The following is a 115,343-nucleotide window of genomic DNA, read 5'->3' on the forward strand; positions in this document are numbered from 1 at the left end:
CATTTCCTAGCATTCCGATCGGTTAATTTAACCTCTCGAAAGCGACCTCTTTAATATATCACATCTGCTCTATCTTTGCAAGCTTTATTTTTTTTCAAGATTCGAAAGTCTCTAGTTCTTAAAGCCTGCCGCAGAAGCGACAAGGAGTAATATATCAAATCTGCAAACAGAAAGCAACCCTTTTTTATATTGAATTTTTTTCCGCTAGGATGAATATGACTCTAAGCCACAACAAAGCCGCGGCTATCCGGGTTAACGGCGGCAGCGGCTTTGCATAGAACTGCGTTAGACCGACCACGCTTCGAGCTTCAGCAGCGGCTCGGCTTTCATGTCGAACGGCGCGAATTGCCCGCGGCGGTATTTCAAAAAAGCCGCGGCGGCGATCATCGCCGCGTTGTCGGTGCACAGGCTGAGCGGCGGTGCCAGCAGCGGTATGCCCGCTTCCGCGCAGCGAGCCTCGAGCTCCGCGCGCAGGCCCTTGTTGGCGGCGACCCCGCCGGCAAGGATAAGCTGCTTCGCGCCGTAAGCGCGCACGGCGCGGAGAGCCTTCTCGACCAGGACGTCGATGACCGAGTCCTGGAAGCCTTTCGCCACGGCCTCCGGGGCCAGCGGCTGTCCTTTCATGGCAGCCTGATTCAAGGCCGCCAGCACGGCCGACTTCAGCCCGCTGAAGCTGAAGTCGTACGAATCCGGCTCCAGCCAGGCGCGGGGAAGCGTGACCGCTTCCCCGGCCTCGTGCGCCAGCCGATCAATATGTGGGCCGCCGGGATAAGGCAGCTTAAGCGCTCGCGCGACTTTGTCGTAAGCTTCGCCCACTGCGTCGTCCCGGGTCTGCCCGATGATGCGGAAGCGCCCCTCGGCTTCCACAAAGACGAGCTCGGTGTGACCTCCGGACACGACCAGCGCAACAAACGGATATTGCAGCTCATTCACGAGCTGATTGGCATAAATATGCCCGGCGATATGATGCACGCCGATCAGCGGCAGCTCCAGCGCGCAGGCCAGCGCCTTCGCCGCCACCATCCCTACCAGCAAGGAGCCGACCAGACCCGGCCCTTGCGTCACGGCGACAGCGGCCAGTTCGGTCGGCTTCACGTTCGCCTTGTCCAGCGCCTCTTCGATAATCCACGTGATGGATTCCACATGCTTGCGCGAGGCGACCTCGGGCACGACGCCGCCGAATCGTTGGTGCGTCTCGATCTGGCTGGACACGACATTCGCCAAGATGTCCTTGCCGTCGCGGACAATAGCTACGGACGTCTCGTCGCAGCTTGTTTCCACAGCTAATATATAAACGGGTCCGCCGTCCCGGTCCGGGCGAACGGACACCGCTTCGTTCGATTGTTCGATCATCGTCAATAAACCTCTCGTCTGTTCTTGAACCGCTCGCAAGCAGCCGTTTTCTTTTATTTGGAGAGCCGTTCCGATTTGGGCAGGTCTGCCCACATAATAATCGCATCTTCTTTATTATCGGTATAATAGCCCCGTCGAATACCGACGGAACGAAATCCCATCTTTTCATACAAGCGCTGGGCAATCAAATTGGACGGACGCACCTCCAGCGTCATGCGCAGCGCCCCGTAAAAAACGGCCGTCTGCTGCATTTCCACAAGCAGCCGCTCGCCGAGCTTGCGCCCGCGGTATTTTTCGCGAATCGCGATATTGGTGACGTGCGCCTCCTCCATAATCAGCCACATGCCACCGTAGCCCGCAATTTCGCCTTCGTACTCCAATACGAGATATTTGGCGAAATTATTGCTCGTCAGCTCGTTATAAAATGCTCCGGCCGTCCAAGGTGTCGCGAACGATTCCTGCTCGATCTCGCAGATCACGGGGATGTCGTCCGTGTGCATAGGGCGAAAAAGCATGGCTCCGTCAAAGACAGGTTGCGCTTCGCGTTTAGGTCCCATATCGGACAGGCCTCCCCTAAGATTTCTTGGCGAGAAGTTTGGCTTCCGCTTCCGCCAATTGCGTATAGTTCGGAACCAACCCGTGAACATCCTCGGTCTCCCCCCGCTTCCACCGCATCAGGCCAAGCTCGGCGACATGGCGGGCACGCAGTTCGTGCGTAGCTTCCGTTACAGGTCCGCCCCAACGGGAGGCAAACGAACGAATCGCTTCCTGATGCAGCTCCAGCTCGCCCGTAAATACGACGCGGCCGGGTCCGTTTTCCGCCGATGCACCCAAGGAAAGGAGCTCGTCCGTCCAAGAGGCGGTCAGACGAATACCGTCCGGCACCCGGCACTTCCAGCCCTCGGGCGAAACGGCGTACAGCGCCGTAAACGCTTGACCCCTGCGGGCGTCAATCAGCGGGACGACCCATGTCGTTTCCCCCGTCGCGCGCGCCGTGTCAAGCAGCGAATCCATCGCCTGAAGCGCTCCACCCCGCACGGTTTCCCCGTCTTGAAGCGCGCTGAATTCCGAGGCGGAGCCGGCTCCGCCGAGCGCCAACGCTTCGAGCGTAGAGACGCCGAGCAAAGCCAGCTTCCGCGTCCAGGCAAAGGTTTTGGCCACCGTCACGCCGATGCGCACGCCGGTATAGGAACCCGGTCCGACGCCGACGGCAAACGCCGACAGCTCGTCCGGCCGGACGCCGCACTCCTCCATGAGCTGCTGCAAGGTCGGCACGAGGTAAAGCGAATGGTTTCGCTCCGCTTTCGTAGTAATTTCCCCCAAGATTTCCCGTCCCCGGGTCAACGCGGTCGTCATCGACACGGTTGACGTATCGACGGACAGCATAAGCTTGCCGTCGCCATATAAAGTCGAATCTGATGCCGTATTCTGAATCATTTTAACCATCCGTTCTGTTGTAGCTTCGCGCACCATGCTTCATAAGGGTCGCCTGACGGCTTGAGCGTGAAGCTTCGCCCGTTTTCTCCGTCGGTCTCAATCCGAATCTCCAACCGCTGCGGAGGCAAAATCTCTTCGATCAGCGAACCCCATTCGACAAGCGTAATGCCGTTTCCGTAAAAGTATTCGTCCAGCCCCAAGTCATCCGCCTCCTCCAAAGACAAACGGTACACGTCCATATGGTAGAAAGGGAACTCGGAACCTTCATATTCTTTGATGATCGTAAACGTAGGACTGTTCACGATGTCCTTGACGCCTATCGCCTTGGCTACCGCTTGCGAGAATGTCGTCTTGCCCGCCCCCAGGTCGCCGTCAAGTGTAATGACGGTTCCCGGGATAAACAACGAGGCCAAGCGTTCCGCCAACACGGAGGTATCGGCTACATGACGGGCTTGAAATGCATAAGTGGCCATGTCTGGATCGTCCCTTCATCCGGTAAAATGATTATAGCCGCGCTTGGCGAGCGGTACCGCACTGCCGTCGCTTCGCACAAGCCGTACGCCGGAATGCTCCCCGTGGACATATCCGATCAGATAAAGCGGCAGCCCCGCTTCCTTAAACTGCATCTGCAGCTCGACGGCGTGCTCGGCGGGCGCCGTTCCGATTAATTGATAATCTTCGCCGCCGTACAGTATGTAATCCAGCGGGTCCTTTCCTTGCCTTGAAGCATATTCCAGCAGCTCGCCCGACACGGGAATCCGGTCTTCGATCAGATCGATGCCGATATTCGACGCCGCGGCAATTTCCCATGCTTCGCTGGCGATCCCGTCGCTGACGTCGTTGAGCGCATGGCAGAAGCCGGACCGCCGCAGCAGTTCGCCTGCTTCGATCTGCGGCTCGGGACGGCAATGCACCCGGATAAGTCCGGGATACCGCTTCAGCTCCGGATCGGCGTCCCATTCCTCAGACGGCTTGTTCTTCCCTAGAAGCCACTCCAATCCGGCCGCCGAATCGCCGGTAAAACCGGTAATAAATACGACGTCTCCCAGTCTGGCTGCCGAGCGGAGCAGCGCTTTGTCCGGTTCCGTCTCTCCGATCACCGTTACGGTCAGCGTGACGCCCCCGATACACGACGTCGTATCACCGCCTGCGACAACGACCCGGTAGCGGTTCGCGCATTCGTACAACCCGTCGTACATCGCACGCACACGCTCCACCGGCGTCGACTTCGGCATGCTGAGCGCCACGAGGGCATATCGCGGGGTCCCTCCCATCGCAGCGATATCGCTGACGGCGGAAGCCATCGCTTTGTACCCGATATCCGCATCCCGCATCGTCACTCGCTTGAAATGAATGTCTTCCGTCATCGTATCGCAAGTGAGAATCCACCGGCTATCCGAAGAGGCGCAAACGACGGCCGCATCGTCGCCGATCCCTATCTCCACACCGCCAGCCCGTTGAAAAGCGATCGTTTGCTTCCCGCCGTTCAGCAGGTCGATCAGAGTAAATTCGTCGACCGAGCTCACATCTATCCGCCTCCGCTCTTGTATTGACAACTATTATAGCCGTTCCTTTGTATCTAGACAAACATGCCGTTTTGCTATTGTTTCGGAGCGCCGAGTATCGTTCGAAACGCTGTGTTGCTCCCGGATCTTTCAGGTATATCATACCACCGATCCCCCATTACTGACTATCGGCTTGCCCGATTGCTTAAGACCCGAAGCCGTTTTTCGGCAGCAAAAAAAGCTTCCCCAGCCACAGGCCATCTCGGCTGCATGCTTTCGGAAAGCTTTTGCTAAAACACGACCCTTCCCGGAGTTATTGCACTTCCTGAAGCTCTCCGACCGGAACGACGCGAGCGTCGGCAGGGCGCTCTTCCACATGTACTTTGGCCGTTTCCTGCTCCGGGTCTACGCTGTCGATCCATACGGATACGCCGTTCAACTCCACGCTGACTTTTTCTTCGGATTTCATAATTTCTTGAGCGCGGTATACTTTCATTGCCCGTCGTCCTCCCCGCTGATGACCGATTCGGGATGATCCATCGTATCGGTCGTCGATTCCTCGATCAGTCCGTTATGGATCGTCACCTGCCCGCCGCCAAGACCTTCGTTGATCATCCGATCGATGTCCATAAAATTGGAGTCTCGCCCTTCATGGGCCGCATCATCCGTAAACTTGCCCCCGGACGTGTTTGCTTCGCTCATGATTCCTTTTCCTCCTCTGATCGAAATGTTCGGGCCGGCATGACGATGCTTTTTGGCGATCCATGCAGCCTTCTTCTGTAGCATGTCCCAATTTCTTGCGCCGACATTCGTGCGCGGTGTAATGGGACGCTTCCATTTTGCGTATACTGTATAGAAAGTAGACGGCCAGCTCAGGCCCCCGGGAGGTACAGCCATGCATACGGTTTGGAAAGGCGCCATCAGCTTCGGCTTGGTGCACGTGCCCGTCAAGATGTTCTCGGCGACGGAAGACAAAGACATCTCGATGCGCATGATTCATAAGGATTGCAACACGCCGCTGAATTTCGTCCGCAAATGCCAGCACTGCGAGCGCGAAGTGGAGTGGGGGGAAATCGTCCGAGGCTACGAATACGAGCCGGGCTCGTTCGTGCTGTTCGAGAAGGACGAGCTGGAGAAGCTGACCGGCGAGATTACCAAAGAAATCAAGATTCTCGATTTCGTCGACTTGTCGGACATCGACCCGGTTTATTTTCAGAAAACGTACTACCTCGCTCCGAACGAAACCGGCGCCGGCGCCTATAGTCTGCTGCTCGAAGCAATGCGGCAAACGGGCAAAATCGGCATTGCCAAAGTATCCATCCGGTCTAAAAGCAGCTTGGCCGCCATCCGCATTATCGACCGGTGCATTGCGATGGAGACGATTTTTTACCCGGACGAAATCCGCTCGGTGGAACATGTGCCGAACCTCCCGGAACAGAGCAACGTCAACGAGAAGGAGCTCGAAATGGCGAAGCTGCTGATCGGCCAGCTGGCGACGAAATTCGAGCCGGAAAAATACAAGGACGATTACCGCTCAGCCGTGCTGCAAGCGATCGAATCGAAGGTTTCCGGCCAGCAGGTCCGCGTCGCGCCGGAGCCTCATAAAGCGAACGTCATCGATCTGATGGCCGCGCTGCAGGCGAGCCTTGAAGCGGTGAAACCGGTAGTGACCGAGCCGACGCCGGGAACGACCGAGAAAGCCAAAGCCGCAAAACCAAGAAAAGGCAAAGCGAAAACGAAAGAAACGATCGGCTAAGCGCCGATCGTTTCTTTGTGCCGGGACTGTGCTTACTTGCTCCAGTCCTGCAAACGCCAAATCTGAGTAATCCAATCTTCATAGAATTCCGGCTCGTGGGAAACGAGCAGAACGGTCCCTTTGTACTCCTTCAGCGCTTCCTTGAACGTCTCCTTCGCCCGGGCGTCCAGATGGTTCGTCGGTTCATCCAGCACGAGAAGATTGCTGTCCGTCAGCATGAGCTCGCACAGGCGGACCTTCGCCTGCTCCCCGCCGCTAAGCGAGCTGAGGGACTGCCGGATGTGCTTTTCGGTCAGGCCGGCCATGCCGAGCGTCTGCCGGATTTCCTTCTGCGTCTTATCCGGCCGAAACGACCACAACCGCTCCAGCGCCGTTTCGTCCGAAGGCAGCTGCTCCTGGGCAAAATATGCCGGTTTGACCCGTTCGCCGAGCTGCACCGTGCCGCTTAACGGCGGCAGGAGGCCCAGCATCGTTTTAAGCATGGTCGATTTCCCTATGCCGTTGTACCCGACAACCGCCACCTTTTCCCCGCGTTTCATTTGCAGGTTTACAGGAACGGATAATGGTTCCGTATAGCCAAATTGCAGCCGTTTCGCTTCCATGATCCGGGTCACAGGTTCCAAATGAACATGAAAGCTGTAGCGGGGCCGCGGTCCGGACGTCGGTTTCTCGATCCGCTCCATTCGTTCCAGCGCTTTTTCCCGGCTTTTCGCCTGCTTGGCTTTCCGGTTCCGGTTCTTTTGGATAAAGCTCTCCAGCCGATCAATTTCCTTCTGCTGGCGCTCGTACGCGTCCTGCCACTGCAATCGGCTCAGTTCATAACTTTTGACGAATGCGGCATAGTTTCCGGCGTAGCGCTTGATGGTCTGATGCTCCAAATGAAAGATCGTCGTTGTAATTTCATTCAGGAAGGTCTCGTCATGCGAGGCGACGAGATACGCCTGCTCGTAACGCTTCAAGTAGCCGGTCAGCCATTCGATATGCACGTCGTCCAAGTAGTTGGTCGGCTCGTCAAGCAATAATACGTGCGGTTCCTCCAGCAGCAGCTTGCCCAGCAGCAGCTTCGTGCGCTGCCCCCCGCTCAGCTTGTCGACCTCCCGGTCTTTGCCGAGCTCAAGAATCCCTAATCCGGCAGCCACCTCTTCGATCTTGGAGTCGATGCCGTAAAAATCGGCATGCTCCAGCCGGCTCTGCAGCTCGCCGTACCGGGTTAACAGCGGTTCGAGGTCGGCGTCCGACCCGGCCATTTGCTCCACGACCTGATGCATGGCTCGTTCCAGCTCATACAGATCAGCGAAAGCGCCCCGTAAATAGTCCATAATCGTCATTCCCGCCTGCAGATCGGCATGCTGCTCCAAATAACCGAGCCGCGCTTGCGGAAGCCATTCGATCTTGCCCGTATCGGGAAGCAGCTGCCCTGCCAAAACGCGCAGCAAAGTCGACTTGCCGGCTCCATTGCTGCCGACGAGTCCAGCATGCTCTCCCCGCAGCAGCCGGAATTGGATATTTTGGAATATTTTTTTATCCCCATACGTATGGGTAAGCTGTTCAACGTTCAACATACTCATGAAAGCTCTCTCCTTTTCGCTTCAGGTTCGAAGCCAACCGGAGAAACAGCCGGACAAAGCTCTATTCAATTAGCTTAGGTTGTATAGAAAACAAAAAACGGGTAAGGCGAACACGCCCTGACCCGTTGCAAATTGTATCATTTGAACGAAAGGAATCGAGTTCTTTATCTACTGTTCTTCGGTTGGCTTAAGGTTAAAAATGGGCAGACTTCTCCCGTTTAAGCCAAATTCCGTTTCAGAACAGTTGATAAGAAAAACATTTCCTTTCCACCTCGATATACCAAAGTTAATTGTGATGCACCTTCAACTATACCGAGCCGCCGGCCGTTATGTCAAGCCACAAAAGGGAATAACTGTTAATCAATCACTATTGATAAGGGGGCTCTCTCATGTTGAATCCGGTCGTTCCCTTCGAACCGATAAGCACCGACTCGTTTCCCAAAGGCGGCGAATGGATCGCGCAGATCAAATGGGACGGCGTGCGCATGCTGTCTTACTTCGACGGCTCCAAGGTCCAGCTCGTCAATCGAAGATTGAACAATCGGTCCTTGCAATATCCCGAATTTTTGTCCCCTTCGCGCTACTGCTCGGCCTCTTCGTTCATATTGGACGGGGAATTCATCGCCTTCGACCAACACAAGCCGTCGTTTCACGAAATTATGAAGCGGGATAGTCTAAGAAAGCAGCAAAACATCGAACTCGCCGTCTCTCAAACCCCGGTGACGTACATGATCTTCGACGTTTTGCTTTACAACGGGCAATGGGTCACCGATAAGCCCCTTTCGGAGCGGCAGCGCATTCTGCAGGAGATCGTTATCCCGCAGCCCGATGTGCAAACGGTGCAAAACTTCGCCGATCCTGACGAGCTGCTCCAGGTCATGATCAAGCATCAGATGGAGGGCGTCGTATGCAAAAATCTGAACAGTGCGTATGCCATCGGAGGCAAGGATAAACGGTGGCAGAAGCGCAAAATATTTTACGATCTGCTGGCCGTCGTAGGAGGCGTCACGTACCGGGACAATATCGTCAATTCGCTGCTGCTCGGCTTGTACGACGGGCAGGGCAGCCTTTACTACATCGGGCACGCTGGCACCGGGAAGGTAACGCATCAGGAGTGGCGGGACCTGACGGCACGCGTTGCGTCCATAAGGACGAAAGCGAAGCCGTTCGTGAACGAGCCCGAACGGAACAAAGACGCGTTCTGGATCGTTCCGCAAATCGTGGTGAAGGTACAGTTTATGGAGTGGACCCCGGGGCATACGATGAGGCATCCCAGTATTCAGGCATTCGTCGAGACGAACCCCAGCGAGTGCAAATTCCCTAACTCATAAAAAAGCAAGCGGACGATTACTCGTCCACTTCAGGCTGATGAGAAAGTGGTTTTGATAAAAATAGAGATACATACGGAGGTGGGGTATCTACTGGAGGAGCGATAGCGTTCGCCTTTGTCTTCGGGAAATGTCCTTAAACAAGGCAGCTTCAATAAAAATTTCCCGATGACAACAGCGGTCGGAAGTGGATACCCCACCCCCTCGTACAACTCTATTACCTCAATTAATCACTTTCTCGACAAGCTCATCATCGGACGATTACTCGTCCGCTTGCGGGCCTCCGCTCACCGGAAGACAAATGGTAAAACTGGAGCCTTCGCCTACCCGGCTATTCACCTCAATCGTTCCTCCGTGAAGATCCACGATCGATTTCGTAATCGACAGTCCCAGCCCGGCCCCTCCGTAAATGCGGGCGCGTGACGAGTCGATCCTGTAAAACCGTTCAAACAAGCGCGGCACATGCTCCTCTGGGATACCGCTGCCGTTATCCTGGACCGTCAGTAGGGCCTCTTCCTTCGTTTGCTCCAGTGAAACGCAGATGATACCCTCAGCTGAATCCGTATGCTGAACGGCGTTATGGAACAAATTGAGCAGCACTTGCTTGATTTTGTCTTTGTCGATACAGGCGAACACGTCAGGCTGAACGGAGAACTGCACGTTCCTTGCACCGGCAAGCAGCCGCAGCTGCGGTTCCATTTCATCGACGATATCGCTCAGCGATTCTTCCTTCAAGTCGACGGTCGGATGACGATCCAAGCGGGCCAAAAGCAGCAGATCCCGGACCAGCTTGTTTAAGCGCTCCGACTCGCCGTACATGCTTCTGAGCGCTTTGTCCAGCTGATCCGGCTTCTGGGCCGCTCCGCGCAGCAGCACCTCCAGAAAGCCGTGAATCGACGTAAGCGGCGTCCGCAGCTCGTGCGAGGCATCCGCAATAAAACGCCGCATCTGCTCCTTCGCTTCCTTCTCCGTTTCGAACGAAGCTTCCAGCCGCTCCAGCATCCGGTTGAACGACCGGGAGAGCCGATCGATCTCCAGCTGGCCTTGATGCGCCGGCACCCGTTCGTCCAGCTTCCCTGCATCGATCTGCTCCACGGTTTCGATCATGTTGGATAGCGGGACAAGGGTCCTGCGCAAAACGGGAAGAAATGCGGCAACCCCTATCCCCAGCGCAGCCGCGGCCAAAGCCAGGAAGGTCCAAAGCTGACTGAGCAGCACATCCCGAATCGGCTCCATGCTCGTACTGATCTGCGCAAGTCGTCCGCGCGGAGCGATCCGCTGCAGAACGACCAGTTGGTCCATCCCCTTGTCGTCCCTGACGATCCGAAAGTGCGGCTGCCTTTGCTCCCGCCCCAAAGCTTCCCGGTACTCCTCGGCGGAAAGCCGCGGCACGGAGCCGGCGCGGGGATTGTTCGTGACGACCCGGAAGCTGTCGCCCGGCCCGACAAACGCCAGCGAAGCTTCGGGCAGAAAAGGCCCCCTTGCTCGGCCGTTGTCGAAATTCGGATTCGCCCATATATCCAGCGGAATGGAAAAAAATTGGCTTTGGATGCTGGCGACCTTATTTTTAATCAAAAATTGCTCCATGAACACATATTGCAGCACGCCGATCAACAGCAGCAATCCCGCCAAAATAAACAGAGAACGGGACAGGAGCTGAAGACGAAGCGAGCGGGGCGCGAAGATACGCCGTATCCGGTGCCATCCCCGCCTCATCCGAGATCTACCCGGTAGCCCGATCCCCGGAGAGTCCGAATGATCCGGTGCTCCTTGTCGTTCAATTTATCGCGGAGCGAGCGGATGTACACTTCGACGATATTGTCCTCCCCGCCGAAATCGTATCCCCAGACCTTGTCCAAAATGACCGTTTTACTCAGGACCAAGCCATGATTGACGACCAGAAAAGACAGCAGCTCGTATTCCGTCGGCGAAAGCTCCAGCACCCGGTCTTCATAGCGGATTTCTTTGCGGCGGTCGTCGATGCGAAACGGCCCGTACGCCACCTCCGCGAACAGATGGGGAAACTGGTTGCGCAGCCGCGCATAAATCCGGGCCAGCAGCTCCTCGAAGCTGAACGGCTTGACCATATAGTCGTCGGCCCCGAGCGTCAGTCCCTTGACCCGGTCTTCGACTTCTTCCTTGGCCGTCAGCATAATGATAGCGACGTGCTCGGTTTTCTTCAGCATCCGGCACACCTCAAACCCGTCCATACCGGGCATCATGACGTCCAGAATGACGATGTGCGGCCGGGCTTGCTTGGCTAGCGTGACGGCTGTAAATCCGTCCGGCGCAGTAAAAACTTCAAAGCCTTCGTTTTGCAGGCCCAGCTCCAAAAACTGGATAATATTCGGTTCGTCGTCGACGATTAATATTTTTACGCCTTTGATTGGCTGCATGGTGTCACCTCCCCTCCATTGTACACCAATCCCGGCCGGTTGACGGAAGCGTACGGGATGATTCAGCGAACTTTCAGTTTATCTTTATGTTCTTTTCATCTGCGCATTCTACAATAAACGCATTCCGCTAAACCATCTCCCCGGGGAGTGAACACTCGATGAAAACAACGAAATGGACCAAGTGGCAGCTAGGCATCATCGGCGCAGTGGGGGTCGCCTTTTTGTTCCGCGAGGTGAAGGATAGTCCTAATTTCGCGCTGGCCGCGCAGCAGCATCAACCGCAAGACAAGTCGCTAACTGCCCAGGAAGCGCAGCAGCAGGACCCCGTGATGCAGGAATGGAGAAGCCCGAGCTGGGGCCGGGCGAGCGATTCCGATTCCAATGCGGGCTCCGTAAAACGCCGGAATCGATCGAATCGTACGGATGCCGGGCATTTTGGCGGCAGCTCCTCCAGCACGCCAGAAGCGGCGCCCCCGGGTGATACGACCATGAGAACAAGAACGGGACGTTCGTAGGGAAAAGAGCTGATTTTACCTGAAAGAAATACTGCACCACACATCCTTTCGGGCGATGAATACGGATATGGATGTAGCGTACCTCGGCTGCCCGGATATCCTCGATCTGGAAGATCAGGTCCGCGATTGGTTCGAATTCGCCGAAGAACGGTTCAGCCGTTTCCGGCCGCAAAGCGAGCTTTCCTATCTCAATCGTTCGGCCGGTCGAATCTGCATGGTTTCGGGGACGATGCTGGAGGTGTTGGGGTTAGCGGAATCGTACCGCAAACGGACGGACGGCATGTTCAATCCGTTTATTTTGAAAGCTCTGAAAGCGGCGGGATACGATGCTACCTTCGATCAAGTCCGTCAACGGGAGGATCACTGGAATACATCTGAACCTGACTCTACCAGCATGGACGAAACCTGGGAGCTTGACGCCGCGATGAAATCCGTTCGTCTCCGGCCGCAGGCGGAGATCGATCTGGGCGGCATCGTCAAAGGCTGGGCCGTCAGCCGTTTGGCACGTTGGATGCGGGAGGTTTGGGCTGTGCCGTGCGGCATGGTCAATGCCGGAGGTGATCTGGCCGTCTGGGGAGCATCCCATCGCGATAAGGAACAAAGCTGGCTGATCGGAATCCAGAATCCGTGGAATCCGGGCGAAGACGCAGGGGTTCTGCATTTAGGGGAAGGCGCGGCGGCGACGTCAAGTACACTGGGCAGACAGTGGCTGACCCATGGCAGCGTCATGCATCATTTGATTGACCCCCGCACGATGTCCCCGAGCCGGAGCGACGTCGTACAATGCACCGTAGCCGGGAGTGATACGGTCGAATGCGAGATTTGGGCCAAGACGATGTGCATCGCCGGTCTCGAGCATGGCTTGTCCCTGTTTCGAGCCGAAGCCGCTGGCTGTGAAGCGCTTGTCTTTTTGCGGGACGGACGCATTCATTTCATTGGAGCTAACGCCTCGCCGGCAGTCCGCTGGCAGCTTCCGACAGCAACGCTTAGACATTGAAAAAACGATTAAAGGAGGCGCCAACATGATTCCATGGATCGTCGATTGGCCCGTTTGGCAGATCATTCGGGTAACAGGCATCGTTTCTTTCGTCTGCCTTTCACTGGGGATCGCTTTTGGCATCATTTATAGTTATCCGGTATGGCTGGCAAAAAGCAAAGCGAAGCTATTCAAACTGCATCAGCTTTTCAACCATGCCGGCATCGTGCTTATGCTTTTGCACGCCGTTTTCCCGGTGATCAGCACGTACATGCCGTTTTCCTGGACGGATGTGCTGCTCCCTTTTGCCGCGAAGCATGAACCGGTCCTTACCGGACTCGGGACACTGGCCGTTTACGGGCTGCTGGTCATTTTATTGTCGACGGATCTTCGCAGCGCCATCGGCAAAAAGCTTTGGCATTTGATCCATTTGCTGTCTTATCCGATCTTTATTTTGGTCGCGGTACACGGCTTTTTCCTCGGCTCGGATACGGCAATGGCCGCAATCCGTTGGACCTATATCGGTTCGCTCATTTTGATCGGGCTTCTTACGATCGGGCGTTTGATGTTCCTATCCTCTCCGGGAGCGGCCGCGAAGAAAGAAAAACGGCTCGTTTAGGCCGCATTCGGATGTTAAAAAGGAAGGGGCGGGATATACTAACTAACAAACCATCGGTGCGTTGAACGCTTACGCCCCATGACAAACAGGAGGGATGGCCGATGCCCGCACCCGCCAAATATCCGAAAACGAAAGGCACGCTGGTCGTCGAAGGCCGGGAGCTGACGGTGACGAATCCGGATAAGCCGCTGTGGCCGGAAAAGAAGATTACGAAAGCGATGTATTTGCAAAAGCTCGCCGAACTGTCCCCTTACCTGCTGACGTATTGCCGCGACCGTTACCTGACGACCATCCGATTTCCCCATGGCTGGAACGACAAGTCGTTTTACCAGAAAAATGCCCCTGAGCCGACACCCGATTTCGTCAAGACGGCGATGCTGGAATCGATCCGCTACGTTCATCTGGATTCCCTGCCGACGCTGCTGTGGCTGGGGAATTTGGCCTGTCTGGAGTTTCATCCCTCGTTCCACCGGATCGGCGAGACGCTTCCCGTCGAATGGGTGATCGATATTGACCCGAGCGTCGATCCCGAGCCGCGCATTATGGAGGCGGCCCATATTATCGGGAGCATTCTGGACGGCATGAACATCCGGTCCGTGCCGAAAACGTCCGGCGCCACGGGCGTGCAAATCTACGTCCCGATTGCCCGGGAACGCGGCTATACGTTCGAGCAGCTCCGGCGGATCGGACAGTTCGTCGCCACGTTCGCGGTGCAAAAATACCCGAAGCTGTTCACCGTCGAGCGGCTTAAAAAAGACCGCGGCACCTTGATTTACATCGATTATCTCCAGCACTGGTACGGCAAAACGCTATCCGCTCCCTATACGCCGCGAGCCCGCAAGGATGCCACGGTATCGACTCCGCTGACTTGGGACGAAGTGGCGCTCCGCCCCGATCCCCGGGACTTTCACCTGCTGAACATCATGCAGCGGCTGCAGCAAAAAGGAGACCTGATCGCTCAAGTCCCCCCGCAGCAGTTGGATCACGTGCTGTCCTTTATTCGTTAGCCCTGGAAACCGGCGCCGCACCGCTTATCAGAAAAGCGGCGACAGGAGCCGCGCAATGACTTCCTTCCCCTTCTGCCAGCGGGAGCGCTTCTCGAACGCCTCCAGCTTCACCTCGCGGCTTTCCTTCAAATCAAGAATAAAATCGGTTTCCAGCCGGTGAATCGTCTCTTTGTCGAACAATACGGCGTTCAGCTCGAAGTTGTTGTAAAAGCTGCGCATATCCATATTCGCGGTGCCGACCGAAGCGAGCAGATCGTCGATCAGAATGACCTTCGCGTGGATAAAGCCTTTTTGATAAGCATAGAAGCGGACTCCGGCCTGCATCAACTCCTCCAGATACGACAGGGAAGCATAGTTCACAATGCGCGAATCGGCTTTTTGCGGGAAAATGATCCGGACGTCCACCCCGCTGATCGCCGCCGTCTTCAGCCCCATGGTAATGCTCGGATCGGGGATGAAGTACGGGGTGGTAATGTAAATTCTTCGCTTGGCCGCCGTGATCGATGCGAAAAACATCTCCAGAACGGCATCCCAATGCGCGTCCGGTCCGCTTGAAATAATCTGTACGGGCTTGCGCCCTGCGCAATCGTGCTCGGGAAAAAATTCCGAGTCCGCCAGCCGCTTTCCGCTCACAAACATCCAGTCGGTCAGAAACGTATACTGCAGCGAATAGACCGCATCGCCTTCCAGCTCCAAATGCGTATCCCGCCAGTACCCCAGCTTGGGATTCGCCCCCAGGTATTCGTCTCCGATGTTGATTCCTCCGAGAAAGCCGCGGACTCCGTCAATGACGACGATTTTCCGGTGATTCCGGTAATTCATCCGCTTGTCGAAAAAAGCAATCACCGCCGGCAAAAAGAAGTACACCTCGCATCCGGCCTGCTTCAGCTCTTGCACGAACCGGCTGTCGAGCTGGTAGCTGCCGATGCCGTCGAAGATGCAGCGCACCTTCACGCCTTCCTGCGCCTTGCGGATCAGCAGTTCATGAAACTGCCGGCCGATGCTGTCGTTGCGAATGGTGTAGAACTCAAAGTGAATGTGCCCCTTCGCCTGCTCCATGGCAGCCAGCATCGCCGGATACGCCGCGGTGGCATCGGTCAGCACCCGCACCTCGTTATGCATCGTAATGAGGGCGCCGGGAATGTTATTGAGCAGCGAGAACAGCCTGGGCTCGTGCCGCCAGCCGCGCAGCCGGTCCTCCTCGGGCTGAAAATCCGCCGAATGCTGCTTTTTGCCGAGATGCCGGATATCGTTCACGAGCCGCAGCCCGTTGCGCTTCACTTTTTTCCGCTGCGTGTATTCTTTGGCCAAAAAATAATACATCACAAAGCCGATGACAGGAATGAGAAACAAGACGAAAAGCCACGCCATCGCCTTGGCCGGGCGGCGAAACTCCCCGACCAGAATCGTGAGAATCTGAATGATGAATAAGGTCAGTGCGATGACGAGCCACAGCACGCCGTCATTCCTCCTTTTAAAACAGCAGGCGCTTGCCAATCTGTTCTAGCTTTTACCTCCACCAGCCCGCCTATTCCTCATTATGGCACAGGAACTCAACGATTTGTCATAAAATTTCGCAAATGGTGGAAAATATACAAGACACGCTCCGGCAATGCTTGGATAAGATGCCGCGGGCAGGAAGGAGTGTCATGATCCACCTGAAAAACCGCAAGAAAAAAGAACAGGACGCCCCGGAACACCCGCTGCGGAAAGCGGAATACCGTTTTATCGACGAGTTGCGCTCCGTCCCTGTCTTTATGAGCATCGAAGACAACAAAAGCTATTTGGAGGAGCTGTTCAAGGACTGCTCCGATTTCGTCATTCGCGAGTTCCGCATCGAGCAAAGCTTGCCCGCGATTTTGTTTTTTGTCGACGGCATGGCTAAGACGGAGCTGGTGAACGAAACGATGAAGTCGCTGATGATTCTGGAAGGCGGAGAGGAGCTGATCGACAACATCTCCGATATGACGCTGCCCGTCTCCCAGATTCAGAAGGCGGACAATTATGCGGACATGCTGCTTTCCGTACTCGGCGGCGACACGGGACTGATCGTCGAGCACAACAACAAGGCATTGCTGCTCGGCATGCGGGGGATGGAAAAAAGGTCCATCAATGAGCCCGATACCGAGTCGGTCGTACGCGGCCCTCGCGAGGGATTCGTGGAAAATATCCGGACGAACACGTCCATGATCCGCCGCAAGCTGAAAACGCCGCATTTAAAAATGAAACCGATGACGCTCGGACGCGAAAGCAACACCAATGTGGTCGTTACCTATCTGGACGATCTGGCGGACCCAAGCGTCGTCCATGAAGTGGTCGAGCGGCTGAAAAAAATAAAGATCGATGCCGTCCTGGAATCGGGCTATATCGAAGAATTTATTCAAGATTCAACGTATTCGCCCTTTCCGCAGCTTCAATATACGGAGCGGCCGGATGTCGTCGCGGCCGCCCTGCTGCAGGGGCGCGTCGGCATTATGGTGGACGGAACGCCGTTTACCCTCATCGTGCCGTTCGTCTTCGCCGAAATCATGCAGGCCAGCGAGGATTACTACGAGCGGTACCAGGTGGCCACGCTGATCCGTTGGCTGCGGTATACGTTCATGGTGCTGTCGCTCCTGACGCCGGCCTTATACGTTGCTATTACAACCTACCATCAGGACTTGCTCCCAACGTCTCTGCTGCTGTCGGTTGCCGCCGCCCGTGAAGCGATTCCGTTCCCGGCCGTCGTCGAAGCGCTGATCATGGAAGTGACCTTCGAGGCGCTTCGGGAAGCGGGCATCCGGCTGCCTAAAGCGATCGGGTCGGCGGTCAGTATTCTGGGCGCGCTCGTTGTCGGACAGTCGGCGGTGCAGGCAGGCATCGTATCGGCGCCGATGGTGATCGTCGTATCGCTCACCGGGATCGCCTCGTTCACGATCCCGCGGTTTAACGGAGCGATCGCGATACGGATGCTGCGTTTTCCGATTCTGATCGCCGCTTCGCTGTTCGGGATGTTCGGCATCTTGATTACGATCATGCTGATCATGGGACACCTGGCCAACCTCCGCTCCTTCGGCGTTCCTTATTTATCGCCGATCGGACCGCTATCCTCCGGCGATCTGAAGGATATTCTCTTCCGCGCGCCTTGGTGGGCAATGGGAAAACGTCCTTCCTTTATGCCCCTGCAGGACAGCAAGAGGTTAGACGATGCGCTGCCGCAGGAAATTACGGAGCAATCCGGCCAGCGGGGCAAAACCATCGACCATGCGATAGAGGAAGGAAAGGAGCCTGTGGAATGAGATCGCGCCGGACCCGCCTATCCCTCGTTCTGCTCTCCCTGCTCTGCCTAACCGGGTGCTGGGACCGGGTGGAAATAAACGATAATGCCTTTATTTTAACGACCGCGGTGGATGTGGAGCCAGACGGCAAGATCCGGTACAGCGTGCTGCTGCCGCTCCCCGGCAATATGGGCGGAGCCTCCGGGGGCGGAGGCGGAACGGCCGGAACCAAAAGCTACTACATCGATTCCGAAATCGGCACCACGTTTCGGGAGGCGCAGGCCCGGCTGCAGCGGCGGATGTCCCGCCGCATGTTTTTCGCGCACCGCAGAACCTTGCTGATCGGCGAGGATTTTGCCAAACGAGGGATCCGGAACGTCTTCGATACGACGCCCCGCTCTCCGGAAAGCCGGATGACGCTTTATATGGTCGTCACCAAAGGAAAGGCTTACAAGCTGCTGCAAGCAACGCCACAGTTCGAGCGTTTCCCGTCAGAAGCGATCCGGGAGCTTGTGAAGGCCCGGAACGTCATCCCTATCAACATGAAACAAGTCGCCCTCTCGCTCAGCAGCCCCGGCAGCGATGCCGTAACAGTCTACATGGGCGTGAAAGAATCGGAGAAAAACTCCAACAACACGAAGAAATCGAAGGAAATCGAGTTCCTCGGCTATGCGCAATTTCGCGATGACAAAATGACCGGCGTGTTTGAGAATGCGGAGGCAAGCGGGCTCGCCTGGCTGAAAAGTATGCCTGTACAAGCAACCGCTATCGTAAAAATCGAAGACCGGTATACGATTACGCTGAGCATCTTCGATTCAAAATGCCAGATTCGTGCCCATACGGTACGCGGGAAGCTCCGGTTTGACATCCGCACGGAAGCCAAGGCCAAAGTAACCGAAATCTTGGGTATGTACGACCTCAGCCAAACCGGCAAGGTCCAAAAAGTGGAGGAAGCGATGAACCGTTACATCGAACAAGCGATGCGGAAAGCGATCCGCAAAATGATCGGCAATCGCACCGATTCCGCACAATTCGGATCGTACTTGTGGCGGGAGCATCCGGGGCTCTGGGAGAAGAAATACGCATCGCGCTGGCCGGCTGGGATGAAGGACGCCGATTTCCGCATACAGGTAAAAAGCGTGCTTACGGAAACAGGCCTGATCTTCGAAAACGTAACGAAAGCGGAGCGTACCCGATGAACTCCCAGTTTCTTGTATGGTTTATGGTGCTGATGGCGCTTCATTTATTTTTGAACTTGAAGCATTGGGCGAGACAGCCGAAGGCAACGGCACGGCTGTATATATTCATTACGCTTGTGACGCTGGGTCTCTTTCTCTGCGTGGCGTCGGGCTATCAGCCCCCGATGCCGACACGTTTTTTTATCGACCGGGTATCGCCGTGGGTTTTCTCAATTATCCATCCTCAGTAAACGAAACGATGGAGGAAAGCGGGTGAACGCATGCCTGTCAACACGCAAGTCATTAACCAAAGACAGCTCGCCTGGCTGGTGGGATCGCTGCTGATCGGCGGCGGGCTGCTTAGCATCCAGCATGATCTGGTCCGGATCGCGCATATGGATACCTGGTTCGTCTATTTGCTGCCCACCGTTTATATCCTTTTCATCGCATACGTATTTACACAGCTCAGTATGCGGCTTCCGGGAAAGCATCTTTTCGAGATCAACTTTATTTTGTTTGGCCGCTGGTTCGGCATGCTCGCGAACATGGTGCTGCTGATCCATCTATGGTTCATCCTTCTGCGCGATCTGCGGATGTTGGGCAAATTTATCGGCACGCTTCTTCTCCCGAACACCCCCGAGGAAATGCTCGTTCTGCTCCTCGTCGTCATGCTTATGTTTTACGGCCGGACTAGTGCCGAAGTAATTTCCCGGGTCAACGACTTGTTTTTTCCCGTGTTCTTCGCGCTCACGTTAATGCTGCCGTTCCTGTTGTCCAACGAAATGAGCTTCCGTTTACTGCAGCCGATCCTGACGACTCCGCCTAAGCAGCTCGGATACGCAGGCCTGCTCAGTATCGGCTGGTACGGGGATATCATCATTGCAGGGGCGTTTTTGCATATGATCTGGAATTCCAGACAGATTCACTCCGCCCTTCGGCACGGTTCGCTGATGGCTACGGCGCTGCTGTCGCTTCTCCTCCTTATGGAAGTGGCCGTCCTCGGGCCGAACATTCCCGGCAACCTGATTTACCCGGATTACAGCTTGGTGCAGCACATTCAAATTACAGACTTTTTGGACCGGATGGATTTGCTTATTCTGAGCATCTGGTTCCCGATTATCGTCTGCAAGATAATTTTCATTTATCTCGCCTTCCTGATCGGGATCACCAGTCTGATCCGGCAAAGGGACTACACGCTTATCAATTCCCCGGTCGGCCTGTTTTTGCTGCTGACCACGATTCTCGCCTTCAAGAGCACGCCGGAGGTATTCAGCTTCGGCAATTACAGCTCGCCCGTGCTTGTGCTCGGCTATCAGCCGGTACTGCTGGCGGCTATGCTGCTGCTCATGCGAAAATTCCCGAAACGAAGCCCCGAGCACCATGGGGAGGGATCTTCTTCGGGAAAGACGCAGGGACATGACCGAAACGGGATGTCCAAAGGGGGAAAGCACCACCCGGGGAAACAGTTCGGCTCGCGTCTGGGCGCGATATCGGGACGCACCTGGCTGCGGGCCGGCAACGTGCTGATCGCTCTCGGATTTGTTTTCGTCGGCGCGGGCCTTAGCTTCAGCCGGAGCTATGCGCTCATCGGCAAGCTGGCCGGCTTCGGCTATGCATTGGTCCTCGCGTTATTGCTGTTCGTCTCGCACATGGAGATGCGGAAAGCCAAGGACCTCGCAGCGAGGAGCTCCCCCAATTCGGCGCAGACGTCATGACTGGGCAAACTCGATCCAAACGATCCGGCTCAAGGGGATGAGAACGACCAGTTCTTCCTCTTCTCCAGCCCGGTTTACAAGCAGCTCGATAAAATCGGTCCCGGTACGGAGCAGAACCGCCTCGAATGTGTCCGCATACGCTGTCTGGACGTTTACGAGGGGGCCCGCCCCCTTCTTCCGGACATCAAAAAGGACGATTTCCTGCATAGAGGCGGGCACGAAGTAGCGCTCATCCACTTGGATAAACCGTTTGCCGACCTGATTCAGCACGCCCGCTCCGCTGTCGAAGCCTTCGGCCAGCAGAGCGATATCCCGCTTCAGATGAAGCGTCAGACGTTCCAGCAGATCCATCCGGGTTGTATGTAAAAATGACAAGCGAATCCCTCCATCATATACCAAACTTTTGCTATTAGGTATGTGTATGAGAAAGGAAGACATTTCTTGACCGGCCTCGCCGAATAACAGCCTCGGACTGAATCTGATCCACCGAAAGGAGCCGTCATGAAGTTCACGTGGTTTCAAAACAAGCTGACGTTCGTCATCATTCCCGAGGCGAACGGAAGCGTGGTTCGCCTCAAGCTGTCCCGCGCCGCCCTATGGTGTGCAGCCTCTCTTATGCTGCTGCTGTTCGGGACGACCTGCATTCTCTCTGTTCGCAGCCTGCACTCCACGGTTTCCGTTTCGCTGAAATCGGTGGAGATGAAAGGGCGGACGGCGCAGTTGGAGCAAGATTTACACCGTAAAAACGCAGCCATCGAACAGTTGCAGAACGATATTTATGCGCTTTCGAAGCAAGCCGCGGAAGTCCGGAGCCAAATGGAGCGGATGAAGCGGCTCGAACAGGATTTGCACAAGCTGGCTCCCGGCAGCGTCGAGCGCCGGAAAGCCGGCGGGCAGCCGGTATCCGCAGCCGTCTCTGCCGGCGCAGGGGGGATGGGCGGCGAAGCGTTCCCCGTTACCGAGGAGCAGACGCACGAGCTGGCCGCGGCGACGGGGGCCCGTTACACGGCGCTGCACACCGAGATAAAGGAGCTCGCCTCCCGGCTCGGCCAAACGAAGCGGCAGCTTCAAGAGAAGCAGGAGCGACGTCAGCGCACACCCGATATATGGCCTACGCTATCTAAGGTCATTACCTCCCCTTACGGCTACCGCAAAGACCCGTTTACGAAAAAGCTCAGCTTCCATCGCGGCATCGACATTGCGGGGAAGCTGGGCGATCCGGTCTATGCGGTTGCGAGCGGCGTCGTCCACTCGGTCGCCTATGACAAGCTGCACGGACATAACGTCGTGATCGAGCACGATCAAGGGCTGCGGACGTGGTACATGCATCTGAACAGCACACAGGTGAGTCGGGGCGATAAGGTCGATAAAGGACAGGCGATCGGTCAACTGGGAACAACCGGCCGCAGCACCGGACCCCACCTTCACTACGAGGTGATGCTTAGCGGCAAGAGCACCGATCCCGCCCCCTATATGCCCAGCAATAATCGAAAAAAGGAGAGGAACAAGTAATGTTTCGAATGAACGGTTGGCGAAGCCGGTCTTCTCGTTCCGGGCGCTCCGTCTCGCTGATCGGCGAAGGAAGCGTCCTCGAAGGAGCGTTCCGCTCGGAAGCCGACGTGCGCATCGAAGGCGAGTTTCAAGGCGTGCTTCAAGCCGCTGGCGAGGTGGCGGTCGGAGAGAAAGGGATCGTCCGCTCCACCGATCTGCGCGCCCGCGATGTGGTCATCGCCGGAAGGCTTGATGGGCGCGTAGAGGCGGAGGGGATCGTCCGCATCACCCCGACGGGCCGTCTGGTCGGCACCGTCCGCGCCGCCACGCTTATTATCGAGCCCGGGGCCGTGTTCCAAGGCCAGAGCGAGATGGGCCATGCCGCGCAGGAGGATGCGTCTCTTGTCATAGCCATGCTATAATGAAGAGAAAAGCTTTTGTTGTTAGGGTTGATTGCCTTCGTTCAGGCCGCGTCCGGCCTGCGAGAAAAAAGGCTCGCCTTCACTCAGACACGTTTTTCACGAATCCTTGGATTCCATATTAAGCAGATGGGATTCGTGAAAAAAACTCGCGGCGATCCTTTTTTCTCTCCGGCCTCTTGGCCTATCAAGAACAAGGCATTCAAAAAAACAACAAAAAGCTTAGAGAGAGTAGGAGAAATTGCTATGACGAAAGAACAACAAACGATACTGTTTGATATGGACGATACGCTTCTGTATTGCAACAAATTTTTCGATATGGTAATCGACCAATTCGCGGACCAAATGGAGGCGTGGTTTCACGGCTACCACCTGTCCATCGAGGAAATCAAGAAAAAACAATCGGAAATCGATTTGGAGCGGGTGCTTGTCAGCGGCTTTGCCCCGGACCACTTCCCCCAATCGTTCGTCGATACGTACGAATATTACACTGATTTGACCGGCCGGAAAAAAAATGACGCGGAAGTCAGACGGCTGATCGAGCTCGGCGCCTCCGTCTACGGTCACAGCATCGAGCCTTATCCTTACATGGAAGAGACGCTCCGCATGCTCCAGAAGGACGGCCATACGCTTCATTTGTATACCGGAGGGGACCCTACGGTTCAGATGCGCAAGGTGAAAGAAGCGGAACTGGAACGATTCTTCGGCAACCGAATCTATGTCACGCGCCATAAAAACGCCGAATACCTCGACGGGCTCATCCGCGCGAACGGCTTCGACCGGAACAACACCTGGATGATCGGCAATTCGCTTCGCACCGATATTATTCCGGCGCTCAAGGCGGGCATTCACGCCATTTTCATGCCTGCCGAGCTGGAGTGGGCCTACAATCAAGTCGAAGTGAACGTAGAGCCGTCCGGCGCCTATTTCACGCTGTCTTCCTTGCGGTACATCCCCGAAACGATTCGCGACTATACGGCCGCGAAAATCGCCGCGGGCTCCTGACCGCCGCCGAATACCGGGCCGGAGGCCCGCACGCTCGTCCCGCTCGTCCCGAGCCTGCGCATGATTTGCCGGGGAACCCCATACAATGTTGGGGAAAGGGTGATGAGTATGAGCAGCCTCCACCGGATCGTCGAAATCGCCACCGATCGTTTGATGCAGATGCTGCTGACGCGGCAATCGCAGGACGGGACGTGGCGTTTTTGCTTTGAAAACGGAATCTTGACGGACAGTTATCTGATTCTGTTGTTAAGCTCGTTAAACGTAAAGGACGAAAACCTTGTACGGCGTTTAGCAAACCGGATTTTATCGAAGCAGGAAGCGAACGGCGCGTGGAAATGGTTTTACGACGACGGGGACGGGCATTTGTCGGCGACGGTTGAGGCTTATGCGGCGCTGCGGTATGCCGGACTGCCTGCTTCCGACGAGGCGATGACGCGGGCGAGACGGTTTATTTTATCCAAGGGAGGCCTGCGGAATGTCAGCGGCTTGTTGACCAAGGTGATGCTGGCTGTCATCGGTCAGTACCCTTGGCCGCGGCCGTTCCCCTTTCCGCCTGAATTGCTGCTGCTTCCCCGGTCGTTGCCGCTGAGCTTTTATCGCTTTTCCAATTACGCGCGCGTGCATCTGGCGCCCGTTGCGATATTGGGCGTCCGGCAGTTTACGGTCAAAACGGCGGGGACGCCCGACTTGTCCGAGCTGCTGCCGGCCCGTGAGCGCTGGTCGGCGCATGCCGAGGGAAGGGAGATCGGAGAAGACCGGCGCCTCTCCGGCTGGTGGAACGACATTCAACGCGCTCTGCATAAGCTGCCTTACCTGCCGCAGGAGCTCCGCCGGTTGGCACTCCGGCATGCCGAGCGCTATATGCTTGAGCGGATCGAACCGAACGGGACACTATACAGCTATGCTTCCTGTACGTACCTGATGGTGTACGCGCTGCTGGCGCTCGGGTACGACGAGCGGCATCCCGTCATCGTAAGAGCGGTACAAGGGCTGATCTCGCTCGCCTGCGAACCCGAAGGGCAGCTTCACATTCAAAACTCGCCCTCCACCGTCTGGGATACGGCGCTCCTCATCCATGCGCTTCAGGAAGCGGGGCTGCCGGCCTCGCACCCGGCGATCCGACGGGCGGACGCCTACCTGCTCTCGCGCCAGCACACGAAGCTCGGCGATTGGAGCACCGATGTCGAGAACCCCGTTCCCGGCGGCTGGGGCTTCTCCGACGTCAACACGATCGTGCCGGACGTGGATGATACGACCGCCGCGCTGCGAGCGCTGCGCCGAAGTCCGGGGCGGCCCGAGGCCGGGTATGGCGAAGCAAGAAGCCGCGGCCTTCATTGGGTGCTGTCGCTGCAGAATGACGACGGCGGCTGGCCGGCCTTCGAGCGGGGCAAAAATTCCCCGCTGCTCGCCGCCCTGCCCGTCGACGGCGCAGAGGCGGCGGCGCTCGACGCTTCAGCTGCGGACCTGACCGGGCGCACGCTGGAATATCTGGGCACATGGGCGGGTCTCCGCCAAGAGCAGCCGTTCATCCGGCGCGCCGTACAATGGCTGCTCGGCCGTCAGGAGCGGAACGGCTCCTGGTACGGCCGTTGGGGCATCTGCTACATTTACGGCACCTGGGCCGCCGTAACCGGGCTCACGGCCGCCGGGGTTCCGCCCGATCAACCGGAGCTGCAGCAAGCGGTGCGGTGGCTCGCCGGCATCCAAAACCCGGACGGCGGCTTCGGCGAATCGTGCCGCAGCGACCGGAACAAATTCTACATCCCGCTGGGCGCCAGCACGCCCTCGCAGACCGCCTGGGCGCTCGATGCGCTGATCGCCGTGCATCCGGCGCCGACCGACGCCATCAACCGGGCGGCACGTGCGCTGGCGGACATGCTGGAGGCCGGGGACGCCTCTTGGCCGGCCAAGTATCCTACCGGCTCGGCGCTGCCCGGCGATTTTTACGTACGCTATCACAGCTACAACCTGATCTGGCCGCTGCTGGCGCTGGCCCATTACAGGAAGAAATACGGGTCCTGACCGTACGAAAGCCAACGAACAGGAGACAACAATTATGGAAAAAATCCTAATCGCAGACGACGAACGGGACATTCTGACGTTCATGGAGGACGCTTTGACGGACGAAGGCTACACCGTGCTGACCGCTTCGGGCGGCGAGGAAGTATTCGCGCTATTGAAGGAGCAGCCCGATCTGGTCATACTCGACGTGATGATGCCCGGACTCGATGGCTGGGAGGTATGCCGCTCCATACGCCCGCTTGTGACGTGCCCGATTTTGTTTCTGAGCGCGCGTGGAAGCGAAACAGACCGCATTCAAGGGCTGATGGTCGGCGGAGACGATTATTTGGTGAAGCCGTTCAGCATCCGGGAATTGAAAGCGCGCGTACAGGCTCATTTGCGCCGGGAGCGCCGCAGCGAGACGCGGGCGAGCCGGTCGATCCTGCACTTCGGCGAGCTGATGCTGGATTTGGACGCCTACCAGTTGCATTACCGAAACCGGTCGATTCCGTTAACTGCCCGGGAGTTCGAGATCGTGCAGTTGCTGATTATGCATCCGAATCAGGTGCTGTCGAGGGACCGCATCTACGAGAAGGTCTGGGGTCTTGAAGCGGAAGGCGATTCGGCCACGGTGACCGAACATATCAAGAAGATCCGATCCAAGCTGGCGGAGGCAGACCCGCATACGGAGTATATCGCTACAGTCTGGGGGGTCGGCTATAAAATGGGAGCCGGCGCGTCATGAACAAGCTGACGTTCCGCAGTCAATTCGGCGTCGCTTTTCTGCTCGTGCTGCTCCTGAGCTTCGCCTGCTCCGTCGCCGTCTGGGGCGCAAGCACTTATTATATTTTCACGAACGAGAAGTCCGTTCGCCCGGCCAACTATTACGAAAAGCAAATTCCCGAAATTACCGGATACGCCCTCAGGCAAAAGGAAGCGCTCTTGACGCCCGACGCCCGGACCGCGCTGGAGGAACGTATCCCTGCGGCCGGCATTCAGTATCAGATCCTCGATGCCCAGGGAAAATTCCTGTACGGCACGATGGATAAAAGATACATTTCTTCCAAAGAGGAGCTGCTGTCGAAGCTGAACACGAACGAGCGCGTCAACGGGAAGATCGTGCTGTACTATCCCGTAACGGATGCCCAAGGCGGGCTCGCCGGCGTATTCGTTCTCCGCTACGATTTAAGTCTGGTTACAAGCAACGCGGACCAGCCGATGGCTACGTTTTTGCTCATCGTTACGAATTTGGCCGCTCCGTTCGTCTTCATTATGCTGTTCACGTTTCTGTTCGCCCGAAGGCTCGGAACCCGGCTGAAGCCTCCGGTCAGCCGGTTGACCGACGGAGCCCGCCGGATTCAGCAGGGCGATCTGGATTTTACGCTGGCGGACGTCGGCGGCTCCAAGGAATTGGCCGAATTGGCCTCCGCTTTCGAGGAGATGCGGCGCGCGCTGCACGATTCGCTCACGGCCCAATGGAAGATGGAGCAGCAGCGCCGCGACATGGTGGCCGCGATCACTCACGACCTGCGCACGCCGCTGACGATCATTCAGGGGCACGTAGACAATCTGCTGGAAGGGACGGCCCAGCGCTCGGACCGGCTCCCCCGCTATTTGCGGACGATCCAGGGAAATACGGAGCGGGCGGCCCGGCTGCTGGACGAGTTGACGACGATATCGGATATCGAACGTCCGGATTTCACGTTATCTCCCGTCGCCTTCGAGCCCCTTCCGTTCTTCGAGCGTAAACGCGATGACTACAAGCTGCTGTGCGAGAGCAGACAGATTGCCTTGCTCTTGGACACCGACGGCTTGCCGCCCGATCAACCGCTGCGCATCGATTTCCTCCGGCTGGAGCAAATCATGGACAACCTGATGGCCAACAGTCTTCGCTTCACCCCGGAGGGCGGCGAAATCCGCTGGAGGATCGGATATCGGGACGGGCGGCTGCACTTTGAGGTGCAGGATACGGGACGGGGCTTCAGCATGAACGACCTCGCGCATCTGTTCAAGCAATTTTATCAGGGGGATCCGTCCCGCTCCGAGGAAAAAGGCCACGCGGGACTCGGACTGTATATCGTGCAAAAGCTGGCGGAGAAGCATGGCGGTCATGTCGCCGCGTTCAACCGCCCGGAAGGCGGCGCACGAATATGCGTTACGCTAAAAGAGATGGCCTCCGCCTAGCGGGACCATCTCTCAGGGTGTTGAAAAAAACGGTCAAATGGGACAATAAGAGGTTACGAAGGGGGTGGGGTATCCACTTCCGACCGCTGTTGTCATCGGGAAATTTTGATTAGAAGCCGCTTATCAGCGGACATTTCCCGAAGACAAAGGCGGCCGCTATCGCTTCTCCAGTGGATACCCCACCTCCGTTTGCATCTCTATTTTTATTAAAGCCCACTTTCTCAACAAGCTCAAAGATGGCCTCCGCTTAGCGGGGCCATCTCTTTTCGTTATCGTGCGGATTTTGTTGCCGAAGCCGAAGGATTGTTCCAATACGTAAACCCTCTCCAGAGCCATTCGAGCGGTCCGATCGAGAACCGCTTGAACCATAAGCGGCTCCACACCATCTGCGCGCCGAACACGGCCAATGCCAGCAGCAAGCCTACCGCGGGCCCGACCTTCCCGTACCATCCCAGCCCATACCCGTAAAACAGCAGCGTACAAACGACCGACTGCAGGATATAATTAGTAAATGCCATCCGGCCGACCGGAGCGAAGAGCGACAACGGGCTATGCTGCGAAGACCGCTTGAACCATAAAGCGACCAGAGAGATGTAGCCCAAACCGAGCAGCGGCGAGCCCAGCAGCACCCCGAGCAAGACAAACAAGTTTTTCGCCCCGGCGAAGGCGGCTTGATCCGGCAGCAGGACAGCCACGATATTCGTGATCAGCCCGAAGCCCCCCGCCCACCAGCACAGCTTGCGCAGCAAGCCGGCATGAGCCGGAATGTCGTGAAACACGCGGCGTTTGGCAAAATAAGCTCCGAGCAGGAACAGACCGAGAATCTGCGGATAAAACGCAATCTGGTTTAAAAAGCTCATGACCCAGTCTCCGAACCGCTGCTTGCCGATTTCGGCAAACGTGCCACTGCCGTATACCAGTTGATCGTGTGCGATCATTTTTTGTGCACGTGCGATCATTTCCGGCGAGAGCTTGGGCGTAGCCGGTGCTCCCGTCGCAACCAAGACGGCCGGAATCAGCAGCAGGAGGCCGATGGCCCAGATCAGCAGCGTCCTGGGCCGGCGTTTATGGAACAAGAGCAAAATAAATCCGAGCAGCGCATAATGCACCAGAATGTCCCCGAACCAGATCAGAATTCCGTGGATCAGCCCAAAGACAAGAAGCGCGAGCAGCCTTCTGGCGTACAGCCGGCCGAACCGGTTCCCTTTTTGCTCCGCCCGTTCCTTAAACAGCATCATCCCGTACCCGAACAGGAAGGAAAACATGGCCATAAATTTTCCGTCGACAAAAATTCTTTCCAGCATTTTCACCGCTTGGTCCCAAGCCCCGGGCCACTGCTCGATCTGCATTTGAATGGCTTGCAGCGAGCTGCTGTAAAAGGTCATATTGACCAACAGGATGCCGAGAATGGCGATCCCCCGGACGATATCGAGAAGAACGATTCGTTCGTTGGCTGAAGTTGGTTTCATGATAAGGCTCCTTTCGTCAATCCGATCTTTCTGCCAGATCTCCGGCACTCCCTTATCATAGCGGCCAATTCTAAGAAATTTATAAAGCCGGACGGAGGTTAGCATGCAAAAACCCCGAATCGCCATAGCGACCCGGGGTTTCGGGAAAAGAATAAGCCTTATTTATAGTACGACGTCGTTAACGGAACGACATAGCCGGCATCCGAATTCAGCTTTTCGAAGTAAATGAACAGCTCTTTTACACCGCTGATATCGACTTCGATCGTTTTCATACCGTCTTTTACGGCTACCGATTCTTCTTTCAGCAGCGCTTTTGTGTCGCTGTCCTCAATCTTGATCTTCGGGATATCCGCGCCGATCTGCAAAACCAATTTTTGATACTTTTTATCCGGGAACAGCATAAACGAACCCGAACGGACGGCATCCCGCACATCGTACAGGACTTCCTGATAATCTTTGTTCGCATAGGTCGTATGCTTTTTATCCTTGGAGTAGTCCGCATCGGAGAACTTCTGCGTTTTGATCGCCACGCCCTCGGTTTTTTCGCCAAGCAGGACGGTGCTTGTCTCCTTGTCGTAATCGACGGCTACTTTCAAAGCGCCAGCTACGGCTCGCACCGGCAGGTATGTGTTGCCTTCATAGGTAATCGGCAGGATGGCATTGCCCTGCTCGTCGTTCAGCTGTACCGACTTGATCTACTATTTTCCAATCTCCATTTTCTCAAAAAATAGGGCTGGGAAAAAGAGACTATTTGTCTATTTTAGGGCTTTTGTCACTTCTTGTCCGGGATCGCGAACGATACCGTCGTTCCTTCGCCGGGCTTGCTGTGGATGGACAAGCCTTTCCCATATCGCTGCTTCAGCCGCCGGTTCGTATTGGACAGCCCGATTCCGCCTATGCTTTTTGTCGTCAGATTCAGCAGTTGATCGGCCCATTCCGGTTCGATCCCGATGCCGTTATCCTTGACTTCAATAAGCACGGAGCCCTCGCGGCGGACAATCCGGATCACTAGCGTGCCGCCCTTCCCTTGGCGAAGGAGGCCGTGCTTGAGCGCATTTTCGACAAGGGGCTGGATCGTCAGCGGAGGAAGCATCAAATCCATATCGGGTTCAACCTCCCACAAGACAGATAACCTGTCGCCAAACCGTTCCTGCTCGATATACAGGAAGGACTTAACAAGCTCCAGCTCATGGGAAAGCTCCACCAGCCTGCCCGAATTCAGAAAATCGAAGCTGATCCGCAAATACGACGCAAAGGCGTCGATTAAATCGCGCATTTTGTCCGTATCGATGTCGCTCAGCACGATAATCGAGTTCAGCGTGTTGAACAGAAAATGAGGATGGATCTGCGCCTGCAAATAAGCGGCTTCCATGCGCAGCCGTTCGTTGACGGATTGCTTCAGCGTCGTTAACGACCAGATCCGGTATTTCAGCTCGAGCGCATCGACCGGCTTAGTTACGTAATCGTTGGCCCCGGACAAAAATCCGGTGTAAATGTCCGCAGGCTGGCTTCGGGCGGTCAGCAGCAGCACCGGCAGCTCCGAAATGGAAAAATGAGTCCTGACCTGCCGTGTCAGCTCGTAGCCAGACATATGCGGCATCATGACGTCGGCAATCAGCAAGTCCCAAGACTCCGCGTCGAGCAACTCCAGCGCCTCCCGGCCCGACGAAACGGTCCTGACATGGTATTGCTCCGTAGAGAGGATGCCGACGAGCACCTTCAGGTTGACCGGATCGTCATCGACCGCGAGAATGTTCATTTTTTCCCCGGCAAAGGAAGGCGCTGCGGACGGCAAGTCAGGCCACACGCCGCTCAGGTCCCCGGATAGGCTCAAGCCGCTCCCCGCTTTCTCCTCTTCAACAATCTGTCGTTGCGGAGTATGCTCCGGCGGAAAGTCCGACGAAACGGCCATTGGAAGCGCAAAGCTGAATACGGAGCCCCGCCCCGGTTCGGAGCGGACCGTCAGCTCGCCGCCGTGCAATTCCACCAGTTGCTTGCAGATGCTTAAGCCAAGGCCGATTCCCCCGCTGCCGGTTCTTCCGTGAGGCCCTTGCTCATACGGCAAAAAGATGCGCGCCTGCGTCTCCTCATCCATGCCGATGCCGCTGTCGGAGACCCGAACGACCACCTGCTCGCCACGGGTTTCGGCAGAAATGACCACCGTTCCTTCATCCGTGTATTTCAAGGCGTTATGTACCAGATTGAACAAAATTTGCACAAGTCTCTTTTCATCCGCCCATACCGGCGGCACCGCATCCGCAATCTCCATCTTTAACTGAACGGGCTTGGAGTCGGTGATAAACCGCAGCATCCCGGCGACGCCGGAGGCGACCGCTTGAATGCGCAGCGGTTCCTTCTGCAGCACAATGCGCTTATCCTGAAGCTGCGCCACGTCGAGCAGGTCGTCGAGCAACTGCGACATCCGGCGGCTGATCGTGATCAGCAGCTCCATGTTCTCGAAGCTGGCGCGGTCCATGGCATGCTTCTCTTTGGCCGCAACGGTCCGGGCGATATTCAAAATGCCGTGCAGCGGCGTTCTCAGCTCATGCGACGTATTCGCAAGAAACTGGTCCTTCAGCTTGTCGGACGCTCGCAGCTGTTCGTTCAGCTTGGCGTTCTCCTCGGCGTTGCGGAAAAACCGCTTGAACCAGTAGGCCGAGAAGCAAATAATGGCGGCGATAATGTCGACCGGATAGTAAACGCTCACCGCTGCGGTATATCCCCAGGCGATGCTGGATCCGATGCTCATCGCGGCAAACAGCAAAAACAAGGCGTCTTGATCGTTTCTGGCCACCTTGCGGCCGAGCAGAACCAAAAACCAGACGACGGGAGCCAAATAAAGCAAAGAAAACACTCTTACGTACATCGATTCGTAAATGAGCGGCGGGGAGGCAACAAGCACAAACACCGAGTAGAGCCCTAGCAAGGCGCCATAGGCGCGAAACCATCGGGTACCGGAGGCATGGCCGTCAAAGTTTCTGGCCAGAAGCACCATGAAGAAGGGTAGCCACAAGTAGGAAAGCAGCCTGATTTTCAGACCCCAGGCGAAATTTAGCGGCAGCCAGATCATCAGAAGGTTTTCATTATCGGAAACGACAGAAATGCCCGCGTCCGCAAGCAGCAGGAAAAAGATAAGGAGCACCTTATGCCGCGGGTTAAACAAATACAAGATGATGGCGTACAAGCCGTGCAGCAGCAGCACGATGAAGGTCACGAGCTGAAATCCGATGGAATACCAGCGTTCATAGTCAATGGCCGCCTGAGAACCGAAGCGAATAGGCTTTAAAATGCCTCCGTTCACCGGGCTTTCATAATTGGCTGTACGTACAAGCAGTTCGATTTCTTTCACATCGTCTTGGTCATATGTTGCGGTGTATGAGACTTTTCGCGGTTCGTACGCCTCCGCGTTCTCCGCAGGCCGGCCAAATTCGGCTGCCTTCCGGCCGTTAATTTCGATAACGGACGAGGCCATGATCTCCTGAATCCAGAAGCCGTACGGCTGGCTTAGCGGCTGATCGACCAGGATGCGGAGCCGGTACGTCCCGTAGCCGAACGACGATTCCGAGCCTTCCGGCATGCCTTTGCTCCAGTCCCCGGGAACTTGGACGACATTCGGCGGATGGCCCGTGGACGGACTCCTTAGGTCTTCATGGGAAAGGAAGGCGCCGGGGTAAAATTCCCACTCGCCGTCCAGCATAAGGGTGCGGGAATGCTCCAGATTCCAGCCCCGCAGATCCAGCACGCCTTGAACCGCGCGGGGATGCTCCGGAGAACCATAGGCCAGAAACCAAAGCCAGCGAAGGCCAAACAGAACGGAAATGAACAATAAAATAACGGCACTCACTTTGAGGGCGTTTTTGTTGGATGTCTGCGTCATAGGTGTAAATTTCGACAAGCGTTCTTACATTCCTGTTGCCTGATCCAATTTATTTCGATGCCACCGGGGCCCGCGCGCTATGCTTCCTCCAACGCCTTCGCAGCTCTCCATTCGGACCAGTTGAATTCCGTCCACGAGGCGGGCTTCCCTTTCTCGATGCGGCTTCGGAAGCTCTGAAGCGCGTCGTCTACCCCTTCGGCGTCCGAATGCTTCCGTTTCAGCTCCAGCAGCAGCGGAACGACCTCGTAGCCCAGGCTGCCCAAATAAGCGGCGTCAATCCTGCCTGTCGCTTCATAGCGCTGAATGTTGCCTCGCGCCACCGCCGCATCGATGCCGAAGTAATTGACGATGACGTACGCTGTCACGGTGACGGCCGCATAGCACCGAAGCAGCGGCAGCCGCTCCCGCCACAGCTTGACGAGTGCCAGTATGAACAGCACAAGCAGAAAGAGCATGAACGCGTGCACGAGCAGCCGGGCCACGGTATAGCCGTACGCCTCCTCGTACATCGAGAGGCGCAAGTAGGCGGAGCTCAGCATAATGCTGGTGCAGCCCACGAGCACCCCGAGCAGCGCGCGCAGAAACCGCCAAGCGGCGAGACCCGGACGCTTCACTCCGTACAGCATGATCATCAGAACGGTCAAATTGATCAGCGTGACGACAACCAGCTCGGCAAAGCCTTTTCGCGCATAGGATGCGTAAGTAATGCCTTCCGGCAGCTCGGCGGCACCGCCTCCGAAGAAGTACGAAAACTGCACAAAGGCAAACAGCAGGTACACGGCGTTCAGCACAACCAGGATGGTGGCTGCGACGGTCGCATCGATGCGCGGCACAGTCGCTGGCGAGACGCCTGCCCTGGGAGCGGCCTGCTTTCACTTTGAACGATAGGGCCCGAAAGGCGACGCGGACCGGTTGAGGCACGTACCTGAGCGTTTGCACGAACACCTGATCAAGCAGGCGGACAATGAACGGCGTCTTCCCCCGTCCCTCCGACATATGCCACGTCGTGTGCGCCACAATCAGCAGCGGCACCGCCAAAGCGTTAAAAACGAGCAAAAACAGGTTCGAATGCGCCACGTAAGTAAAGGACAGCAAGAGCACGGGAACGGCCAGCGCCATGGATGGCTCCAGCCGAAGCTCCCGCTTCTCCCGAACAGCCCAGTAATAAAAAACATAAAATAATATCACAAACAGTGGAAACGAGACGCCCCACGTTTTTCCGTAAAACAAGTAATGATGGACGACTGCACAGCCGAGCGCGGCAAGCAGCAGCTTTCCTTCGCTCCGGACCGGAACGGATTCCGTCTTCATGAGCTTCCCGAGCCTCCTCTTAGCTTATTGCAGCAGGGCCGCCTCTTGCGTGCTCTGCCGGATTTGCCGGCTCCATCGGTTAGCCCATTGCCGCAATTCGTAAGGACTTGCTTGGTCTATAGGATCGATATCCCCCGCGAGGTCTCGTAAAATGTCTTCGTCGTCGACTTGCAGCAGGTCGAGCAGGTCCTTTCCGTGAATGCGCCCGTAGGCGAGCCGGGCCAGCGCGAAAACCGCTCTCCGCAATTCCTCGTCGGTATGCGCCGCGTTCACGGCCGCTTCGGCCTCCGACAGCAGTTGATCGCCCCAGGCGACCGTAAGCGGAAGCCGCTTTACCCCTCGAATTTGCTCTTGATCAGACCATGAAGGACAGTACATCCGAATTCCTCCTCGTAATTGAACTATTTTCCATTTCGCTATAATTTTGTCGAATTGCCCATCCACGTTTATTGTAACTTGAAAAACACGAATAAAAAGAGTAAATTTTGAAATGTAAATTTCATATTTTTCCGAACCCCCGGAGGTTGTCTTATGAAGCTGGCAAACCACTATATCCGCCTTCGCGAACAGTACCCGCATATCGCCGAGCAGCAGCCGCACCTTGTCCATCTCGACGAGCTGGCGGCCGCTCTCGGCTGCACGCATCGCAATGTCGTGCTGCTGCTCAAAAAAATGCAAAACGAAGCCTGGCTCGATTGGCTGCCGAAGCGCGGGCGCGGTCAAAAGTCCGCCCTGACGTTCTACAAACCTGCCGAGGATCTCATACTCTCGATCGCGCAAGACCTGGTCGAGCGCAAAGATTTGCGGGGCGCGCTTGAGCAGCTGAACGTCTCTTCGCCCGAAGGTTCGCTAAGGGACAGCTTCCACCGCTGGTTGGCCGGCTATTTCGGCTACAGCAGCGAAATGCAGGGCAGCAAGCGCTTCGATACGCTGCGGTTCCCGCTCACCCAGTCGCTGCTGTCGCTCGATCCCGCCACGACCAATTTCCGGACGGAAGCCCACCTCGTGCACCAGCTGTTCGATCCGCTTGTGCGCTACAACCGGCTGACCCAAACGATCGAGCCGCATATCGCTCACGCTTGGGAGGTGAACGAAGCGCGGACGGTCTGGACGTTTCATCTGCGCAAAGGCATCCAGTTCCATCACGGCAGGGAATTGACCGCAGACGACGTCAAGTACACGTTCGAGAGACTCAAGCGGCTGGCGACCGGCGCATTATACAGCTGGGTGCACCGGCAAATTGACAGCGTGGAAGCGGTGGACCCGATCACGGTCATCATCCGGCTGTCCGAGCCTTGCGAGCTGCTGCTTCAATATGCCGGCACGAACCGCGCCTCCATCGTCCCGGCCGAGCTATGCGAGGAACTGGGAGACCGGTTTGCGCTCGCTCCCGTCGGCACCGGCCCGTTCAAGCTGACGCATTTGGATGCGTCCATGTGCGTGCTCGACGCTTTTCCCGCTTATTTCCAAGGCCGGGCACACCTCGACCGCGTGGAGCTGTGGCATATTCCCGACATGCAGGTGCAGGGCAGCGAGCGGACGCTGGAAAGCTTTCAGATTATCCACAACTATCGTTTGCCTGACGAAGCTTCCGAAACGTGGCAGCAGGTGCAGCAGCCGGGGGCGACGTGCCGGTTCCTGACCTTCAACCTGCTGAAGCAGGGGCCGCTCAGCGACCCTGCGCTGCGGGGCGCGGTATGCGCCGCCTTGAACCGCCGCAAGCTGCTTGAGCGGATCGGCGGCGACGCCATCTATACGGCCGACAGCTTTATCGGCCACGGGCATGGAAGCACGGCGCCGGAAGCGGAGCCGCTTGCCCACGAGACCGGCCGGATTCGCGCGCTGCTCAAGCGCTCCGCCTATGACGGCCAGCGGCTGACGCTGTGCACGATCACGCACTATGAGCCGGATGCGCTGCATGTGCAGGCGCTGCTCCAGGAAGCCGGCTTTGCCGTGGAGATCAAGCTGCTGTCCGTGGAGGAGTTCAAGAGCGAGCAGCGGCTGCACGCCGATCTGCTGCTGTTCTCCATCATGCTCGACAACGATGCGGAGCTCCGGCTCGTCGACTTGTACAAAAGCATGCAGCGACATTTGGAGCCCGCGGTCAAAGCCAAGGTCTCCGCCCTGATGGAGGAGGCGCTGCGCGAGCCGTCGTCCTGCCGCCGTTCGGCTCTGCTGCAGGCGATTGAAGCGCATTTGACCGCCAAGCAAGTGCTTCACTTTTTATATTTCAAACGGCTGAAAACGATCTACCATGAATCCGTCAAGGGGATTTCGCTGGATGCGCTGGATTGGGTGCAGTTCAAAAACATCTGGTTTAAGCCGTGACTGACAGGCGCGTTTCGGGGCTTTGACGACGCGGGATTATAATCCGGGGCTTCTACGAATACAGTAGTAACACAACCTTAGGTTCGAAAGGGGACCCGAGCGACGTGAACAAGCCGAGCCATTTCGTGTATCGCAACACGAGATACGGATTTACCCTCCGTTTCCCGGCGTGGTGGAGGACGTACGCGGTCATCGACCGGCGGAGACAGAACAGTGATACGGAGTACGAGCTGCATTTCCGGTTCAGGTACAAAGGCAAAGTGTATGACGACGCGCTGGCCATTCTGGTGTTCCGCATGACGCGCCAGGAATGGGACCGTGAAGGCTACGGCGATTCGCCGCTCGTCTTCCTCGCAGAGCACGGCGGTCGCGTGTTCGCCTATATGACCCCGGAGGAGCTTCCGGAAGCCTTCTATGATCCGAAGACGAACGACTACGATTACAAAAGGTATGGGGCGGCCATCCGCTTGCTCAAGCGAATGGTCAATCAGGACGCTCCCTGCATCGCCGGTTCGATCCGCTTCCTTCCTCAGGCGAATACGGCTTGCTCGGTTCCTTACCGTGCCAAGCACGTTTGTACAGCCCGGACCGGGGCCCGGGGCAAGCGGCGCTGCCGGAACGCGAAAAGGCGCCCCGCCTCCCACCGCCATTGAACGATTCGCCGGCCGGCGCCTTCCTTCCGAGGTCCGGCCGGTTTTATTGCGGTCACAGCCGGGTAAGGGTTTCGTAAGGGGACGCCTTCGCTCTTGCCTCTGCGCAACTTTCCGACGAAGGCGTGCGTCCATTATGTTGCACACACCCTGCCCGGTTAACCGGACGAAAGGAAGTGACGACGATGGTTTGGCGTTTGCTGCTCTGCCTGCTGCTGCTCGTACTGCCTGCCTGCAATGCCAAAACGGACCCATGGAAGACGGGAAATACCGTTATCGATTGGGTGGATTTCGTCAAGCTGAACGGAAAGGAATATAACGGGGTCTATGAAGCGGTGGCCGCCTCCCCGGACGCCGTGACGGATGAGGTCGTCGGCACCGTGAAGTTCAGGGTCGAGGGAGCCGTCACCAACCCGAGCTATGTGACGAAGGACGGAGATGCGGCATTTTTACAGGAAGGGACGCGCCTTTATGCCGTCAAAGGGTACCCGGACCACTCGCTGATTGCCGCCAAGTCGGACAACGAAGTGGGCGGCTACAAGCTGTACAGCGCAAGAAACGCGGATGGCAAGCTTGCCCGCTCCTGGGGCTACAAGGATCTTCCGGCCGAGCGGGTGACGCGAATCGACGTGTATGTCTACTCCAAGCAAGCGGAAGCCTGGCAGCGGTTCCGTTCGCTCGAAAGAGCCGACACCGGGCTGTTCATGGAGTTGCTCGGACACGGGCAAAAGAAAGAAAATTACTGGCCTGCCGTGACCGGCGGAGACCCGAAAGAGTACCGCATCGTGTTTCAAACCGGCGAGCCGGTCGCGCATAAGCAGAGCTTGTTCCGCGACGACAACAACTATTACTTCCATCCGTGGGATACGGAGGTGCTGCCGGAGGAAATCGGCCGGTTTCTGACGCCGCGAATGCCGCAGTCGTGATGGCGCTCCTCTGCGGTTCCTGGGGCATTCCGCAGCTCCCAACCCAGAGCATCGGCCGTAAAAGGCGGCCCGCCTTCCCTAGGAGCGGTCCCGCTTTTTGCGGCCGTACGTTCTCACCCGGGAAAGCGTCGGCTCCTCCGGGGCGGGCGGGACCATAACGGATTTCGCGGCAGCGGTTTCCGGTGCATGCCATTCGCCTGCCGCGAACGCCTCGGGGACGCCCCCGACCGCTTCGTACGCGAAGCGGCTTTCCAGCCGGAGCTCCAGCTGCTCCACCCTTTCGATAAGCCGGGCGACCGTCAGATCCAGCCGGGCCGTTTCGAGCCTGAGCCGCTCCAGTTCCAGCTTCGGCTCCGTTTCGCTCTCCGGCTCCGCACGCCCGTCGCTTCCCGATCCGTTTCCCTCGGGGCTATGCGTCAATGCTTCAAGCTCCTGCGGCGACAACAAGCTTTTCAGGTCCTTTCCTGCCATTTCACTTCCGCCTCCTTGGATTTAGCTTAACGCGATTATACCTTTGGACGTGACGTGCCAAACGAAAGTTACATCCAAACTTTGCATTATTGTAAATGACTAAAAGCGACATGTCCGGACATCAAAACGACACCTGCCGTAAAGCTGCGAAAAGGGCGACTGCGTCCTTCGACGCCGTTCGCCCTTTATTTCGTTGTCTTCATGGCGGATTCTTGGACCCCGTCAAATGCCGGCCCGCCTCGCGCAGCCTTCATTTCGGATTTTGTACTTTCGTACACAAAAACGGGGCACAGCTCCATCTGTCTACGCCCCAGGTGTGGCAATTCCATGAAATTGCTGGTAAATATTATGTTTAATCTTATCATCCCATTCTTATTATAGCAATTCAAATATTTGGAGACTTTCGCCCCATTTTTTCCACTTGTAAAAAAACGGGACCTGCAAAAAAAAGGAATTGTGTTGATTTTTGACGAATGTTAACTTTCAGCCTAAAAAAGTGGAGGGAGTCTCATTCATGAACGATTTGCTCGCATCGCCATTCGTCCCGGAGCAATTGAAAACCAAAGCGGATGGGACTTTTTCACGAATGCTTGTCGATCTGGCGCTGAAAAGCTTCGCCAGCCCCCACACCGGCTCCCTCCTGCTCGATCAGGACTGCAACATGCTGATGGCCGGCGAATCGCTCGGCACGAAGCTCGGTTACAGGACGGAAGAACTGGAGCGGATGAATCTTCAGACCTTAGTGCATCCCGGGGAGCTTCTCCTGTGCATGCATCATATGAGCCAGCTCGTATCGGGCCAGCTCTCCCGCTACGAAACCGAGATGCGCTGGCTCAGCGCGGACGGACAAACCTTATGGATGAGCGTTTATGCAGTCGAACTTAAGGACAGCAGCGGCGGACCAGCTTACATATACATGCAAACCCAGGATATCACCGCACAAAAAGATGCCGAAAACGCGCTTCAGGAATCGCTCATCCGCATGACCTCCCTGCTCGAAACGTTTGCCGACGCTTACATTATGCTGAACCGAAGCGGAGAGCTCGTCTATGTGAACCGGAACGCCGAGCAGCTTCTGCAGCTCAGGCGGGAGGATATGCTCGGTCGCGGCATTCGGGGCACGGTGCCGGAATGGCTTGGCACAGGCTTTTACAAAGCTTGCTGGAGGGCGATCGAAGAAGCGGTTCCCGTCTTTTATCAGGATTATTATCCATTGGTCAAAAAGTGGCTGGAAGTCAGCTGCTATCCTGGCAAGCCCGGCTTGTCCGTCTTTATCCGGGATATTACCCGGCACAAGGAGCAGGAAGAAACGCTCCGCGCGACCAAGCAGCAGCTTGATTCCATGATTGAGCATGCTGCGGACACCATTGCGATTCTCGACGCAGACCTTCGGCTGATCAAGGTGAACAAAGCGTTCATCGACTTGTTCGGCTATAACGAAGCGGAGCTGATCGGCGAGCGTCCGCCGAACATACCGGAGGAGCTGTGGATCGAGTCGGAGCTGCTGTTCCGCAAAGCGCTGCAGGGCAAGCAAATCTCCAGCTTCGAGACGAAGCGCAAGCGCAAGGACGGCACGCCGCTCGATATGAGCCTCACGATCTCGCCCGTTGTCGGCAAGGATCAGGACATTACCGGGATCTGTATTATCGGGCGGGATATCAGCGAGAGCAAAGCTACCGAGGAACTGCTGCGCAACTCCGAGAAGCTGTCGGTCGCCGGGCAGCTCGCCGCCGGTATTGCCCATGAAATCCGCAACCCGCTGACCTCGCTGAAAGGTTTTACGCAGTTTATGAAGAGCGCCGGGCATTACAAGGAACATTACTTGGACATCATGTCGTCGGAGCTGACGCGCATCGAGCACATTATCAGCGAAATGCTGCTGCTGGCCAAGCCAAGAGCGGCCATCTTTCATTATAAGCGAATTGGCCCCATTCTCGCCGACGTCCTCTCCCTCCTGGAAGCGCAAGCGAATCTGAACAGCGTCAGTTTCAAGACGCGGATCAAAACGGACCTGCCGGCGGTTCGCTGTGAAGAAAATCAATTGAAGCAGCTATTCATCAATATCGTCAAAAACGCCATCGAAGCAATGCCGCTGGGCGGAACCGTGGAGATTGTGGCGGCCCTGGCCGAGCCGGGCATGCTGGCGATCACCTTCCGGGACGAGGGCGACGGCATTCCCGCCGAGCTGCTCCAGCGGATCAGCGAACCCTTCTACACGACGAAAGAAAACGGCTCGGGCCTCGGTCTGATGGTGAGCCAAAAAATCGTCACCGAGCACAAAGGCCGCATGGCCATCGCAAGCGAAGCCGGCGTGGGCACGACCGTGACGGTAACGTTACCGGTTTAAAGCACGTAAGTACCTGACACAAGCAAAGGCTCCCTTATCCATCCGAAGATAAGGGAGCCTTTTTGTGCGCGCGAACGTTCGCTGTGCTCATCTCAAAACCTTGTATCTCGCTTCCGTTTCTCCATCGATAATCCGACCGGTCGTCACAAAGCCGACACGCTCGTACAGCTTTCCGGCCGCCTCATTGTCCGGCTTATAGCTGATGACGATCTCGGGGCTGCAATCCTCCTGACGCTTGATCAGCTCCAGGCCCAGCCGGATCGCAGCCTCGCCATAGCCCCGGCCTTGATACCTTTTGTCGATCATCAGCCGTACGATCCAGTACAGCCCGTCATCCGGGTCTTTGCCGTACATGAAAAAGCCGACCATCGTGTCTTCGTAATAAATGGAAAGCGGCGTGTACGATTCATCGTAGGCGGCTTGAATGATCGAATACCAGTTGGGAGCCACCATTTTCCGCTGCTCCTCCTGCACTTCCAGCTTCACGCAATCTTCCCAATTATCCTCATGAATGGCTTCGAATCTTATCGTCGGTGCGTTCCTCAAAGCGGTTCCTCCTCGCGTTAGCGTTAGTCTATAGCCCCATCATACGGGAAGCACCGCCGGAAGCGTAGGGAAGATTCGACTATAAGCGTTTTTTCAGCTTTACGGCCTATATTCCCAATTTATTGTAATATTTGGCTCGCATGTTACATTGCTGCTTTTGTCTTTCAAATTGTTCGGCATAACGGTCCATGTTGCTTTCAACCAGCCCGCCCGGGCGGAAGGAATCTTGCTCCCTTTCGTCGGACCCGGGGATGGCTATCGGGGCGGATCGGCGTATTCCCCTCGACTCTTCGTCCGATGCGATCCGGTCCAGCCGCTGCCTTTCTAACGCTTCGGCGCACATTTGTTTCAAAAGCAAGGGCAGATTCCCCACTTTTTGCTTGGCCTGCTTTAACTTATGCTCGTCCGTCCAATTCGCATAGACGAAGGTGGACAAATTCGAGAGTTCACTATCCATCTCCTGCTTGTACTCGCTGTCAAGATCGGTATTCCCATCCAACCAACGAACTGCTTCCAAAAGCCGCGCTTGCAGCTTGTTCATGAGAAGAAGCGGGATATTCTCGTGCCCGTGCCGCTCGCCCAATCCGTACTCGCTTCGAAAAGGATTTTCCGTTCCCTGGATATTAATGTACTCCTCCATATTGGACCATGCTTCCAAATTGTCCTGATCGTCGATCCATTCCATTAATTCGCCGGCATTGTCCGTTTTCGTCCCCTGCTGCATATGAAAAGCATGACCGAGCTCGTGGGTTAACGTCGAGAACGCGGGAGCAATCAGCTCCTTTCCCGCAGTATCGACTAGCCGATTCCCATAGTAAAAAGAGGATTCCTTTACATCGGACGGCATCGTCACCTTCACGTCGGTGCCTTCCCCAAAAGCGTAATACTGCTCCGGCCGCCCTTGCAAAATCAGCACCACACCCAACTGATCCGGCCTTTCCCTCCGCATGTCGTTCAGAGCGGAAATTCGTTCCTGCTTGGTCAAGCCGTCAAGTCTGATCTCCTTGTACTTGTCCCTGTCTTTCGGCTGTCCAGACAGCCTCTTCAGCTTGGCATGTTCCTTATTATCGCCTACTGGCGAGGCGGCAGCAGTCACTCCGACGTCCTTGGCGACGGAAAAAGGGGAAAGTTCAATTTTTTTATCCGATTCGTTGATTCGTTCCATCAGCCCCCGGCCGAAATGGCTTTCCAGTATTCGCGAGAATTCCGTCAGCATCTGCATCTTGAAGTCTCCGTGCCCTTCCTTCTCCACGATTCGGATGCTTCCGCTGCCTTGGATCAGCTTGTCCCACATCTCGCGTACCTTCCGCTGGCTATCTTCGTCCAGCTGCTCAAATCCGGCAATGGGGAGATCACCGTCTTCGGCTGTAGGGTTACCACCCGTCACCGATTGCTTAACCAAAGCTTGCCGTTCGTCATGAAGCAGATCCATGAGCGTTCTCATATGGGGAGCTTCCGGGTCTTCTTGGAGATCGTCCGAGTGCCGATGGACAAACCAGTGGAAGCAGGACCGTTCAATTTCGGAGAGCACGTTGATTTTAGTAGAAAGAGGGGCGTCCTCCGCTAATTTGTTATACTCGGCAATGCGCTCTGTAAAGTCGTCGTCCAATCGGATGATCATGGGGGAAAGGTTGATTTTGCATTGGACCGGCGGATGGGCATGGGTATGCCGGGAGCCGGTCAAATAACGGATCGTCGCCTGATTTCCGAAACGCTGCTGCATTCGCGCAACGAAGGCAGCAGCGGAAGCAAGCTGCCTAGCCGCGTTAGAGCTGGCCCGGCGCTGCGCAGAAAGAGGCTCCGGCGGAGGGGAAAGCCGCTCCGGTTTTTCAAGACCAGACATTGGTTTCCGAACATAGCTTCCTGTGCTTTTCATCGAAATCACCGCTTCTTCAAGCTTTGTTGTCCACATTGTACCATATTTACCCATTCAAAAGGGGTAACCTGTACCTCCCCCTCAACTTGTGCTATGATAAACTTCGTGATTTCTCAGGGAGAGGCGGACTAGAGGCGTGGCCAAGCTATATTTTCGTTACGGAACGATGAACAGCGGCAAGTCGATCGAAGTACTGCGCGTCGCACACAATTACGAGGAGCAAGGAAAGAAAGTGCTGCTCTTCACCCCTGCGGTGGACAACCGGGACGGGGTCGGCATCGTCGCTTCCCGCATCGGGATGCAGAAGGACGGCATCGTCATTGACGACAGCCTCGACATGGTCGGAATGGCGGCGACCGAGCGGCCGAACTGCATTCTGATCGACGAAGCGCAGTTTCTGAACAAGCAGCAGGTGCTGCAGCTTACGGAAATCGCGGATACGCTCGGCATTCCCGTCATTGCGTACGGGCTGCGGGCGGATTTTCTCGGCCAGCTGTTCGAGGGCAGCTATCATCTGTTTGCGCTGGCGGACAAAATCGAGGAAATCAAGACGGTCTGCTGGTACTGCGACCGCAAAGCGACGATGAATATGCGTCTTGCCGACGGCAAGCCGGTATTTGAGGGCGCGCAGATTCAAATCGGCGGCAACGAAAGCTATTTGCCGGTATGCCGCAAATGCTACTCCATGCAAAAGAACAACCAAACGCAACCCCATTCATGAATACAAAAACGGAGCGAAGCGCCTCGGCGCCTTGCTCCGTTTTGCGTTTTAGACGGGCAGTGCCCAGTTGCCGGCGCGGAATACCGGCTCCCGTACGCCGTCCTGCGTAATCCCGTCGATGTTCATGTCGGCCGAGCCGATCATGAAATCGACATGCACAAGGCTGCTGTTCGCCCCGTGCCGGGACAGCTCCTCTTCCTTCATTTCCGTGCCGCCGTCCAGGTTGACCGGATACGCTTGTCCGAGGGCGAGATGGCTTGATGCGTTCTCGTCAAACAGCGTGTTGTAAAAGATCAGATTCGTATTGGAGATCGGTGATTCGTGCGGAACCAACGCGACTTCGCCCAGCTTGCGCGCTCCCTCGTCCGTGTCGAGCAGCCGCTTCAGCATCTCGTAGCCTTTGTCCGCAGAGAAATCGACGACTTTGCCGTCCTTGAACGTCAGGCTGAACCCGTCGATAAGCTGGCCTCCGTGATTAAGCGGCTTCGTGCTGCGGACGACACCGTTGACGCCGTCGTGCCTAGGCATCGTGAACACTTCCTCCGTCGGCAGGTTCGGATTGAAGAAAATGCCCTTGGCATTCTCTTTCGCGCCGCCGAGCCAGAGGTGCTTCTCCGGCAAGTCCACGGTCAGGCTCGTGCCCGACGCTTCGTAGACAAGCTGCTTGTACCGCTTCTCGTTCAAGTAGCTCACGGTCCGGGCCAAGCGGGCATTATGCTCCTTCCAAGCCTCGACCGGATCGTCCGCGTTCACGCGGGTCGCTTCGAAAATACGCTCCCACAGTGCATCGAGAGCGGCCTCCGGCGAAAGATCGGGAAATATTTTCAATGCCCATTCCGGCGTTGCGTAGGCCATCAGCGTCCAGGACGCGCGGTGCGCCATCAGTTGGCTGCGATACCCTTTCAAAGCGGTAGAGGCCGTTTTGTTCGCCGTGGAGACCCGCTCCGGGTCGACGTCCTTGAGCAGGTCGGGATTCGGCCCGTAAAATTGAATGAAGGCCGCATCGTTCTCCGCCAGCTCCTGCAAGCCTTGCGCCTTCCACATCGGATACTCGTGAAACGCTTCCATCGGCGCCATCTTGTATTTGATCCGCGTCAGTTCCTCGTCGTTCCACTCGACCATGACGTTCTTCGCGCCAGCCTCATAAGCTTTGACGGCGACAAGCCGGACCAGCTCCGCGGCGACGACCGGGGCCATGACGACAACCGTTTGTCCCTGTTGTACATTGGCGCCTACCCGAACGGCCAGCGTTGCATATTTTTCCAGCTTTTGGGCAAATGTGCTCATTAAAATTCCTCCAAAAATGAAAGGTTGTCCTACGTTCCCAGTATAACGGTTTACGCCGCATTTTACCAAAAAAACCAGCCGCGAACGGCTGGCCAGAGTGTTGAGAAAGTGGGCTTTTACGAAAATAGAGATGCAAACGGAGGTGGGGTATCCACTGGAGAAGCGATAGCGGCCGCCTTTGTCTTCGGGAAATGTCCGCTACTAAGCGGCTTCTAATCAAATTTCCCGATGACCCGGGGTCCCCGCAAAGTACTCGGACTAAGCTTCTATGATTCAACTTCACTTTGCGGGGTAGGGCAGCGGTCGGAAGTGGATACCCCCCCTCGTAACCTGTATTACCTCGATTGCCCACTTTCTCAACAACCTCACTAGCCGTGAACGGCTGGCTGCGAATTCCCGTTATTTTTTTGTTTTGGACTCCGCCACTTCCGAGTCTCGGTTGTTGCCGGGCTGGGACTTTTTGCCGTTGTTGTTGGCATTGTCTCGGGACATTGGGACGCCTCCTTCCGGGATTTGGGATCGCCCGTAGTGTGTCCGATCCGCCTTGCAGCCATACATGAAACCGTACGCTATGCCCACTCCGCCAACAAGCGGTCAATTAACCGTATGAGATCGGCGGCCCGGTTCGGCGCCTTCGCCGCCCCGTTCAGCAGATCGAGCAGCGCGATTAGATCGGCCAGCTTGGACTTCAGCTCCCACCGTTCGGGCAGCACCCCGCCCGCCTGCACGTAGCCGCGGATAAAATGACGCTCGAACTCGGAGCCCGGCGGTTCATAGCGCAGCATATTGCCGATGTCCACCAGCGGCGGACCGGCAAAGGCAAATTCCCAGTCCAGCACAGCCGTTACCTCGTACCCTCCGGAACCGTCCGGCGCCAGCAGCACGTTCCGACCGTTAAAGTCGGAGTGGATCAAGGAATATACCTCCGGCTGCTCCTCCAACAGTCCGGCATGGCGCCTGCACAACGCCCATAGCGTTTCGGTCCGGCGGGGACCGAGCAGACGGCCGGCCTCGCCGTGCATCAAGCTCTGCTCCGCGAAGCCGGTGAACATCGCCTCGTCCAGCCGCATCGGCGTGCGGATCTCCAGCTCCGGGCCGAGGAGACCGGCCTCCGGAAACGGAAAAGCATGCACGCGTGCCAGCGTTCTGCCGAGCACCGCCGCCGCACAAGCGAGCTCTTCTTGAGAGGCGGTCGGCCGCAGGGACGACAGCAGCTCCCCAGCATGCCATTCAAGCAATGCCCAAGGTCGCGGAAAGCGGGTAGACGAGGCATCTGTGAAAAGGAAGGCCGGGACCGGAACGGCGGACCGGACCAGCCGGGCAATGGCCTCCTCCTTGCGAAGAATGTCCGCGTCGCCCCGATAAATGCGAAGCACATAGGGCCGCTCCTCCCCGCGCATGCGTATTTTATAATTCGAATTGCTCAACCCTGTTCCGAGCGAATGCGCGAACTCGACGGACCTTCCGGGGAACGCCGGCTCCAACAGCCCGTTCAGCTCCGCCAGACTTAAGCGCACGAACGGCTCTCCCCGCTCCCAACCGGCTTTCTCCCACCATCCGTCCTCTCCCGGTGCAGCGTTCTGCCGCGAATCCTTCATACCGCCACGGCTCCTCTCCCCGTTAATGCTCCAACGCAGACCGGCTCGGCTGCCTTAAGCTCCCGCCAGCTTCTTGAGCTCCTCGGCTTCGTTCGGATCTTTGGCGACCAGCTTGTCCACCCACGCTTGATCCGTCTTGCCCTGCTTCTGCAGCGCCGCCACATACCAGCGCGCGATATACCGCTGCACCGAGGAATCCAGGTTGTCCGATAAGGCCGGGCGCAGGATGTCCGCCGCTTCGGCATACTTGCCTTGGTCGTAGGATATTCTTCCCAATACCAAGAGCATCGGTTTCGAGATCTCAAATGGAGGCACGCTGATCGAAGACGGAATCGATTTCAGCGATTCCCGCTTTTCCTGCACGTGCTGATAAATGCCGACGGCTTTTTGATAATACGCGTCTCGTTCCGCCGGCTTCTTCCCCTCTCCCGCAGCGTACCCCAGCTCGTACGTAAGCACCATCGCCCGTTCGTACCACATCATATCCCACGGATATTTCGAGATCGACTCGCTCGCGATCGCCAGTGCCTGCTGGGCATTATCCTGAACCGCCCATTGATACCGGTTCTCGTGGATGCCATGCGCATAAGGCTCGTTGTCCATATACCGGGCGGCAAGCTGCTGGGCCTCCTGCAAATACTGCTTGTCCTTCGTCTGGTTGTACACGTCGTTCAGGATCCGAATCTTCAGCAGCGCGTAATCCGCATTGGTCGAATGAAGCTCCATGGCGTTATCGATGAAGCCGACAAACTTTTCCAGTTGGACGGATTCCTGCGAAAGCTCGTTGTACGCCTTGCCCGCTTCGGTGTTCGCTTTCAGCAGTCGAATTGATACGACGAGCATGCACAAGCTGAGCAGCAGGACGAACCCCGGGTAAATCCATTTCGCTTTTCCCGATGTGATCGGCAGCTCTTGATCCTTGGTCCCCGGCAGAGCAGCGCCCGCCAGCAGTCCTCCCAGGCCTATAAAGACAAGAGCGGACAAATAGCCGTAGCTTAAATCGAAGTCCATGAAGCTGTGGGCAAGGATGGCAACCAGCACGATGAAATAAACGAAATGCCGCCTTCCGTCCTCCGTCTCGTGATGCTGGATCACATGACGCACGTAAAAGTACACGATACAGCCGATAAAAGTAAACAGCAGCAGCGCGCCGCCCCAGCCGATATCCGTCAAGGTCTGGAACAAAAAGTTATGCGCCTGGTTCGAGGCATAGCCGTAGCTTTGGTGCGATTGATACAGCGCGGCCCATGCCCCGCCGCCTTTCCCGAACAACGGCGCTTCGTTTACGATTTGCATCGCATCCTTGTAAAAATACCCCCGCTCCTGCACGCTGTGCTGCTGGAAGTTGATGCTTGCAATCCGCTGCTGCAGATTTTCGGGCAGCAGGTTCAGCACCCACTGGCTGTTCAGCACGACCGCGATGCCGATGCCGCCGACCAGCAGGATCACCAGCGGGAACCAGAGCCGGGCATAGCGGAGCTTGAATTTTTCCTCCAGCTTCCGGACCGCCGGAGGCACGTATTTGTGAATGACCGCCGACAGCAGCGCCACCACCATCGATCCGGCCGCCAATTGCAGCCAAGCCTGCGCGGACAGCGCTGCGTTCGAGGTCTTGAACAATTCCGCTCCGATCCGCGTACTCGGCCCGGACAGGATGAAGGCAGCGGCAGCCGCGATGCCCAGATTGAGGATCATGACGATTTGCCCGGACAAGCGGATGAAAGGCAGCAAAGCGAGCAGCACGACCGGCAGCAGCACGAGACCGCCTCGGGATAAAGTCAAGATGAGAGACAGCAGAGCCGGCGCCAAAATTAAGGCGTTTCCTGCGGCCGCGGCCCATTTGGAGGAAGAGGCGATCATATACAGCGCGCCCAAGATGATGGCAATCAGATAGGCGGCATAAGAGTTGGCGTAAGTAAAAGAAGACGTTAGGCGCATGCCGTTGCTGTCGGCTATGATGACGCCATGGGCTTGGATATTGCCATACCAGACCAGCAGCCCGTAGATGACGAGCGCGTACCCCGAATACAGAATGCCGTACTGAACGAGGGCCGCCCCTTTTTTGTTCCGGGCCAGCACCCAGCTGATGACAAAAAACGCCGCATACATGAGCTCGGCGTACAATCCTTGCAGGGCCAAGTACATGGACGCCGGGCGGGTCAACACGGGAATGAGATAAGCGAGCGGAATGAGCCATACCGCCAGCAGCAGCAGCATGTCCCGCTTGCCGGTCGCTTTAAACGAAGTCATTAAAAACAGCGAAGTCAGGAACAAAGCGATGTAAACAAAAATATAGGAGCTGTACAGCGGGAAGTTGTAGAAGATGTTGTTCCCCGGCTTGGCTTCGTAGGAGAACATCAGAAACAATCCCTGATGAAACGGGGCGATGAACAGAAACAACAGGACGAATCCGAGCACCAAATAGAAAAGCAGCGACCCCTTTTCCTGCTCCCGGCTTTCCAGCCACTGCTTTCTTGAAACATAAGGCGTATTCATTACGACTATTCAACTCCGTCTGTATGATGGGAAAAGGCGGCAAATGCCCATTCTCCCCCATTCATTAGACGCGCCAAATCTGGATAATGTTTCTATACCAACTCCGCATTTCATCATTTTCCCGGACAGCGCATAGGTTGAACTAGAACAAGTATGCAAGCGAAAGGGGCGTGAGCCATGAAAACCCGGGAACACGGGTTCAAGCTCGGAGTGCTCGTTTATCTGCTCGCTTGGTTCGTCGGAAGCTTCTGGATGACAGGCGCCATCCGCAGCGGCAGCGTCACGCATTGGCTTGGGGTCAAGCTTCTTCCCCCCGTTACGGAGTACGCTTACTATGCGCTTGCCGGAGCGATCGGAGGCACCATGTACGCCATGCGCTTGTTCTTCGAATATTACGACAGCATGACCCCGCGCTGGTATTGGTGGTACCTGCTTCGTCCAATCAAGTGCGCCGGGGCGGCCATGATGACGATCGTTCTGTTCAAAAGCGGCATTATGCTGCTCCAGACCGGCGACTCGATGGAAGCGAAGATCGGCATCGCATTTCTCGTCGGATTCGGCTTCGGCAAGCTGATGGATAAGCTGCGGACGCTGACGGAGGCGCTGTTCAACGGCCATAGCAACGGCGGCAAATCGGGGGACGACTCGCCCAAATGAGCTTCTTCAGGGTGCCAAGGGCAGCGAAGCGTGAATATTCTAGCATATCATGACCCGGAAGGAGGTGCCTGAGCAGATGGATAGCCAATCTCCGATCGAATCGCTGCGAACTCAACTGCCTTCGAGAACGGTGGAGAACAAAATTTACATCGGGGAATTCACTTACGGTCATCCGGATATCCGGTCTTGGGGCGAGAGCAGCATTCTGATCATCGGCAAGTTTTGCTCCATTGCGGACAAAGTGACGATTTTTCTCGGCGGAGAGCACCGGCCCGATTGGGTAACGACGTATCCGTTCAACTCCTTGATGCCCAAGTACTCCTTCATTACGGGGCATCCGAAAACCAAAGGAAACGTAACCATCGGGCATGACGTCTGGCTCGCCTCGGGGGCGACAATTTTGTCGGGGGTTACGGTCGGGCATGGAGCAGTTGTTGGAGCGGGCGCCGTCGTCAGCAAGAACGTTCCTCCGTACGCTATCGTGGCGGGAAACCCGGCTAAAGTCATCAAGTACCGGTTTCCCGAAGCGACGATTCAGCGCTTGCTTCGCATCGAATGGTGGAGCTGGCCGCTGGACAAAATCGAACGGGCCGTCCCCTTGCTGCTGTCGGGCGACATGGATGCTTTTCTCCGCTATTGCGATACGGCCGACTAGCCGCTGGTGAATCAGATCCCGGCCAGCTTGAGCACATTCAGCAGCTTGTCGGTATCGACGACGATATTGTCCGCGCCTACGGCGGGCTTGGGCGGGTATTCGATGTCGCACACGACCTCGTAATAATCGACGCCGGCATGGCGGCATATTTTCCAAAAATAGTTGTCCACGACCGTACGCGGCGACAGCTCGATAAGCTTCGCTCCGGGAGGACAGAAGGTGATGTTGATATTGCTGCTGCCGAACGGAGCGACAACCACGCTGGCGGAGGAGTAGATCGCGATCTTATCCTGCATGGTCAGCGGCGTCGGAACGATCTTCGTAAATCCTTTCCCGCTCAGGACGCTCATCACTTCATCCTCGTTGATGACAAACCTCGCCGCAGCGTCCTGCCGGCTGACATAGATCCGTTCATAGCCGCCGGCTTGCCCGGCGGCTCGCCCTTCTCCCAGCCGCTGGCGCAGAAACTGGTATGCCCATCTCGGACTTTTTCCTACCATTAAGGGAACTGCAGGCACGACCAGCTTGCTGGCCACCAAGTGAAAATCGCTTCGGTCGACCTGAATCAGCTTATGCATCGGAAAGCCGAGCATGCTGAGAGACTCGTACTGAAACGGATGATGCAGCATGCCGATCAAGTATTTGTCGATCGGAATGCCGCTTTGCTCAAGCAAATGAAGGCGCGGCAGGATATCGTAGAACCAATGACCGTACACGGCTTGGGTAAAAATGCCTTTCTCGGGCATATTCCATCCCCAGATCAACGTGGCTACCGTTTCCGCTAAGTGTACCGGAGGCGGCAGCAACCTTCCGTCATGCTCCGGGCAATACAGCTCCACATCGAGCAGCCGCTTGTTGTTCGGGGTGACCACGTAGCCGTTCCCGGTCATGACGCGTCCGTTCGGGACGACGGCGACGAAGGCCGGATCGAAATGACACTCGCTTCCCCAGCGCGGAGGATCGAATCCGCCAGGAGCCTCAAGATGAAGCGTCTCCCCGGGATAGATCGGCTTGTAAAATTCCGGCACGAGGCTTCGGTCAAAGGCTGTGCAGTCCATCACCCAATCGATGGTTTTGTTGTAGACTTGATCGGGGATTGCGTACATCTTTTTTCTCGCCTCCCATTCTTCGTTATCATGCGGATGCCGACTCGTTAGACTCCGCCGGTATAGTGCGCGATAAGCTCATCCTGACGGTCCAGCACCGCACGGAATGCCGGAGGGCACCCCTTCGGGAACAGGACGCCGAGGCCGTTGGAGTGAGGGAACTGGAGATGCGGATGTTCGCCGATGAGCTTCTCCCACAAACGGTACACACCGAAATCGCCCAGCCGGACAACAATATCGTGAAACAAAACGATACCGTTCTCCGCCAGCTTCGGGTACCACGTCGCATAATCGTGCAGTACCGCATCATACGTATGGTAGCCGTCAATGTGCAGCAGATCGACCGAACCGTCGGGAAACCCGGCCAGGGCCTGGTCGAAATTGCAGCGAACCAGATAGCCGATGCCCGGAAATTCCCGGAGCGTCACGGATTGCACGGCCTCATAGATATGATCGCCGCCATAATAGCCGGTATGCGGATCGCCTTGCCACGTATCGACGGCGAAGCAGCGGGCAGGCAAATTCCCGTCCTTGACCGCCTGGCAAAAGCTGAAGAAGGAAGTGCCGTAAAACGTGCCCAGTTCCGCAATAAGACGCGGCTTGGCAAAGCGCACAAGATCGTAAGCGAAACGGCGGTGGCCGGACCATGCGCCGTTCGTCATATAGGTTAACGGCAGCTCGGGGGCGTGATCCGCGGCAAACCGTACAGGATGATATTTCCAATCCATCGAATAAACCACCGCCTTGAGGAAAATCCCGATACAACCTGCGGGTATGTCTTATTCTATGTCCAACTCATCCGGCCGGGATGGGCAGGTAAATAAGGGGAAAGACACATTTTGAACCGATTTCCCTTTCATTGACTTGAAACGGACCGTATCATACAATGGGAGTGCATGACCGAACCGGCCAGAGCCTGGAAGCGGCCATGCTTTTTTTATTGGGGAATGAGTTCCAGGGATGAGAGGTGTGCTGATGGAAACCGCAAGAGAAGCGATCCTGTCCATTCGCGGCTTGCGAATGATGTATGGAGACCGCTACGTGCTCAGAGGAATCGATCTTGACGTGTATCCGGGACAAATCATCGGATATATCGGGCCGAACGGCGCGGGCAAAAGCACCACGATCAAAACGATGCTCGGCCTCGTGGAGGGCTACACCGGAGAAATCCGTATTTTCGGCAAGGACATCTCGGACGGCAGTGTGGACTATAAGCAGCGGATCGGGTATGTGCCCGAAACGGCCGAAGTGTACGACGCCCTGACGGCGAAAGAATATTTAACCTTTATCGGCAATCTGTACGGACTGGAGGACGAGCAGGCGGAATGGAAAGCCAAACGGCTGATCGACCTGTTCGGGCTGGAGGACGCGTATAACGCGCGGATCGTTTCGTATTCCAAAGGCATGCGCCAAAAGGTGCTGCTCATCTCCAGCCTGCTGCACAACCCGGACATTTTGTTTTTGGACGAGCCCTTGAGCGGCCTGGATGCCAACAGCGTCATGGTGGTGAAAGAAATTTTGGCGCAGCTGGCCGCAAAGGGCAAGACGATCTTCTATTCCTCGCACATCATGGATGTGGTCGAAAAGATCAGCAACCGCATCGTGCTGCTGGACGGCGGCGAAATCGTGGCGGACGGAAGCTTCGACGAGTTGAGGACACAAAGCCGGGAAGGATCACTCGAAGAGATTTTCAACCGGCTGACGGGCTTCCATGAGCATAAAGAGATCGCGGAACGATTCGTCTCCGTCGTGCAAGAGGTGTAGGCGATGAAGGAATTCGTATCGCTTAAGGTGCTGGACCGGTTCAGCACCCTGTTCGAGAGGCTGGGCGTCGATTACCCGTTGATGCGCAAAATTTTGCAGATCAAGCTAACGATCGACGGACGCCGGATGCCTACCATTTTCAATCAGTCCGCCAAAAAGAACGGGCAGGAGACGGGCGATCAGAACAATTTCGTGAAGTCTCTTGGCTTGTATGCCTTGATGGGGCTGATTATGGTCCCCTTCGTCGTAATGGGCGACAACTATATGTTCCAGATGAGCTTTGTGTTCGGCCTGCTGATGTTCCTGGTCATGACTTCTTTGATTTCCGACTTTTCTACCGTTCTGCTCGATATCCGGGACCGGAACATTATCGCCTCGAAGCCGGTCAACCGGCGGACGATCGGCATGGCGAAGACGCTGCATATTTTACTTTATTTGTTCTTTCTGACCGGGGCGCTCTGTGCTGCGCCGATGATTGCGGCAATCGTCAAGCATGGCGTTTTGTTTTTTTTGCTGTTTGTGGTCGAAATCGTGCTGACGGACGTGCTGATCGTCGTTGTGACGGCCTTTTTGTATATGCTGATTCTGAAGTTTTTCGACGGGGAAAAGCTGAAGGACATGATCAACAATGTGCAGATCATCCTGTCCATCGCGATTACCGTCGGCTATCAATTCATCGGAAGGTCGTTCGACCTCATGCAGCTTCAGGTCGTATTCGAGCCGAAATGGTGGCAGGCGTTGATTCCTCCCCTGTGGTACGGGGCAACGTTCGAATGGCTGCTGCGCGGTCAGGCGACCCCGCATTTCATCGTCTTTACGCTGCTGGCGTTCGTCACGCCGATCGTTTCGATTCTGCTCTACACGAACCTGGTGCCCTTCTTCGAGCGCAGCTTGCAGAAGCTGGCGAACGAAAGCGCGAAAAAAGGCAGGGAGCACAGCCGGTGGCTGAATGCGGTTTCCAGGTTCGTTTGCTCCGGCCGGGAAGAGCGCACCTTTTTCCGGTTCGGCTCGCTGATGATGGGCAACGAAAGGGAGTTCAAGCTCAAGGTATATCCTTCGTTAGGGTTCTCGATCGTGTTTCCGTTCATTTTCTTTTTCAACGTACTGCGGGCCCAGCCCTTCAGCGAGATCGCAGCGAGCAAATGGTATCTGAACATTTATTTCTGCGCGCTGCTCATTCCGACCGTCATCATGATGCTGCGGTACTCCGGCAAGCACAAGGGCTCGTGGCTCTACAAAACGATGCCGCTGCCAAGTCCGGCGCCTATTTTCCGGGGGACGATCAAAGCGTTCCTCGTCCGGCTGTTTATGCCCGTGTACCTGATCGAGAGCGCTATTTTTATCGCGCTGTTCGGGGTGCGCATCGTTCCGGATTTAATCGTCGTCGCTCTGAGCGTGCTGCTGTACACGGTATTTTGCTTCCTTACCTTCCGCAAGGCGCTGCCGTTCTCGGAGTCCTTCGAGGCGGTGAAGCAGAATGACGGCCTCGTTGTCTTGCTGCTTCTGCTGCTTCTCGCTCTGTTCGCGGGCGTTCATCTGGCCAGCACGTTCGTCACCGGCGGGGTCTACGCGTATATGGCGCTGCTGGTCGTGCTGAATGCCGTGGTCTGGCGGAAAGGGTTCGCCATCTCGTGGGATGCCTTACGGGACAAAGGATGAGCACGAGCCGGACTTCGGGCATGAAAAGAACCTCCGTTTCCACGATATCGGTGGATTCGGAGGCTCTTTTGCTGACGCCGACGCCTGCCCTTTGCGTGGAAGCGGTGCGATTACCGGGAGTGCCGAAAAATTAGAGGAACTGCGATGCGCTATCGCAGCCAATCAGCCGTTTGCTCGGACCATAGAGGATGTGAGGTGCGCTAATCACGTCCCCCGAGGCAGCATGAACATTTTTCGACACGATTAAGTCACTTTTTGTTCCGCTATGCTTCGATGACGGGGCCAAAAGCGCCTCTTTACGCATCGTAGTTCCTCTATGCTCGAATAGGGCCTCCAAATGATTCGGACCTTCGTCGATTGCGCATTTGCTACAGAACGCAACCGGGATTGTTGGCGACCTCACCCAGCCTGATTGCGCGAAGAATCGCCTACCTTACCGCGGACTCACGCTCTCCCGCACGATCAGCTCCGTGTCCAGCATGAGCCGGTGACTCACCTTGCGGCCTTCGAGCAAGTCGATCAGCATCTGGGCGGCCTGATACCCCATCTCGTATTTGTTCTGGTTTACGGTCGTAAGCGCCGGCGAACAGTACGCCGTCACGTCGATATTGTCGAAGCCGACGACGGAAATTTGCCCGGGTACTTGAAGCCCCAACCCGCGGACGGCCTGCAAAGCTCCGAGCGCCATCAGGTCGCTGATGCAGAACAGCGCCGTGATGTCCGGCTGCTGCGCCAGCAGCCTGTACACCGCTTCTTTGGCTCCTGACTCGGAGAAGGAGCCGTCCATGACGAGCGACTCGTCGAACGGGATACCGAAACGCTCCAGCGCCTGCTTGTACCCTGTCAGCCGCTGCACGCTGACGTCCGCCTGGGAATGGCCGTTGATGACGCCGATTTTGCGGTGGCCCGCTTCCAGCAAATAGCTGACGGCACGATTCGCGCCGCCGACGTTATCAGAGGTCACATACCCGACGTTCGGCCCCTCCAGCGGAATGTCGATGAGCACGCAAGGAATTTGGGACGAAACGACTTCCTTCAAATACTCGTCGTCCAGGCGGATGCCCATAATAATGACGCCGTCTACGCCGCGCTCCTGGCACAGCGTTTTGTACGATTTGATTTTTTGCTTTTGCGGCGTCGTGCTAAACAGCACGAGATCGTAATCGAGCTCTCCCGCCCGGTCGTTCATGCCGCACAAGATTTCAAATGCGATATTGTCCTTCGAGCTGGCCCGCGTCACGTTGGACAGCAGCAGACCGAGCGTTTTCGTTTTCTTCGAGATCAGCGAGCGGGCAGCCATATTCGGGCTGTACCCAAGCCCTTGCGCAATATCCTTAATCTTCCGGCGCGTAACTTCATTGACGTCGTCATACCCGTTCAGCGCCCGCGATACGGTTGTGACGGACACGCCTGCCGCCTTGGCGATATCTTTAATCGTAACCATGTTCTCTCCTCCGAAACGTTTTGAATCTATATTTTTATGTTGTTGGCAGCCGTAAAAAAATATTTGCTAAAAAAAGCAGTTGTAAATGCTTTCAGCTTGCAATATAATCAAGTATATCGTATCCAAAACGTTTTGGAAAGAGGATTTTCCTTTCTTTTGCAGAGAAGAAATATTTTTTTATCGGTTTTCCGAAACGTTTCGGATAACTCTTATACAGTGAGGTGACCGCATTGGATTATCGAATCATCAAAGAAAACGATCTCTTCCTCTACTCCGACAAGGACGGCGATATTCCGCAAGGTCATCCGTCCGGCTTCGGGCTGTACACCAAGGACACCCGCTTTCTGAGCCGGCTGGAAATTACCATCAACGGCCAAAAGCCGGTGCTGCTGTCCTCCGCGGCGGATGCGAACTACATATCTGTCATCCGGCTGACGAATCCGCATATGGAGCAGAACGGCGAGCTGATTCTGTGGCGGGAATCCGTCGAGATCGAGCGCACGCGGTTTATTTACGAAGGCGGGCTCTACGAAACCTTCCGCCTGACCAGCTATTATCCGAAGCCGATCGAGTTCGACTTCTCGGTGCTGGCCGACGCCGATTTTGCGGATATGTTCACGGTACGCGGCTTTCAGCACGGCGAGACCGGCCATAAGACGGGAACGCAGAGGCAGAACGGCGGGCTGACGATCGGCTACGCCGGCGCGGACCATGTCGCCCGGGAAACCAGTATCGCTTGGCAGCCGCAGGAAAGCTTCGTCGATGAGGCGACGAACACCGTCGGCTTCCGGGTTCGTCTCGATCACCGCGAGAGCCGGGAAATCACGTTCTTCGTCGCACCGTTCGTGAACGGAGAAGGCCCCCGGTTTTACGACCCGCAGGTGGCGATGGCGAAGCTCGAAGCGAGCTATACCGATTGGAACGCCGGATCGACGGCCGTCCGCAGCGACAACGCCGCGTTCGACAAGCTGTTTCACCGGGGAGTGCAGGACCTGCGCGTGCTGCTGACCGATGTCGGCTACGGACCGTTCCCGGTGGCCGGGCTTCCGTGGTATTCGGTTCCATTCGGCCGCGACAGCCTGATCGCCGCGCTGCAGATGCTTTCGCTGAACTCGCAGGCGGCCAAGGGCACCCTGCTCACGATGGCCGCTTACCAAGGTCAGAACGAAGATCCTTGGCGGGACGAAACGCCGGGCAAAATTATGCACGAAATCCGCTACGGCGAGCTGGCGGGCGCCGGGATGGTGCCGTTCGCCCCGTATTACGGAACGATTGACGCGACGCCGCTCTTCCTGATGCTGGCCGCGGAATATTACCACTGGACGAACGACCTCGCGCTGATCGAGCAGCTGATGCCGAACCTCGAAGCGGCGCTCGCCTGGATCGAGCGTTACGGCGACCGGGATGGCGACGGCTTCGTGGAATATTTTCAGGAATCTTCCAAAGGCATCGCCAACCAAGGCTGGAAAGATTCAGCCGACTCCGTCGTCCATCGCAGCGGGGATTACGGCCAGGCGCCGATCGCGCTCGTCGAAGTGCAGGGATACGTGTATCAGGCGAAAACGCGCCTCGCTCCGATCTTCCGCGCAATCGGCCGCAGCGGCGACGCCGACCGGCTGGAACAAGAAGCGGCTATGCTCCGGGAGCGGTTCGAGCAGTCGTTCTGGATGGAAGACGAGCAGTATTACGCCATTGCGCTGGACCGGGACAAACGGCAGGTGCAGTCGGTGACCTCGAACACCGGTCATGTTCTGATGTCCGGCATCGCGTCGCCGGAGCGGGCCCGCGCCGTCGCATCGCGGCTCGTCGCAGGCGATATGTTCGGCGGCTACGGCATCCGCACGATGAGTACCGGCTCCTCCGGGTACAACCCGATGAGCTACCATAACGGCAGCGTGTGGCCGCACGACAACTCCCTCTGCCTGCTCGGACTTAGCCTCGGCGGCTTCGAGACCGAAGCGTTGAAGGTGATGCAGGGGCTGATGAAGGCGGCGGAAGGCTTCGAATATGCCAGACTGCCGGAGCTGTTCTGCGGTTATTCCGATGAACTCGGGCATCCCGTACCTTATCCGGTCGCCTGCTCGCCGCAGGCCTGGGCCGCGGGCACGCCGCTGACGTTCCTGCAGACGATGCTGGGCATCCGTCCGAATGCGCTGACCGCAACGATCGAGCTGCGGCCGCTGCTGCTCCCCGGCATAAACGAGCTGGAAGTGACAAACCTGCGCATCGGCCAAGGAACGCTGCATTTACGGGTCAGCAGAACCGGAGACGCCGCTGTGCCGTATCAAGTGGACATTTTGGAAAATTATACAGGGTATCAAGTTCTTATTCCACCATTTGAGGAGGATGTTGTGAAATGAAAAAATCGCTATCCGTCATTCTCTCCGTAGGTCTGGCTTCCAGCATGGTGCTGGCGGGCTGCGCCAAAGAAGAAGCCAAGCCGGTCCCTGCCGGCGATGCGCCGAAAAGCGGCGAGCCTGTCACCGTAACGCTGGCCGGCTGGGGTTCGTCGCCAGAGGAGCAGGATTTGCTCAAGCAGACGATTCAAGAGTTCGAAAGCAAGCATCCGAACGTCAAAGTAAAATACGAAGTGATCGCCGACCAGTACATGGACGTCATCAAAACCCGGCTCATCGGCGGCGAAGGCCCCGATGTATTTTATCTGGATGCGTTCGAAGCTCCGGCTCTGATCGAGAAGGGCGTCATCGAGCCGCTCGACGGCTACGTGAAGCCTGAATTCGACGTGGCCGACTTCGAAGAGCCGCTGTTGAACGCGTTCAAGGTCGGCGGCAAAACGTACGGCTTCCCGAAAGACTCCTCCACGCTGGCCATGTTCTACAACAAGAAGCATTTCGAAGAGGCAGGCATTACCAAGCCGCCGGCCACGTGGGAAGAGCTGCAGGACGCCGCGAAAAAGCTGACCAAAACCGAAAGCGGCAAAACCGTCCGCTTCGGCTTCGGCGTCGCTCCCGAGCTGGCACGGCAAATGTACATGGCGCAGGCTTTCGGCGGCAAGGTGTCCGACGACAAAGGCAACGCCGCTTTCGCTTCTCCGGAAGCGCTCAAAGGGCTGCAGCTCGTCGTCGACCTGCACAATAAGGATAAATCGTCCGGCGAGCCGAAGGAAGTCGGCGCAGGCTGGGGCGGCGAGATGTTCGGCCAAGGCAAAGCGTCCATCGTCTTCGAAGGCAACTGGGCGATTCCGTTCCTGAACAACAACTATAAAGATCTTCAGTACGCTACCGCTGAGCTGCCGACAGTAAACGGCAAAAAAGGCACGATGGCCTTCACGGTCGCCTATGTCATGAACAAGGCGTCCAAGAAAAAAGAAGCTTCCTGGGAGTTGATTTCGTACCTGACCGGCAAGGAAGGTATGAAAACGTGGACCAGCAAAGGGTTCGCCCTGCCGACGCGCAAATCCGTCGCGAAGGAGCTCGGCTACGACAAGGATCCGCTGCGCGGCGCCCTGGTCGCAGGCTCGGCTTATGCGACGCCATGGCAAGCAGGACCGACACTGCCGACGGTTATGAACAATTTCAACAACCAGTTCCTCGACGCGTTCCTGGGAAAATCCTCGCTGGAAGACGCGATGAAAAAAGCGCAGGAAACCGCCAACAAAGAGATTGCCGCCGGCAAGTAACGAAGCTGAACCGGGAGGGGCTTCCCCTCCCTTCATCCACTTAAAAAGCGGGGGACGTCATCCTGTTCAGTCTGACACAGCTCCCCTGCCTCTTTTGAAAGGGAGGTTTCCCTATGGCAAGCCGTTCGGTTTGGAAGCGGAAGCTGAGAAGCACGATAACCGGCTATTTGTTTTTGCTCCCTACTCTGCTGGTTATCGGCACGTTTTTGTTTTTACCTGTCTTTTATTCGCTCTTCCTGTCGTTTCATAAAGTGAATCTGCTGGGCGACGTCAGCTACAAGTTTATCGGATTCAGCAACTTCGAACGGATGGCGCAGGACGAACGGGCATGGATCGCGCTGAAAAACACCGCCTCCTTCGCCCTCTTTGTTGTGCCGCTGCAAACGGCGCTGGCGCTCGGACTCGCGACCATTTTGAATGCAAAGCTGAAATTTCGGAATTTTTTCCGCATCGTCTTTTTCATGCCGACCGTGACCTCATCCGCCGTGCTGACGCTCATTTTCATGTGGATCTATAATTCCAACGGGCTGCTCAACCAGGCGCTGCAAGCGATCGGACTGCCCGGCTACAACTGGCTTGGCGACCCCGCCGTCGCGCTCAAGGGGATCATGCTGATGAACATCTGGTCGACGGCACCGTTCTTCATGGTCGTCTTTCTCGCGGCGCTGCAGGACATCCCGGATGCGCTCTACGAGTCCGCGATGCTGGACGGAGCGGGCGCGTGGAAACGATTCACCGCGATCACGCTGCCGATGCTGAAGCCGGCGACCTTCTTCACCGTCGTCATGGGCATCATCGGAACGTTCCAGTTGTTCGACCAGTCGTACATTTTCTCGGCGGGGTCCGGGGGGCCGAACAACTCCACGCTGACCGTGGCGCTGCTGATTTACCAGTACGCATTCAAAAATTTGGACTTCGGCTACGCCTCCGCGCTCGCCATCGTGCTGGCTCTGGTCATCATGATCGCGACGCTGCTGCAGCGGAAGCTGTTCGCCGAAGAGAAGCTGAACTGAGGAGGCCGAGACGATGGCTAAACAGCCGAAACCGTGGATCAAGTACGTCATTTACGCACTGCTGTTCCTGTACGCTGCGGTAACGATGGTGCCGTTCCTGTGGGCGCTCTCCTCCTCGTTCAAGACGCTGGAAGAGATTGTTGCCGGGGGCATAAACTTTATTCCCAAGCATTTTACGCTGCAAAACTATTACGATATTTTCGTCCGCGAGCCGCTGTTCATCCGCTGGATGTCCAACAGTGCCCTGATCGCGGTCGTGGCGACGGTCTGCAACATTTTGTTCAACTCGATGGCCGGCTATGCGCTTGCGCGCATCGATTTCATAGGCAACAAAGTGATGTTCCTCATCATCTTGGGCGTGCAGATGATTCCGGGCCAGCTCACGATCGTGCCTGCGTACCTGATCATGAAAGAGCTCGGATGGCTGAATTCGTACGCCGCGCTGACGGTACCGATGATGGCCAACGCCACGTTCACGTTCATGATGCGTCAGTTCTTCATCAACTTCCCGAAGGAGCTGGAGGAAGCGTCGCAGCTCGACGGGCTGAGCCGCTTCGGCATCTTCTTCCGCATCGCGCTGCCGCTGGCCGTTCCGGCGCTCGCCGCGCAGATGATCTTCGTGTTCATGGGCGCCTGGAACGAGTTCCTGAAGCCGCTTATGTTCGTTTCCGACAAGTCGATGTTCACGCTGACGCTCGGCCTGAACACCTTTAAAGGCCAGTACATCAGCTACTGGAACTATATCATGGCCGCGTCGATGGTATTTACGCTGCCTGCGCTGCTCATCTACGCCTTTTTCAACCGGTTCTTCATCAAAGGCATTACGTTTACGGGCAGCAAGTAAGATCGCACAAAAACATAAGCCGACAATTAGCGCTCTCTAGCCGGGACGATTCGGTTCCTTGGGAGAGCGCTGTTTTTTTTCCTTGCCGACCTCTCCCCTCCAATCTTCTCATAACGGAAGAAAATACTTCCTGATCATTGATTTATATAACATTTCATTGATTAGGCAAGTAGCCGTGCGCATCGTATCCCTTTTAAGATAAAGACAGATCGACAATACACAGGAAAGGGTGGTCCGTTTGAAACAAACCGCGGCAGCGGTCCCTGAGGATCGTCCGGCGGCCAAGCCGGGGAAGACGAAGGTCGCGGCCTGGCTCAAGCAATGGGATTTGCAGCTTATGGTGCTGCCCGCGCTCGTCTTGATTTTGATTTTCAGCTATTTCCCGATGTACGGCGTGATCATCGCATTTCAAGATTATTCGGTGTTTAAAGGATTCTCGGCCAGCCCGTGGGCAGGCTTCAAGCATTTCGTCGATTTTTTCCAAGCGCCCGAGCTTGGGGTCGTGATGCGAAACACCATTGTCATCAGCTTCCTGAAGCTTGCCATCGGCTTTCCGGCACCGATCATTCTCGCGATTCTGCTGAACGAAGTCAAAAATATGTTCTTCAAGCGCGTCGTGCAGACGGTCAGCTACTTGCCGTATTTCCTGTCTTGGGTCATCGTCGCCAACTTCGTGATCTCTCTGCTTTCGACCGATAATGGAAGCGTAAACATTCTTCTCCAAAAAATCGGGGTCATCGACGAACCGATTCCCTACTTATCGGTTACGGAATATTTCTGGACCATTCTCGTCACGACGAACGTATGGAAAGAGATTGGCTTTGCCTCCATCGTATACTTGGCTGCAATCGCTTCCATCGACCCTCATCTGTACGAATCCGCCGCCATCGACGGGGCGAGCCGTTTTCGCATGACTTATTTGATAACGTTTCCATGCATTTTGCCGGTCGTGATGATCTTCTCCATTCTGGCTATCGGCAACTTGCTGAACGCGGGCTTCGAGGACTTGCTGCTGCTGGGCGTCAACCCGGCGCTGCGCGACGTATCGGAGGTTCTGGACACGTACGTGTACCGGATGGGGATTACGTTAAACCGCTATTCGTTCGCGACAGCCGTCGGCTTGTTTAAGGCCATCGTCAGCGTCGGCCTGCTGACTCTTGCGAACTATCTCGCGAGACGAACCGGCAACAGCTTGTGGTAAGGAGGATGTATTGATGAAGCTGGCATTGGAAGATCGCGTCTTTAGCATCGTTATCCATATTGCGCTGCTCTTTCTGGCCTTCGTAACGTTCTATCCGTTCTGGAACTCCGCGGTCATCTCGTTCAACCTCGGTTCGGACACCAGTCTCGGCGGCATCACGTTCTGGCCCAGAGTTTTCACGTTGGAAAATTACCAAGTTGTGTTAAAGGACGTTAAAATATTGAAAGGCTTCGGCGTTTCCATCGCCCGTACGCTCGTCGGCACCTTCCTGACGATTGCGGCGACGTCCATCTTCGCTTACGGCATGTCCCGCAAGGAGCTGGTCGGCCGGGGTTATTACATGACCTTCTGCATTATCACGCTTTATTTCGGCGGCGGTTTGATTCCGACCTACCTGCTGATTCGCGGTCTCGGCCTGTTCGATTCGTTCTGGGTATTCGTCATTCCGTCGATCATCAGCGTATGGAGCATGATCATCTTCCGGACGTTTTTCCGCGAAATTCCGGCCGGGCTCGAAGATGCGGCACGGATTGATGGCTGCGGCTACTGGGGCACGTTCCTGCGCGTCGTGCTGCCGCTGTCCGGCCCGGTCGTCGCCACGCTCTCGCTGTTCACGGCGATCGCTCACTGGAACGACTGGTTCGTTGCTTCCATCTATATCAACAATCAGGATCTGCTACCGGTGCAGGCGCTGCTGAAGCAGACGCTCGATTCCAATATCGCTTCCGAGCTGACTCAGGACTCGGCGGCTCAAAGCTTCCTCGCCAAGCGACAATCGTATACGACCAAGTCGCTGACGATGGCTACCATGATGGTCACGACGGTTCCGATCATTCTCGTCTATCCGTTCTTGCAGCGGTATTTCGTCAAGGGCGTGCTGGTCGGTTCCTTGAAAGAATAGTCCGGGCTTCAAAGCGCACCGCTTTAAGCATAGCTTGAAATGACAATGGGAAAGGGGCTATACAGACAATGAACAATTGGGTCAAAAAAGGAATGGGTCCGCTGGCAGCCGTCATGGCGCTGGGGACGGTTATCTCCGGATGCTCCGGCGGAGGCAGCGCTCCCGCCGACAACAAAGCGGCGGCGCCAAATGGGACACAGACGCCGGCCGCCTCGTCGTCGGAGCCGTGGAAAATCGGCAGCGAGCCGGTCAGCTTCACGCTCTTCGGCAACTACGGCTGGTACACAATGCCTCCTTGGGGTAAAGACGTTTTCTCCAAGCAAGTACAAGAGCAGTACAAAATCAACATTACCGCCATTAACGCCGGGGGCAACGCGGAAGCCAAGCTGAGCACGATGATCGTCAGCAAGGATCTGCCGGATGTCATCTGGGGCGACCGCGACAAGTTCGAGCGGCTGCGCGAGAACGGCGTCCTCGTGCCGCTTGACCCGTATCTGGATAAATACCCGAACCTGAAAAAATGGGCGGGCGACGAAATCCTGAACATGCTGCGCTCCAAGGACGGCAAGCTGTACATGTTCCCGAACTGGTACACAAACAAGCCGACAGGAAATGCCGGCTACGTCATAAATAAGAAAATTTACGAAGAGCTCGGCAAGCCGAAGCTGGAAACGACCGACGACCTGTACAACTATCTGAAGCTCGTCAAAGAGAAATATCCGAACATCATCCCGTTCGAGCCTGGCCAAGCCAAAGAAGGCAAGGGCGTCGACCTACTGTTCTCCGCCTTCGCGGAGAACAACCCGGCGAGCTACGCGGGAACGCTACGCGCCGTGCCGAAGGACGGCAAGTTCACGTCGCTCTTCGCTGACCCGGTGTACAAGGAAGCGATGATCTTCGTCAATAAGCTGCACCGTGAGAAGCTGATGACGCAGGACGCGCTGACGCAAACGGTCGATCAAGTGCGCGAGAAGCTCAACACGGGCCGCGTCGCCGTGTATGCGGATATTACCGCTACCGACTATGCTTCCAAGGCTGACGCCGAGCTTTCCAAGTCCGATCCGAATGCCGGCTACTTCATGATCTGGCCGATCCACAAGCCGGGACTGGACAAGAACAAAATCATGGTGGCCCACTACGACCGTCTGGGCTGGAACGCCGCCGCGATCACGGCGACGGCCAAGGACCCCGAGAAAATTTTTGCGGTGCTGGACTGGATGACCAGCCCGGACGGCATGCGTCAAATCGTATGGGGGCCGGAAGGCATGTATTGGAAAGGTCTGGACAGCGAAGGCTTGCCGAACTTGACGGACAAATTTTTCAGCGAGCCTGCGGAACGCACGAAAAACATGAACGCGACGAACGACCTGCAATTCGTCGGCAACTCGACGTACAACGACAAAATCAAAGTGAAGGCCGAGCTCTCCTTGCCGGAAGAGAAGCGTTCCTGGGAAACGAAATACCAGGACGCCATTACCTGGAAAACACATATGGACTTGACGGCGATGCGCGGGATCGAGCCGCCGCAGGACAGCCCGGAAGGGATCATTCGCGAGCGCTGGATCGAATTGTATAAGAAAGTCCGCGCCCAAGCGATTCTCGCCAAAAGCGAGCAAGAAGTGATCGAGATCATCGATAAAGGCGAGAAAGACGCACAAACGCTCGGCATCGAGAAGCTTAACGAGTATTTGACAAAACGCTGGAAGGAAAACGAAGAGAAAATGAAGAAGAAATAGTCCATGCGGACAAAGCAGGGTGCGCTCTCGGCGCACCCTGAGCTTGTGAGAAAGTGGTCTCAATAGAGGTACATACGGAGGTGGGGTATTCACTGGAGGAGCGTCAGCGATCGCCTTTGTCTGCGGGAAATGTCCGCTGTTAAGCGGCTTCCAATCAATATTTCCCGTGGACAACAGCGACCGGAAGTGAATACCCCGCCCCCTCGTTGCACCTCTAATCTCCATTGATCACTTTCTCAACATTCTGAAGGTGCGCTATCGGCGCACCTGCTTTTACATTTCGTTCAAAGATCCAAGGCAGAGGAGGACCGACATGTACAAAGTGCTGATCGCAGACGATGAGACGCTGGATCTGGAAGGAATGAAGACGTTTATTCCCTGGGAGTCGCTCGGGATGGAGATTGTGGGTGCCGTGACGAACGGGTTCTCCGCTTGCGAGCTGATCGAGACCCAGAAGATCGATGTGCTGGTCACCGACGTCAATATGCCCAACATGTCCGGACTCGAGCTGGCGAAACGCGTGAAGGAACGGTTCCACGACGTGCGGATCGTTTTTGTCAGCGGTTACAGAGATTTTCAATATGTGAAGGAAGCCCTGACCTTGCAAGCTTACAGCTACGTGCTGAAACCGATGAACGAGGACGAGCTGATTCAGTCGCTCGAACGCATTCGGCGCGATCTGGATGACGCCCGCAAACGCGAGCAAGCGGAGCATGAGGTCCGGCAGATGCTGTCGGGCGGCGCACAGCCCGCCCCATCCCCAGCTGTTGATGGCAAGGCCGCGGACGGGATGGGCAAAAACGGGAAGCTGATTCAAGAAATGATCGACATGATGCGCAGCGGACTGGAGCGGCCGCTCACGCTAAAGGAAGTGGCCGATCAATTCTCCTTTTCGCCGAATTACCTCGGACAAATGTTCAAGGAAGCGACGGGTCAGACGTTCCATGAATACCTCGTCGCGCTGCGTATGGAAAAAGCCGGGGAGCTGCTGCGCGATCCGAAGCTGCGCATTTACGAGGTGGCTTATCGGGTCGGTTACCGCTATATGCCTTATTTCAGCAAGCAATTCAAAGAAACGTACCGGATGACCCCGCTGGAATTCCGCAATGGCCAATAATCGAATCCGGTCCGCCCTCCGTTCACTCCGGCGAAGTAGCGCTGCCGCTTCCGAGACGGAAGCAAGATACATGCCCTTCGGGTACAAACTGATGCTGTCGTATATGCTGCTTACCTTGGTTCATGTGATCTTGTTCGGTTATTTTGCCAATTGGATATTTGTGGATTCCGTACGCAAGCAGACGAGCGAGAACGTTCAGGCGGCGCTGCGCCAAATGAAGGACAATATCGAATACCGGATGAAGGATACGGTTCGACTGTCGGATATGATCTACTACGACGAGACGGTCGCTTCCCGGCTGAGAAGATTGAACGAAGGCTACTACGGCTACGAATCGGTCACGCAATACTTGGAGCCCAAGTTCGATAGCGTCATCAAGGCGACGAACCACCGCATCTGGCTCGTCGTTTACTTGCGCAACGAGACGTTGCCTGAAATCTACTCGTTTTATAACGATTCGGACCCGCTGACCTATGCCGGCAAAAGCTACAACATGCTATATCTGAAGCGGATCGCCGACAATTCGTGGTATAAGGATTTTCCCCCGGAGCGTTACGGGGTGACCATGCAGTGGCAGCAGATCGACCGGGATGCCGAGTTCGGCAATATTTCGCTCCTGCGGCGGCTCGTGGATACGGCTTCCTTCGGCCGCCAATTGGATTTCGGCTTCATGCGGCTCACCGTCAAGCTGACGGAGATGTTCGAAACCGTCTCTCCGGACTTCGGGGAAGGCACATCGGTTCGGATCGAGGACGGGAAAGGGCAGATTTTGTTCGAGCGGGGCGCCTGGACGACCGGCCGGATCGCCCAGGTCGGGGAAAGCAATTACTTGACGATTACCGAGCCGTTCCAAGACTTGGATTGGAAGCTTGTAGCCAGCATCCCAAAGGAATCGGTCGAGAAGGATGCGAAGAAAGTGAAGGTGCTGACCGCCGTCATCGGATCGGCCAGTTTCCTGCTCTTTCTGGGTGTAGGCGGCTTCCTGTCCCGCTACTTCTCCAAGCGCGTTTCGCGCATTGTGAGGGTGCTTGATTCGTTCCGTCACGGCAGCTTCCATAAGCGGATACGCTTCAAGGGGAAGGACGAGTTCTCGACGATCTCGCAATCCATCAACGCGATGGCGGAGCATATCGACGGGCTGATTCAACAGGTGTACGTCGCCGGCATCAAGAAGAAAGAAGCCGAGCTGGAATCGCTGCAGGCCCAGATCAACCCGCATTTTCTGTATAACACGCTGTCCTCGATCAGCTTGCTGGCCAAGTTCGGGCAAGTCGATCAGCTGCATCGGATGGTCAGCAATCTGGCGCTGTTCTACCGTCTTTCGCTGAACGAAGGGCGCACCATTATTCCGGTAGCTAACGAGCTGGAGCAAGCGAAAGCCTATCTCGATATTCAAAAGGTGAAATATACCGACCGTCTGGACGTTCTGTTCGAGATTGAGCCGGAGCTGCTGCGCTACGAGATGGTCAAGCTGGTGCTACAGCCGTTTTTGGAAAATGTGCTGAAGCATGCCTGGACGGGCGACCGGGTGCATATCCGGGTGGCCGGCCGCCGGATCGGCGACGATATCGAGTTCCGCATCATCGATGACGGCGTCGGAATGACGCCGGACACGCTGCGGCGTATCTCGCAGTTCGACGACGGCGAAGAAGCCGGGTACGGCATCCGCAACGTTCACCAACGGATCGAGCTGCATTACGGCAAGCCGTACGGCGTAAGCATCTACAGCAAGCTGGGCATCGGGACGTCGGTGACGATCCGGCTGCCGTGCGTGCCGCGGACAGCGCCATACGTATCCAGCCGGGCGGAGCTGGATGCCGGACGGCGTCCGGAGTAGGCGTGGTGAGGTTTGTTCGGCAATTGAAACGAGCTTCCCGTAAGGGGAAGCTTATTTCAATTGCTTGAGTAATTGGCTGACCCTGCCCTGCGATATGCCAATCAGGTTACCCCATTCGGTTTGCGATGCAGATGGATACTGTTCCTTCACTTCGGCCAGACGGAGTATCGTATCCTTAATCCGTTTTCGTTTCGTTCCGGTTACTTGTTCGTTATTCCCGTCTAGCTCCTTTAAACAGGCCCTACAGATAAACCGTCCACGAAAAAAGACAAGCTGCTCGGTGGAGAAACAAAAAATACATTCCTCCGTGCGGTACTTCCGGATCAGCACCTGCCTTTTTTCGTCATCGGCGAAGAACTCAATGGCATCGCCAAAGTCTATATTCAAAGTTCGCTGCAGTTCAATCGGCAGATTAATGCGTCCTAAATGATCCAAATGTCGGACAATACCTGTTTTTTTCATTTTCCCGAACTCCCGTAACCTAGAATAAGCTTAGTCGTGCGCATCCCCGCCAGAGAAAAGGATTAAAATGCCACCGTCAGCTTTTGGAGTTCCATTCCGTTATAGAAGTGATGGACCGCCTTCTCTCTGGGCGCGAACCGTATCATTATCGCTTTTTCAGATATTTTTATCTGTTCGAGATGCTTTGGACATCACGCTTTCTACTACATATAACGATCTATCCCGAGCAAATTTGACGAAAAAATTTACAAAATCAAGAAACTTATTACATATAATGATCGTTCAAACAATTGTATATAAGAGAAATGGTGTTGGAGGAGTATACATGGAGCAATGGCTCACCTTCTTACGTAATAATTTCCATCACCTGGACAACTCATCTCAAGAATTGATCTATCATTCTTTTCGGGAACTGATCTATCACGACATATACTTTTTGTTCAGGGATCACGCCTTAGCCGAAGATGTTGTACAAGAATCATTCTTAAAAGTAGTAGAGAAAGCGCCAAAGCTGGAAAATACTATAAATATGAAAGCTTGGCTCAAAAAAGTGGCCCGGAATACCGCTTACGATTGTTTTAAAAAAAATAAAAAATACCGGCATGTATCCGACCTGCAGCTCGTTAAAGACAGTGAATACTTTTCTCCAACCGAAGAACGCACCGTGGCCGATCAGGTGGAAGAAAAAATCCGTGACGAAATGCTTCATGAAGCCCTTAATCAATTGAACTTCAAATACAGGCATGTGTTGCTTTTATTTTACATCGAAGAAAAATCATACCGTGAAATCGCCCAAGAATTACAGATATCGGAACAAGCCCTCGCTCAAATCCTGACAAGGGCCCGCAAGAAATTGTTTCATTATTTCTCAAGAAAATGGGTTGATCAAAATGAATCATATAGACCATGATGATCACAAGCTGAAGGAATTATTGAAACGTAACTATGCCCGTGTCGAAATCCCCAATGGCGCGGCTTCCTGGCAGCAAGTACAGCACAGGCTAAAAAAGATCGGCCGCCATAATCTGTTCATCCGACGCATCAAGCTAACGGCTGCGATTATCGCCTGCTCTCTGGTCATCAGCTTTTTGATGAACGATAATTTTCCTACATCCTACGCGAATATTGCCTCGCTGCTTAAAAAGGTTCAGGGCAATATAATTGAAATTTTTTATGAAACGCCGCCGGCTCCAGACTCTACACACGCGAAAACAACTGCGCCTCCGGAGGAAAAGCTGCCGACTTCGAATCGCCCTGGCAGCAGCTTCGCTCCCGAGAAAACGAGTTTGGAAGAAGCAAAAAATAAATTGGCCTTCCCTCTCCTGACTCCATCCTATGTGCCTGAAACATTCAGGTTAGATGCCGTATTCGTAACAAAGGAACCGGACGGAACGTATCGTGATGCCTACTTGGAATACCTTGATGAACGTGGAGAGCTGTTAAAGATCAGTCAACGAAAAATCGAAGGAAAAACGGGGGCAATCAAAACCGATATTCATAGCGATTCAGGCGAATTTATTGACGTTTTTGTGGGAGAACATCCGGCGGTCTTATTCGTGGATCGTAAAGGCAGCATAACGAGCTTGGAATGGCTGACGAAAGACCGCATTAAAATCTATATATCCGGCCCCATCGCCAAAGAGGACATGTTAAAGATTGGAGCATCATTACAGTGATAGCGAACAAGGGGGAATCCCCCTGAGCTTGTCGAGAAACCCGCTTCGCGTAGAAAACTCTCTGCATACGCCGGTGGGGTATATCCCCCCAGCCGCTCTTGAAACCCGTGAACTTGATTAGAATTTGCGGTATTTTCACGGGTTTCAAAGGCGGACGTAAACTCTTACGGGATATACCCCACCTCTATTTGTCTGAGTTTTTCTACTTCCAGGGTTTCTCAACACTCTGAAGGGAAGCATCCCCCTGGTCGCTTTTTTCTTTATCCGGAATGAGCAAGGTTGAGGAATAACGAGTACCATCTTCCTTTGTATTACCGTAAGTAATCCAATGGGTCGATTTCGCCCGATAATAATAGCCGCTCGAAACGGACAAATTGTCGATGGTCGTATTCATGCGCGATGCATTGCTCATCTCCGCTTTCTCTCCTGCGTATACGTCAATCCACTCACTTCCCGTCCAACGCTGTAAAACCAGCTGTATCCCGACCGTATCCACTCTACGGGTCGCAATGCTGTCCCCCCATAGACTTGCCTTTCCATTGCCGCTATAACTTATGTAAGCAGAGCCGTTTTCGAGGTAATTATAATTGGGATCAAACGGGGTAAATGTAGTGACAACTTCCGGCGGTGGCGGCGTTCGAGCTGCCATAGCTTGTCCGGGAATTGCCAGAGCAATCGCAAGCACGGCCATGATTACAGTTTTTGCAGCGAATGGTCTCAACACGGATTCCCCCTTAACATTCGATTCATTATCCTTAACGCCTTATCGATTAAAAACTTAACGTTTTATTTTCATCGACCCATCCCAAGCAGCCCAAACGCATGACAACATCAAAAAGCTCGCTCCCGGTCGAACCGGAGGCGAGCTTTTGCATTGCTTTTCCCTTGGCAATTTACCAAGTTAAGGTTTAGTGACGATCGGAACTTCCCACTTCACATCGCGATGCTGCTTTTGCACGGCCTTGTACGTGACCGTCAATTCCTTCGGCTCCTTCTCCAGCTGCGGGATCACCAGCACGCCCTGTTGGCTGACCGTGCCGTCTGCGTTGCGGGTTGACGTTCTTTCCAGCCGTGCCTCGTACTCTTGTCCAGTCTCGTCCTTCACCTGCCACAGGCTCAGCCCGACGACGTCCTTGGCCAGCTCCGCTTGAACCTCGATTACGCCCCCTTTGCCGCTAACAGCTTGATTCCCGATTTTTGCTTCCGCAGGGTCCGTCTTCATGACAAAATTGCTGAAGGTTAGCCGGGTTCCTTGGTCCTCCGCCTGAACCGGCTTTTGCCTTAACTGGGCGGGCGTTAGTTTCGCACTGAAATCGGACAGCTCATTGGTGTAAATAGAGTGCAGCCTGAACGTGAGCTTCCGGTTGCTACTCATCGGCACAAACGTATGCCACAATTGCATGATCCCGTCCTTTCCCATGCCTGAAACCCCGTTCACAATCGTGTTTTTCTCGATGCTCAAGTCTTTATCAAGCAAGCCGTCGTCTTGCGCCGCTACGACTTTCCCTTGTTCGTCGACAAGCTCGTAAGCCACTTTGTATTCCTGAGTGGCACGGCCGAGCAGGAACGGAAAGAATGGCTCCCCTGGTTGGATGTCCTCCGCCAAACCGTTCTTCTCGATAATCTGTTTCTGCCGCTCGCGGACTTCGGACGAAACACGGGTCTCCAGTGACAGCAACGTTGCGCTAGGCGCGAAATCGATCTTCTTGAAGTCGATCATCAACCCTTGCGGCGTCGTATACTGCTGGTCAACCGCTACCGATCGGGTCGCCTTTTTCGCTTTTGCCATGTCGATCGGAACCGTCAGCTTCCAGTTTCCTTCTTTTCCGTCGAGCTTCGCCCAGTGCACCTCGGCGGTCAGTTCGTCCGGCAGCTCTCTTCCGGTGGCAGTCAGCCCGGTCAATTCCTGGCGAATCATGATATACTCGCCTTCTTTACTCATCGTCCATCCCCATCCCACTTCTTCAGGCTTGATGAGAGGCGTTCCGTTTTTGTCCTTAAGGACAAACTCTTCCAATCTGTTTTTCCGTTCTCCCGGCTTTAACATATCGAAATCGACTTTGTTGCCGTTCTGGTCTATCGCTTCGCACATGACCGCAATACGCAGCGTATCCGCCAATACCTCTTTGATCCTAAGCGTGACGCCCTGATCCGTGACGTTGAGATCCAATTGCTTCGCGAAACCTTGCTTGACAGCCTCCTTGATCCCTTGATCCACGTCTTTGCTGCTGCTGAAAATGCTTTTCACATAATCCGCGAACGTCGGCGATACGAAGGTGCCTAGCGATATGGCTACGGCCAATCCGGCCACAACAATGGTTACTTTTTTCAAAATGTCCACACTCCTCTTTTTCCAATTGATACGTTTGGGTGCGGAGACCGGCGTTTCGGCCGCTTGCGGCTGCTCGCCCGGCACGTAAGGGTCCAAGCGGTCCAATATGGCCTGGGTAAATCCATCGTCAGGCTGCACTTCTTCGAGCACCGGATCAAAGTTGTCCAGCGAAGTCAACAACCGTTCCATTTCGTTCCGGCAATCGGCGCAGCTTTCCAAATGGCGTTCCCACTGTCTGACTTCAAACGGAGAAAGGTCTTGGTTCAGTTCCGCGGCCAACCGATCAGCTCTGACGCACTTCATAGATGAACCCCCCCTCTACTCCGGAATTGGACATGCTCTCCCGCAGCTTCTGCCTGGCACGGTACAGACGCATCTGCACCGTGCTTATGGGAACCGAAAGCCGTTCCGCAATTTCCTGATAGCTTAAATGTTGCACATATCTCATCACAAACACCGCGCGCTGGCTCCGATTGAGCTCCATAATCCGCTGCTCCAACGCCTGTCTCCGTTCCTTTTCCAGATAGGCGGTTTCCGGAGTTTCTCCCTGCATGAACTCGGCGTCGAAGCCGGTGATGTCGGGTCTGCGCTTGCGCTTGCGCAGCTCGTCAATGCAGCGGTTGGCCGCGATCCGGTATAGCCACGCGGAAAAACTGTGCCCCGGCGTATACTCGTTCAAATGATTATACGCTTTAATGAACACCTCTTGGGCAATGTCCTGCGTATCCGGCGAATGACCCAGCATGCGCCGAAGCAGGGCAAATACCCTTCCCTTATATTTATCGATAATTTGAGCGAACGCCTGCTTGTCTCCATTCAGAATCCGCTCAACGATTTCGATGTCATTGTCCATTCTAGTCCTCCCTGTCCCAAAAGGTTCGCTGCGCAGCATCTGCCTTTTGCGGCAGTTACACTATGTATGACGCTACCAAACTGGAAACCTTTCTCTAACTGGAAAAATAATTTTTTTGCCGGCATCCGGTTCCTGTCACAAACCGCTCTCCTTGTTCGCCATAACTAGTAACAACGAACTTAAAGGAGGAAATAGCCATGGATCAAAAAGCGTTCGACGCTGCCATAATCGGCGGGGGGCTAGCGGGATGGATCGCCGCTATCGAGCTGTCGCGGGCGGGCAAATCGGTCGTCCTTCTGGAAAAATCGAACCGAATGGGTGGACGGGCGAGAACGGCCGACAAGAACGGCGTACTGTTCAATCTCGGAGGCCATGCACTGTACCGCGGCGGGGAACTGCATGCCTTGCTTCGGGAATGGGGCGTGCCGCTCGAGGGAGGCCCTCCCTCTTCCAAGATATCCGCCATTTGGAGCAATCGGGTCTTCCCCATGCCTGCGAACCCGCTCAAGCTGCTCGCCTCCCGCCTCCTCTCATGGACAGGTAAAGGCGAGCTGGTACGGCTTCTGCTGAAGCTGGGCCGGACCGATACGGACACGCCGGAGAACGCCAGCCTCCGGGATTGGGCCGAGAAGGAAGTCCGCGATCCGATGGTGCGGCATATTTTTTACGCCTTATGCCGGACGGCCACTTACACCCAAGACCCCGACCGGCAATTAGCCGGACCGGTGCTCAGGCAGGTGCGGCGCTCGCTGAAAGACGGCGTGCTTTACTTGAACGGGGGCTGGCAGACGATCGTCGACCGCTTGGAAAAGATGGGCGCTGCCGCCGGCGTTCGCGCGATGTGCGGCAAAGCGGTAAGCGCCATCGAGCAAACGGACGGAGCCGTGAGCCGGGTTGTCTGTGCGGACGGCGAAGCGTTCGAGCTTGCGCATGTGATCAGCACGCTGCCGCCGGCGGACACCTGCCGGTTGGTAAGGAACGCGGAGCTTACTTCGCTGTACCGTTGGAAGAAGGAAGCCCGGCCTTCGATGGCCGCTTGTCTGGACCTCGGGCTGAAGCGGCTCCCCGTCCCCGGCAGAGATCTCGCTATCGGACTGGATCAGCCCGTGTTCTTCAGCAATCATTCGGCAGGCGCGAAGCTAAGCAGGCATGATACAATAGTCGTACATTTGGTCAAATATAACGGCCCCGGCGAGAGCGATCCCAAGGCGGACGAACGCCTGCTGGAGCAAACGATGAGCCTTCTCCATCCGGGCTGGGAGCAGGAGGTCGCGGTGCGGCAGTATTTGCCCAATATCCCGGTCGTCCACGACTATATGCACCTGAAGCGCACAAACCGGTTCCCGGGTCCGGCCGTACCGGACATTCAAGGGCTCTACGTAGCCGGGGACTGGGCCGGTCACGGTGAGATGCTGGCGGATGCCGCGGCGGCGAGCGCCAGAAGGGCCGCACAGCAGGTGCTGGCGGAGCTGAACCGGCCGCGCGCCGAACCGGTTTATGCGGCAGGGACGCCCGAAGAACAGCCGCCGCACGACATTGAAGGGAGCGCTTAGACATGAAACCAGCCGAATCGGCCGAAGAGCTGTACGTTTCTTACAAGCCTCTGTTGTTTTCCCTTGCCTACCGCATGCTGGGAAGCGTGATGGATGCGGAGGACATCGTGCAGGAGGCATTCCTGTATGTGAACGAAACGAAGCTGGATCACGTGCAGAATATGAAGTCCTATCTGTGCAAGCTGGTCACGCACCGCTGCATCGACCGGCTTCGCTCGGCCAGCAAGCAGCGTGAGGTTTATGTCGGTCCTTGGCTGCCGGAGCCGCTGGTTGCGGACAGAGATCAGGGCGGGGAGCCGTCCCATTTCTACTTGCAAAAGGAATCGCTCTCCACCGCTTATCTGCTATTGCTGCAGCAGCTCTCGTGGACGGAGCGGGCAGTATTTCTGCTGCGCGAGGTGCTGCAGTACGAATATGACGAAATCGCCGATATCGTCGGCAAGAGCAACACGAACTGCCGGCAAATCTTCCACCGCGCGAAGCGGGCGGTCAGCGGCTTGCCCGATCCCAGAGACGGACGGCCGTCCAATGCGGCGCCGCCCCGCCGCGGCTCGCATCCTTCACAGGAACAAGCAGGCGACCTGATCGAACGGTTCGTCCAAGCGTTGACCACGGGCAATGTCGGGAAATTGATGGATATTTTGTCCGCGGATGCGGTGCTGTATTCCGACGGAGGCGGCAAAGTTACCGCGGCCGTTCGTCCCGTGCAAAGCGCCGAGCGCATCTCGCGCTTCTTCGAAGGGCTCATGGCCAAGCTGCCCGAGGCGTTCTCCTATCGCTTGGCGGACGTTAACGGCCAGCCGGGCATCGTTTGTTATTCCGGCAAGCAGCCGGTGAATGTCGTTTCGTTCCAGATCCAGGAGGACCGGGTTCATGGCATTTATATCGTCGTGAATCCGGATAAATTAAAGCATGTTCTATAGCCCGTCCGAGGAACCGGCAGGAGATCGACTCTTCTGCCGGTTTTTTGCCGTCTGACGGCATGGATGATACGTTAACCCGAATATGATATAATCAGTTAACAATATTCTGCATCGCTATGCAGGAATGGAGAGAAGCCCCTATGAACAGCATCCGGCTCCGCGGACATCATTTGCTTTGCCTGCTCGGGTACCGTGGAATGGGGTACTCCGAATCGTTTTGCGACAATATGACGGCCGTATACGAAACGCTTCGGAAGCATCCGGACACCCGAATCGAGCTTGTCGAAGGGCCCGATGACATTTGCAGCGCGTTTCCCAAAGATCAGCCCCCGCATTGCGACGGCCATAGCGTATATGACCGGGACGCCCGCGTGCTGGGCAAGCTTGGGCTGCATACCGGCGCCACCATGACGTGGGCGGACATCTGTGCCGCCGTCTCCGCGACCATGCGTCCGGACGACATCGGCCTGCTGTGCTCGACCTGTCCATGGGAGCGCTACGGCGTCTGCAAGGACGGGGTCCGCCTGATCCGCAGCGGTGAGCCGCTGCCCCCGGTCGCCAGCCGGTAACCGATTCGGCCTCAGCAGCCGAAAAAATCGATATAGAGAAACTGGCCCTTTAACATCTAGTCCATCCCGAGGTATGATTAAGAGACGTACTTCTACAAGCAAGGATGGTTGGAACGGAAATGAAAGTCGGTTTAGTTCGGCATTATAAAGTCAAAAAGGATTATCCGTCGCAATTTCTGATCTCGGCCGGGGAGCTCGATCAATGGTTCGCGGAGTATGATGAATCCGACATCGAGCTCGGTCAGACCGATCTGGGCGGCATCGAATGGAACCGCTGTTATGCCAGCGATATGCCCAGAGCGGCCCGCACGGCCGAGCACATTTATGACGGTGAAATTAAGCACTGGAAGATGCTCCGCGAGGTTCCGCCTCCGTCGTTCCGGACGAAGGTACGACTGCCGCTCATGATGTGGGCGGTTCTGATCAAAACCTCGTGGTTCCTAGTACCCCGGTCGATGCCCGAAAGCATGGACGATATCCAAAAACGGGCCGACGCCGTTCTGGACGAGATTTTCCGGCAGGGCGACGGGAACGTGCTTATCGTCAGCCATGCCGCCTTGATGATGACGATGAGAAAAGCTTTGCTTGCGCGTGGTTTCCGGGGTCCGAAGTTCGGTACGCCGGAGAACGGCAAGCTGTATTTGTTCGAAAATTAACGCGAAAGGTGAGTGCCATGGCGAAGAAAAACAAGCCGGCGGCTCCTCCGAGCGCCGCTTCCCAAGACAAACCGGCTACGCTGAAGGATTTGTTGAACCCGGACGTCGTGAGCAAGCTGAAAGCGCAGGCGGATCAGATGAAGGCCGAAGCCGAGGTTCAGCGTGAGGAAGCCCGCAAGCAGGCGGAAGCGGCCCGCAAGGCCGAGCAGAAGCGGCTGGACAACAACTTCGAGTATTTGCTGAACAACAGCGGCATGGACTGGAAGAAGTATAAGTAAGCGGTAAGAACAGTAAAACCTCCAAAATCACGGTCAGACGTGATCTTGGAGGTTTTGTTTTGTTTTGCCTTGAAACCTATCACTTAAAAGGAAACTCTTATGTTGATCTAATGGATTTACATATTAGGAGGATAATTGGTATTTTGTAACATTTGTTTAACAATGAACACAAGATCTTCATCTCTAATATATTCGTCTCCAGCCTGATTAGCTTCATACTTCACTGGATCAACATTTGTGGCAAGCTCACCGTAATAATAGGAATCGATAGCTAAGTCAAGAAGAGTATATTCACCGGATTTATTAACGTCCATGTTTTGCACAATTACCTGATCTTCCAAACATGAGTCAGCCTCTAAATCAAATTCGCGCTCGGTGTCTGCAATTCTACATTTAGTGGCGTCGACTTTCCCTGTACCTACTGCTTTAGCTCGGAATTTTACTTTTAAGAATGGTTTATCATCTTTAATGCCATAGTTCTTCCCTTGGCTTGCAACGATAAAACGAAGTGTGCCATTTTGATCAGTCGGTTCATTATAGACCTTATATCCTGTAACTTCTTCGAAACCAAGATACTCAAATAGATGATTATCATACTTTATTGAAAAGTCTTCTGCATAGATGTTATTTACATTTTTTAAAGCAATATTGGCAACAAATTCCTGTCCAACTTTAACTTTCTCTTCTTTAATATTTATCTCCAATGCCGGTAGCTTAGATTGTACGGAAACCTCATTGGAGTTTCCGCTCTCTCCACCCGCATTAACTGCCGTAACCACATAGTAATAAGTCGTTCCGGCTTTAATGGACAGATCCTCATAAGTTGCTTGAGTTACATTATTTGCTATAACGGTATAAGGTCCGCCTGCTTGTAATGATCTTTTTACATTATATCCCGTAGCCCCGGATACTCCATCCCAAGTCAATCTTGCTTTATTATTTTCTCCAACTCCTACAAGATTTGCAGGTGGCTGTGCCGCTGGATAAGGAAGAGTAACCGAAACCTCATTCGAATTCGCACTTTCTTCGTTGGAATTCACGGCAGTAACCACGTAGTAATATGTTTTTCCAAGCTCTAAAGCCGAATCCGTATAAGTTGTGGCATCCACATTGCTTGCTATTGTGGTATAGGCACCCCCGGATACTTCAGATCTTTTAATATTAAACTTGCCGATGCCGGATGGATTTGACCAAGTTAAAACTGCATTATTTTTATCAAGTACTGCTTTTAACCCTTCTGGTGCCTGTGGTTTATTAGATTCTCCAAATATACTAAATTCATACAATTTCAATGTACTATTAGGTGTATCATTTTGCACTATTACATAGCCTACATTTTTCATATCCACAGGATGTAAGACTTCATCACCTGAAATATATCGTCTGCCGTAAAGTTCTGTGTATGTATCTTTAGCATAAAAACTTAACCACACTTTGGAGGAAGCTTTGGCAGATAAACCAGTAATACTTACCCCGGAGTCTAATTTAAAAGTAACAACTGATGGGTATGGTAAGTCAACTTTAGTATTCGGATCATTATCTGTAGCATTTTTTGTAAAGTTGCTTTCTACAATACTGTGTGGAAAACCGTAATAGGCTTTTGAATCAGCGTTTATTCTGACTTGTGCCGCACTTGCGTATGTAACTTGGAACGCGGAAAAAACTAAAAGTAACATTAAGCTTAATAGTACTTTACGCATATTCAATCTCCCTTCGTTTTGCAATAATTTACATTTTTCGACACTGAATTTATATTATATTGGAAAAAAATTATACTTGCAATGATTTTTCATACCATTTGGATAAGTCTTTAGGATCATAGATTTCATCAAAGCCCTATAAAAGAGTCAAGATATACAAACTCCGAAAACCTGCATCAACCGGTTTCTAGTGGTCAACAGTTCCTTTACTGTCTATCCGAAAGTCTCAGGTGTGGGAATTTCACAAAAATTTAAATGTTTAGATCCACTCAAAAATTAAGAGGAGGGTAGTTTCGCCCTCCTCTGTGTTGCAATGCATTTACTATATAAATTTAAGCAGCAAATTTTCTTTCAAAATGTTTCTTCTCAATTCTTCGGCTCCAGTTTGCGAAGCTCGTTATCCCCATGGAAAGCGGCCGGGTAGTACAAGTCGTCGCCTACGGAATACAGCGACATGGCGCGTGCATTGCCCAGAGCGGTATGTCCGGTGCCGTCGATGCGGATTTTCTCGATCGATGCCGAGCCCATGATTCCGAAGGAACCGCGGATAAAGTAAATCCAGCCGTCCCGGACCCAAACGGAGTAAGCCCCTGCCGAACTGATCTGCGTCCGCTGCGAGCCGTCGGTTTTCATTTTGAAAATGCCGAGGTTTTTATCGGCCGCCTTATCGCGGGCCGTATAATAAATCCAGTCATCCACGACGTTGATGGATAACGCGTTATCTTCCGACAACGTCTGCTTCCTACTGCCGTCCAGCTTCATCTTAACAAGACTGTTCGGTCCGTAGTATTTGTTCGCCGGGTTCATATAGATCCAAACGCCCTGTACGGCCAATTGTCCGCCGTTCGCGATGTTTAGTGCAGCGGTTTGCTTGGCATCGGCGCCGGGTGCTTTTTCGCAGGCTTGCACGCCGAAGCCGTTCGTCGCGTCCCAGCTCGTCGTCCAGCCGAACGCATCATGGGTATAGTTCCAGGTCATCGGAAAATAAACGATGTTCCGGAAAAGCAGGAGCGGGTATTGCTCCTCCGCATTGGAGATCGCTTTGCCGTTCACACTGACCGGAAAAGGCACGAGCGTTGCCTTCAGCTCTTTCTCGCTGTTCTCCTGGGAAGTCAGATCTTGGCAGACGACAGGATCACAGGATTCCTGCTTCCCGATCGCAAGTCCGTTCACGGGGTCCCAAGCGGTGGTCATACCGAGCGCCCGGGTATAATTCCACGTCATCGGAAAATACGTAATATCGCGGTACAGCAGCAGCGGATACAAGCTGTGTTTGTTATCGACGACCGACCCGTTCACGGTGACGGGAAAGCCCGGGGCCTTCACGATCGGAGCGGATGGCGCTCCCGCGGCGTAAGACGACGGCTGGCTTGCCATAAACAACAGTCCGGCAGCCAATATTTTTCTAATTTCATGGTGACTCCTCTTCGTGGTCCAAAGTTTGTTATCTGCTTAAACGCAGAAGCCACCGTATTTGTTTCGCTATTAAAAGATTACAGCCGCAAAATGGGCCTGCTAGGAGCACGAAACGTAAACACGAAGAAACGGCCTCGCACCAAGCTTCATTCCTTCTTGGGAGACCGCCTCTCATTTATAGGGCGCTGCTATTTATTGAATTTTTGCAGCCTTTTGTAAAAGGTGCTCCGGGGAACGCCCAGCATTTGGGCCGCTGCGGTGACGTTGCCCTTGGTCTGCTGCAGCGCCTCGGTCATTTGCTCCCTCTGGATCTGCTCGCGCAGCGACAGCGCCATTGGCGGGGCTGGGGTCGAGTCCGGCAGGGCCGGCTGCGGACGGAAGCCGTCGAACCGGCTCAACGCTTCGCACGGATCGGCATCCGCCCCCTGCGTCATAATATGCAGCCGTTCCAAAACGTTCATCAGCTCCCGAATGTTGCCCGGCCAATCGTACTGCATCAACCGGTCGAAGAAGCGCTGCGGAAGCGGTATCGCCCAAGCCTTCCGGCTGCAATAAAAGCGGACGAGGTGCGGAATATCTTCCCTTCTTTCGCGCAGTGGCGGCGCCTTGACCGGATACACGTGAAGCCGGTAGTACAGGTCCTCGCGAAACTTTCCTTCCTGCACCAGTTGCCGCAGGTCGCGGTGGGTCGCCGTAATCATCCGAAAATTGAGCGGGACCTCCTGCGTTCCCCCGACAGGCGTCACTTTCCGTTCCTGCAGCACTCGCAGCAGCGCCGCCTGCATGGAAAGCGGAATTTCCCCGATTTCGTCGAGAAAAATCGTTCCGCCGTTCGCCTGCTCGAATTTTCCTTTGTACCCGTTCCGCCGGGCCCCGGTAAAAGCCCCTTCCGCATAGCCGAACAGCTCGCTTTCCATCAGCTCCTTGGGAATTGCGCCGCAGTTGACGGCCAAGAACGGCCCCGTCCGGCGGGGGCTGTTCTCGTGGATGGCTTGGGCGATCAGCTCCTTGCCCGTCCCGGTCTCCCCCAGAATGCAGACGCTGGCGTCCGTAGGCGCGACCCGTTTCATGTCATCAATCGTTTGCCGGAATGCCGCGCTCGTGCCAATCTCCCCTTGAAAGACAAAGGATTCCGCCACCGCTCCCCTCGCAACCGACTGCGGAAAATATACCGGCTTGGAGGCGCCCGATAGCGTTTCCTGCAAATAGACACAGGTGCCGATCAGCCCCCCGTGCGAATCCGACAGGACCGGAACGGTCATCCGGGCTTCTAGCCCGAATCCGGCCAGCTCGTCAGCCTTTAAGCCGGCCCAAGCCGGAATACGCCGGCGGACCGCCCTGCTGGCGCAGACGAACCCATGTTTGCTGCTGCAAACAACCACGGGCTGATCGGTTTCCAGCCGATCGGCGGTTTGACGAACGAGCTCCATCTCGTCTTTGTGCAGCCGTATGCTGAGATCGCGTTCGATCGCATAGGCGACCGAAGTGACCATGCCGAGCATATAAGGATGGGCGCGGTCCACCGGACAGGAAACGTCCAGAACGCCGATGATCTGGCCGTCGTCGCCGCGGATCGGGGCCGCCGAGCAGCTCCAGCGGTGGGAAGCGATCGAATAATGCTCCGACCCCGTCACCATGAGGGGCTCCCCGGCCAACAGGGCGGTTCCGATGGCATTCGTGCCGACCTCGCCCTCCGTCCAGCGGACGCCTTCGACAAAGTTGATTTTCACCGCTTCTTGGCGGACATGGAGGTTTCCGGTCATCGACAATACGTAGCCTTCCGGGTCAATGAGAAGCGCGATCATGCCCAGGTCGTCGATGAAGCCGTTCATGCGCTCCAGATGCGGCTGCGCCATATCCCGAAGCAGGGCGTTCTTTTTCTTCTGGGAATGAAACCGGTCATTGGTTAAAACAAGGCGGCCTTTATCCAGATGAGGATTGACGCGCGCATCCCGGGAACGGTACCAGGATTCCACGATTCGTTTGTTCAGCCGGGACGCATCCAGAACGCCTTCGTTGACGAAACGCTCCCATATGTTTAAACTCAATGCGGTTTCAAGCATAAGACCCTCTCCCCTGAATGTATATTTTGAGATATAATTCAAAGTCAGCTTAGGGCTGTACGAGCGTGAGACATGTCACTTTGATTATAAACGATTAAGATAGCGCTTACAATCAAACCTCGGTCTCAGATTCGCGCACCGGATAAGCGTCAGGGCTTGGGAGAGACAAGTATTTTGATCTGTTCCTTGCTGCCGACCAATTCCTCGAAACCGTCCGGGACCAAACGGTCCAGCCGGATCTTTTTCGTAATTAATTCGTCGACCCGCAATCGGCCTTCCGAGATAAGCGAGATGACAGCAGGGAAAATATTACGGTACGCAAGCACGCCCTTCAGCTCGCGCTCTTTCAGCACAAGAGTATTCGGAGCGATCGACGCCGGTTTTTCCCAGATGCTTACAATCACCGTCTGGCCATCGGTTTTCGTGCTGCAGATCGCATCGTTCAGGCAGACTTCGATGCCGGTAACTTCGAAGCTGACGTCGACGCCGCCGGGAACGAGCCGGTGCACCGCTTCGACCGCGTTATCCTTTAACGGGTGGATGACATGATGAGCGCCCAGCGCGAGCGCCGTTCGTTGTCTGGCTTCGGAAATTTCGACAGCAATAATCCGGCTGGCGCCTGCCGCGCGGGCGGCTTGAATAACGAGCAGGCCGATGGGACCCGCCCCGTAAACGACACAGCTGTCGCCGGTCTTAAGCCTGCTTTGCCGGACGGCATGAACGGCGACGGCCGCAGGTTCCACCATGGCGCCTTGCTCGTAGGTCATGGAATCCGGGAGCTTATGAACCATGCTCTCTTTCACCGAGGTGATCTCGCTGAATCCGCCTCCGCCCCCGCTCAGTCCATGGAAGCCGAGCTCATCGCACACGTTGTATAAGCCTTGCCGGCACGGAAGGCACGTTCCGCACGCGAGAATCGGCTCGACCGTTACCCGGTCCCCGACTTTGAGCTTCGTCACTCCTACGCCGACCTCAACGACTTCGCCTGCAAACTCGTGCCCCAGAATGACGGGAGCCCGTTCGTTCGTCAACGGGTGGGGCTGATCGGGAATGAAGATCGGCCCGGCCAAATACTCGTGCAAATCCGTTCCACATATGCCGCACCACTCGACCCGAATGTTGACCATGCCCGGCCGGACCGGCGGTTCCGGCGCTTCCTCCGTACGCACATCGCGAATGCCATACCAAAATGCTGCTTTCATCGGTGGACCTCCTTAAACATGTACCGCGTGGCCGATGGCGCCTAGAATGGCTTCGTGAACCGCTTCGGACAAGGTCGGGTGAGCGGCGATAAAATGCTCCATCATATCGGCGGTCATCTCGGTGTGCAGCAGGACGGCGCCTTGGCCGATCAGCTCCGTCGCTTTCGGACCGACGATGGAAATGCCGACAATTTCATGGTATTGCGGCTCCGTCAGCACCTTCACTCTGCCGACCGGTTCGTCCAGTATCAGCGCTTTGCCGTTGGCGGCGAACGGAAATTCCCCGACGCGGATGTCGCCATACCGTTCTCTGGCTTGCTTCTCGGTCAAGCCTACCCCGGCAATTTCCGGGGAGGTGTAGATGCAGCGCGGAACCGCCCGGTAATTGACCTTCGCATCCGCTCCGGAAGCATGAAGCGCTGCGACGGTGCCCTCGTGAAAAGCGACATGCGCGAGCTGAATGCCCCCGATGACGTCGCCGCAGGCATAAATGTGGGGAACGCTGGTCTGCATATGCGCGTTGACTTCGATCCCCTGCCTCGTATAACGGACCCCGGCGTTTTCCAGACCGAGCCCGTCCGTGCGCGGCTTTCTCCCGATCGCGACAAGCACGCGGTCGGCGGTGCCTTCGAACACCCGGCTCTCGGTTTCGAAAACCGCCAGCTTCTCCTCCGGCTGCAGCCGCTTCACGGAAGTGGATGTATACACCTTCACGCCCGCTTTCTCCAGCTCGCGCTGCAGGACGGCCGCCGTGTCCGCGTCTTCACCCGGAAGCAGCTGGTCGGCCATCTCGACCACGGTCACCCGGCTTCCGAGACGGCTGTAGATGCTCGCGAACTCGCAGCCGATGACGCCGCCGCCGATAATAAGCAGGGAAGCCGGAACTGCAGGCAGCGACATCGCCTGGCCGCTGTGAATGATCCATTCCCCGTCGAAGGGGGCAAAGGGCAGAGCGACGGGCTCCGAGCCTGCGGCAATAATGAAGCGGTCCGCTTCCACAGCCTCCTGCTTGTCACCCTGTATGACGTGCAGCTTACGGTCCGTAACGAAGCTTGCTTGCCCCCGAAGCACTTTGATTTTATTTTTTTTCATCAAGTAGCCGATCCCCTGCACCAGCTTGCTCACAATCCCGTTCTTATAGCTCTGCACCGCGTTCCAATCGACCTCGACCCGATTCGCAGGCAGCATTACACCGAACCGGCCGGCGTGCTTGACTTTATCCAGTGTATCCGCGCTTTCCAGCAGCGATTTGGTCGGCATGCAGCCTTCATTCAGGCACGTTCCTCCCAGCTCCTTCTGCTCGATCAAGGTCACCTGCTTCCCCTGCCCGGCGGCGGTGATTGCCGCCACGTACCCGGCAGGACCTCCTCCGATAATGGCTACCGTCTCCATGGTATGGCCTCTCCTTCCCTACAAAACAAGCCGGTACGGGTCTTCCAGCGCGTCCTTCACCGCACGCAGGAACTCGGCGGCCGGCGCGCCGTCCAATACCCGGTGGTCGAAGGTCAGGCTGAGCGGCAGCAGACTCCGGCGCTGCAAGTCGTCTCCCTTGTAGATCGGCATCTCCGCCACGCCGCCGACGCCGAGAATGCCTGCTTCGGGCGTGTTCAGAATCGGCGTGAAATAATCGATGCCGTAAGCGCCGAGGTTCGTGATCGTAAACGTCGAGCCTTGAAGGGCGTCGCTTACGAGCTGGCCGCTTCGCGACTGCTGCGCCAGCGCCTTGATTTGGCGCGACAGATCCAGTACGGAGTACTGATCGGCATGGCGGATGACCGGAACGACCAAGCCTTTGTCCAAAGCGACGGCGATGCCCAAATGCACGTGGTCGAACATGTGGATACGGTCGTCGATATACGCGCTGTTCATCTGCTTATGCCGCTTGAGCGAAAGGACGACGGCGCGGGCGATGAAATCGGTCACCGTCAGCTTGACCTCGTGCTGTCGCTGCGCGGTTTCGCTCATCTGCCTCTGCAGCGCGAGCAGATCGGTGACGTCGGCCCGCAGCGTCAGCGTCAGTTGGGCGCTATGCTGCAAGCTGTCGTGCATCCGCGTCGCGATGACTTTGCGGATGCCGGTGACCGGAATTTGCTCCGAGTGCTCCACAAAGCTGGACGAGGCGGTAGCCGCATTTGTCCCGGCGGATGAAGCAGCTGCTTCCCCGGCAGAAGCAGGTGCAGACGGCGCGGAAGGTGCGGCCGCCGCGTTGGCGATGGCATGCTCCACATCCTCTTTCGTAATTCGTCCCTGCGGACCCGTTCCCGTTAGTTTCGCGATATCCAGCCCCGCCGCTTCCGCCATTTTGCGGGCGACCGGGGAAATTTTGATGTCCCTGCCGTGTGGAGGAGCTTCGACAGGTGCTGACCCGCCCGCCGGAGCCGAGTCCGGTACTGCGCCGCCTGACGGAGAGCCGTCAGCAGTTGGGCCCTCCGCCGCCCCCGCAGCCGCGGTGCCGACTTGCTCGCCGGGCTGGCCGATGTAGCCAATGACCGTGCCCGGCGGCACGCCTTCCCCTTCGGGAACGGCGATCTTCAGCAGGACGCCGTCCGCAGGCGCTTCCAGATCCGTCTCGATTTTTTCCGAGCCAATATTGGCGATGATTTCCCCTTTAGTCACCGAGTCGCCCTCTTTCTTATGCCAGAGGGATACCGATCCTTCCTTCATTGCCATGCCCAGCTTGGGCATAACCACTTCTACAGCCATGGCGATCTTCTCCTATCCGGGTTAGTCTGGGTCCGTCTATACGGCGAGCAGCGATTTGTCGCCGAGCAGCTCGGCGACGACTTCAACCACTTTTTGCGGCGTCGGCAAATAAATGTCTTCCAGCGGCGGCGAGAACGGCACGGGCGTATGCGGCGCGGTGATCCGCTTGATCGGCGCATCCAGGCTGTCGAACGCCTTATCCGCGACAAGGGCGGCGATATCCGTCGCGATGCTGCAGCGAGGATTCGCTTCGTCGATGACGATCAGGCGGTTCGTCTTCGCCACGGAAGCGAGAATTGTATCCTCATCCAACGGGGACAGGCTGCGCGGATCGACGACTTCCGCTTCGATGCCTTTTTGCGACAGTAGCCGGGCGGCCGTCAGCGCCGTCTGCACCTGCTTGCCGATCGCCACGATGGTCAGGTCCGAACCGGCCCGCTTGATGTCGGCTTTTCCGAGTGGAATCGTATAGTACCCTTCGGGCACCTCGCCAGTCGCGTTATACAGCGTTTTATCTTCAAAGAAAATGACGGGATCGTTATCCTCGATGGACGCGAGCAGCAGCCCTTTGGCATCGTAAGGGGTCGAAGGGACGACGACTTTAATGCCGGGAATGCTGGTGAACAGCGCATACAGGCTCTGCGAATGCTGCGCCGCCGCGCGGAAGCCGGCCCCGTGCGTCGTACGGATCGTCACCGGCACCTGAGCCTTGCCCCCGAACATGTAGCGGAATTTGGCCCCTTGGTTCAACACCTGATCCAGACAGCTCCCGATAAAATCGTTAAACATCAGCTCCGCGATCGGGCGCAAGCCCGTCGCAGCCGCAGTCATCGCCGCGCCGATATATCCCGCCTCGGTGATCGGCGTATCCAGCACCCGGTCGCGGCCGAATTCTTGCACGATACCTTTCGTAACGCCCAGCACGCCGCCCCATGCTTCATCGTCCTGCAGATGGTCCACGGCAGCCCCGCCGGCCACGTCCTCGCCCATCAGAATGACGTTTTCGTCCTTGCGCATCGCCAGCTTCATCGCCTCGTTGATCGCCGCGGACATACTGATTTTTCTTGTCATACCGGTTCCTCCTCCAATGATTTAGTAAGATACGTACACGTCCGTCAGCAGCTCGGATGCGTCTGGATACGGGCTGTTTTCCGAAAATTCGACGGCCTTCTCCACCGCTTGCTCCACCGCAGCTTTCATTTCCGCCAGCTCGGCTTCGGTGTACAGGCGCTCAGCCACCAAATACGATTCGAACGCGGCAATCGCGTCTTTTTCCTGCAAATGCTCTTTTCGTTCGTAGTCTTTTTTATATTTTTGGGCATCGCCCTCAAAATGTCCGTAATTGCGGTAGGTGACGCATTCGATCAGCGTCGGACCCTCGCCCCGGCGCGCCCGCTGCACAGCCTGCTCCGCCGCCTCGTATACGGCAAGCACATCCTTACCGTCCACCCGGACGCCCGGAATATTGTAAGCGATTGCACGATCGGCGATGGTTTTGCAGCTGGACGCATATTCAAACGTGGTCGCTTCCCCGTACCCGTTATTTTCGGCAATGAAAATGACCGGCAGCTTCCAGATCGCGGCCAAATTGATGCCTTCGTGGAACGTTCCCTGGTTGTTCGCGCCATCTCCGAAAAAGCATACGCTGACCGCATTCGTCTTCTTGTACTTGGCGGTCAAGGCGGAGCCGCAGGCCAGCGGATAGCCGCCGCCGACGATGCCGTTGGCGCCCAGCATGCCTTTGTTCAGGTCGGCGATATGCATCGAGCCGCCCTTCCCTTTGCACAGCCCGGTAATTTTCCCGAACAGCTCCGCCATCATGCCGTCCAGCTCGCAGCCTTTGGCGATGCAGTGCCCGTGTCCACGGTGGGTGCTGGTGATGCTGTCTTTGTCGTCCAGATGGGCGCATACGCCGACCGCTACCGCCTCTTCTCCGGCGTACAGGTGGACGAAGCCGGGAAGTCGGCCTTGAGCGAACAAATCGTGTACCTTATCCTCGAACTTGCGGATTTCCAGCATCTTTTGAAACATCCATCCTGCTTTTTCCCGGCTCAAGGCCGTTCCCTTGTCCTGCGCGGCGTTAACCATACCGTGTTCCTCCTTTGGATGTAAAAAATGTCCCCACGCCGGATAGTAATGCAAGTTTCGTGCCAATGGAAAAACCGCTTGATTCTCGCAGAAATACGGCCCCCCAGGAAGCCGAAAAAGTGGACACAAAGAGACGACTGTCTCGTTTTGTCCACTTTTGTTCACCTATTAATCATTTGGATTACAATGGAGCCATATCCTGAAATTGGGGTTTTGGTTTCGTGAAGGAGGGATGCGATGAAGCTGAATCCGGATCGAAAAGGTTATGGGCCTCGGGGAAGAGCTTGCGGCTCTTCCTCGAATGTTCACAGTAGCGCGCATATTCTTGGGCGGCCTTGCTACAGGAGCAGGACCAGCCAAGGGACCACGACCAGCGCCAGAAGCGCGGCCACGAGCATGGATATGCTCGACACCGTGCCGGAGACGGCGCCGAATTCGAACGCCGTCGTCGTCCCGGCCGTATGGGCGCTCGTCCCGAGCAGCACGCCCTGCGCCACCCCGCTGCGGATGCGGAACAGACGGATAAGCATCGGTCCGACGACCGTGCCGAGCAAGCCCGTGACCAGCACGAACAGCGCCGTCATGGCCGGGATGCCCCCGATCATATCCGTGATGGCGATGGCAATCGGCGTTGTCGTGGAGCGAAGCACCAGGCCGTCGATGATCTGCCCGTCGAGGTGCAGCCCCTTGGCGATCCACACCGAGGTCGCAACACCCGCCGCGGAGCCAACCAGTACGCTGGCCATGATTTCTACAGCATATTTGCGCAGCAGCGCGACATTTTTGTAGAGCGGCACGGCCAAGGCAATTGTCGCGGGTCCGATCATGTCCGTCAGCCAATGCGCCCCGGCGTTGTAGGTTTCGTAAGGAATGTCCGCTTGCAGCAGCAGGACGATGACAACCGCCGGCGTCAGCAGCAGCGGTGACAGGTAGATTTTGGGTTTCCGGCGGTACAAGCTTTTTATGCCGTAATAGACGGCCATGGTGAACAGCAGCAAGCCAAGCGAAAGCCAGGTCATGACGGGGTCCGCTCCTTTCGCTTCACGATCGCTTGCGCCACAAGCCCTGCCGAGAGCATGACGACGACAAGGCTGCACACCAGCACGAGCATGATCGGCAAGCCGTTATCCCGCAGCAGTGGCCGATATTGAATCATCCCGGCCGCCGCAGGGATGAAGAACAGCAGCATTTCGGCCAATAGCCATTTGGCCCCCAGATCGATCCATTCGATGCGGATGATTTTCAGTTGAAGCAGCACAAAAACGAGAACGATCCCGAGAATGCTCCCCGGAACCGGCAAATGAAGCAGGGCCGCCAGCCCGTTCAGCAGCCAAGAAACGACGACAAAAAAGAGCACCTGCCCCAAAGTTTTCACAAAAGCCGTCATGTTGCACAGCTCCTTTCCATCCAAAGTTTACACCCCTTCCTTTCATAGGTAAAATGAATATATCGAATTTCTTTCATTCCAATCGTCTATGCAAAGGAGGTGCCCGGCATCGATATCCGGCAGTTGGAGTATGTGCTGGAGATCATCCGACACAGCAGCTTTACCAAAGCGGCCGAGGCGCTGCACATTACTCAGCCCACGATCAGCAAGGCGATCAAAAATTTGGAGCAGGAGTTGGGCGTCCCGCTCTTCGTCCGCTCCGGCAAAACGCTCGAGCTGACCGACGCCGGCCAGCTTATTGCCGGTCAGGCGCAGGATGTCGTCCGTTCGTTCAAGCATTTGGAGCTGCAGCTCGGCGATTTGACGAATTTCAAAAAAGGGCATATCCGGATCGGACTGCCGCCAATGGCGGGCGCGAGGTTTTTCCCCGGCATTCTAAGCCGGTTTCGCGACACGTATCCGGGGCTCACGATCCAACTGGAGGAGGACGGCTCGGTCAAGCTGGCGGAAAAGGTAGAGGATGGCACGCTGGACGTCGGCGTGGTGCTTTTGCCGGTGGACGAGGAAATCTTCGAATCGTACTCGTTCGTAAACGAACGGTTGCGAGCTGTATTTCCTCCTGTCCATCCGTTGGCGGGCAGAAAGGAAGTCCGGCTGGCCGAGCTGCAGGACGAAGCTTTCATTTTGTTCCGGGAAGACTTTGCGCTGCACGAGCGGATTATCGAGGCTTGCGACGGCGTCGGCTTCCGGCCCCGGATCTGGTACGAAAGCTCGCAGTGGGATTTTATCTACGAAATGGTCGCCGCGGGAATGGGCGTCGCCCTGCTGCCCGAGAGCATCTGCAGCATGCTCGACCCGAACCGCGTCGCCACGGTCACGCTGACCGACCCCGCCATCCCATGGCATCTGGGCATGATTTGGCGGAAGGGCCGCTATCTGTCGTTTGCCGCGCGGGAGTGGGTCCGCTTCTCGAAGAAGCATTTGACGAACCAAGGCAGGCTGTCTCTTTAAATCCATTTTCGGAAGGGGTACGTAAATATGGAACGATTTCGTGCACTCGTCGTGGACAAAACGGAGAATCAGTTTTCGGTAGGCGTACAATCTCTCAACTTGGACGATTTGTCGGAAGGCGAGGTGCTCATTCGGGTCGCCTACTCCGGCGTCAATTACAAGGACGGCTTGGCGGCCAGCCCGAAAGGCCGGGTGGTCCGCAGCTATCCCACCGTGCCGGGGATCGATCTCGCGGGGACGGTAGCCGCTTCGACTGATCCGCGGTTTCGCGAAGGCGACGAGGTGCTGGCGACGAGCTATGAGCTCGGCGTCGGGCATTCCGGCGGGTTTAGCGAATATGCGAGGGTTCCCGCCGATTGGGTGATCTCCCTGCCTAAAGGGCTATCCCACCGCGAGGCGATGATCCTCGGAACGTCCGGACTGACGGCGGCGCTGTCGGTCCACCGCATGGAAGAGAACGGCTTGCGCCCTGAGAACGGCCCCGTGCTCGTCACCGGAGCGACCGGCGGCGTCGGAAGCCACGCCGTCTCCATACTTGCGGCATCGGGGTACGAGGTCACGGCCAGCACGGGAAAAGCGCAGGAGCATAATTACCTGCGCGAGTTGGGTGCCGCTGCGATCCTCAACCGGGAAGAGCTGTATCCGGAAACGGTCAAACCCTTGACCAAGGAACAGTGGGCGGGCGCCGTCGATCCTGTCGGCGGAGCCGCGCTGCCGCATATTCTTAGCGCCGTTCGCCGCGGCGGCTCCGTGGCGCTTAGCGGACTGACCGGCGGCGCCGAATTTACGGCGGCCGTGTTTCCGTTTATCCTTCGCGGTGTGAACCTGCTCGGCATCGATTCCGCCTACTGCCCGCTTCCGCTCCGGCAGCGGCTCTGGGAACGGATGGCCTCCGATCTGAAGCCGCCGCGGCTCGAAGCGATGGTCCATGCGGAAACGACGCTCGACGAGCTGCCGGGTGCTCTGCAGCACATTCTGCAAAGCGGCGTCCGCGGGAAGGTCGTTGTGAAGCTGAAGTAAGCGCTCGGCAAGAGGCCGAATCTCTACGAGAAAAAGCCCGACCGGTCAACCTGGTCGGGCTTTTCGTACGGCTGCAGCACCAACTGCAAGCGGATTATCCCGCAGCAGGAAGCTTGATCTTCTGACCCGGGAAAATGAGATCCGGGTTACTGAGCTTATTCAGCTCTTGCAGCTTCTGCCACGTGGTGTTATGCTTCCTGCCGATTTTCGACAGCGTATCGCCGGACTTCACGGTATATACTCCGCCGTCTGTCGCCGCTGGAGCCGCCGGGGCGGGCTTTGCAGCTTCCGGTGCCGGTGCAGGCGTTGTCGGTGCAGGAACGGCCGGAGCCGGAGCTGGCGTCGGAGCTGGTTTGCTCGTCTGCTCGGCCGGCAGAGTCGGAGGAGCCGGTACCGTTGGCGCCGGTGGTGCCGGTGGCGTTACCGTGTCGGATGCCTTTTTGACCGCGATGCGGCTTTCGACCTGCGGGTTCACTTCGCCCTTTTTCTGGAAGTACTTGATCAGCGATTCTTCCAGCGAAGAGTAGTCGCCTGCAAGCGGGTAGTCCTTGAACATCTTGTAATCGTCCCCGCCTGCGGCCATAAAGTCGTTCGTCGCAAGCAGATACGTTTTGTTCAGGTCGATCGGTTGGCCTTTGATTTTGACCCCGGATACTCGTTTGCCTTTCGGCTGAGCAGGGTCGAGCTCGAAGGTAACGCCGCCAACCTGCGGAAAGCCGCCCAGCGGCTCCGGATAAGCGGATACGCCGTGCTCAAGAGCGGCGACGATGTCGGAGCCCTTCACTTTTTTCGTCTGAATGTAATTGCCGAACGGAAGTACGGTAATGACTTGTCCCTTCGTAATCGTGCCTGCGGCGATCGAATCGCGGATGCCGCCGCCGTTCGTGATGGCAACGTCGGCGCCCGTCTCGTCGATCATCGCGTCGGCGATCAGGTTGCCGAGGTTCGACTCGCCCTTGCGCACGACTTCGCGGTCCCCGACCAGTTTGACGGAGGTGGAACCTACTTTTTGCTGCAGCACTTTCTCCTGCTCTTTTTTCACGGAATTAATAATGTCCAGAACGGCCGCGTCGCCCGGTGTCTTGTCCTCATCGGCGGCTTTTTTCGTGATCAGGCCGGACACCTTGTCCTTCAGCTTCCCATTCTCGAACGTCAGGTCGACGCGTCCGAATTGCTTAAGGTACTCCCCGGTCTGGGCGATCAGCACGTTGCCGACCTTCATGCCCGTATCCAGCTTCGTATGGCTGTGTCCGTCGATGATGACGTCGATGTCCGGCACCTGCTCGGCCACCTTGATGCTCGTGTCGATGCTGGACTTGTCGACTCCGAGATGCGTCAGCGCAATAATCGCGTCGACTTTTTTGCCTTTCAGCTCGTCCACAATCGCCTTCGCCTCGACGGCAGGGTCTGTGAACGTGAGGCCCGCGACGTTGTTCGGATGCGTTTTATAAGCGGTTTCAGGCGTAGTCAGACCGAAAATGCCCAGTTTGATGCCGTCCACTTCCTTGATCACGTAAGGCTGCAAAATGCGGGTGCCGTCCGCTTTTTTCGTATTGGCGCTCAGCACCGGGAATTTGGCTTTGCCCGCCAGCTCCTTAAGCCGCTCGTACCCGTAGTTGAAATCGTGGTTGCCCGCGGCCATCGCACTGTACCCCACGGCATTCATGATGTTGACGATGCTTTCGCCGCGCACCAGATTCGCAACCGTTTGCCCGTGGAACGTATCGCCGGCATCCAGTATGAGCGAGTTCGGGTTCGTTTTCGCATACTCCTTGATCATCGCGGCCATTTTGGCGAAGCCGATCCCTTCCTTGCTCTCGTCGACCCGGGAATGCGTATCGTTCGTGTGGAACAGTGTAATCTTCGTCGTGCCCTTCTTACCGCCGGTGCTCCCCGCCGACGTTTCCGCCGCCGCTGCCGGGGCTGCCGCCGATACGAGCATAAGCACAGCCAGCGCCGGGGACATCCATTTTTTCCAACCCTTCATTCGCAGCTTCTCCTCCCAAATTGAACCAGTTTGGCATGTCCCTTTTAGTTTAGCACAGATATATAAATGGAAATTCTGCCCTGTGTAAATTTTTCGTAAATTCAACCGGCTCGATGACGGAAAGTATCCCGGCGCCGACGTTAAAACGAGATTGAGTTTTTTCAACTGGTATCATACAATGAAAATGCTTAATTTTTGGCAAAAAGGAGATTGCAGCACATGTTTGGATGGTTGGCAAAAGGCTTGCTCGCAGGCTGCATCGCAGTCGGAGTAATCGCCGGTTCGGTCTATCAATGGGGCAGCTATCCGTATGCGGATCAGGTCGCGGTGCTGGCCTATCATCATTTGGACGATACGGATCAAAGCAACGTCACGATCACGCCGGAGCTGTTCCGCAAGCAAATCAGCTTTTTGAAGGAAAAAGGATACCATTTTCTGACGCTGTCGGAATTCCGCGAATTCATGAACGGCAAGGATGTGCCCCGGCAATCGGTGCTGATTACGTTCGACGACGGCTATGAAAGCTTCTATACGTACGGATACCCCGTGCTTAAGGAGCTTGGCATACCGGCGGTCAATTTTGTCGTGACCAAGGACTTGGCCGATCCGAAGGCGCCTGCCCTGACGGCTTTATCCGAGGAGCAGATCCGGCAAATGGCCTCGGAAACGGACTTTATCGATTTTCAATGTCATTCGCACGATCTGCACCAAAAAGTGGACGGCAATCCGCTGCTCACCAGCCTGCTGCATACGGAGGGCCGAATTGAAACGGTGGCCGAATACGGCGACCGGATTCTGAAAGATACCCGGGCTTGCGCCGGCCGGCTCCACGCCCTTCATTTGCAGGAAGTGGATATGTACGCCTACCCTTACGGCATGTACGATCAGCAGGCATCGGAGCTGGTCCGGCAGGCCGGAATTCGCTACGCTTTTACGGTGAAAAGCGGCATGGTGACGCAAAAGGACGACGTGATGCAAATTCCGCGCATCAATGCCGGCAATCCGAGCATTACGCCGGAAAACCTGCACCGCACGATCATGCGCCGCGCCGTGAAGACGCAGCTGTCCTGGCTGAGCCGCTAGGAATAAGGCGGGTTGGTTTAGCGGCGGCCGTCGAACCACAGCTTGCGGTAGTCGACCCAGCCGAGCGAGCTGAGCGAGACGTCCCGCAGTCCCGGCAGGTACGAGGCGGACTGCTGCCAGCGGTACCACAGGATGACGGCGCGCTCCTGCAGGAGCGTTTCTTCCAGCTGGCCGAGCAGCGCTAACCGGCGGGCGCGGGAAGGCTCCCCGGGAAGTTCGGCGCACAGACGGCGCGCTATTTCACGCAGCTCCGGAGGCAAGCAGCGCCTCACGGGGCTGTTTGCGTTAGCCAGCAGGGCGAGCAGCGTCCACTCCGCATCTTCTTGCACCGGCTGCTCCAGCAAGTACAAGTCCGCCGCGGCGAGCGTATTCTCTTCAAATAAGAGATAAATGTCGGAAGCAAATAGTATAACGCTCAAAATTACATTAATTTACTTGATTGGTATATTGAAATAAATTATAATTAATATTGTAATTTATTACTAATTAATCCTTTTATTCGAAGGAGGTGTGGTATATCAATAATTAAAGATTGACTCAAACAATCTTATCATAAATGGGAGGTTAGGGATGAAAACAAAAGGGCTCATGACACTAGCCGTATTGCTGTTTCTATCAACATTCGCCGGATCTTTTTCGACTGCGAAAGCAGCAGCTTCTTCTGTAAAACCTCAAGTAAGCGCTGGAAATTTATCGGGCTACGCTCTAAAAAGCGATGGGACCGTATGGGCTTGGGGCAATAACGGTTCTGGAAGATTAGGGGACGGTACGACAACCAATAGTACTGTCCCCGTCCAAGTATCAGGTTTAGACTCAGTCATTCAAATTGCGGCTGGGGGTAGTCATTGCCTCGCACTGAAGAGTGATGGGAGCGTTTGGGCTTGGGGAGCAAATACGACTGGGGCTCTTGGGAATGGTACAAAAAAAGCCAGTAAGTCTCCGGAACAAGTGCAATATTTAAATTCGGTTATTGCCATTGCAGCAAACGATAATTCCAGTATGGCCCTGAAAAGCGATGGGACTGTTTGGGCTTGGGGGTCAAATGCATATAAAAAATTAGGTATTGGTACCACTTCAGACTCACAGGTTTCTCCCGTTAAAGTACATAATCTGAATAATATTGTATCTATTTCGATGGGATTTACCCATTCCTTAGCTCTTCAAAACGACGGGACCGTATGGGCTTGGGGGGCAAAGGGGAACAATGATTATACTTTAGGGGATGGTACTAAAAATGGTCAAGCAGAGCCAATAATAGTTTCAAACCTGGATCAAGTTACTTTTATTAATGCAGGCACGAATTCCAGCATGGTGATAAAACAGGATGGCAGCTTGTGGCAGTGGGGAGCTGGATATGCAAATGGCATTAGAGGGAATGTACCAACTCAGTTTCCGAAACAAATGAGCTATGTTGATGCGGTTAAATATGTTACTACATATCATGATAGAGCAACTTTTATAAAACCAGATGGCAGTATTTATTCGATAGGAGCGGTAACCGAAGGATTTCTTGGGACAGGTCAGACATCCGGTGAGAATCAATATATCCCATACCCTGTTGTACTTTCAGACTTAGCAACTCCGTTAAAGGACATGACTTCTCTGGCGATGGAAAATTTATTTACTTTGGCTATAAAAAAGGATGGCACCGTGTGGGCCTGGGGACATAATACATCAGGACAACTCGGTGATGGAACAAAAACGAATAAAAATTACGCTGTACAAATTTCTGGCTTAAACCTATTGGAATAATAATTCAACATATTGAAAAAACGGTTCCTCAAAGAACTTTACATGGTGACTATGGAATGTTTATTTCTACTAGTCATGAATTTTTTTGATAACTGATTTACATAAGGGTACGAAAACTTTTCTTATAAAAGAATAGTTCCGTATCCTTTTTTTTGGGCAGAGAGGTTGCTGCAAAATGGGGCGTGATAAAAAACAAAGGGCAGTCCCTCGGCTATTATTGAATAGCTTTTGAGAACGGCCCTGAGATTAGTCAAACTAGCTTTTCAAGGGTTGTTATCCACTGGTTGTTTTCTATTGCAATGGTTTTTTATTGTATTAATCCGCTTTAAAGTAAAGGGCATAAGGCAATGTAGCAGACGCAGGAATCATTGTTCTAAGTATGAAACTTTTACTATTACTTACTGATCTTGCTTTATTTTTACTAAAATGATCTTTATCATTTGGTTTTGGGGTTTTAGAGATGCCATTAATTTGATATACAAGATGTCCAGGAGCGCTGCCCGCACTTCCGAATAACGTGCTAACTGCCGTTGAACTTGTTAAATTAATGGTAATATTATAGTCTGTTAACCAATAAGCATTTCGTACTTTTCCACGCCAAACTACGGGTGTTTGATTGATCGAATTGCCATCTTTATCCCATCTTGTGTATAATTGCTCTTGCTCATTTGTATATCCTGGATTATCGGCTAGTTTAATATATTTTGTCGTTGTATTATTAATATTTAGATTAATGGTTCCGTCCCTCCCCCAATGGGCCAATAAACCACGATAATCATCCGAATTTGTCGAAGTTTCATTCGTAGTTGCTATTGTAGACATATATGCCGTTGTATAAGGAATAGGGTCACTTATGGAAGAAGTTGTATTCACGTCTGAAACTTTAACACTCGCACTACTGCCATCCGAATTTATAGCATTGAATTCCGCAAAATAAACCATTGCTTTATGTGAAGCTATATCACTCGAATATTGGTATTTATATGTATCTCCTGCTGAAAGAGTTGCTATAAGTGTTGGATTGGAGGATGCACTCATAAAACTATTTGCAGCGCTTTTTGCGGCCGGGCCTATATCTTTTGCGGCAGCATTACCGTAGCCGAACTTATTTCTATAAACTTTTACAGTTTGAGTAGAGGTATTTTTAATAACAATCCAGAATCTTAGAGTGCTTGAACTTCTGTTTGCATGAGATGACCAAAATCTGAAAGCGCCTGTCACCGTATCGGTATACAAAGTTCTATTCACTTGTCCTCTTACAACGGAGCCATCATCCCTCTTAGCACCATCACTGAAAATAGATTCAGGGGCATTTGATGCAAAAACCTGTCCACCTGTAAAAGAGAAGCTAACATTACTTGAATTGAATGGTTCCATTGTCGTGGGAAAATTAATTGATACTTCGGTATCTTCCGGGTAGGATGCAAATGCGGAAAACGGTACACCTAAAAATAAAACGATTGAGAAGATGAAAACTAAAGACTTCTTCATACAATAACCTCCTTTAATTATCATTCTAATTTTTCAGTTACTTGCAGTTCTCCACCAACTTCCTAGAATATGGGAAATATAACCCTTTTAATAAGATATCACAAAATGTAAAAATAGGAAATAATTATAACATTATGAATTGATGAATTCTGGTGAATTCGACGTTTTAAGTGCATTCGGCCCCGGCGGCGTCGGCTTCGCCTGCGCCGCTCTGATGGCCGTCACCGCCGCAGCCTGGCTCATTTTTCATCGCCGACGGCGTATGCTATAATGTGCGGCAACAAGACGTCAAAGGAGCGAATCGAGATGCAGCAGTTCGAAGCGGGGCTGCACCGGCCCGAAGGGACGGGGACGTGGACGTACTTCACGCTGCCCTTTTCCGTGGAGGCCGTCTTCGGCAGCAAAGGACAAGTCAAAGTGAAAGGAACGGTCAACGGCGTGCCGTACCGCAGCTCGGTAATGCCGCACGGCAACGGTACCCACTACATGGTCGTAGGCAAAACGATTCGCGATGAGGCCGGGGTCGCGCCGGGCGATACGGTGCAGGTCACGATGGAGCCGGACACGGAAGCGCGGACCGTCGAAGTGCCCGGCGATCTGGCCGACACTCTGCGCCAAACGGAAGAAGCCGCGTCCCGATTCGACAAGCTGGCGTATTCGCACCGGAAAGAGTTCGTGGACTGGATCGAATCGGCCAAGCGGCCGGAAACGCGGGTGAACCGGATCGCGAAAGCCGTAGCGATGGTGCTGGAAGGAAAAAGACCGAAGGGATAGCGGGGCAGTATGGCCGCCGCGGCCGGCACTCGCCTAAAAAAAGCAGGCCATCTCGCGTAGGATGGCCTGCTTTCCCTTTATCCGTTGCTTTCCAAATACGCTTTCAGCCGCTCCTTCTGATGAAGATGATGGCGGTAATGCATCTCCACAAGTCCGAACCATTCTTTCGCGTTAAGCCCGCCGAGTCTAGGATGCTGAACGGTATGCAGCGGGGAGATTTCCTCAAGCAGCGGCTCCACCTCTTTCATTTGGCGCACTACCGTATTCAACCCTTCGATGATCTGTTGTTTCGTTAGCGGCTGGTCCGGGATAGCCGTCTGGACTTGAATGCGAACCGGCGGAAAGCCGCCATTCTTAAAAATCGCTTCTCCCGCTTCCGTCTTCCCTCCTGCTTCAGCGGCTTCATTGGCGCTCTGCTGCCTGCAAAGCTCGATATTCCGAAGCTGCATGTTAAGCGCGGTGTTGATCAGATGGACATACATTTGTCCCAGCGACCATTCGTTCTCGCTTGGCTTACGGGTCAACTGCTCCATGCTGAACTGCTCTAACTCCTGAATATAATGGTTCGTAATTTCTTCCAAACGTTGTATGATTTCCGGTGTGTTCATCGTTTTAACGACCCCTTTCGCATCAGGTATCAAGCTGCCGACTGCAGCACCAGAACAACGGCGGCATGAATAGCCAATCGTTTATGCTAAACATACCGCCGCGCACCCGTTCTGGATATATATTCTATTTTATCATTTTTATTCAATTTAATCGAATAGAATCCTTTAGGCTTCCAGCCGGAATCTTTTCAGCTCTTGCTGCATTTCTTCTGCGATGAGCCGCAGCGTCTTCACCTTCTCTCCTGCCACGTCAAACGCACGCTTCTGTTCAACCGTCGATGCCATGATCTCTTCGCTGCCGGCCGCGGATTGCTCCGTAATCGCGCTGATGCTCTCAATGGCCTGCTGCACCTGGGTACACATCTCTTGCGAAAGGTTCATGTCGTCCGATAGCTCGGCCAGATGACTCGCAACCTTCTGCACCTTCTCGGAAATTTCGGCAAAAGATTGTCCTGTCGAGGAGGCAGCTTCCTCCTGTACGCGGCATAACTCCATACTCTCCGACACGGAATCTTTCACCTTATTCATCGCCGAGCCGATCCCTTCGACCGCCTGGAAAATTTGCTTCGCGGCCCTTACCGACTGGTCTGCCAGCTTCTTCACCTCTCCAGCAACGACCGCAAAGCCTTTGCCCGCTTCGCCTGCCCGGGCCGCTTCAATAGATGCGTTCAAAGAAAGCATTGTCGTTTGTCTGGCAAGCTCGGAGACGTAAACGGTCATTTTGGCAATCTCCGCCGCGTTGCCTTCCAGCTCCTGCACGGTCCGTTCCACGACAAACATGGCGCTCCGATTGTCGGCCACGACCTGCAATTGTTCCTGCATGGTACGGCTGCCCAGCTCAATCGCGCGGACCGCTTCTTCGCCGTACTCCGCCGACCGCGCGGTTTCCGCAAGATTCGCCTCGAATTTCCGCGCCATCTCGTCTACGAGAGATACCGTCATCGTTAAATCTTCCGCGATTTTTTGACTACCGATGGCCAACTCCTCCGTAGCCGTCGCCACCTGGGCGACGATTCCCTGCATCGTATCGTTGTTCCGATCAATGTCTCTTGCCATGTCGTCCACGCGAGTGCCGGCTTGATCTACTGAACGGACAATGCCGCGCAGGTTGTCGATCATTACCCCGAACGATCCGTTCAGTTCGTCCAGCTCGTCCCGTCCCTTCGTTTCGGCCAGTTCGATCGTCAGGTTGCCCTGCGAGAGATGTTTCGCAGCGTCGTTCAACCGGCGAATCCGCCGGACGAGCTGCCTAGCCGCAAACGTATTATACGCACCGACCGCCACGAGCAGCAGTATGCCTCCTGCCAGAGCCAACTGCCACGTAAACCGGATGCTTCGCGTCAAGTGACCGGTATATTCGTCGTACCGCGCCTGCATCTGGAGGTCGAGCATATGAATATCGTTCTGTATGCCCAGCGTACGAATGGATTGCCGCTTCGCCTCCGGGCTGCTCTTATCGTTTAACGCCTGATAGGCAGCCGCCGCCAGCTCTTTAAACTTCGTATCGATGCTCGCAAGCAGCTTTTGCTGCTCTTCCGACAGCGCAGTCCCGCCGGTCAAAGCCGTGATCGTTTTCGCCGCTTGGCCCAGTTGACTTTTTACTCCCGCCTTGTTGCTCTCGGTCATGGAGGACGAATAATTGTTCAATCCCTGACCGATCTGGATCATGCTGCTCTTCAGCTCCCGGATGTTCATCATCGCAGGAACCAGCTCATTGTTTTGCGAGTTAATGCTTACCAATTGAAAAATAATATAGGCCACCAAAGCCAAGGACGCGAGCAGCGAGATCATCGCGCTGCGTACCAGTTTGCCCTGCAGTTTCATCGCTTCTTCCTCCGTTGCCGAATCATGGGGTTGGGATCGTGACGCTTCCGGCCGCAAGCTTCTGGATCAGGTCGTCAACCTTCTGCTGCTGCTCCGGCTGTAAGGAAATGACTCGGATCGGCGAGAGGCCGACGCCATTCTCCTTCAGTCCGAATACCATATGCTTCTGCGGAAAACGGCCCGAATTTTGCACAAAAGATTTCACCGCCAGATCGATGGCAACGTCAATATTTTTCAGCATCGACGTCACAACGGCTTTCTCCGCCATGAAAAATTGATCCGTATCGACGCCAATCCCGTATTTTCCGCGCTTCGCCGCTTCCTGCAGCACTCCGACGCCCGTAAAACCCGCTGCCGAATACAGGACATCGACCTTTTGTTTATCGATCATCCCGCCGGCAATTTGCACGCCAAGCGCGGCATTGCCAAAATCTCCGGCATAGGCTGCGGTGACCTCGGCTTTCGGATTGACCGCTTTGACCCCCTGCTCGAAGCCGTTCTGAAATTTGTGAATGAGCGGCACGTCCGCCCCGCCCACAAAACCGACCGCGTTCGAACGGGTAACCAGACCGGCAATCGCTCCGGCGAGGAAGCTTCCTTCCTCCTCCTTAAACGTAATCGAAGCCACGTTCGGCAGGTCCGACGTCTCATCGACAATGATAAACTGCCGGTCCGGATGCTGCTTCGCGGCTTTCTCCAAGCTGTCCTTGATCATAAAGCCCAAACCGATCACAAGATCGCAGTCGTCCTGCGCCAGCTGCTCGAACCCTGCATCATACGTTTTCGTCTTGGCGATCTCCCGATAATCAAAAACGATGCCTTGCTCGTCACGGGCCTTGATCAGCCCCTGAAACGCGGCATCGCTAAAAGACTGATCTCCCAACCCGACTTCCGACAGCATAATACCGATCTTCATTGGTCGCTGCGCCGCCTGTTCCGCCTGTTGCGCGCAACCGGCAAGCAACCACAGGCTTACAAGAAGTGAAATCCAACGTATCATCGCTTGTCTGCCCTTCCTCTTCATTGTCCGTCACCTCTTGTGTTATGTAAAAAAATTTAGTACCTTTAATATATCGTGCAGAGACAGCCGTAAATAAAGAGTTAATATTATATTTAAAAACGGCGTAACCGCGAAAAAGCTTAATCAAGCGATGCCGCGGCATGCTTGATTAAGCTTTTTGGTTATTGAGCGTTCAAGGCTGCTTGTTCCCCTGCTCCCCTTACTGTGCCGCAGCCGGGATCGGCCGCCGCATCAGCTCCTGCCGCTCGAAGCCGTACTGCTCATACAGCCCGTGCGCGTCCTTGGTGCCAAGCACCATCCGGGTACCTTGCACCGCCGGATGCTCCACCAGAAACTGCATCAGCGACTTGCCGAGCCCCTGCCCCCGGTGATCGGGGTGTACGATAACGTCGCAGACCCAAGCGAACGTGGCGTAATCCGTCACCACCCGCATGAAGCCCACCTGCGCCTCCCCATGATAAAGGCCGAAGCAGAGCGAATTTTCAAAACTCCGCAGCACCGTCTCCTTGCTTCGGTGCGCAGCCCAGTAGCTTGTCTGCAAAAGCGCATAAATCACATCCGGCTGCAGCTCTTCCCAGCAATCGTTAATGCGGTACGGCAGCGTGTCGTGCTTCCATTCCATCTGTACCCCTCCTGTAGATGTTGGTTTCGTTCATGTCGTTCAGTATAATGGAGACAGATGATACCGACGTATTTATTTCTCCCATCTGTACCCGTACAAAATCAAGGGGGACTCTACGCATGAATACGAGCACGGGCTGCAAATTCGAAGCCATCAAAGCGGACATCCAGCGCAAGCTCGCATCCGGCGCCATCCGGCCGGGCGCCAAGCTGCCTTCGATCCGCGACGTATCCGTACAGTACGGATGCAGCAAAAATACGGCCATTCGCGCGTACGACGAGCTGGAACGGGAACACTTGATTTATTCGGTGCCCAAAAGCGGCTACTATGCCGTCGTCCGTTCCGAACAGCCTTCCTCCGCCGAGCCGTTGGAGCGAATCGACCTCGCCACCGCGACGCCCGACCCGGCGGTTATGCCGTACGCGGACTTTCAGCATTGCTTGAACCAAGCGATCGAGCGCTACCAGGACCGGCTGTTTTCGTATTCGGACCCGCTCGGCTTTATGTCGCTCCGGCAGGCACTGCACAAGCATCTGACCACGGCACAGGTATTCGCCGAACCGGAGCGGATTGCCGTCGTATCCGGTTCTCAGCAGGCGATTCACATGCTGGCCGGCATGCCTTTTCCGAACGGCAAGACGGCCATTCTCGTCGAGCAGCCCACCTACTTCGGCATGCTCCGCACGCTGGAACTGCTGGGCATCACGGCCATCGGCATCGCCCGCACCGACGAAGGAATCGATCTGGACGAGCTGGAGCGGCATTTTCGAACGAACACGATCAAATTTTTTTATACCGTGCCGCGGTATCACAACCCGATGGGAACGAGCCTGAGCCAGGAGCAAAAGCAGGCGATCGCCCGGCTGGCCGAGCGCTACGACGTCTACATCGTGGAGGACGACTATTTGGCCGATTTGGAAATGAAGCGCCGCGCGGACCCGATCTACAGCCTGAACCGCTCCGGCCACGTCATCTATGTCAAAAGCTTCTCCAAAGTCACGCTGCCGGGCCTGCGGCTCGGTACAGCCGTCCTGCCGCAGCCGCTGCTGGAGACGTTCCGCCAGTTCAAATCCTCCGCCGATTCGAGCACGTCCGCCTTATCCCAGGCGGCACTGGAGCTTTACTTGACATGCGGCATGTTCGACCGCCACGCCGCATGGATGCGCGAGCATTACCGCGCACGGATGGAGGCGCTCCGCACGGCGGCCAGCCGTTACCTGCCGCAGGAGGTCGGCTTGCACGTGCCGTACGGCGGCGTCTTCGCCCGGCTCCTCGTGCCTCCGCCGCTTGAGGCGGACGATCTGCTGGCGGCGCTGAAGCAGCAGAACGTCGCGGCCCTGCCCACCGCGCGAAGCTATCTGCGCACGTTCGCGAAGGACAACGGCCTGCGCCTGAGCGTCATGCGCGCGAACGAAGCGCAGATCGACGAAGCGATCCGTCGCATCGCCGACTGGATCGAGCAGGCGCGCCGCCGCAAGCCGCCGCTGCAATGGGACCCGGTCGTCGACTGGATCTAGACGAGGAGATGCCTCCTGTCGATTTGCATGAATGCATGACCCATTTCGGATACTACGACTATGTGTATTTTTCCAAAGACTTCATCTTGAACCACGCGAAGGAGGACAAGTCATGATTAAGAAAATTGCAACGGCGGCCGTTTATGTAGAGGACCAGCAAAAAGCGAAAGCGTTCTGGACGGAGAAGGTCGGCTTCGAGGTCGTAGCCGAGCACCAAATGATGCCGGGAGCGAGCTGGCTGGAGGTTGCGCCGAAGGGAGCGGAATCCGCGCTGGTGCTGTATCCGAAAAGCATGATGAAAAACTGGGCCGAGCTGAAGCCGTCCATCGTATTCGTCTGCGACGATGTCGAGAAGACGTACGAGACGATGAATGCGAACGGCGTCACCTTCGAAGGCGAGCTGCAAAAAATGCAATGGGGTACCTTCGCCACCTTCCTCGACGAGGACGGCAATTCGTTCTTGATCAAAGGCTAGAAAAAAGAGACCGCCCAAACGCCGAAACGTTTGAGCGGTTCTCACATCTATGGCCGGTCCGGCGGGCCGTACACGGACCGCCGCCGTTCTCATTTCCCCGCCGCATACTCGGCTACGACCGGGTCTGAATTCAGCCTCCCACTCACCGCCTTGATCACGAACCGGTACGTTTGAGAAGGGTCCTTTTTCGCTACGGTATAGCTGTAGGTGGTCGTTCCGTCGGCATGACGGACTTTGGCCGTCCAATTCGGGCCCGCTGCATCATTTTGCTCGTAAATGCGGTAGCCCTCCACAGCCGGTCCCGTGCCCGGAGCGGTCCAAGTCAGCTTGACTTGCCCGTCCGCCGTCAGCGTCGCTTTGGCGTTTTCCACCTTGTTCGGCTTCGCGGCGCTTTTCTTAATGCTGTAGGCGTCGTATCGTTCCGTGCTTCCGCCCTTCGTCGTCGTATAAGCTTGGAAAGACAGCGTATCGTCCTGGACGGTGACCCCGGTGAACATTTGCTTTTTCGGCTGGCCGGATACGGCCGCATACGGGAAATCTTGATCTTTGGGCTTATAAAATTTCGGGCCTGCCGTATTGCCTACGAAATAGACCGTCCCTTTCGGGTTCAAGACATGACCTTCGCCGTCCTTTGTCACTTCTTGAGGCTGACCGGCATACATTTGGTAGCTTCGGGTGTACGTATGGTCGTGTCCCGACAAGACGGCGTCGATACCCAGCTCATCGAACAGGGGCGCCAGATGCTCGCGGAAAAATTTGACGTCCGTGCTGCCGGAATGGCTGGCTACCGAATAAATCGACTTGTGGAACAAGACGATTTTCCACTTTTTATCGGTTTTGGCGACTTCGTTTCGAAGCCACTCCACCTGCTTCTTGAAGACGGGGTCGGAGCTGCCCGAATACTGCGTGTTGAACACCATGAAATGGGCCGGACCGTAGTCAAAAGCGTACACCGAGCCTTCCGGGGTGGCATCCGTTTGCGATTTGTTGGGCAGATGGAAGTGGTAGGCGTAGTTGTTGTAGTTTTGGGTTTCATGGTTGCCCAGAATCGGCATCAGCGGAATGCGGGATAAAATGTCCTTCGGCTCGTTCAACAGCCACATCCACTGCTCTTCCACATCGCCGTTGTCCACCAGATCGCCCGTATTGACGATGAATTTGGCATCCGGGAATTTTTGAACCCCTTGCTGAACCGTGTTTTTCCAGATCATGTAGTCGGCTTGCGTCTTGGCTTGAGAGTCCGTCGTATACAAGAAGGTAAAGCCGTTGTCGCTTGCAGGCTCCGTCGTAAACGTGCCGATCTCGCTCCAGTTGCCCGCCGTTCCGTCGCCCAGACGGTAAGCATAGGCGGTGCCGGGCTTCAAGCCATCGGCGATTGCTTTGTGACTGGAAAAGCTCGTGGACTTATGGTTGGATTTATCCGCCAGCGTCAAATATACGCTGATGATTTGCGAAGTGCCTTGATACGTTTGGACTCCCGTGGACGGAAACGAATTTCCGTTGAGCTTCGAGGCTTCCACGACCTGCAATTGGGTGCCGGTAATCTTGTCCGATGTGTACCAGGCGAACGCCATGCTGGTTTTCGGATCGTCGTAATAAGTCAGCGCGATCGCCGTCGGCTTGCCGCTCTGCGGATTTCCGCCGTTGCCCGAATCGTCGGGATTCGCAACGAGCTTCATATCCCAATACAGGTCGGAGCTGCCCGCGCTTCCCTGATGCACCTCGGCCGCGAGTACGTTCGCGCCGTCGCGGAGCTTGCTTTTCAGAACGGCGGTCAGGTCGGCCGTTACGGTCCGGGGATCGCTTTTCGACTCGGAGGCCAGCGTAGCGTAGCGAATGTCCCCTTCCGGCATATTGAAGCGGTACGCCTCTTCGCCGTTGACATAGAGCACGACGCCGTCGTCCACCCCGAAGGTGCCTTGGATCTGCTGATAATCGCTTACTTTGGCCGCATGAACTGTAGTGTGAAAATACGTGGTCGGGTATTTCTTTTTGGAGTCCGGACCATAGCTGACGGCGGTCTTCACGGAGCCGAACTCCGAAGTTGCAGTGTCCGCCGGATAACCGAAAGGCGCTTGTCCGGAGCTCCAGGCGGAGTCGTCGTAGGGAACGTTCTTCCAATCGCCGCCCAAATCTTTCCCTCTGTCAAAATAGCGCCATGTGGCGTTTCCGGCTAGCAATGTGGCGGGACCGGCGGAAGGCGCCGCTGAGCCTTCGGATTCATCCGCCAAGGTCGCTCCCCCTGTAAGCAGCAGCTGGAACACCAGAAGCAGAGACAATACTATCGGCCATCGTTTTCGCTTCAACCCTCTGTTCATCAACTTCACTCCAATCTTCATAAATGAAGTAGTTAACCGTCGATCAAATCAATTCGTGCGCCCTCCCTCCTCGTCCCATAAAATCCCACTATATGGAAAACAAAACCATTGTAGCTTTCATTGCGAAAAATTTCAATATGGAATAATCCCATATGAAATTAATCCACCTGCCACTTCCAAAGAGAAAAAGGGACTGTTCCATACGCCTCAAGCCAAGCGTGCGGAATGTCCCCATTGTATTGGAATTGTGAAACGTCTTCGTCCGGCCCGGCTAGTACGCCAACCGTCCATCCCGGACGACGACTTTCCCGCCTTTGACAACCGTATCCACGTGGTTGATGCCGAAGTGATATGGCACATACGCCAAATTGACTGCGTCGAAAATGACCAGATCGGCCTGCTTGCCCACCTCCAGGCTGCCGACCCGGTCGCCGCGCCTAATGGCGTGCGCCGCGTTGACGGTCACGGCCGTCAGCACTTCTTCCGGCGTTAGCCCGAGGTTCAGGCAGCCGAGCGTCATAACGAGCTGGATCGACTCCGTCGGCGAGCTGCCGGGGTTGTAGTCGGTCGACAGCGCCACGGCGAGGCCTAGCTCGATCATGCGGCGCGCACGGGCATGCTGCTTCAGCCGCAGGTTGAACGAGGTCGCCGGTAAGCAGACGGCGATCACGCCCGCATCGCGCATCGCCTCGAACCCGGCGTCGGTCGCGGCCAGCAGATGCTCGGCCGAGATGCAGCCGAGCTTGCCCGCAAGCTCCGCGCCGCCGAGCGGCTCGATCTCGTCGGCGTGGATTTTTAAACCGAAGCCGAGCGCCTTGGCCGCCGCAAGAATCTCCTCGGACTCTTCGGGCGAGAACACGCCGTGCTCGCAGAACACGTCGCAGAATTCAGCCAGTCCGAGACGCTTCACCTCCGGCAGCATTTCGCGGATCACGAGCTTCACGTAATCGGCCGAGCGGCTCTTGTATTCCTCGGGCACCATGTGCGCGCCCATGAACGTCGAGACGAGCTCGACCGGATGCGCTTCGTTCAGCCGCTTCGTCACCCGAAGCTGCTTCAGCTCGTCCTCCAGCGTAAGGCCGTAGCCGCTTTTCGCCTCGCACGTCGTCACGCCCTGCAGCAGCAGCGTATCGAGGCTGCGCTTCGCCTTGGCGTACAGCCCGTCCTCCGACGCCCCCCGCGTGGCGCGGACCGTGCTCAGAATGCCGCCGCCCTGCGCCAAAATTTCCAAATACGTCGCGCCCTGCAGCTTCATCGCCAGCTCGTGCTCGCGCGAGCCGCCATGCACCAGATGCGTGTGCGGGTCGACCAGCCCCGGTGTCACCAAGCGGCCGCCGGCGTCAAGCTCCTGCGCGACCGGCAGGCCCGCGATCTGCGCGCGCACGTCTGCTTCGAGGCCGGCAGCGACTACGACGCCATCGCGTACAGCTACGGCGCCCCCTTTTACAACAGGCACGTCCGCCATCCGGCTGCCTGTGCGCGGCCCCGCTTCCCCTGCCATCGTAATCAGCTCGCCGATATTGTGCACGAGCAAATCGATCCGTTGTTGTTCCATCTTCCATCACCTCAACAAAGTCGTCCGCCCCGACATCGTTCGGGCCGGACGGATTATGGCAGCATGCGGCGAACCGCAGCTAGAATGCTTTATTCAACCGGCTCGCTCGAAGCGCCAGCCGCGCCTTCTTAAATGCCCAGCATCGGGACGCGAACGCCGCGTTCTTTGGCCGTCTGAACCGCCAGCTCGTAGCCTGCGTCCGCATGACGGATAACTCCCATGCCCGGGTCCGTGTTCAGCACGCGGGACAGCCGCTCTTCCGCTTCCTGGGAGCCGTCCGCAACAACGACCATACCGGCGTGGAGCGAATAGCCCATTCCGACGCCGCCGCCGTGATGTACCGAGACCCAGCTTGCGCCGGACGCCGTGTTCACGAGCGCGTTCAGGATCGCCCAGTCGCCGACCACGTCGCTGCCGTCCTTCATCGCTTCCGTCTCACGGTTCGGCGAGGCGACGGAGCCGCAGTCGAGGTGGTCGCGGCCGATGACGATCGGCGCGGACAGCTCGCCGCTGCGCACCATTTCGTTGATCGCGAGCCCCATCTTCACGCGCTCGCCGTAGCCGAGCCAGCAGATCCGCGATGGCAAGCCCTGGAAAGCCACTTTCTCCCGCGCCATTTCGATCCAGCGGCGCAGGTGCTCATTTTCCGGGAACAGCTTCAGCACAAGCTCGTCGGTCTTGTAGATGTCCTCCGGATCGCCGGACAGCGCGGCCCAGCGGAACGGCCCTTTGCCTTCGCAGAACAGCGGGCGGATGTACGCCGGCACGAAGCCCGGGAAGTTGAACGCGTCCTTCACGCCTTCATCCAAAGCGACCTGACGGATGTTGTTGCCGTAGTCGAACACGACGGAGCCCAGCTTTTGCAGGTCGAGCATCGCCTGCACATGCGCCGCCATCGACTGCTTCGACAAGCGGACGTATTCCGCCGGGTTGCTCGTGCGCAGCGCCGCCGCCGCTTCCAGCGAATAGCCCACAGGCACGTAGCCATTCAGCGGATCGTGCGCCGACGTCTGGTCGGTGACGAAATCCGGCACGATGCCGCGGCGCACGAATTCCGGGAAAATTTCCGCCGCGTTGCCGACCAGCCCGATCGAGAGCGGACGGCCCTGCTCCTGCGCCTCGCGCGCCAGCTTGAGCGCTTCGTCCAGATCGTGCACCATCACGTCGCAGTAGCGCGTATCGATCCGGCGCTGAATGCGCGTCGCGTCGACGTCTACGCCGATGACGACGCCTTCGTTCATCGTGACGGCCAGCGGCTGCGCCCCGCCCATGCCGCCGAGACCCGCGGTCAGCGTCAGCGTCCCGCGCAGCGTACCGTTCGCATGCTGACGCGCCGCTTCGGCGAACGTTTCGTACGTGCCCTGCAGAATGCCCTGCGTGCCGATGTAAATCCAGCTGCCCGCCGTCATTTGCCCGTACATCATCAGCCCTTTTTTATCCAGCTCATGGAACGTATCCCAGTTCGCAAACGCAGGCACGATCACGGAGTTGGAGATGAGCACGCGCGGCGCTTGGCTGTGGGTTTTGAAAATGCCGACCGGCTTGCCGGACTGCACGAGCAGCGTTTCGTCCGCTTCGAGCTCCGTCAGGCACTCGACGATTTTATCGTACGCTTCCCAGTTGCGGGCCGCCTTGCCGATCCCGCCGTAAACGACGAGATCCTCCGGCCGCTCGGCGACCTCCGGGTCCAGGTTGTTCATCAGCATGCGCAGCACCGCTTCCTGCTGCCATCCTTTGGCCGTCAGCTTCGTGCCTCGCGGCGCGCGAATCGTACGTTTATTTTCCATCGTTATCTCTCCCCTTGGGTTTAAAAGTGAGGCGCTACACAGACAGATCATTCTTCCGATCGCTGCTCCACCCCGTAAAGTGAAGATCATTCGAAGAAGCTGATCAGAGTACTTTACGGGGACCCCGGATCCGGATTTCTGGATTATATAACCCCCTTAAGGGTTGAAATCCGGAGACAAAGGCGAACACTAGCGTTTCTCCAGAACGATTCTGCCCGCTCCGCTAACTTTTTCACTGAATTTATACAACCTTGGCTAATCGCGCTTCATCGTGCCGGCCAGAAAGTTAAGAATGACGTGCAGCGCTGTGCGCACGGTCGCCCGGCGCGGGTCTTGCATCGGATCGACGCAGACGATATCGAAGCCCTTCACCTTCGGATGGCGGCCGAGCATGAACACCGCCTCCAGCAGCTGCCAGCTCGTCATCCCGGCAGGCACCATCGCGGGAACACCCGGCGCGTAGGCCTGATCGAGCACATCCATATCCACCGTGACGTAGATGGCGTCCGTGCCGCTGCCGGCCACTTCAAGCGCCTGAACGACGAACTTCTCCACGCCCTCCAGCGCGACCTGCCGCGCCGTAAACTGCGTAATTCCCTGCTCCCGCGCATAATCGCGGTACGGCTTCGAATTCGCGAAGCTGTGCAGGCCGATCTGCGCGATATGCTTGCCTTCCACGGCACCGGATTCGATCAGCCCGCGGATCGGCGTGCCGTTGGACGGTCCGCCGTCCTGCAGGTTGCGCACGTCCATATGCGAATCGATCTGGACGATGCCGACAGGCCCGCCGATTTTGTTCCGGAACGCCTTGACGGACGGGCACGTGATCGAATGATCGCCCCCGGCGATAATCGGGAACAGCTCCGGCAGTGCCTCGTACACGTTCGTCAGCCCCTGCTCGATGTTCGCATGGCAGCGCAGCAGGTCGGTAACGTGCATTTGAATATCGCCGAGGTCGCGGGCGTTCAGCTCCTGCAGATCGACGTCGTGGTCGATGCTGTACGTCGTCACGTTCGCGAACAGCTCGCGCAGCGCGTTCGGCGTCATCGACGCGGCGGAGACGCTAATCGACGTCTTGGACAGCGGCACCCCGATGAAGCCGAAGTCGACCGGCGCTTCCCCGTCCCACGGCGTGAGCCACTGGGCCACCTTCGTCTCGAACCGGTCGCGCCAGTTCGACCGCCGCGCCAGCTCCGGCGGGTTTAACAGATCAATCGTTTTCACGCATAAGCCTCCTTTTGCCTTAACGCGGATTCCGATCGGCGTCCTTGCCGCCGAAGAACCCGCCGCTTAACCTCCTGTATGATTAACGGCGAAGTAAGATTAGCCGCCTTAACCGTTAATGGCCCAAATAAGCCTGCTTGACGACATCCTGCGAACGCAGATTGTCGGCGGTGTCGTGATGGCTGATCTCGCCGTGCTCCAGCACGTAGCCGCGGTCCGCCACCGACAGCGCCATCGCCGCGTTCTGCTCGATCAGCAGAATCGTCAGCCCCTGGCGCTTGATCGTCCTGATCGTCTCGAAGATTCCTTTGACGACGATCGGGGCCAGTCCCATCGACGGCTCGTCGAGGATGAGCAGCTTCGGCTTCGCCATCAGCGCCCGCCCGATCGCGAGCATCTGCTGCTCGCCGCCGCTCATCGTGCCGCCGAGCTGAGTCCGTCGCTCCGCCAGCCGCGGAAACATCGCATAGATGGCGTCCATCTCCTGCTTCAGCTCGCCCTTGCCCGATTTCCGCGAATAAGTGCCCATATGGAGATTTTGCTCCACGGTCAGCTTCGGAAAAATGCGCCGGCCTTCGGCCACCATCACGATGCCTGCCTCCACAAGTTTATGCGTCGGCTGGCCGATGATGTCTTTGCCCTGATACAGAATGGAGCCCTTCGAAGGGATGACACCGCAAATGGCGTTCACGGTCGTCGTTTTCCCCGCGCCGTTTGAGCCGATCAGCGTCACCACCTCGCCCTGCTTCACCTCCAAAGACAAGTTCCTCACGGCGTGAATGCTGCCGTACGATACGTTCAAATTGCGGATCTCAAGCAACGGGAATCCCCTCCTCGCTCTCCGTCTTGCCGATGTACGCCTCGATGACCGCCGGGCTGTTCATGATCTCGTGCGGGTCGCCGTCGGCGATCTTCTCGCCGTGGTCGAGCACCGCCACCCGATCGCACAGCTTGCACACCATGCCGACGTTGTGCTCGATCAGAATCAGCGTCGTCCCGCTGCCGCGAATCGTGCGAATCAGCGCTTCCATCTCGTGGACCTCCTGCCCGTTCATCCCGGCTGTCGGTTCGTCGAGCAGCAGCAGCTTGGGGCCGGAAACGAGCGCCCGGGCGATTTCCACCCGCCGCTGGTTGCCGTACGACAGGCTGCCCGCCTGCTCCTGCTCGAAGCCCCGCAGCCCGACAAGCTCCAGCACCCGCAAGCTCGCCTCCGTCACCTCGTGCTCCTCCCGCTTGGCGGAGCCGAGGCCGAGAATCGCCGACCAGAGACCGGACCGCGTGCGGCCGAACATGCCGACCTTGACATTTTCCAGCACCGTCTCGTCCTTCAGCAGCCGGATGTTCTGGAACGTCCGCGTCATTCCTTGCTGCGCGATGCGGAACGGCTTCAGGCCTTGGATCGGCCTGCCTTCGAACGTGATGGACCCTTCGTTCGGCTGATACAGACCGGTCAAAATATTGAAGAACGTCGTCTTCCCGGCGCCGTTCGGGCCGATCAAGCCCAATATCTCGCCCTGCTTCACCTCCAGGCTGACTCCGCTGACGGCGGTCAGGCCGCCGAACCGTTTCGTAATGCCTTCCACCTTAAGCACGGCCGCCACCTCCCTTGCCGCGCGGCTTCATCTTGATGCCCGTCTGCCCGAAAATTCCCTTCGGGCGATAGCGCATGACCAGAACCATCAGCAAGCCGTAAAACATCATTTTGTACATATCGAGGTATTTCATATCGAACATTTGAAGGTCGAACAGCCGGAACAGCTCCGGGAGCAGGTACAGCAGCGTGACCCCGAACAAGGTGCCGCGGATGCTGCCGAGCCCGCCGATCACGACCATGCTGAGCACCGTCGCCGAGACGGTAAAGCCGAACGAATCCGCGCTGAGGAACGATACTTTATGGGCGAACAGCGCGCCCGCCGCACCGGCGTAAGCTCCGCCGATCGCGAAGACCAGCACCTTGTAGTACGTCGTGTTGATGCCCATCGAAGCGGCGACCGTCTCGTCCTCCCGGATAACCATCCAGGCGCGGCCGATCCGCGACCGTGTCATTTTCCGCAGCGCATAGATGCCGACGAGAAGCACGATCACGACGAACAGCAGGTAGCCGACATTTTTCATCTCGATGCCGAAGAACGACAGCCCCGGAATCGAGTCGAGGCCGTAAGCGCCGCCGGTCAGCTCGGAATTTTTGAAGTAAGACTGAATGATGAGTCCGAGCCCGAGCGTCGT

102 protein-coding genes (1 of these 102 running past the window's edge) are annotated in these 115,343 nt (G+C 55.9%); 48 read left to right on the top strand and 54 right to left on the bottom strand.

The features are described 5' to 3' along the window. Positions 1-285 precede the first annotated feature (285 nt). From tsaD to NI000_RS23675, 7 genes are all read right to left on the bottom strand, one after another. Positions 286-1,353 carry a tRNA (adenosine(37)-N6)-threonylcarbamoyltransferase complex transferase subunit TsaD gene (gene tsaD / locus NI000_RS23645; RefSeq protein WP_157261782.1) on the bottom strand — a complete coding sequence of 356 codons (1,068 nt, stop codon included), beginning with the start codon at positions 1,351-1,353 and terminating at the stop codon, positions 286-288. Positions 1,354-1,406: 53 nt separating this feature from the next. Next, a complete protein-coding gene (gene rimI, locus NI000_RS23650; protein ID WP_253413852.1) occupies positions 1,407-1,910 on the bottom strand; it encodes a ribosomal protein S18-alanine N-acetyltransferase in 504 nt (167 codons plus the stop codon). A gap of 16 nt (positions 1,911-1,926) precedes the next feature. Next, positions 1,927-2,790 carry a tRNA (adenosine(37)-N6)-threonylcarbamoyltransferase complex dimerization subunit type 1 TsaB gene (tsaB, locus tag NI000_RS23655; protein WP_253413853.1) on the bottom strand — a complete coding sequence of 288 codons (864 nt, stop codon included), beginning with the start codon at positions 2,788-2,790 and terminating at the stop codon, positions 1,927-1,929. Then, the gene (tsaE, locus tag NI000_RS23660; RefSeq protein WP_253413854.1) at positions 2,787-3,263 is read right to left on the bottom strand and encodes a tRNA (adenosine(37)-N6)-threonylcarbamoyltransferase complex ATPase subunit type 1 TsaE; all 477 of its coding nucleotides are present in this window, start codon (positions 3,261-3,263) and stop codon (positions 2,787-2,789) included. Before tsaE ends, tsaB begins: the two co-directional genes overlap by 4 nt. Positions 3,264-3,278: 15 nt before the next feature. Continuing rightward, a complete protein-coding gene (gene thiL / locus NI000_RS23665) occupies positions 3,279-4,316 on the bottom strand; it encodes a thiamine-phosphate kinase (protein WP_253413855.1) in 1,038 nt (345 codons plus the stop codon). 292 nt (positions 4,317-4,608) lie between these two features. Further along, complete coding sequence (locus tag NI000_RS23670) at positions 4,609-4,791, bottom strand: H-type small acid-soluble spore protein (protein ID WP_253413856.1); 183 nt, start codon at positions 4,789-4,791, stop codon at positions 4,609-4,611. Further along, positions 4,788-4,997 carry a hypothetical protein gene (locus NI000_RS23675; protein WP_253413857.1) on the bottom strand — a complete coding sequence of 70 codons (210 nt, stop codon included), beginning with the start codon at positions 4,995-4,997 and terminating at the stop codon, positions 4,788-4,790. Before NI000_RS23675 ends, NI000_RS23670 begins: the two co-directional genes overlap by 4 nt. 193 nt (positions 4,998-5,190) lie before the next feature. Here NI000_RS23675 and ku point away from each other — a divergent pair, with 193 nt between their 5' ends. Continuing rightward, positions 5,191-6,051: a non-homologous end joining protein Ku gene (gene ku, locus NI000_RS23680; protein ID WP_253413858.1), complete on the top strand. Its 861-nt coding sequence runs from the start codon at positions 5,191-5,193 to the stop codon at positions 6,049-6,051. Between the two features lie 32 nt (positions 6,052-6,083). Here ku and NI000_RS23685 read toward each other — a convergent pair whose 3' ends face one another. Beyond that, on the bottom strand, positions 6,084-7,619 hold the full coding sequence (locus NI000_RS23685) for an ABC-F family ATP-binding cassette domain-containing protein (protein WP_253413859.1): 1,536 nt from the start codon (positions 7,617-7,619) through the stop codon (positions 6,084-6,086). A gap of 389 nt (positions 7,620-8,008) precedes the next feature. On the opposite strand from NI000_RS23685, the gene NI000_RS23690 reads away from it, so the two are divergent. Beyond that, the gene (locus NI000_RS23690) at positions 8,009-8,950 is read left to right on the top strand and encodes an ATP-dependent DNA ligase (RefSeq protein ID WP_253413860.1); all 942 of its coding nucleotides are present in this window, start codon (positions 8,009-8,011) and stop codon (positions 8,948-8,950) included. A gap of 258 nt (positions 8,951-9,208) precedes the next feature. On the opposite strand, the gene NI000_RS23695 is transcribed toward NI000_RS23690, so the two are convergent. Both NI000_RS23695 and NI000_RS23700 read right to left on the bottom strand, forming a co-directional pair. Continuing rightward, a complete protein-coding gene (locus NI000_RS23695) occupies positions 9,209-10,663 on the bottom strand; it encodes a sensor histidine kinase (RefSeq protein WP_253413861.1) in 1,455 nt (484 codons plus the stop codon). Then, positions 10,660-11,343 carry a response regulator transcription factor gene (locus NI000_RS23700; RefSeq protein ID WP_253413862.1) on the bottom strand — a complete coding sequence of 228 codons (684 nt, stop codon included), beginning with the start codon at positions 11,341-11,343 and terminating at the stop codon, positions 10,660-10,662. Before NI000_RS23700 ends, NI000_RS23695 begins: the two co-directional genes overlap by 4 nt. 158 nt (positions 11,344-11,501) lie before the next feature. Here NI000_RS23700 and NI000_RS23705 point away from each other — a divergent pair, with 158 nt between their 5' ends. The 4 genes from NI000_RS23705 (at position 11,502) to ligD (ending at position 14,460) form a co-directional block, all read left to right on the top strand. Then, positions 11,502-11,858 carry a hypothetical protein gene (locus NI000_RS23705; protein ID WP_253413863.1) on the top strand — a complete coding sequence of 119 codons (357 nt, stop codon included), beginning with the start codon at positions 11,502-11,504 and terminating at the stop codon, positions 11,856-11,858. Between the two features lie 55 nt (positions 11,859-11,913). Further along, positions 11,914-12,855: an FAD:protein FMN transferase gene (locus NI000_RS23710; RefSeq protein WP_253413864.1), complete on the top strand. Its 942-nt coding sequence runs from the start codon at positions 11,914-11,916 to the stop codon at positions 12,853-12,855. 25 nt (positions 12,856-12,880) lie between these two features. Next, positions 12,881-13,453 (top strand): ferric reductase-like transmembrane domain-containing protein, encoded by a 573-nt coding sequence (locus NI000_RS23715; protein ID WP_253413865.1) that lies wholly within the window; start codon positions 12,881-12,883, stop codon positions 13,451-13,453. 101 nt (positions 13,454-13,554) lie between these two features. Further along, positions 13,555-14,460, top strand: a complete 906-nt coding sequence (gene ligD, locus NI000_RS23720) for a non-homologous end-joining DNA ligase (protein WP_253413866.1) — start codon at positions 13,555-13,557, stop codon at positions 14,458-14,460. Positions 14,461-14,487: 27 nt separating this feature from the next. On the opposite strand, the gene cls is transcribed toward ligD, so the two are convergent. Next, on the bottom strand, positions 14,488-15,918 hold the full coding sequence (cls, locus tag NI000_RS23725; protein WP_253413867.1) for a cardiolipin synthase: 1,431 nt from the start codon (positions 15,916-15,918) through the stop codon (positions 14,488-14,490). Between the two features lie 191 nt (positions 15,919-16,109). Here cls and NI000_RS23730 point away from each other — a divergent pair, with 191 nt between their 5' ends. From NI000_RS23730 to NI000_RS23745, 4 genes are read left to right on the top strand one after another with little or no spacing between them, the layout of a single operon-like run. Continuing rightward, complete coding sequence (locus tag NI000_RS23730; protein ID WP_375540997.1) at positions 16,110-17,738, top strand: spore germination protein; 1,629 nt, start codon at positions 16,110-16,112, stop codon at positions 17,736-17,738. Next, positions 17,735-18,916: a Ger(x)C family spore germination protein gene (locus NI000_RS23735; RefSeq protein ID WP_253413868.1), complete on the top strand. Its 1,182-nt coding sequence runs from the start codon at positions 17,735-17,737 to the stop codon at positions 18,914-18,916. The genes NI000_RS23730 and NI000_RS23735 overlap by 4 nt, the downstream gene beginning before the upstream one ends. Further along, on the top strand, positions 18,913-19,146 hold the full coding sequence (locus NI000_RS23740; RefSeq protein WP_253413869.1) for a hypothetical protein: 234 nt from the start codon (positions 18,913-18,915) through the stop codon (positions 19,144-19,146). Before NI000_RS23735 ends, NI000_RS23740 begins: the two co-directional genes overlap by 4 nt. Before the next feature lie 30 nt (positions 19,147-19,176). Next, the gene (locus NI000_RS23745) at positions 19,177-20,610 is read left to right on the top strand and encodes a GerAB/ArcD/ProY family transporter (RefSeq protein WP_253413870.1); all 1,434 of its coding nucleotides are present in this window, start codon (positions 19,177-19,179) and stop codon (positions 20,608-20,610) included. Here NI000_RS23745 and NI000_RS23750 read toward each other — a convergent pair. Further along, a complete protein-coding gene (locus NI000_RS23750) occupies positions 20,605-20,985 on the bottom strand; it encodes a hypothetical protein (RefSeq protein WP_253413871.1) in 381 nt (126 codons plus the stop codon). The two genes, NI000_RS23745 and NI000_RS23750, sit on opposite strands and share 6 nt — an antisense overlap. Before the next feature lie 126 nt (positions 20,986-21,111). On the opposite strand from NI000_RS23750, the gene NI000_RS23755 reads away from it, so the two are divergent. The 6 genes from NI000_RS23755 to NI000_RS23780 all read left to right on the top strand — a co-directional run bounded on the left by NI000_RS23755 (position 21,112) and on the right by NI000_RS23780 (position 27,710). After that, complete coding sequence (locus NI000_RS23755; protein WP_253413872.1) at positions 21,112-22,122, top strand: M23 family metallopeptidase; 1,011 nt, start codon at positions 21,112-21,114, stop codon at positions 22,120-22,122. Between the two features lie 8 nt (positions 22,123-22,130). Then, the gene (locus tag NI000_RS23760; protein WP_253413873.1) at positions 22,131-22,523 is read left to right on the top strand and encodes a bactofilin family protein; all 393 of its coding nucleotides are present in this window, start codon (positions 22,131-22,133) and stop codon (positions 22,521-22,523) included. A 243-nt stretch (positions 22,524-22,766) separates the two neighbouring features. Continuing rightward, positions 22,767-23,525 carry an HAD family hydrolase gene (locus NI000_RS23765; RefSeq protein ID WP_253413874.1) on the top strand — a complete coding sequence of 253 codons (759 nt, stop codon included), beginning with the start codon at positions 22,767-22,769 and terminating at the stop codon, positions 23,523-23,525. A 108-nt stretch (positions 23,526-23,633) separates the two neighbouring features. After that, positions 23,634-25,547 (top strand): squalene--hopene cyclase, encoded by a 1,914-nt coding sequence (shc, locus tag NI000_RS23770; RefSeq protein ID WP_253413999.1) that lies wholly within the window; start codon positions 23,634-23,636, stop codon positions 25,545-25,547. 34 nt (positions 25,548-25,581) lie between these two features. After that, a complete protein-coding gene (locus NI000_RS23775) occupies positions 25,582-26,271 on the top strand; it encodes a response regulator transcription factor (protein WP_253413875.1) in 690 nt (229 codons plus the stop codon). Continuing rightward, the gene (locus NI000_RS23780) at positions 26,268-27,710 is read left to right on the top strand and encodes a sensor histidine kinase (protein ID WP_253413876.1); all 1,443 of its coding nucleotides are present in this window, start codon (positions 26,268-26,270) and stop codon (positions 27,708-27,710) included. The genes NI000_RS23775 and NI000_RS23780 overlap by 4 nt, the downstream gene beginning before the upstream one ends. Positions 27,711-27,979: 269 nt before the next feature. On the opposite strand, the gene NI000_RS23785 is transcribed toward NI000_RS23780, so the two are convergent. The 5 genes from NI000_RS23785 to NI000_RS23805 form a co-directional block, all read right to left on the bottom strand. Then, positions 27,980-29,179: a DUF418 domain-containing protein gene (locus tag NI000_RS23785; protein WP_253413877.1), complete on the bottom strand. Its 1,200-nt coding sequence runs from the start codon at positions 29,177-29,179 to the stop codon at positions 27,980-27,982. Between the two features lie 158 nt (positions 29,180-29,337). Next, positions 29,338-29,874 (bottom strand): stalk domain-containing protein, encoded by a 537-nt coding sequence (locus NI000_RS23790; RefSeq protein ID WP_309247925.1) that lies wholly within the window; start codon positions 29,872-29,874, stop codon positions 29,338-29,340. Between the two features lie 77 nt (positions 29,875-29,951). After that, positions 29,952-33,056: a hybrid sensor histidine kinase/response regulator gene (locus NI000_RS23795; RefSeq protein WP_253413879.1), complete on the bottom strand. Its 3,105-nt coding sequence runs from the start codon at positions 33,054-33,056 to the stop codon at positions 29,952-29,954. A gap of 77 nt (positions 33,057-33,133) precedes the next feature. Next, positions 33,134-33,889, bottom strand: a complete 756-nt coding sequence (locus tag NI000_RS23800; protein ID WP_253413880.1) for a DUF4153 domain-containing protein — start codon at positions 33,887-33,889, stop codon at positions 33,134-33,136. Between the two features lie 502 nt (positions 33,890-34,391). Then, positions 34,392-34,745, bottom strand: a complete 354-nt coding sequence (locus NI000_RS23805; protein WP_253413881.1) for a hypothetical protein — start codon at positions 34,743-34,745, stop codon at positions 34,392-34,394. A 153-nt stretch (positions 34,746-34,898) separates the two neighbouring features. Here NI000_RS23805 and NI000_RS23810 point away from each other — a divergent pair, with 153 nt between their 5' ends. The 3 genes from NI000_RS23810 to NI000_RS23820 all read left to right on the top strand — a co-directional run bounded on the left by NI000_RS23810 (position 34,899) and on the right by NI000_RS23820 (position 38,271). Further along, a complete protein-coding gene (locus NI000_RS23810; RefSeq protein ID WP_253413882.1) occupies positions 34,899-36,695 on the top strand; it encodes an ABC transporter substrate-binding protein in 1,797 nt (598 codons plus the stop codon). 104 nt (positions 36,696-36,799) lie between these two features. Further along, positions 36,800-37,348: a hypothetical protein gene (locus tag NI000_RS23815; protein ID WP_253413883.1), complete on the top strand. Its 549-nt coding sequence runs from the start codon at positions 36,800-36,802 to the stop codon at positions 37,346-37,348. A 182-nt stretch (positions 37,349-37,530) separates the two neighbouring features. Continuing rightward, positions 37,531-38,271, top strand: a complete 741-nt coding sequence (locus tag NI000_RS23820) for a hypothetical protein (protein WP_253413884.1) — start codon at positions 37,531-37,533, stop codon at positions 38,269-38,271. A gap of 78 nt (positions 38,272-38,349) precedes the next feature. Here NI000_RS23820 and NI000_RS23825 read toward each other — a convergent pair whose 3' ends face one another. Beyond that, complete coding sequence (locus NI000_RS23825) at positions 38,350-38,742, bottom strand: hypothetical protein (RefSeq protein WP_253413885.1); 393 nt, start codon at positions 38,740-38,742, stop codon at positions 38,350-38,352. 514 nt (positions 38,743-39,256) lie between these two features. Between NI000_RS23825 and NI000_RS23830 the strand changes: the two genes are divergently transcribed. Then, entirely contained in the window at positions 39,257-41,089 is a 1,833-nt protein-coding gene (locus tag NI000_RS23830) for a PAS domain-containing sensor histidine kinase (protein WP_253413886.1), read from the top strand. 87 nt (positions 41,090-41,176) lie between these two features. Here NI000_RS23830 and NI000_RS23835 read toward each other — a convergent pair whose 3' ends face one another. Further along, a complete protein-coding gene (locus NI000_RS23835; RefSeq protein WP_253413887.1) occupies positions 41,177-41,635 on the bottom strand; it encodes a GNAT family N-acetyltransferase in 459 nt (152 codons plus the stop codon). A 106-nt stretch (positions 41,636-41,741) separates the two neighbouring features. Next, the gene (locus tag NI000_RS23840) at positions 41,742-43,478 is read right to left on the bottom strand and encodes a hypothetical protein (protein WP_253413888.1); all 1,737 of its coding nucleotides are present in this window, start codon (positions 43,476-43,478) and stop codon (positions 41,742-41,744) included. A gap of 169 nt (positions 43,479-43,647) precedes the next feature. On the opposite strand from NI000_RS23840, the gene NI000_RS23845 reads away from it, so the two are divergent. After that, positions 43,648-44,232, top strand: a complete 585-nt coding sequence (locus NI000_RS23845; protein WP_253413889.1) for a thymidine kinase — start codon at positions 43,648-43,650, stop codon at positions 44,230-44,232. 48 nt (positions 44,233-44,280) lie between these two features. On the opposite strand, the gene NI000_RS23850 is transcribed toward NI000_RS23845, so the two are convergent. The 3 genes from NI000_RS23850 to NI000_RS23860 form a co-directional block, all read right to left on the bottom strand. After that, on the bottom strand, positions 44,281-45,519 hold the full coding sequence (locus tag NI000_RS23850) for an aminopeptidase (RefSeq protein WP_253413890.1): 1,239 nt from the start codon (positions 45,517-45,519) through the stop codon (positions 44,281-44,283). Between the two features lie 569 nt (positions 45,520-46,088). Then, entirely contained in the window at positions 46,089-47,117 is a 1,029-nt protein-coding gene (locus NI000_RS23855; RefSeq protein WP_253413891.1) for a phosphotransferase family protein, read from the bottom strand. Between the two features lie 54 nt (positions 47,118-47,171). Beyond that, positions 47,172-49,613 carry an O-antigen ligase family protein gene (locus tag NI000_RS23860; RefSeq protein ID WP_253413892.1) on the bottom strand — a complete coding sequence of 814 codons (2,442 nt, stop codon included), beginning with the start codon at positions 49,611-49,613 and terminating at the stop codon, positions 47,172-47,174. Between the two features lie 177 nt (positions 49,614-49,790). Between NI000_RS23860 and NI000_RS23865 the strand changes: the two genes are divergently transcribed. Both NI000_RS23865 and NI000_RS23870 read left to right on the top strand, forming a co-directional pair. Then, a complete protein-coding gene (locus NI000_RS23865; protein WP_253413893.1) occupies positions 49,791-50,270 on the top strand; it encodes a hypothetical protein in 480 nt (159 codons plus the stop codon). A gap of 76 nt (positions 50,271-50,346) precedes the next feature. Then, the gene (locus NI000_RS23870) at positions 50,347-50,925 is read left to right on the top strand and encodes a CatB-related O-acetyltransferase (RefSeq protein WP_253413894.1); all 579 of its coding nucleotides are present in this window, start codon (positions 50,347-50,349) and stop codon (positions 50,923-50,925) included. An 11-nt stretch (positions 50,926-50,936) separates the two neighbouring features. Here the strand turns inward: NI000_RS23870 and NI000_RS23875 are convergent, their stop codons facing one another. After that, complete coding sequence (locus NI000_RS23875; RefSeq protein WP_253413895.1) at positions 50,937-52,031, bottom strand: glycosyltransferase family 61 protein; 1,095 nt, start codon at positions 52,029-52,031, stop codon at positions 50,937-50,939. Positions 52,032-52,078: 47 nt separating this feature from the next. Continuing rightward, a complete protein-coding gene (locus NI000_RS23880) occupies positions 52,079-52,759 on the bottom strand; it encodes a class I SAM-dependent methyltransferase (RefSeq protein WP_253413896.1) in 681 nt (226 codons plus the stop codon). Between the two features lie 247 nt (positions 52,760-53,006). On the opposite strand from NI000_RS23880, the gene NI000_RS23885 reads away from it, so the two are divergent. After that, a complete protein-coding gene (locus NI000_RS23885) occupies positions 53,007-53,795 on the top strand; it encodes an ABC transporter ATP-binding protein (protein ID WP_253413897.1) in 789 nt (262 codons plus the stop codon). A gap of 3 nt (positions 53,796-53,798) precedes the next feature. Then, positions 53,799-55,454 (top strand): hypothetical protein, encoded by a 1,656-nt coding sequence (locus NI000_RS23890; protein ID WP_253413898.1) that lies wholly within the window; start codon positions 53,799-53,801, stop codon positions 55,452-55,454. A 433-nt stretch (positions 55,455-55,887) separates the two neighbouring features. Here the strand turns inward: NI000_RS23890 and NI000_RS23895 are convergent, their stop codons facing one another. Further along, on the bottom strand, positions 55,888-56,898 hold the full coding sequence (locus tag NI000_RS23895) for a LacI family DNA-binding transcriptional regulator (RefSeq protein ID WP_253413899.1): 1,011 nt from the start codon (positions 56,896-56,898) through the stop codon (positions 55,888-55,890). 230 nt (positions 56,899-57,128) lie between these two features. Here NI000_RS23895 and NI000_RS23900 point away from each other — a divergent pair, with 230 nt between their 5' ends. The 9 genes from NI000_RS23900 to NI000_RS23940 all read left to right on the top strand — a co-directional run bounded on the left by NI000_RS23900 (position 57,129) and on the right by NI000_RS23940 (position 69,187). Beyond that, positions 57,129-59,258: an amylo-alpha-1,6-glucosidase gene (locus tag NI000_RS23900; protein ID WP_253413900.1), complete on the top strand. Its 2,130-nt coding sequence runs from the start codon at positions 57,129-57,131 to the stop codon at positions 59,256-59,258. Next, positions 59,255-60,538, top strand: a complete 1,284-nt coding sequence (locus NI000_RS23905; RefSeq protein WP_253413901.1) for an ABC transporter substrate-binding protein — start codon at positions 59,255-59,257, stop codon at positions 60,536-60,538. Before NI000_RS23900 ends, NI000_RS23905 begins: the two co-directional genes overlap by 4 nt. A 113-nt stretch (positions 60,539-60,651) precedes the next feature. Next, positions 60,652-61,551 carry a carbohydrate ABC transporter permease gene (locus NI000_RS23910; protein ID WP_253413902.1) on the top strand — a complete coding sequence of 300 codons (900 nt, stop codon included), beginning with the start codon at positions 60,652-60,654 and terminating at the stop codon, positions 61,549-61,551. Positions 61,552-61,564: 13 nt separating this feature from the next. Further along, positions 61,565-62,395 (top strand): carbohydrate ABC transporter permease, encoded by an 831-nt coding sequence (locus NI000_RS23915; protein WP_253413903.1) that lies wholly within the window; start codon positions 61,565-61,567, stop codon positions 62,393-62,395. Between the two features lie 337 nt (positions 62,396-62,732). Further along, positions 62,733-63,596: an ABC transporter permease gene (locus NI000_RS23920; protein WP_253414000.1), complete on the top strand. Its 864-nt coding sequence runs from the start codon at positions 62,733-62,735 to the stop codon at positions 63,594-63,596. A gap of 13 nt (positions 63,597-63,609) precedes the next feature. Beyond that, on the top strand, positions 63,610-64,497 hold the full coding sequence (locus NI000_RS23925; RefSeq protein ID WP_375540998.1) for a carbohydrate ABC transporter permease: 888 nt from the start codon (positions 63,610-63,612) through the stop codon (positions 64,495-64,497). 68 nt (positions 64,498-64,565) lie between these two features. Then, complete coding sequence (locus NI000_RS23930) at positions 64,566-66,233, top strand: extracellular solute-binding protein (RefSeq protein ID WP_253413905.1); 1,668 nt, start codon at positions 64,566-64,568, stop codon at positions 66,231-66,233. Between the two features lie 313 nt (positions 66,234-66,546). Continuing rightward, positions 66,547-67,350, top strand: coding sequence for a response regulator transcription factor (locus NI000_RS23935; protein ID WP_253413906.1), 804 nt, complete (start codon positions 66,547-66,549; stop codon positions 67,348-67,350). After that, positions 67,340-69,187, top strand: coding sequence for a sensor histidine kinase (locus NI000_RS23940; RefSeq protein ID WP_253413907.1), 1,848 nt, complete (start codon positions 67,340-67,342; stop codon positions 69,185-69,187). The genes NI000_RS23935 and NI000_RS23940 overlap by 11 nt, the downstream gene beginning before the upstream one ends. A 51-nt stretch (positions 69,188-69,238) precedes the next feature. Here the strand turns inward: NI000_RS23940 and NI000_RS23945 are convergent, their stop codons facing one another. Next, positions 69,239-69,649 carry an AbrB/MazE/SpoVT family DNA-binding domain-containing protein gene (locus tag NI000_RS23945; protein WP_253413908.1) on the bottom strand — a complete coding sequence of 137 codons (411 nt, stop codon included), beginning with the start codon at positions 69,647-69,649 and terminating at the stop codon, positions 69,239-69,241. Between the two features lie 325 nt (positions 69,650-69,974). Between NI000_RS23945 and NI000_RS23950 the strand changes: the two genes are divergently transcribed. After that, the gene (locus NI000_RS23950; protein ID WP_253413909.1) at positions 69,975-70,559 is read left to right on the top strand and encodes an RNA polymerase sigma factor; all 585 of its coding nucleotides are present in this window, start codon (positions 69,975-69,977) and stop codon (positions 70,557-70,559) included. After that, entirely contained in the window at positions 70,540-71,325 is a 786-nt protein-coding gene (locus NI000_RS23955) for a DUF4367 domain-containing protein (RefSeq protein WP_253413910.1), read from the top strand. Before NI000_RS23950 ends, NI000_RS23955 begins: the two co-directional genes overlap by 20 nt. Before the next feature lie 202 nt (positions 71,326-71,527). Here NI000_RS23955 and NI000_RS23960 read toward each other — a convergent pair whose 3' ends face one another. The 3 genes from NI000_RS23960 to NI000_RS23970 all read right to left on the bottom strand — a co-directional run bounded on the left by NI000_RS23960 (position 71,528) and on the right by NI000_RS23970 (position 74,510). Continuing rightward, complete coding sequence (locus tag NI000_RS23960) at positions 71,528-72,046, bottom strand: hypothetical protein (RefSeq protein ID WP_253413911.1); 519 nt, start codon at positions 72,044-72,046, stop codon at positions 71,528-71,530. Positions 72,047-72,226: 180 nt separating this feature from the next. Further along, positions 72,227-73,960, bottom strand: a complete 1,734-nt coding sequence (locus NI000_RS23965) for a DUF4179 domain-containing protein (protein ID WP_253413912.1) — start codon at positions 73,958-73,960, stop codon at positions 72,227-72,229. Next, positions 73,941-74,510, bottom strand: coding sequence for an RNA polymerase sigma factor (locus NI000_RS23970; protein WP_253413913.1), 570 nt, complete (start codon positions 74,508-74,510; stop codon positions 73,941-73,943). The genes NI000_RS23965 and NI000_RS23970 overlap by 20 nt, the downstream gene beginning before the upstream one ends. Before the next feature lie 197 nt (positions 74,511-74,707). Here NI000_RS23970 and NI000_RS23975 point away from each other — a divergent pair, with 197 nt between their 5' ends. The 5 genes from NI000_RS23975 (at position 74,708) to NI000_RS23995 (ending at position 78,489) form a co-directional block, all read left to right on the top strand. After that, positions 74,708-76,063, top strand: a complete 1,356-nt coding sequence (locus NI000_RS23975) for a phytoene desaturase family protein (protein WP_253413914.1) — start codon at positions 74,708-74,710, stop codon at positions 76,061-76,063. Between the two features lie 2 nt (positions 76,064-76,065). Further along, the gene (locus NI000_RS23980; RefSeq protein ID WP_253413915.1) at positions 76,066-76,986 is read left to right on the top strand and encodes an RNA polymerase sigma-70 factor; all 921 of its coding nucleotides are present in this window, start codon (positions 76,066-76,068) and stop codon (positions 76,984-76,986) included. Between the two features lie 140 nt (positions 76,987-77,126). After that, positions 77,127-77,555 carry a DUF1284 domain-containing protein gene (locus NI000_RS23985; protein WP_253413916.1) on the top strand — a complete coding sequence of 143 codons (429 nt, stop codon included), beginning with the start codon at positions 77,127-77,129 and terminating at the stop codon, positions 77,553-77,555. Positions 77,556-77,674: 119 nt separating this feature from the next. Beyond that, positions 77,675-78,211: a histidine phosphatase family protein gene (locus NI000_RS23990; protein WP_253413917.1), complete on the top strand. Its 537-nt coding sequence runs from the start codon at positions 77,675-77,677 to the stop codon at positions 78,209-78,211. Between the two features lie 17 nt (positions 78,212-78,228). Next, positions 78,229-78,489, top strand: coding sequence for a YqkE family protein (locus NI000_RS23995; RefSeq protein ID WP_010495955.1), 261 nt, complete (start codon positions 78,229-78,231; stop codon positions 78,487-78,489). Positions 78,490-78,605: 116 nt separating this feature from the next. Here NI000_RS23995 and NI000_RS24000 read toward each other — a convergent pair whose 3' ends face one another. The 10 genes from NI000_RS24000 to NI000_RS24045 all read right to left on the bottom strand — a co-directional run bounded on the left by NI000_RS24000 (position 78,606) and on the right by NI000_RS24045 (position 91,048). Then, complete coding sequence (locus tag NI000_RS24000) at positions 78,606-80,189, bottom strand: cohesin domain-containing protein (protein ID WP_253413918.1); 1,584 nt, start codon at positions 80,187-80,189, stop codon at positions 78,606-78,608. Between the two features lie 366 nt (positions 80,190-80,555). Next, entirely contained in the window at positions 80,556-81,566 is a 1,011-nt protein-coding gene (locus NI000_RS24005; RefSeq protein ID WP_253413919.1) for a DUF5050 domain-containing protein, read from the bottom strand. Between the two features lie 227 nt (positions 81,567-81,793). After that, positions 81,794-83,668 (bottom strand): sigma-54-dependent Fis family transcriptional regulator, encoded by a 1,875-nt coding sequence (locus tag NI000_RS24010; protein WP_253413920.1) that lies wholly within the window; start codon positions 83,666-83,668, stop codon positions 81,794-81,796. A gap of 149 nt (positions 83,669-83,817) precedes the next feature. Beyond that, a complete protein-coding gene (locus NI000_RS24015) occupies positions 83,818-84,870 on the bottom strand; it encodes a 2,3-butanediol dehydrogenase (RefSeq protein ID WP_253413921.1) in 1,053 nt (350 codons plus the stop codon). Positions 84,871-84,882: 12 nt separating this feature from the next. Then, positions 84,883-86,262, bottom strand: a complete 1,380-nt coding sequence (gene lpdA, locus NI000_RS24020; protein WP_253413922.1) for a dihydrolipoyl dehydrogenase — start codon at positions 86,260-86,262, stop codon at positions 84,883-84,885. Positions 86,263-86,280: 18 nt separating this feature from the next. Continuing rightward, on the bottom strand, positions 86,281-87,573 hold the full coding sequence (locus NI000_RS24025) for a dihydrolipoamide acetyltransferase family protein (RefSeq protein WP_253413923.1): 1,293 nt from the start codon (positions 87,571-87,573) through the stop codon (positions 86,281-86,283). Positions 87,574-87,609: 36 nt separating this feature from the next. After that, positions 87,610-88,644: an alpha-ketoacid dehydrogenase subunit beta gene (locus NI000_RS24030; protein ID WP_253413924.1), complete on the bottom strand. Its 1,035-nt coding sequence runs from the start codon at positions 88,642-88,644 to the stop codon at positions 87,610-87,612. A gap of 21 nt (positions 88,645-88,665) precedes the next feature. Next, on the bottom strand, positions 88,666-89,661 hold the full coding sequence (locus NI000_RS24035) for a thiamine pyrophosphate-dependent dehydrogenase E1 component subunit alpha (RefSeq protein WP_253413925.1): 996 nt from the start codon (positions 89,659-89,661) through the stop codon (positions 88,666-88,668). 338 nt (positions 89,662-89,999) lie between these two features. Next, positions 90,000-90,680, bottom strand: a complete 681-nt coding sequence (locus tag NI000_RS24040; RefSeq protein WP_253413926.1) for an LrgB family protein — start codon at positions 90,678-90,680, stop codon at positions 90,000-90,002. Beyond that, positions 90,677-91,048: a CidA/LrgA family holin-like protein gene (locus NI000_RS24045; RefSeq protein ID WP_253413927.1), complete on the bottom strand. Its 372-nt coding sequence runs from the start codon at positions 91,046-91,048 to the stop codon at positions 90,677-90,679. The genes NI000_RS24040 and NI000_RS24045 overlap by 4 nt, the downstream gene beginning before the upstream one ends. Positions 91,049-91,156: 108 nt before the next feature. Here NI000_RS24045 and NI000_RS24050 point away from each other — a divergent pair, with 108 nt between their 5' ends. Then, positions 91,157-92,059: a LysR family transcriptional regulator gene (locus NI000_RS24050; protein ID WP_253414001.1), complete on the top strand. Its 903-nt coding sequence runs from the start codon at positions 91,157-91,159 to the stop codon at positions 92,057-92,059. 27 nt (positions 92,060-92,086) lie between these two features. After that, positions 92,087-93,079 (top strand): acrylyl-CoA reductase family protein, encoded by a 993-nt coding sequence (locus NI000_RS24055; RefSeq protein WP_253413928.1) that lies wholly within the window; start codon positions 92,087-92,089, stop codon positions 93,077-93,079. 94 nt (positions 93,080-93,173) lie between these two features. Here the strand turns inward: NI000_RS24055 and NI000_RS24060 are convergent, their stop codons facing one another. Continuing rightward, positions 93,174-95,066: a 5'-nucleotidase C-terminal domain-containing protein gene (locus NI000_RS24060; RefSeq protein WP_253413929.1), complete on the bottom strand. Its 1,893-nt coding sequence runs from the start codon at positions 95,064-95,066 to the stop codon at positions 93,174-93,176. A 219-nt stretch (positions 95,067-95,285) separates the two neighbouring features. Here NI000_RS24060 and NI000_RS24065 point away from each other — a divergent pair, with 219 nt between their 5' ends. After that, positions 95,286-96,149, top strand: a complete 864-nt coding sequence (locus NI000_RS24065) for a polysaccharide deacetylase family protein (RefSeq protein ID WP_253413930.1) — start codon at positions 95,286-95,288, stop codon at positions 96,147-96,149. 17 nt (positions 96,150-96,166) lie between these two features. Here the strand turns inward: NI000_RS24065 and NI000_RS24070 are convergent, their stop codons facing one another. After that, positions 96,167-96,568: a hypothetical protein gene (locus NI000_RS24070; RefSeq protein ID WP_253413931.1), complete on the bottom strand. Its 402-nt coding sequence runs from the start codon at positions 96,566-96,568 to the stop codon at positions 96,167-96,169. A gap of 151 nt (positions 96,569-96,719) precedes the next feature. Here NI000_RS24070 and NI000_RS24075 point away from each other — a divergent pair, with 151 nt between their 5' ends. Further along, on the top strand, positions 96,720-97,901 hold the full coding sequence (locus NI000_RS24075; RefSeq protein WP_253413932.1) for an RCC1 domain-containing protein: 1,182 nt from the start codon (positions 96,720-96,722) through the stop codon (positions 97,899-97,901). 315 nt (positions 97,902-98,216) lie between these two features. Here NI000_RS24075 and NI000_RS24080 read toward each other — a convergent pair whose 3' ends face one another. Further along, positions 98,217-99,392, bottom strand: a complete 1,176-nt coding sequence (locus tag NI000_RS24080; RefSeq protein WP_253413933.1) for a hypothetical protein — start codon at positions 99,390-99,392, stop codon at positions 98,217-98,219. A gap of 306 nt (positions 99,393-99,698) precedes the next feature. Here NI000_RS24080 and NI000_RS24085 point away from each other — a divergent pair, with 306 nt between their 5' ends. Then, positions 99,699-100,166 carry a YdeI/OmpD-associated family protein gene (locus NI000_RS24085; RefSeq protein ID WP_253413934.1) on the top strand — a complete coding sequence of 156 codons (468 nt, stop codon included), beginning with the start codon at positions 99,699-99,701 and terminating at the stop codon, positions 100,164-100,166. 77 nt (positions 100,167-100,243) lie between these two features. Here the strand turns inward: NI000_RS24085 and NI000_RS24090 are convergent, their stop codons facing one another. The 4 genes from NI000_RS24090 to NI000_RS24105 all read right to left on the bottom strand — a co-directional run bounded on the left by NI000_RS24090 (position 100,244) and on the right by NI000_RS24105 (position 104,241). Continuing rightward, positions 100,244-100,774 carry a DinB family protein gene (locus NI000_RS24090; RefSeq protein WP_253413935.1) on the bottom strand — a complete coding sequence of 177 codons (531 nt, stop codon included), beginning with the start codon at positions 100,772-100,774 and terminating at the stop codon, positions 100,244-100,246. Between the two features lie 165 nt (positions 100,775-100,939). Then, positions 100,940-102,598 (bottom strand): methyl-accepting chemotaxis protein, encoded by a 1,659-nt coding sequence (locus tag NI000_RS24095; RefSeq protein WP_253413936.1) that lies wholly within the window; start codon positions 102,596-102,598, stop codon positions 100,940-100,942. Positions 102,599-102,620: 22 nt separating this feature from the next. After that, positions 102,621-103,622, bottom strand: coding sequence for a BMP family lipoprotein (locus NI000_RS24100; RefSeq protein WP_253413937.1), 1,002 nt, complete (start codon positions 103,620-103,622; stop codon positions 102,621-102,623). Positions 103,623-103,818: 196 nt separating this feature from the next. Then, on the bottom strand, positions 103,819-104,241 hold the full coding sequence (locus tag NI000_RS24105) for a GNAT family N-acetyltransferase (RefSeq protein ID WP_253413938.1): 423 nt from the start codon (positions 104,239-104,241) through the stop codon (positions 103,819-103,821). A gap of 119 nt (positions 104,242-104,360) precedes the next feature. Here NI000_RS24105 and NI000_RS24110 point away from each other — a divergent pair, with 119 nt between their 5' ends. Both NI000_RS24110 and NI000_RS24115 read left to right on the top strand, forming a co-directional pair. Next, a complete protein-coding gene (locus NI000_RS24110) occupies positions 104,361-105,758 on the top strand; it encodes an aminotransferase-like domain-containing protein (protein ID WP_253413939.1) in 1,398 nt (465 codons plus the stop codon). A 112-nt stretch (positions 105,759-105,870) separates the two neighbouring features. Beyond that, the gene (locus NI000_RS24115) at positions 105,871-106,233 is read left to right on the top strand and encodes a VOC family protein (protein ID WP_253413940.1); all 363 of its coding nucleotides are present in this window, start codon (positions 105,871-105,873) and stop codon (positions 106,231-106,233) included. A gap of 89 nt (positions 106,234-106,322) precedes the next feature. Here NI000_RS24115 and NI000_RS24120 read toward each other — a convergent pair whose 3' ends face one another. From NI000_RS24120 to NI000_RS24150, 7 genes are all read right to left on the bottom strand, one after another. Further along, a complete protein-coding gene (locus NI000_RS24120) occupies positions 106,323-108,512 on the bottom strand; it encodes a purple acid phosphatase family protein (RefSeq protein ID WP_253413941.1) in 2,190 nt (729 codons plus the stop codon). Positions 108,513-108,822: 310 nt separating this feature from the next. Beyond that, a complete protein-coding gene (gene hutI, locus NI000_RS24125; protein ID WP_253413942.1) occupies positions 108,823-110,106 on the bottom strand; it encodes an imidazolonepropionase in 1,284 nt (427 codons plus the stop codon). 128 nt (positions 110,107-110,234) lie between these two features. Then, positions 110,235-111,893, bottom strand: a complete 1,659-nt coding sequence (gene hutU / locus NI000_RS24130) for a urocanate hydratase (protein ID WP_253413943.1) — start codon at positions 111,891-111,893, stop codon at positions 110,235-110,237. Between the two features lie 255 nt (positions 111,894-112,148). Continuing rightward, positions 112,149-113,117, bottom strand: coding sequence for an agmatinase family protein (locus tag NI000_RS24135; protein ID WP_253413944.1), 969 nt, complete (start codon positions 113,115-113,117; stop codon positions 112,149-112,151). A 115-nt stretch (positions 113,118-113,232) separates the two neighbouring features. After that, on the bottom strand, positions 113,233-113,937 hold the full coding sequence (locus NI000_RS24140) for an ABC transporter ATP-binding protein (RefSeq protein WP_253413945.1): 705 nt from the start codon (positions 113,935-113,937) through the stop codon (positions 113,233-113,235). Beyond that, on the bottom strand, positions 113,930-114,709 hold the full coding sequence (locus NI000_RS24145) for an ABC transporter ATP-binding protein (protein WP_253413946.1): 780 nt from the start codon (positions 114,707-114,709) through the stop codon (positions 113,930-113,932). The genes NI000_RS24140 and NI000_RS24145 overlap by 8 nt, the downstream gene beginning before the upstream one ends. Beyond that, on the bottom strand, positions 114,702-115,343 hold the 3' portion of the coding sequence (locus tag NI000_RS24150; RefSeq protein ID WP_253413947.1) for a branched-chain amino acid ABC transporter permease. It continues 282 nt past the right edge of the window; only the last 642 of its 924 coding nucleotides appear in the window; its start codon lies beyond the right edge, outside the window; it ends in the stop codon at positions 114,702-114,704. The genes NI000_RS24145 and NI000_RS24150 overlap by 8 nt, the downstream gene beginning before the upstream one ends.

The sequence above is a fragment of the Paenibacillus tyrphae genome (genome assembly GCF_024158745.1).
GTDB classification, from domain to species: domain Bacteria; phylum Bacillota; class Bacilli; order Paenibacillales; family NBRC-103111; genus Paenibacillus_G; species Paenibacillus_G tyrfis_A.

Excerpts from the sequence above, each read along its gene's own strand:
- NI000_RS23895 (WP_253413899.1), bottom strand. The coding sequence starts at position 56,898 with ATGGTTACGATTAAAGATATCGCCAAGGCGGCAGGCGTGTCCGTCACA.
- NI000_RS23715 (WP_253413865.1), top strand. The coding sequence starts at position 12,881 with ATGATTCCATGGATCGTCGATTGGCCCGTTTGGCAGATCATTCGGGTA.
- NI000_RS24115 (WP_253413940.1), top strand. The coding sequence starts at position 105,871 with ATGATTAAGAAAATTGCAACGGCGGCCGTTTATGTAGAGGACCAGCAA.
- NI000_RS23855 (WP_253413891.1), bottom strand. The coding sequence starts at position 47,117 with ATGAAGGATTCGCGGCAGAACGCTGCACCGGGAGAGGACGGATGGTGG.
- NI000_RS24005 (WP_253413919.1), bottom strand. The coding sequence starts at position 81,566 with ATGGCAAGCCAGCCGTCGTCTTACGCCGCGGGAGCGCCATCCGCTCCG.
- NI000_RS24105 (WP_253413938.1), bottom strand. The coding sequence starts at position 104,241 with ATGGAATGGAAGCACGACACGCTGCCGTACCGCATTAACGATTGCTGG.
- NI000_RS24030 (WP_253413924.1), bottom strand. The coding sequence starts at position 88,644 with ATGACAAGAAAAATCAGTATGTCCGCGGCGATCAACGAGGCGATGAAG.
- NI000_RS23805 (WP_253413881.1), bottom strand. The coding sequence starts at position 34,745 with ATGTACTGTCCTTCATGGTCTGATCAAGAGCAAATTCGAGGGGTAAAG.
- NI000_RS23915 (WP_253413903.1), top strand. The coding sequence starts at position 61,565 with ATGGCTAAACAGCCGAAACCGTGGATCAAGTACGTCATTTACGCACTG.
- tsaD (WP_157261782.1), bottom strand. The coding sequence starts at position 1,353 with ATGATCGAACAATCGAACGAAGCGGTGTCCGTTCGCCCGGACCGGGAC.
- NI000_RS23825 (WP_253413885.1), bottom strand. The coding sequence starts at position 38,742 with ATGGCAGGAAAGGACCTGAAAAGCTTGTTGTCGCCGCAGGAGCTTGAA.
- NI000_RS24085 (WP_253413934.1), top strand. The coding sequence starts at position 99,699 with ATGCAGCAGTTCGAAGCGGGGCTGCACCGGCCCGAAGGGACGGGGACG.
- NI000_RS23765 (WP_253413874.1), top strand. The coding sequence starts at position 22,767 with ATGACGAAAGAACAACAAACGATACTGTTTGATATGGACGATACGCTT.
- NI000_RS23945 (WP_253413908.1), bottom strand. The coding sequence starts at position 69,649 with ATGAAAAAAACAGGTATTGTCCGACATTTGGATCATTTAGGACGCATT.
- NI000_RS23740 (WP_253413869.1), top strand. The coding sequence starts at position 18,913 with ATGAACTCCCAGTTTCTTGTATGGTTTATGGTGCTGATGGCGCTTCAT.
- NI000_RS23695 (WP_253413861.1), bottom strand. The coding sequence starts at position 10,663 with ATGAGGCGGGGATGGCACCGGATACGGCGTATCTTCGCGCCCCGCTCG.
- NI000_RS23870 (WP_253413894.1), top strand. The coding sequence starts at position 50,347 with ATGGATAGCCAATCTCCGATCGAATCGCTGCGAACTCAACTGCCTTCG.
- NI000_RS23760 (WP_253413873.1), top strand. The coding sequence starts at position 22,131 with ATGAACGGTTGGCGAAGCCGGTCTTCTCGTTCCGGGCGCTCCGTCTCG.
- NI000_RS23990 (WP_253413917.1), top strand. The coding sequence starts at position 77,675 with ATGAAAGTCGGTTTAGTTCGGCATTATAAAGTCAAAAAGGATTATCCG.
- NI000_RS24040 (WP_253413926.1), bottom strand. The coding sequence starts at position 90,680 with ATGACCTGGCTTTCGCTTGGCTTGCTGCTGTTCACCATGGCCGTCTAT.
- NI000_RS23795 (WP_253413879.1), bottom strand. The coding sequence starts at position 33,056 with ATGACGCAGACATCCAACAAAAACGCCCTCAAAGTGAGTGCCGTTATT.
- rimI (WP_253413852.1), bottom strand. The coding sequence starts at position 1,910 with ATGGGACCTAAACGCGAAGCGCAACCTGTCTTTGACGGAGCCATGCTT.
- ligD (WP_253413866.1), top strand. The coding sequence starts at position 13,555 with ATGCCCGCACCCGCCAAATATCCGAAAACGAAAGGCACGCTGGTCGTC.
- NI000_RS23910 (WP_253413902.1), top strand. The coding sequence starts at position 60,652 with ATGGCAAGCCGTTCGGTTTGGAAGCGGAAGCTGAGAAGCACGATAACC.
- NI000_RS23920 (WP_253414000.1), top strand. The coding sequence starts at position 62,733 with ATGGTGCTGCCCGCGCTCGTCTTGATTTTGATTTTCAGCTATTTCCCG.
- NI000_RS23950 (WP_253413909.1), top strand. The coding sequence starts at position 69,975 with ATGGAGCAATGGCTCACCTTCTTACGTAATAATTTCCATCACCTGGAC.
- NI000_RS23755 (WP_253413872.1), top strand. The coding sequence starts at position 21,112 with ATGAAGTTCACGTGGTTTCAAAACAAGCTGACGTTCGTCATCATTCCC.
- NI000_RS23710 (WP_253413864.1), top strand. The coding sequence starts at position 11,914 with ATGAATACGGATATGGATGTAGCGTACCTCGGCTGCCCGGATATCCTC.
- NI000_RS23685 (WP_253413859.1), bottom strand. The coding sequence starts at position 7,619 with ATGAGTATGTTGAACGTTGAACAGCTTACCCATACGTATGGGGATAAA.
- NI000_RS23890 (WP_253413898.1), top strand. The coding sequence starts at position 53,799 with ATGAAGGAATTCGTATCGCTTAAGGTGCTGGACCGGTTCAGCACCCTG.
- hutU (WP_253413943.1), bottom strand. The coding sequence starts at position 111,893 with ATGGAAAATAAACGTACGATTCGCGCGCCGCGAGGCACGAAGCTGACG.
- NI000_RS23885 (WP_253413897.1), top strand. The coding sequence starts at position 53,007 with ATGGAAACCGCAAGAGAAGCGATCCTGTCCATTCGCGGCTTGCGAATG.
- NI000_RS23745 (WP_253413870.1), top strand. The coding sequence starts at position 19,177 with ATGCCTGTCAACACGCAAGTCATTAACCAAAGACAGCTCGCCTGGCTG.
- NI000_RS24100 (WP_253413937.1), bottom strand. The coding sequence starts at position 103,622 with ATGAAGAGGAAGGGCAGACAAGCGATGATACGTTGGATTTCACTTCTT.
- NI000_RS24095 (WP_253413936.1), bottom strand. The coding sequence starts at position 102,598 with ATGAAACTGCAGGGCAAACTGGTACGCAGCGCGATGATCTCGCTGCTC.
- NI000_RS23690 (WP_253413860.1), top strand. The coding sequence starts at position 8,009 with ATGTTGAATCCGGTCGTTCCCTTCGAACCGATAAGCACCGACTCGTTT.
- NI000_RS23810 (WP_253413882.1), top strand. The coding sequence starts at position 34,899 with ATGAAGCTGGCAAACCACTATATCCGCCTTCGCGAACAGTACCCGCAT.
- NI000_RS23700 (WP_253413862.1), bottom strand. The coding sequence starts at position 11,343 with ATGCAGCCAATCAAAGGCGTAAAAATATTAATCGTCGACGACGAACCG.
- NI000_RS24035 (WP_253413925.1), bottom strand. The coding sequence starts at position 89,661 with ATGGTTAACGCCGCGCAGGACAAGGGAACGGCCTTGAGCCGGGAAAAA.
- NI000_RS24045 (WP_253413927.1), bottom strand. The coding sequence starts at position 91,048 with ATGACGGCTTTTGTGAAAACTTTGGGGCAGGTGCTCTTTTTTGTCGTC.
- NI000_RS23775 (WP_253413875.1), top strand. The coding sequence starts at position 25,582 with ATGGAAAAAATCCTAATCGCAGACGACGAACGGGACATTCTGACGTTC.
- hutI (WP_253413942.1), bottom strand. The coding sequence starts at position 110,106 with ATGGAACAACAACGGATCGATTTGCTCGTGCACAATATCGGCGAGCTG.
- NI000_RS23875 (WP_253413895.1), bottom strand. The coding sequence starts at position 52,031 with ATGTACGCAATCCCCGATCAAGTCTACAACAAAACCATCGATTGGGTG.
- NI000_RS23830 (WP_253413886.1), top strand. The coding sequence starts at position 39,257 with ATGAACGATTTGCTCGCATCGCCATTCGTCCCGGAGCAATTGAAAACC.
- NI000_RS23935 (WP_253413906.1), top strand. The coding sequence starts at position 66,547 with ATGTACAAAGTGCTGATCGCAGACGATGAGACGCTGGATCTGGAAGGA.
- NI000_RS24075 (WP_253413932.1), top strand. The coding sequence starts at position 96,720 with ATGAAAACAAAAGGGCTCATGACACTAGCCGTATTGCTGTTTCTATCA.
- NI000_RS24055 (WP_253413928.1), top strand. The coding sequence starts at position 92,087 with ATGGAACGATTTCGTGCACTCGTCGTGGACAAAACGGAGAATCAGTTT.
- NI000_RS24060 (WP_253413929.1), bottom strand. The coding sequence starts at position 95,066 with ATGAAGGGTTGGAAAAAATGGATGTCCCCGGCGCTGGCTGTGCTTATG.
- NI000_RS24080 (WP_253413933.1), bottom strand. The coding sequence starts at position 99,392 with ATGAAGAAGTCTTTAGTTTTCATCTTCTCAATCGTTTTATTTTTAGGT.
- NI000_RS24090 (WP_253413935.1), bottom strand. The coding sequence starts at position 100,774 with ATGAACACACCGGAAATCATACAACGTTTGGAAGAAATTACGAACCAT.
- NI000_RS23975 (WP_253413914.1), top strand. The coding sequence starts at position 74,708 with ATGGATCAAAAAGCGTTCGACGCTGCCATAATCGGCGGGGGGCTAGCG.
- NI000_RS23940 (WP_253413907.1), top strand. The coding sequence starts at position 67,340 with ATGGCCAATAATCGAATCCGGTCCGCCCTCCGTTCACTCCGGCGAAGT.
- NI000_RS23970 (WP_253413913.1), bottom strand. The coding sequence starts at position 74,510 with ATGGACAATGACATCGAAATCGTTGAGCGGATTCTGAATGGAGACAAG.
- ku (WP_253413858.1), top strand. The coding sequence starts at position 5,191 with ATGCATACGGTTTGGAAAGGCGCCATCAGCTTCGGCTTGGTGCACGTG.
- NI000_RS24110 (WP_253413939.1), top strand. The coding sequence starts at position 104,361 with ATGAATACGAGCACGGGCTGCAAATTCGAAGCCATCAAAGCGGACATC.
- NI000_RS23735 (WP_253413868.1), top strand. The coding sequence starts at position 17,735 with ATGAGATCGCGCCGGACCCGCCTATCCCTCGTTCTGCTCTCCCTGCTC.
- NI000_RS23965 (WP_253413912.1), bottom strand. The coding sequence starts at position 73,960 with ATGAAGTGCGTCAGAGCTGATCGGTTGGCCGCGGAACTGAACCAAGAC.
- tsaE (WP_253413854.1), bottom strand. The coding sequence starts at position 3,263 with ATGGCCACTTATGCATTTCAAGCCCGTCATGTAGCCGATACCTCCGTG.
- NI000_RS23865 (WP_253413893.1), top strand. The coding sequence starts at position 49,791 with ATGAAAACCCGGGAACACGGGTTCAAGCTCGGAGTGCTCGTTTATCTG.
- NI000_RS23820 (WP_253413884.1), top strand. The coding sequence starts at position 37,531 with ATGGTTTGGCGTTTGCTGCTCTGCCTGCTGCTGCTCGTACTGCCTGCC.
- NI000_RS23985 (WP_253413916.1), top strand. The coding sequence starts at position 77,127 with ATGAACAGCATCCGGCTCCGCGGACATCATTTGCTTTGCCTGCTCGGG.
- NI000_RS23980 (WP_253413915.1), top strand. The coding sequence starts at position 76,066 with ATGAAACCAGCCGAATCGGCCGAAGAGCTGTACGTTTCTTACAAGCCT.
- NI000_RS23785 (WP_253413877.1), bottom strand. The coding sequence starts at position 29,179 with ATGAAACCAACTTCAGCCAACGAACGAATCGTTCTTCTCGATATCGTC.
- NI000_RS23995 (WP_010495955.1), top strand. The coding sequence starts at position 78,229 with ATGGCGAAGAAAAACAAGCCGGCGGCTCCTCCGAGCGCCGCTTCCCAA.
- NI000_RS23730 (WP_375540997.1), top strand. The coding sequence starts at position 16,110 with ATGATCCACCTGAAAAACCGCAAGAAAAAAGAACAGGACGCCCCGGAA.
- tsaB (WP_253413853.1), bottom strand. The coding sequence starts at position 2,790 with ATGATTCAGAATACGGCATCAGATTCGACTTTATATGGCGACGGCAAG.
- NI000_RS23840 (WP_253413888.1), bottom strand. The coding sequence starts at position 43,478 with ATGTCTGGTCTTGAAAAACCGGAGCGGCTTTCCCCTCCGCCGGAGCCT.
- NI000_RS23880 (WP_253413896.1), bottom strand. The coding sequence starts at position 52,759 with ATGGATTGGAAATATCATCCTGTACGGTTTGCCGCGGATCACGCCCCC.
- NI000_RS24015 (WP_253413921.1), bottom strand. The coding sequence starts at position 84,870 with ATGAAAGCAGCATTTTGGTATGGCATTCGCGATGTGCGTACGGAGGAA.
- NI000_RS23705 (WP_253413863.1), top strand. The coding sequence starts at position 11,502 with ATGAAAACAACGAAATGGACCAAGTGGCAGCTAGGCATCATCGGCGCA.
- NI000_RS24010 (WP_253413920.1), bottom strand. The coding sequence starts at position 83,668 with ATGCTTGAAACCGCATTGAGTTTAAACATATGGGAGCGTTTCGTCAAC.
- shc (WP_253413999.1), top strand. The coding sequence starts at position 23,634 with ATGAGCAGCCTCCACCGGATCGTCGAAATCGCCACCGATCGTTTGATG.
- NI000_RS23925 (WP_375540998.1), top strand. The coding sequence starts at position 63,610 with ATGAAGCTGGCATTGGAAGATCGCGTCTTTAGCATCGTTATCCATATT.
- NI000_RS24000 (WP_253413918.1), bottom strand. The coding sequence starts at position 80,189 with ATGCGTAAAGTACTATTAAGCTTAATGTTACTTTTAGTTTTTTCCGCG.
- NI000_RS23955 (WP_253413910.1), top strand. The coding sequence starts at position 70,540 with ATGAATCATATAGACCATGATGATCACAAGCTGAAGGAATTATTGAAA.
- NI000_RS23905 (WP_253413901.1), top strand. The coding sequence starts at position 59,255 with ATGAAAAAATCGCTATCCGTCATTCTCTCCGTAGGTCTGGCTTCCAGC.
- NI000_RS23670 (WP_253413856.1), bottom strand. The coding sequence starts at position 4,791 with ATGAAAGTATACCGCGCTCAAGAAATTATGAAATCCGAAGAAAAAGTC.
- lpdA (WP_253413922.1), bottom strand. The coding sequence starts at position 86,262 with ATGGAGACGGTAGCCATTATCGGAGGAGGTCCTGCCGGGTACGTGGCG.
- NI000_RS23780 (WP_253413876.1), top strand. The coding sequence starts at position 26,268 with ATGAACAAGCTGACGTTCCGCAGTCAATTCGGCGTCGCTTTTCTGCTC.
- NI000_RS24065 (WP_253413930.1), top strand. The coding sequence starts at position 95,286 with ATGTTTGGATGGTTGGCAAAAGGCTTGCTCGCAGGCTGCATCGCAGTC.
- NI000_RS23675 (WP_253413857.1), bottom strand. The coding sequence starts at position 4,997 with ATGAGCGAAGCAAACACGTCCGGGGGCAAGTTTACGGATGATGCGGCC.
- NI000_RS23930 (WP_253413905.1), top strand. The coding sequence starts at position 64,566 with ATGAACAATTGGGTCAAAAAAGGAATGGGTCCGCTGGCAGCCGTCATG.
- NI000_RS23850 (WP_253413890.1), bottom strand. The coding sequence starts at position 45,519 with ATGAGCACATTTGCCCAAAAGCTGGAAAAATATGCAACGCTGGCCGTT.
- NI000_RS23860 (WP_253413892.1), bottom strand. The coding sequence starts at position 49,613 with ATGAATACGCCTTATGTTTCAAGAAAGCAGTGGCTGGAAAGCCGGGAG.
- NI000_RS24025 (WP_253413923.1), bottom strand. The coding sequence starts at position 87,573 with ATGGCTGTAGAAGTGGTTATGCCCAAGCTGGGCATGGCAATGAAGGAA.